A 112904-nucleotide genomic window follows, 5' to 3' on the forward strand; every position below is an offset into this window, starting at 1 on the left:
GATTAAGCAACCTTTTTTCTGTAAATTTCTTTAAAAGCAGGGCGATCATTAGACTCGGGTAAGTACCGTTTTTCATTCTGCCATTGATCGTTCTGTTCGATCAGCATGGCCGCCGCAAGGCGAAGCAAACTATCGGCATTAGGGAATACGCCTACGACCTTTGTTCGCCTTTTTATTTCTTTCATTTGACGTTCAGCCAAATTTGAGGTTCGTAACTTCCTCCTGTGGTTTTCCGGGATATGAAATACGCTTAATCCCTCCCGGAGATTTTCATCAGCCCACTGGGCAAGACGGGGCTGGGTCTTCTCATACTTTTCTACCAGGCTCTGCAAGTACCTTTCGGCGTTCTGTTCATCTGGGGCATTGAAAACCTTGCGGATTTCCGCCGCTACCGCCGGGACATCGTCTTTCCTTGTCACGTAACCACGAGCATTTTGCTGCAAGTGAAATTGACACCGTTGCCACAAGATTCCAGGAAACACAGCATCGATAGCTGCTCGAAGACCCGCATGGTCATCACTGGTAATCATGGTCAGACCATGGAGCCCTCTACGAACCAGGCCTTCTAGAAACGATCGCCAATTTACCTCCGCTTCGCTATTGGCTACTTCTGTGCCCAAAATCTGACGTTTGCCTTCATAATCGACGCCTATGGCCATCAGTAGGGACTGTTTGACCACTTTCGAGCCTACACGCACTGATTCATATGTAGCGTCGAGCACGAGATACTGTATTTGTCCTACCGGCGAGGATCGCCAGGATGTTGCCTCTTCATCCAGCTCCTTCGCCAATCGACTTACCTGTGAGGAGCTCACCTCGGTGCCGCATAGGATTTCTACGATATCTGAAACCCGTCTAGTACTGACCCCTTTTACGTACATCTCGGCTATCGCAAGTTTTAAGGCTCGTTCACTCCGAATACCCTTTTCGATACAGCTGGGATAGAATTCCAGTCCGCGGACTTGAGGTATCTTGAGTAATACCTTCCCGGTAGCCAAAGCCAAGGTTTTGTTCTTAAACCCGTTGGCGTAGCCCATTCGATCTTCGGTCCGCTCATAGGGTTCGGCCTGAAGGGTTTTGGCTCGCTCAAGTTTCATTGCTTCGTTCACTACCTTTTCTATCACCTTAGAAAATTTACTGTCTTCCTTGGTGGCTAACATTTGGATCACTTGCTCTAAAAGTGTATACTCTGATTGGTAGGCCATCGGGCTCTCCTTATGGTTTGTTTCGTCACTTACCATTTGAGCCTGATCGGCCTGCTTTCTTCAACCTAATTTACAGAAAGAATTGTACACCAACACAGGAATGATGTCCGAGTATTCCAGGATTGAACAGACCTTCTCACCCTTGGCATTAACAGAAATAACCCGGTGGATAAAAGAAAATATCTGAGAGATTGCCTTTTAAAATGGGGGATTGTGAACGAGGGAGATTACGGCTCCATGATGATATCATCATCAAATTAGCCAGGATCCACAAGGTATCCACAGATATGATTCTCGGTTTTCAACCCACCTGACACCACCAGCGCAACCAGTGATGATTCAGTCGGACTACGAATTATTCGACGAGTCAAACGCATTGAACAGTTATCAGAATTCAAACAGAAAACTGTCCTGAGAATGATTGACGGATATGGTAAAGGCGAAACTGGAGAATAACTTCATTTATCCTGCTCCTAAAAAACACCAACAGGGTATCGAAATTAGCTTTTCTCATTCCGCTCGAATGCACGCTGTTATAGCTTTTGATTCTTGAATTCTCGGGTGTATACGTATTAATTTATTACAATGTAAAGACTTATGCTATAATAATGTATACGTTTTTTGCAGATGTATACGTATTAATTCTTTATGATGCGCGGTTTACTGCGTTTTACATACATTTACTTTATCTTGCCTTTCCAATTTAGGCACCCTTGTTTATTTCTTCAAGCATTTCCTTCCGTAAAAGGTCGTTCATCAAGGTTTGATACCCCTTCCCGTGACTCTTGAGCCACATCAACACGTCTACATCTATCCGCACAGTAATCTGCTGCTTCTTCGGTCGGTATACTTCCTGGAACTGTTTTGCTTCTGCGAAGTCCTCATCGCTCCATTCCTTGATTTCTGAGGTATCAATATCGCTATCAGGAAGCTTCGACAGCTTCTCAAGACGCTGTTTTTGTTCCTCTGTTAGTGGGCTAAACCCATGTATCGTTTTCATACCGTCGTTTCTCCTACGATGTTGCTTTCCGTGCCGATATTATACGTATTACCTCTTCGCCATTGCGGTTTCTCATGGCATACACTGCCAACACCAAAAGCTCCGTTCCTATGTGTCCCATAATCTGCCAGCGCGGTTCTTCTTCGTTGTAATCCACCCTGGTCACGGCAAAGGGATCGGCAAATACATATCTCGCATCCTCGAATGAGATGTGGTGTCTCGATTTATTTATCTCGTTCTTCTTCTCATCCCACTCAAAGATCATTCTATAATTATACTTTTGTATTTACATTTATGCAATTATACTTCCAAACTACAGGAACCTTACTATTCCTCGGCAGAGAGTACTGCTTCCGCCTGAATTTGAGAAAAGGTAGGAAAGGTAATAGCCAGCCCCAGTCCGGCCTTCGGACATCCCTGTCCGCTGGCCTATACCGAAAACGCGTTACGCGCGAGTCCGGCCTCCTGCCGGCTGTTCGTTCGGGCCCTTTGGGCCCTCACCGCGTAACGGGTTTTCGGCCTACTGGGGGAGGCCAATTGATACACTACAGGAGCTGTGCATCCTTCTCCACCGGTTGTGGCAGATAGGGAAGGATTAGGGGAATTGTGGTTCGAGCTCAAAGGAATTATTACAGCCGCTGGGATTCGCAAGAATCCCAAGGCCCCGCCGTAGGCGGATTGGTGGTCTAAAACAGCACCGGGAGCCCTGTTATAGGCTCCCGGTTTTTAGTTGCTTTTGGCAAGCCTAATGATCTCGCTTGAACTGCGCTCAGCTGTGAGCTGAGCGTCTGGTCAAAGCGCTTATTAGGCTTTGTAAATACTCACCTATGGGAGTATGCTAGATTCCTATGGGATGCTCGTGTCATACCTAAAAAAGGTTGATCTACCTGGTAGAACTTTCCATTCAAAGGTGAGACGCGCGCCTTTATTCTGCGTACCATCAAAAAAAGGAAGAATCTTCAACTCTTCTGGATATCCTGTCGTGTTATTGATGATCAACTCAAGTTGACATCCATAGAACTGCTTATATCCAAGTAGGTGTTCATTTCCATATTGGCTATTAAGGTCAAGAATTGTTAAAGGCCCAGAGATAGGTCTAGGATCTACTAATTTGCCGTCTTCCAAAACTAAGACAATCTCTGATGAGTCAGCTGCATCCAATTGCTCTATCTCTATTGAAAAACTATTTAATATCTCCAACCGTGGTTCTGCATATTCAATCTGGCTTATTTTTGTGTGTACTTGTTTCGTAGACTCAGTCGAAAAATTTTGAACTTCAACATTTTTGCTATCTGCCTCGCACCCTGATAAGAGGCTAACAAATAAAGCACATGACAAGACTGCTCTCCGATTAGCTCTTTTGATTTTCAATTTCTTTACTCTCCTAAAATGTACCGCCAGTTAAAGACAATATTCTTAACACTACCGGCCAATTTATCTAGTGCACCTTGATTTCTTTGCGTTATCGTACCACTGACAGAAGAAGGATGTATCTCAATCGCTTCAGGAGCATTCATGGTAAGGTGATCTATTTTTCCATTCCCTATAAATTTTGGACCATCAATGCTATCAGACCAATCAATACCTGCCTTCCAATCAAATGCGTTCATTGAGCCTATTTCTTCCTTACCCGGTAATACCAAATCTGGATCGTTCGCGATTTCATCTGCAGTACGATCCCTCAGACCAACACCGGATATTCTTTCAGCAGCGATTAATGGAGCCGAAGAACAATCTATCCCTTCACCCCCATCCATATCGGTACTTGGCTTTTCACCCCCGAGTGTATACACACCTCCAACAAAACTATCCATTACCTCAGCTAATCTCTCGTTTAGGTATGTTGGACTTCTTAGATCCCCATCCGTATCACGAAATTCATCCCCATTTATTCGATCGGCTTCTATATCAGCCAACCCAGTCGGATCCACAAACGTCAAAGGATTATTCCCCACAAAAGCAAACCAGTTCACTCCGTCTCTTGCCGGATCTTTTGACATAAACCTTCCGAGTTCCGGGCTGTACCACCTCGCATTCATGTACACAAGCGAAGTCAGCGGGTCATAATCCTTGCCCTGGTACTTAAGCTCCTCAGAATCAGCAAGCGCCCCGTCTTCAGAAACCTGGTCCCCGAAAGGTGTTGCTTCCCCGCTCCATACCACGGCGCCTGCTTCATCGGTCATCAACACCGTTGATCCCACATGGTCGGTGGAGTAGAAATACGTGATGCCGTCACTGGTGCGCCGAGCCAGATGCCGCCCGTTCCGCCAGACGTAGTAATCCGATCCGGTGCTTGCGTGTTCTTCTATCCGGTTGCCGTCAAGATCAAAGACAAAGTGTGTAATCTCGCCAGCGGAGGTCTTGCGGTACACCCGCAGGTTGTTTACGTCATAACCGTATTCAACCACGAGCTCAACAGCCGCGCTGTCGGCGTTATACTGGTACACCTTCGTAAGCCGGTTCAACAGATCATATTCGTACTTCCAGTACTCACCGGTTGCAGTAATACTTACCGTGTCCCCCGATTCAGTCCAGACATTCCCCTTCTCTAGTAGATTTCCGTTCTCATCATAATGGTAGGCCGTATTCCCTGCAACTTTTATTAAGTCGCTATCCGAATAGTACCGGTAGAACGTGCTTTCCATGGTGACCGCTAAGATACTTACCTGAGTACGATTACCATCGGGGGTATAGTTGTAGAACTCATTCCGTCCGCCAGAAAGGGCTATGACAGTAATCGAGTCGGCAGTAACGGACAACAAGGTACTTCCCGCAACCGCGTTTCCGTCTGCATCAAGCTTGTGCACCGTAGAATGGAGCTTCACGAATCGCGCGAATATCTACCTCAGATCATATGAGGGAATACGGGATATGAAGCGGGGTATCGCCACATATTTCAGGTTCTATAACAGCAAACGATTCCACCAATCGCTGGACTATGAAATACCAGATCTACGGTATGAATTGTTTCACATTCAAACGGCAGCAACGGCTGCATAGGAGCTGGATTCCACTTTATACTGAGCAGGAAACTGTTTGACAATTGGGCTCACTATATTGTGCCCATCCATCTGGTGTAGTTTTCCAGCGGTTACACGCCACGTGAAAGAAACTATTCTGTCCTTACCGGGTTACCCCCACCCTACCAGGCCCCGGGAGATTTCAGGTCGGAGTGTTGCCGGTTGTAGTACTCTATTGCTTTGCCCAGCTGCTCCAGGCAGATATCGCCGTACCGGGGTTCGAGCATGTGGATGGTATCCCGGCGGAGGCTGTTGTCACGCTGGAGCAGCAGGGGGAAGATGCTGTGGGTAGAAATGACCAGCTGGTATTTTTTGCATAGCTGACTGATTATATCGTCCCAGAACACCGATTGGGCGGCCATACCGATATGGTTGTCCACCTCGTCCAAGAGCAGGGTCGGCCGGGCATCCCGGGGAAGCTTGTAGGTAAGAAACCGCTCATCCATAAAATTGATGAGCTCGTTCACCAGGCCGATGCGCTGCTCCCCGGATGACCGCAGGTAGGCATGGCGCTCCAGGTAATCCTCGCTGATTAGGGACTTTCCGGTATCGGCGTAACAATCCTGGTAAAACACCGGTCTGCCGTCCCAAAGTATCCGGGCTGAATAGGGAGGTTCTTCCAGGGTGATTTGACGGCTGGGGGCCTTCTGCCCCGCTAGGGCGTCCAAATGAACCTGGTCGTCGGTTCCCGACCAGCCCCCCTGGCTGCAGCCCGCAGCCCTGGCCAGGGCATGCAGTATGGTCGTTTTGCCCGCGCCGTTGGGACCGTAGAGGACATTCAGCCGGGGATTTAGGGTAATGGTTTTCTTGCCGATTCCCCGGAGTTTAGTAGGATAGCCTCGGGTAAATGTAATAGACTCGATCATACCCCAGCCTCCGGGGGCTGCCCGGGGCGCCGGCTCCTGCCCTCCCCGGGGGACGAGGCTCCGTGGGACGGGGGAGCCTGGGGAGAATCATCTTCCTGTAAGTTTTCCCCTCCCGGGGGTTCCAGGCGCTTTTCTCCGGATAGGGCCTGGATGGGCCCGATGTTCTGGCTGCATTCCATGGTGCCCAGGTATCGCCCCTCCTCGTCCCGGAGGGCGTAGTATTCGATGAGGACCTTGGTACCCCCGGCATTCAGCCAGAACTGAACCTTGTCCTTCCTGCGGGATTTCAGGTCATCCACAATGCTCCGCACCCGGTGCATACTCCGGGGCGGGTGGCAATCCTCTACCTTCCGGCCGATGATGCCTGGACTACGGGGAAAGACGCGGTCCGGGGTGTCGGAGAAATACTGCACCCGGTCCTCGGAGTCGATGACCGTGATATCCACGGGCAAGGTCTTGAAAATTGCCTGGAGCTGTTGGGCTGTGAGGCTGCCCGTGGGAGTCCGGAACGGTCCGGGTGATTGCCCTCCGGTAGTTTCCCAACCGGCGGCGGTATGAGGCTCGGGGGTGGCGGGCCGGGTGGTTCCCGGAGACTGCCAGGTGAAGCCCGCCATCTGGTGGACCACGGGGAAGAGGATCCGCTCTTCCCGGTATATGAGAGACCGGGCATCCAGGATGAACCGGCCCAGGGTGGTATTTATGGCATGAAAATCACCCTGGTTTTTTAGTAAGCCCAGAACCTCGTTTCCCCAGCCAAGCACATCATCTTGGATGGTCCACATGAGCTGGACGCAGCGGTGGTGGTCCGGGGCGGTTTTCTCCAGGCGGGGAAAGACTTCGTTTTGCAGGGTTTGGTAGTGGTTTTTTAAGGGAGTCAGAGCGCTTTCCAGGGCCTGGATGAGCTCAGGGATTCCTGCACGGGTTCCACGGTTGGTTGCCCAGTCTTTTATAGCGGCGGAAACCCGAGCAAGATGGCTTTGGAGAGTACGATGGTCCCGGGATAGGGTGGCCAAGGGGCTCTCCGGGGGGTAGGCGGGAATGCCGGATTGTTCCAGGCCGGTGCCGCAGGCCCGAATGAATCGGGCAACCAGGGTTTTTAGGCCGAGAAGATCGGGCTCGGGTTTTGAAAGCTCCTGATCCACAATGCGGTGGATGACGGTATTGACTTCATAGGGGCCTGCCTGGGATAGATCATCCTGGAAGTCGTCAAAGTGGCTTCGGGTGTTCTTGCCCTGGCCCAGGCCCTGGGCGTAGGCTTCTAAGCGGCTGGTGAGGGTTTGGTTTTCCAGGTATTCGGCCATGTCGCTGCTCCTTTTCAATCACTAATGATAACACAGGAGCCGCACCCACGGCTCTCTCATTTGGGATCACCCCTGGCGGCGGTATACCAAAAAGGCCGGGGCAATGGCAGCTACCATTATTACCCCAGATGCCAGCAGCAGGGGCCCGAAGCCAAGGCCCGCGTCCAGGAACCAGCCGAAGATCATGGGTCCCAGGGCGGTTCCGAAGACCATGATAGCTGTAAAGACGGACCTGATGCCGCCAAGGTTTGCGGTGCCGTAGACCTCGGCGATGACCGCAGCCTTTATGGGGCCGCTGCTGCCCATGGAGACTCCGGCCAGAAAGAGGAAGCTCACGGCTGCCCAGGGTGCCTCACTGAGGGATAGGATGAGAAGTCCCAGGGTTATGGGGAGCAGGTGCAGGGGAAAGAGCCGCCGGGCGGTGAACCGGTCCACCAGGGGACCGCCCGCCAGACCGAAGACGAACCGGGAGACTGCGTAGCCGGTAAAGACCATGCTGTACCACTCCGGTGCCCAGCCACGGGCCTCGGCCAAGACCAATTGATAGAAAAAGACAGCGGTGATAATGAGGCTCTGCATCATGATGGAGGGGGCCATGGTCCAGAACCGGGCTTGGCCCAGGATGTGCCACTGGGCTCTGGAAGCGGATGAAGGAGCCGGGGCGGCGCTTGGGGTTTTCTGGGGTAATTCTACTGATGCAGGGACATTGGAATCACCCTGAACACTGAGACGGCTTGCATCCAGTTCCGCCATGGGTAAGAGGCGCAGGAGGGGAACCATGACGGCCAACATGACCAGGGCGTTGACGACGAGGCTGATGCGCCAACCCACCAGGGGAATGAGCAGGGTTATGACCAGGGGAAAGATCATTTCACCCACGGAGTAACCCAGGGAGGAGAGACTCAGGGCCTTGCCGCGGTGGTCCGAGAAGTGCCGGCCCATAACGGTTTGGCTGATGTGGCTCATGAGGCCCTGGCCGCCAAAGCGTAGTCCGAGCAGGGCCAGGGGCAACAGCACAGGGTGGTACACTAAGCCAAGCAGCACCGCCGCCCCGGAGAGAAGACCCAGGGTTTTATAGACGTAGGGTGTCAGGGCTGCGTGATCGATCCGGCCGCCGAAGTTCATCAGCAGCAGAGACGAGCCGATGGTGGCCAGGGCGTAGAGGGTGCCGAATAATCCGTTGGAGATTCCCAGGGCCGCCAGGATATGGGGCACGTAGAGGGACAGGAGGAAGGTCTGACCCAGGCTGGAAAAGAAGGTTAATAAGAAGCCGAATCCCACATGGAGGGGGTAGGCGCGTAAAAAGAGTATATATGCTGACATGGTATGGGGTCATGGTATCAGATTCCCCCGGGGGGTACAAGCCGGGGGGATAGCGGTGCTTTTTTGCGCAGCAGGGCACGCAGATGCGGGTTCGGGTAGTCGGTGAGGCCTAGCTAGGGTATGTCCTGGCTCCAGGGGAGACAGACGCCCTTGGTTATCCTTTTCGTGTGCAACCCTTGTACAAGCCCCCGGATCCGGGGCATTCAAAGAGAACCGATCCCAGAAACAGTACCGTCGCCGGGGATGTTACAACCCTTTGCCCACTAGATTCACCTTTGGTTTCGCTTCAGGGCGTTGGTGAGTCGTTCCTGGATGAGGTACGCCCGGGAGGGCATACACTCGTTTCTACACCTTCGATTCAAGATTATGGGGTAATACTTAGGCAAATATACCTTCTACTATTGACAAGTTTCTTTATTGAGATTATCAAGTATAGGAATGATTCTTAACTAAGTAACGTTACATTAGGAGGTTTACATGAAACGGTTACTATTTCTGCTCGTTCTGCTGGCAGCCGAGAGCGGCGCCGGATTGTTTGCATCGGAATTTCTGGTGAGCACCGATTGGCTTGCCCAGAATCTCAATAATCCCCGGGTCAAGATCGTGGAAGTCAGCGTGAATCCGGGGGTGTATGAGCAGGGTCATATTCCCGGGGCGGTGAATTTCCGTTGGCACAGCGATCTGGTGGATCCGGTGGTGCGGGATATCGCCCAGCCCGAGGACTTTGCCGACCTGCTTTCCCGGAGCGGGATTTCTCCGGATGATACGGTGGTCATCTATGGTGATACTAACAACTGGTTTGCCGCCTGGGGAGCCTGGATCTTCGACATTTACGGCCACCGGGATTTCCGCCTTCTCGACGGCGGTCGGAATAAGTGGGAAGCCGAACGCAGGCCCCTGACCACCGCACCGGCACGACCGCGGCGCACAACCTACCGTATTTCCGGAACCAATAGTGAGCTGCGCGCCCGCCTTCAGGATGTTGTTGCTGCCGCCGAGGGACGGAGCCAGGCGAAGATCATCGACATCCGGAGCGCCGATGAGTACCAGGGCAAGGTGTTTGCTCCGGCAGGCGTACAGGAATTATCCATCCGGGCCGGTCATGTTCCCGGGGCCGTGAACGTACCCTGGGGCCGGGCGGTAAATTCAGATGGTACCTTCAAGAGTCCCGGGGAGCTCGAACGGCTCTACCGTGGTGTGGGAGTTACCGGGGAAGATCCTGTGATTGTGTATTGCCGGATCGGAGAGCGCAGCAGTCATACCTGGTTTGCCCTCTCGAAAATTCTGGGATACGAGGTGAAGAACTACGATGGTTCCTGGACTGAATACGGCAACTCCGTGGGGGTTCCCATTACCAATGTTGCCGGAACGGTTTGGGGAGGGAAATAAGCGAGTATGTCTTCTCTATCCCGTCCCATGGTAGGTGCCGTATTGCCCCGGCGGTCAAGGCGTTTGACCGTCCAGGGGGCAGCCGGTCTTGTGCTGTTGATTGTTCTGGGGGTGATTCTCACCTCCCTCTCCTACTCCGGCGATCTGGTGTATGAAGACCTGGCCCTGACCGGTCTCTTCGGTCTTGTGTTAGGGGCAGTCTTCTACCGGACCAGGTTCTGTATGTTCTGTATGGTGCGGGACGGGGTGGAGGGGCGTAATACCCGGCCCCTCCAGGGGCTGCTGCTTGCTGTTGCAGTCGGCTCGGCGGGGTATTTGCTGATCTTCGGGTCCTGGGTGCCGGATCCCCGGGCCGGGTGGCTGCCCCCCAACGCCTTCATCGGGCCGGTGGGCTGGAACCTGGTGGCGGGGGGGCTGCTCTTCGGTCTGGGTATGGCTGTATCCGGATCCTGTATTTCCAGTCATCTCTACCGGGGCGGGGCCGGGAACAGCGGCTCCTGGTTGGCCCTTCTTGGCAGTCTTGGAGGATTCGCCCTGGGCTATGCAACCTGGGATTTTTAGTATTTGCGGACCATTCAGGAAGCACCGGTAATCTGGCTGCCCCAGCACCTGGGCTATCCCGGGGCTATGGCGGTCCAGCTGGTGATCCTGGGTGTTCTTTCCCTGGTATTGTACCGGGCGGGAAGGAGGGTAAAATCATCCCGGGTGATTCCCCCAGACACCGGAATCCTAGACCCCTTCCGCCGGGTTATCCGAGGCAGATGGAACCCCTGGTGGGGAGCCGGAATTATCGGGGTTATCGGGGCTGCAGCCTACCTGCGCCTTCGTCCCTTGGGGGTGACCAGTGAAATTTCCCGGGTTGGCCGGGGATTGGCCCAGGAGCTGGGATTCATCGGCCAAGGCATTGTCCGGGGGCTTGATGCGGTGGCGGGGTGTGTTCCCCAGGAGGCTGGAGAGTTCCTCAGCCAGAACGGGGTTCTTTTGCTAACCATTGCAGCCGGGAGCCTTATTGCCTGCCTTGGAGCCGGACAGTTCCGGCTGACAGGGGTTTCTGCGCGCCAGGGGCTCCGGCAGATATTCGGCGGGTTGTTATTGGGCTACGGCGCGATGATCAGCCTGGGGTGTTCTATTGGAACCTTTTTATCGGGAACCATGGCCCTGAGTCTGAGCGGCTGGGTCTTCGCCCTCTTTATGACCCTGGGGATTATCGGGGGATTGGCATTCTTCCGGAATCGTAAGGATGCCGGGGGGTGCGATGTGCCTTCTCAGCCGGTGTTCCGGAGCCCCGGATCAAGCCGCCCTGCTGCCGGGGCCGGGCAGTCCGAGGTTCGGGGGTTTATCAGCCCCCGGGGTCTTCGGGCAGTGATGCCGGACCGAGGGGGTGTAGAAGCCCCGGCCCTGGTCTTGCACGTGGCTGGAAACAGGATCGGCTATGAGGCGGGACATATTCCCGGGGCCTACTGGTTCGATCGTTCCTGGGTCTATGGAGACTGGAAGGGCAAGTCTGCCGGGGGAATGTATCCCGAGGGATTGTCCGAGCTGTTTTCCCCCCGGCGCTTCGGGGGAGACAGACCGGCGGTGGTCTACGATTGGGGTGATGCCCAAGAGGCATGCCGGGCTGCCATCGCCCTGAGGTTGTCGGGGTGGACCCGAGTTTCGGTGTTACAGGGGGGACTTTCGGCATGGATTCAGGAGGGGTACAGCATCAGCGAGGGGCTTGGCTCGGATTTCGAGAGCTTGGAAACCCCGGCGGGCGAACAACCCCTGGACCGGCCCGCGGGGCTGAATATCCCGGCGGGGGTTGATCCACAATCCCGGCAAGACCCGCCGCCGGTCAGGATTAGCACCATGGAGGAGGTGCAGCAGGCCTTGATCCGTCAGGATACCCGGATTATCGATGTCCGAAGCGCCGAGGAATTCGAAGCCGGCAGTATTCCCGGGGCGGTACACCGGGAGTGGTCGGAGGCCCTGGATACCCAGGGTATTCTGCTGGCGCCGGAGCCGGTCCTTACGCGGGTCTGGGATCCCCTGGTGAAGGACTTCCCGAGGGTTATCCTCTACTGCCGGAGCGCCATGCGGGCCGCTCATAGTGCCTGGCTTCTCGCCCACCGGTACCCGGAACAGGAGATCCACCTCTACGATGGGTCCTGGCGGGAATGGTCGCGGCGGCAGGTCTAACCGGGGCCGGGGGTGTGCCGGGGCTAAGGGGTCGGGTTTTGGGGTGATTTCAACGGGCCAGGGGCATGTGAATCACCCTAAAAAACCACAGACTATCGCTTAGGTCCGCTTGAGCCGGAGCAACCGGGCATTGATGGCGACGATGACCGTGGAGAGGGACATGAGGATGGCTCCGACCTCGGGGGAGAGCATGATGCCCAGGGGAAAGAGGACCCCGGCGGCCAGGGGAATGGCCAGGAGGTTGTACCCCGTGGCCCAGATGAGGTTTTGGATCATCTTTCGGTGGGTGGCCTTGCCGAAACGGATGAGGGTGGCTACGTCCCGGGGATCGGACTGGACGAGTACGATATCAGCGCTGGCAGCCGCAACGTCGGTGCCTGAACCGATGGCAATGCCGACCTGGGCCTGGGCAAGGGCCGGGCTGTCGTTTACCCCGTCGCCCACCATGGCGACGTATTCTCCGGATTCCTGGAGGCTGCGGATTTTATCCTGTTTCTGATCCGGGAGCACCTGGGCAAAGTACCCGTCCATACCGAGCTGGTCCGATACCGCCCGGGCGGTGGCTTCGTTATCCCCGGTGAGCATCCAGCAGGCGATTCCCTGTTCTTGGAGGGACGTGATGGCGGATTTTGATTCGGGACGGATACGGTCTGAGAGGTCGATGGCCCCCAGGAGGGTATGCTCCTGGACAAGGTAGACCCGGGTCGTGCCGCCGTCGGGGGCCGGGAGGGTCTCCGGCAGGGGTATCCCCAGGGTTTCCAGGTGCCCGGGGCTGAAAACACCGGTGGTGTTACCGTCAATGGCGCCGGTAATCCCCTTTCCTTTGAGGATCTGGGTATCCTGGGCATCTTGAAGTCGGAGGTTACGTTTCCGGGCCTCCTGAAGGATACTGGCGCCGATGGGATGCTCGGAGTAGGTTTCGAGGCTGGCGGCAAGGGTTAGAATGTCTTCCTCGGTCTTGCCGGGGTCGGCGAGGCTGTGGATAGCCGAGACCTGGAAGACCCCCTGGGTGAGGGTTCCGGTTTTGTCGAAGACCAGGGTGGTGATTCTCCGGGCGTTTTCAAAGGCTGTCCGATTTTTAATGAGCAGGCCGTTTTTAGCGCTGGCGCTGGTGGAAACCGATACCACCAGGGGAATGGCGAGCCCCAGGGCATGGGGGCAGGTGATGATCATGACGGTAGCCATCCGGGCGATGGAAAACTGCAGGTCCATGCCTGCTACCAGCCAGCTGACCATGGTAATGGTCCCCACGCTGAGGGCGAGGATGGTCAGCCAAAAGGCAGCCTTATCCGAGAGGGCCTGGGTTCGACTCTTGACCGCTTGGGCATCCCGCACCAGCCGGATAACCTGGGAGAGGTAGGAATCCTCCCCGGATCCCTGGACGGTCATCTCCAGGGACGAGTCGCCGTTCACCGATCCTCCGACAACCTTGTCTCCGGGCTCTTTCCCCACGGGACGGCTTTCACCGGTGAGCATGGATTCATCGAGGTAGGAGGATCCGGATTCCACTACCCCGTCGGCAGGGATCTTCTCCCCGGCCTTGATGAGAAGCCGGTCGCCGGGTTCGATTGATTCTATACTGACATCCGTCCATTCACCCTTCACGGATTTATGGGCGGTGGCGGGCATCAGTTGGGCGAGTTCTTCCAGGGCGCTGGATGCCCCTAGGACCGAGGCCATTTCAATCCAGTGTCCAGCCAGCATGATGGCAATGAGGGTGGCAAGCTCCCAGTAAAAGGGTGTTCCCTGTAGACCGAAACTTACAGCTGCGCTGTAAAAGTAGGCCACAGAAATAGCAACCCCGATGAGGGTCATCATGCCCGGGGTTTTGGCGCGAACCTCGGTTACCAAGCCCTTGAGAAAGGGCCAGCCGCCATACACATATATAATAGAGGAGAGAGCGAAGACCAGCCACTGGGACCCGGGGAAACCGAGCTGGTAGCCCAGGGCGTTCTGGATTAGGGGTGCCAGGGCGAGTACCGGGACACTCAAAACCAGGGTGATGTAAAACCGCCGTTTAAAGTCCTGGATCATCATCCGGTGGTGGGCGTTATGATCGTGATGGCCATGTTGGTGTTGGTGTTGTTCATGGGGTGATCCATGGTGTTGGTGATTCATCTTCGTTCCTCCTTCTATAGAAATACGTCCCGGGCGCTTCCTCTTTTCTACATGGTTATTTTTCTAATGAGCAATAATAAGATTATTCATAGTATACTCTTGCATCTTATACCCCTATGGGGTATTATACTATCCCCATGGCGAAAGGGCAAGGAATATATGGTGATAAAAAGACTATGTTAAAACCTGTTCTAACCAAAACCGACACAACCGTTTTGTGTGTATGTATCCTTACGATAATCCTGATAAGCGGGGCTGTCTACGGATCCTCGGATCCAGGCTCATTGGTACGGATCGAAACGCCGGAGGAGGTGCTGCTATTTCCTCTGGATGAACCCCGGACGATTCTGGCCCTGGAGGATCCACAATCATGCCTCATAGAGATTACCCAAAACCAGGTTCGGGTTATAGAATCCGGATGCCCAAATCAAATATGCATCTCCATGGGAAGTCTGCCGGCCCCGGGGAATTGGATCGCCTGCCTGCCCCACGGCGTGTTTATTTCTCTGGAGGGAGACACGGACGATCTCCTGCTGGTGTACTAGATTCTCCAACACCTACTTAGTGCGCAAAAGGTTGTAAACAGCACCAGATATAGCAGCTCCAACCCAGGGCCACACCTCAGATAGCGGCATCAGCATCGGAAGTTACAACCTTTTGCGCACTATCAACATCTTGGGTTGTAATATACCCCTTGGGGGTATATTATGATCTATAGGAGGTTCTCAATGAAAAAACTCTTCACAACCCTTTCAACACGAATCAAGCTCAGGTTCCAACGGTATCTGGAAAAAATGGCCAAAGAAAATCAGAAACAGTTCGGATCCGGGCGCCTAGACTGCTGTGATGTCCAGCAAAAAACCAACGGTCCGGCAGAGGGCCGCTAATTCTGTCCCGCCAGATCGATGAATCCCCGAATATCTCGGCGGTCCGCATCCTCTTTGCGAATTCCCGCGGAGAGGACCTTATGCAGGCCCCGGGGACCCACCGGACGGCTCACTATGCCGGGGTGATCGGGAATGAGCCAATCGGGCATGACGGTGATCCCCCTGCCCGCTTCCACCAACAGCAGCATCATTTCATGACTGTCTAGCTCCCGGCGCTGGGGAAGGTCTCCGCCGCCGGGGATGAGGAATCGGGTGTAGATGTCCAGCCGGGTAATCTCCACGGGATAGGTGAAGAGCACCTGCCCCGCCAGGTCTTCGGGCTTCAGGGGTTGCTTATGGGCCAGGGGATGGTCCGCAGGTAAAACAAGGCGCAGCTCGTAGGGTTTGAGGTCATAAAAGCTGAGGCTGGCAAGCTCGTAGGGGTCGGGGGTGATGAGCAGATCGATCTTGTGGTGAATCAGCGCCTCCATGGCGGCGAACTGGAAGTCCCGGACTATCCGGGTATCGGTTTTGGGAAACCGGTCGAGGAACCGCCGCAGGCTCCCGAGAAGCCATTGATGGCAGGGGTGGCACTCCACTCCGATGGTCAGGGTGGATGACAGCCCGGACCGCTGATTTTCCAGTTCCTCCTCCAGCTTGGAAAACCGCGGCAGGATCTGCTCTGCGGCCCGGAGGATGGTCCGGCCCGCCCTGGTCAGAACGATACCCCGGCCCTGTTTCTGCCAGACCTGCAGCCCCAGCTGCTCCTCCAGGCGGCGGATGCTGTGGGTCAGGGCGGGCTGGCTCAGGGCGAGGGCTTGGGCGGCCCGGGACAGGGTTCCCTCCCGGGAGAGGGTGTGGAGAATCTCCAGGTGCTGTCGTTCCAGGTAGTTCATATAAGTATTTGTAATGGGTTAATAAAAATAAATCAATATTCATTATCGTTTTACCTGGGTATTATGGGCACCAGGAGGAAAGACATGAGTATTACCCTGCATACCCTGGGGCTGCCGCGGATCGGCAAGGCCCGGGAATTAAAGACCGCCCTGGAAGGCTACTGGAAGGGCGGATTGAGTGAGACAGACCTGGCTGCCACAGCCCGGGAGGTTCGCGGCGAAAACTGGAGGCTGCAGAACCGCCAGGGTATGTCTATGGTCAATGTAGGCGACTTCAGCCTCTACGACCATGTCCTGGACACATCCTTCCTGGTGGGGCATATTGCTCCCCGCTTTGCCGCTGCCCGGGTCGACAGAGAGCTCGACCGCTACTTCGGGGCTGCCCGGGGTTTGGCGGATCAGCATATCGAGCCCGGAGCCATGACCAAATGGTTTGATACCAACTACCACTACATTGTGCCCGAGATCGGTCCGTCGACCCGTTTCGAAGCCCGGCCCGCGGCCCTGGTCGATCAGATCCGGGAGGCCCGAGAGGGGGGCTATACGCCGAAGGTGCAGCTTCTGGGTCCGGTAACCTACCTCTACCTGTCTCGCGGGATAGACGGCTTTCCAGTGCTCTCCGTACTGGAGGATTTGCTTTCAGCCTTTAGGGGGATTCTAACGTCCCTGGCCGAAGAAGGCATCCGGTGGGTCCAGATCGACGAGCCGATCCTGGTGCTGGATACCCTGAACCAAGACTGGCGCCAGGCCCTCGCCCGGAGCTACGCCGTCCTGGGCCGGTCCAGGGCTATCCCCGGGACGGACGAGGCCGCCGGGTCTGACTCCCAAGATACGCCGAAGTTGCTGCTCACAACCTATTTCGAGGATGTGGAGGAAGAGCTGGAAACCCTTCTGGCCCTGCCGGTGGACGGCATTCACCTGGATTACCAGCGGAACAAGGGACTGCTGGACACCGTCCTCGAGGGCCTGGGCCCGGACCGGGTATTGAGTCTGGGGATGGTGGACGGCCGCAGTCCCTGGCGGGAGCATATCCCGGCCCTGGCGGAAGAACTGGCTCCCCTTTACCAAGACCTGGGAGACCGGCTCTGGCTGGCACCCAGCTGCAACCTGCTGCATCTGCCCTGGAGTATTGCCGGGGAGGATCTACCCAGGGAGCTTGAGGGGGTATTGGGCTTTGGGGTTGAAAAGCTTCAGGACCTGTCCGCCCTGGGAGCAGTCTTGGAGGGGCATTCGAATCACCTTGATACCATCCAAAACCGGACTGCCCCCTGGGGTTCGGAAGAGCTGGAGGACTCGGCGGACGACCTGGTTGATCGCCAGGATTCTAGTACCCGGGAGGCGCTCCAGGCTGAGGCCCTCGGTTTGCCCCGGCTGCCCACCACCACCATCGGCTCCTTTCCCCAGACCCGGGAAATCCGGGCCCTGCGCCGGGCATGGACCCGGGGAGAGCTGGGAGCAGCGGACTACCAGGCGGCGATCCGGGATGTAATCCGGGAGAACATACGGATCCAGGAGGAGATCGGCCTGGATGTCTTGGTCCACGGCGAGCCTGAGCGCAGCGATATGGTGAGTTTTTTCGCAGAGCGGTTGGATGGAGTGTGGGCGAGCCGGGGGGGCTGGGTTCAGTCCTACGGAAGCCGCTGTGTGAAGCCTCCGGTCATCTTCAAGCCGGTGTCCCGGAAACCGGATCTGGGTTGGGAGTGGGTGACCTTCGCCCAGAGCCTGACCAAAAAACCGGTGAAGGGCATGCTGACAGGACCGGTTACCATTTTGAAGTGGTCCTTCGCCCCCCCGAATGTGGCGCCCCAGGTTATCGCCAACAACATTGCCCGGGCCCTCCGGGAAGAGGTTTTGGAACTGGAAACCCAGGGTATCGCCATTATTCAGATTGACGAGCCCGCCTTCCGGGAGGTGCTGCCCCTGAAGCGCAGCAGGTGGTCCCAGGCCCTTGACTGGGCGGCCAGGGCCTTCCGTCTGAGCCACAGCGGGGTAAAGAGCGAAACCCAGATCCACAGCCACATGTGTTATTCGGATTTTAACAGCATCTTCCAGGGGATTAAGGCCATGGATGCCGATGTGATCAGCATCGAAACCAGCCGCTCCAAGGGCGAGCTGTTTGCCGAGCTTGCCGAGAAGGGCTATACCCAGGGGCTCGGCCCGGGGGTGTACGACATCCACAGCCCCCTGATTCCCCGAACCGAAGAGATCCGGGAGCGCCTGGAGCGGGCCTTGGCTCACCTTGATCCGGCCAGGCTCTGGGTGAACCCCGACTGCGGTCTGAAAACCCGGACCTGGCAGGAGACCCGGCCGGCCCTGGAGGCCCTGGTTGCCGCCGCCCGGCAGCTCCGGGAGGCCAGGAAACCCCGGCAGGCCTGATTGTAATACCTGGGATCGGGGCTCCTTTGGGGTGCTTGGCTCGGCCCCGGGGTCCCGGGACTAACTATCCGGGAGTGATAGCTCGGGCCCATGGTCCCGGGCCGAGAGGGGCCACCCTGGAAGATTGGGGCCGTGGGGGGCGGCGGGCGGATTTGCCTAACTGGGCCGAGAGGGGCCACCCTGGAAGATCGGGGCCTTGGGGTGCGGCGGGCGGATTCGCAAGACCGGGCCCGTGGGGCACCCGGGAGCCTGGAGCGGCACCCCTCATTTCGAATATCTAGTGGGCAAAGGGTTGTACCATTGCACACCGGCGACACCACCCTTGGGTGGAGTTACCGGCTGCTCCACTATAGGTGGTGTGGTTTACAACCCTTTGCGCACTAGGGTTCTAATACCGCACCACCCTGCTGACGGCCGGGGTGGTGTTTTGGGCTAGAGGTCGGCGATGTAGGGTTCACTGCGCATCCAGGGGGTTTCTACGTCCTGGAGGAAGTAGTTCGGCCAATCATGAGGGCCCTGGGTTGCGGTATTCATGGCCTCTATTCCCCGGCAGAGGGCTTCCAGATCCTCGGGGCGGCGGTGTTCCACCAGGGTATGGATGAGGTCCAGGAGGTTCTCGGGTTTTTCCGGGGCGGACTGGACCTCGGCGAGCATCCACTTATGGTAGGGGTAGAGCAACCTGTTGTGGTTCAGAACGATACGACAGGCGTAGAGCACGACATTCTGTACCGCCGTTGCAATGAGGTAGGGGTTTTGGTGTTTGTTCCCCTCATAGAAGTACCAGCGCCAGGCCTGGAGCTGGGCGTAGAAGCGTTCTGCCAGGGCTGACTGTTGTTCATCGGGAAAGCAGGCGGCCCGGAAAACCAGGGATTCTAGGGCAGAGTCCCGGATTATCAGGGGGAAGCAGTCCTTGAAGGCGTAGCGGCTTGGCTGGTTTCCCTGGCGGGCTACCGTGTCCAAATACACCGGGGTGATGAACTTTCCGTCCACATAGCCGCCCTGGTAGGTGCTCAGGTCGGCGCTGAAAAAAAGCAGGTTGCCGGCCTGCTTTCTGATCTGGTAGTCCTGTTCTGAAATGATGAGGATGATGTCTACGTCTGAGTCGGCTTTGGCGTAGCCGTGGGCCAGAGAACCGCCGACGTAGAGGGCGAGGATTTCCGGATCGTCCTGGAAGCGAGTACGGACATTCGCCAGGGTGGTGCGGTGATGGTCGTATTCTAGGTGGTCGAGGGTCATGGGAGCTCCTGAAAGTGGTATGAATAGAGTGTAGCATGGGTGTTGGCCGGGCATGGGAATCACCATAAAAAAAACCGGTCCGGAGTGAACTTCCGGACCGGCGGAGAGATAAGAACAGCTCAAGGGTCACAGGCACCCTGGGTGATCATTTTTCCCAACGGATGTTGTCCAGGCTGATGCTGTTGGTTGCGCCGGCGCTGTTGCCCGTGGTGGCGTAGCGGTCGGCGATGACGAAGGTAGCGAATACCTGCTCCATGTTGATGGTTGCCGAGGCGTCCTGTCCGTAGGCCGGGGCGGCGCTGGGTACGATGTCGCTGATGGGGATGGATACGGCGTGCCAGACGTTGTCGTTGGCGTAGCCGTAGCTGTTGGATGCGGGATCGATGGTCAGGTACACATCAACGCCCATCTGGTCGGAGGTGTTGCCCGTGAAGAATCCTACCTCGATCTTCCCGGGATAGTCGGTTTTCACGCTGAAGTTCAGGGTTCCCGCCGCTTCAAAATCGCTCAGGTCCACGGGGTCGGTAACACTCAGGGTCATGCCCCAGCCCCAGACCTTGGGTGTAGGGGTGATGATGGCGAAGGTGGCGCCTTCCGGGGGATTCGTTTCGCCGGTGGCCACCGATGCGGTGGTGCCGTTCTCCCAGGCGTTCCAGGTGTTGCTTGAGGCTACCTCGCCATCGGCGGCTTCGGCGTCCCGGTGGAGGATGAAGGTGTCGGCGGTGATTTTAGCTGCATCGGCGGGAGGGTTGTAGTAGACCGCGTCGGCATCGGTGTAGCCGCTGCCGGAGAGGACGTACTTTTCTTCCCGGCTGACATTCCAAAGACCCCAGTTATCGTCGGCCTGCTTCCAGGGTTCGTCAAAGGCTTCGAAGTAGAACATTCCCTTGGGCCGGGTGAATCCGTCTCCCGGGGATGATCCTGCAGCGCCGTAGGCCCAGGCCATCATGTCGGTGAAGTACCGGGCATGGTTAACCGGGTGGGCGGTGTACTGGGCCGAACCTACGGTGGCGCTGGGGACGCTCTGCCATCCGGTTTCGCCGATGACTATGGGGATGTCAATGCCTGCGTCATCCAGGGCGCTGCGGACGGCGGTAAAGTTTGCCTTGGCGTAGGCCAGGGCGGCGTCCATCATGGCGTCTGCCCGCTCGGCTTCGGCGACGGTTTCCTGGCGCCATTGCCAGAGGTTGTAGCCTGCGTCCCAGTAGGCGTAGGTATGGATGGCGGCAAAGTCGACTTCCCGCCAAACCTGGGCGGTATCGTAGCCGCTGCCCATGGCGTAGGGCGCATAGTTGTCGTTCACCGTTACCGGCTGGGTAATTCTTCCCCGGACGTCCCGGATGTAGGCAACCATATCCTTGGGCGGTACGGCCACAAAGGACCAGTCTACCAGGACCTCGTTCCCTACGCTCACCGCCACAACAATATCCTTATTCTCATTGGCCAGGCGTACCGCCTCGTCTATCTGCGCCTGGTTTTGGGACCCGTAGGTGGCATCGGCTCCATAGAGGTAGGCGCCTAACATGACCTTGAGGTCCAGGCTGTTGTCCTTGATGACCTTGATGGTCCTCTGGCCGTGGGTGGAGGTGTCGTAGAGGCGGATGAGTCCGAAGCCCTCGGAAACGAGGAGATTGAGGTCTTCCAGGATCTGGGCCTCGGAGGGGTAGATTTTTTCTCCCGGGCTCTGGCCGGTGCGGTATCCCGAGTAGGCGATGGCCTTCCGGGCCCAGATGGCGTCATCCAGGGGCCTGAGGGTGAAATCCGGATCTGGATTGGGTTGGGGATCGGGATCTTCGTCGACAAAGTTACAGCTTCCGAGGATGAGTAGTAGGCTAATCATCAGCACCCCCGCAATCAGGCCCGAGGCCCGTTTTTTTGTTGTTTTTTTTAATGGGTTCATGGTTTTCTCCTGCAAGAACAGGCTGGGTACCGGGTACCCAGCCTGAACGCCAGTGTTCGTATTGACAGGGTGATCCTGTCAAACACTCTTACTGTGCGACATCAAAATATACATCGGTGATGTATATGGCCGTTTCCGTGAGACCTGCCTGGAAGCGAAGGATTCCCACCTCTGTATTGCTGCCCAGATCGCCGTATCCGGATAGGGGTACGGTTATTTCCGTCCAGCCGTTGCCGAGATCTACCCCGTAGTCCGCAATGGCGTAGGAGATTTCTTCGGTGGTGGCTCCGGGGAATTTAACCGCTACATCGGTCAGCTCGGTACTCTTGAGTTTGAACTTCAGGTTGTCATAGCCGACGGCCGCACCGGTGGAGTACTGGGTAAAGGCGAGGGCGAATCCCGGGGTTCCTGATCCCCAGAGGTTAGAACTGGTGGTTACCTCAATGACGGGGTTGTAGGTGGGATCGTCTGCATAACTTGCATTGAAGGCAGATCCGGAGTCCCAGTGCGCCAGGGTATTGGTAACGTCTACCGTTTCAGTGGTTCCGTAGAGATAGGCATCCTCGGTCGGAGCGGCCACGGTCAGGGTTGCCGGTACATCGGTATCCGCGCTCACCTGAGTAACCGAGCTGAAGCCCACATAGCCGGACATGGACACGCTTACCGGGTATTGCCGGGGCTCAACCGTGAAGGTTGCTACACCTGAGGCGTCAGTGGTGGCCTCCATGTTGGTGTTCAGCTTAACCGTTGCGCCCTCAATGGGGTCGGTGCCGTCATCTACGGTAACAGACAGGCTGTAGGTAGTCAGGGCGGATTCCTGGGGTTTTAGGCTGATGTTGTCCAGATATACCGTAGCAGCCTGACTATTTGAGGATACATTTCCTAACCCGATATTCAGTTTCAGGGTCGGGGTTGCGCCTAAACCAGAGAGATTTACCGTGGCTTCATAGGTGGTCATTTCCGTGCCGAGCAGGAAGTCGAGGTTTGTGGGACTGGCTGCAACCTCGGTCGGCGCAATTTCAATCCTCATATCCCGGGCTACCGATGCACGGGCATCGAAGGACAGGGTGTAGTCACCAGCCTCAGGTACTGAGATACCTTCCTGCCAGAACTGAACACCCCACCAGGCATTCCCTGTAGCAGGTATGATAATTTCCGCCTCGCCGTCAACCACCGACGCGGTGGTATTCCCGGCCTCTGACCAGAGTTCCCAGGAATCGGTTAAGCCTTGGGTGAAGCTTCCGTTGGGGATGATCCCCGTATCAACGGCGGCCACAACCGTTACCGCTGTCGTAGCGGTCTTACCATCGTAGGTGGCGGTGATGGTGGCGGTTCCTTCGGCAACACCGGTAACAACCCCGGCTGCAACGGTAGCGGTGCCCTCGGCGCTGCTGGACCAGGTGACATCGGCAGCGGCTAGGGCTTCCGTCGTTTCGTCATCATAGCTGGCCGTTACGGCAATGGCTGCGCTGTCCTGGCCTACCTCGATGGTGATGGTAGCGGGATCGGCTGCGATGGACTCCAGGGTGGCTTGGGTGTCTGCCGCAGTCACGGTTACCGCCACGGTGGCAGTTTTTTCCTGGTAGGTGGCGGTGATGGTTGCGGAGCCCGGGGCTACTGCGGTTACCACACCCTTGCTAACCGTGGCTATGGCGGAAGCGCTGGTGGACCAGGTTACGTCAGTGGCGGCAACATCCGCAGTGGATGTGTCAGCAAAGGTGGCTTCCACGGCCAGGGCAGGGCTGGTATCGCCTGCTGTCAGTGACAGGGTGGCCGGGGTGACGGCGATGGACTCCAGGGCGGCTGGTAGAATATTGTCGGAACAGCCGCTGAGTATGAGTACCAGCACCAAGATCATTCCATACAGAGCATTTCTGTAAGCCTTCATAAAAACCTCCTCGTACCGGTCTGTTGTTCCTCAGGTCCGGTACACTCTTCTGTTCTCCGCCTGTCGGCGGGCTGCTAATCCGAGGCTGTCCCCGGGGATTGCTTTGCTAATAGCGGGCCGGATCCGGGGCGTCAGGATTGACGCCGGGAGCCGGGCGCTTGTATTCCCATTCGTTAGTAGGTCAAATCCACGTAGAGGGTGAACTTGTTCAGACTGCCCTCTCCGGGTTCATCATCCGCCGAGTAGGTGCCGAAGCTCCGTCCTGAAGCTGCAAGGCCTATCCGGGTCTCGGTGGTCATCATGCTGGGGGTATCGAAGCCGTAGGCGATTTCACCGTGCCACTGGAGGGGATAGGTAATGTTGAACTGACGATGCCATACCTCGGGGCCCCAGGCGCTGAAATCCGCCCCGCCGCCGATGAAGAGGTTGCGGTACCGCATATCCAGGCCGAGGCCGATGAAGTTGACCAGACGTTCGCTTTCCCCGGTACTCTGCTGGGTGCCGATGCGACCGTCGAAGTTGATCTTCAGGCCGGGTAAGGGGTTGCTGTATACCTTTCCAGCCAGGGTCCAGAGACCCGAGGCCTCAGGTAATCCCGAGGGGAAGGCAAACCAGGCGCCGTCGGCGGCCTTGAATACCCCGGCATCGGTGGGACCGGCGTAAAAGGTGTAGAGGAAGGAAAGGGAGGCGGCGATTTTCGCGTTTTCCCGGTCCTGGACGTTCCAGTCGTGGAAGTAGGTGGCGCCTTCGGGGTCGAAGGTGGCGACTACCTCGGCTTCGATGGTTTCGCGGTTCCAGTACACCGCGAAGGGATCGGTGAGATTCGACCGGAGGGTGTAGCTGCCCACGGCGGTCATGGGGTCCACCAGGGGTTTACGCCACCTGAAAATGCCCTCGGCGGTAAAATCACCGTAGATGAATCGGGCGCCGGCGTTGATTTCCCGGCGGTTTCCCGCCCCGGAATCAGCGACCTGGAATCCGGACCGGGGGATCATCGGATTGCCTGCGGCGACCAGCCCGGCTTGAAGGTACTGGGCCCAGATCCTGGTATATCGGATGATGTCCGTACCCAGGCGGACCTTGAAGGCCAGGGTGTCCAGATAATCGATGGTATCTTCGGTTACGGCTATATCCGAACCGTTCACACCACCCCCGGGCTCGTCGGCCGGTCCGGATTGGTAGAAGGTTTCTCCCACGGATTCGGAACCGGAAAACAGCACCCCGGCTTCAGCAAAAAGGTAGGGACCGATGCCTAGACTTCCCGAGAGGCTTGCCCGGCGACCGGGGATCTCCCCGGGGTATGCGTTTTCCCGGGCGGCGAACTCTTCAAGATACATCAGCCCGAAGGAACCGGTGACCCCGTCCCCGGTAAACTCCCGGTAGTAATTTGCTGCTACCAGGGGCAGGGCTCCCCAGTACACCTCGGGTCCGATAGCCAGGCGCAGTCCCTGGAGGGCTTGCTTGCCGTCGAGCTGCAGGCCCAGGGGTGCATCCGAACCGTCCTTATCCATACCCAGGCGATCCCAGGCCTCGGGCATGAGATTGAAGGCATCACCGTGGAGCATCCAGTCCGGTCGTCCCGACCGGTAGTACCCCGTCAGATCGAAGAGATCGTTAGAATAGGTGAATTCTCCTGCATAGAGGTTTATGTGGCCGTCGGTTTCGCCGGTCGTATCGTCGTATCCGAGGTACTTCGGCGCCTCACCCCAGGCAGGGAGGATGGGATTCGCCCAGACCTTGAGGGTGGTGAATCCAGTGAGGTTATCCAGGGGTTGCAGCCCCAGGGTCAGGGTTAACTCCTGGCCGTTGGTGAAGGCCGCATCGGTCATCCAATCTGCGGCGATGGTCTGATCATCCGCAGCGATCCGTCCTTCAACCCGGGCGGTGAAGCCCTGAAGACTGATGGGATTCCATGCCTCTTCTTCCTTAATGCCATTTGCCTCGCCCCGGGCGAGCACCGAACTGCTGGCTGCCGCGGCAAAGTGGTCGGCTACATCGGTGCTGCTGGAATCGTAGAGGGGCAGTTTCCAGAGTTCCTGGAGCAGGTAGTAGGCGGCCCGGGGGATCCGCCGGTGGATGCCGTCGTCCTTGCGCGGGCTCTGAGCGACTATGCCGAACCATTCCTCCTGCATATTGTTAACCCCGGGAACGGCATCATGGGCATAGGCGCCGTTGCTCCAGGTACCCTCGGTGTCATGAACATCCAGGTTCTCGGTCTGGAGGTGTTTCCACCACTCGTCCATCCACTCGAAGACGAATCCTCCGATTACATTCTGGCTCTTACCCTTGCCGTAAGACTGCTGATAGATTTCCCGCCACTGTTCGAAGATGTACCGGGCCTGATTGAACTGGTCTTCTTGCTGGGTAGCAGCGTTCCATGCCTCGGCACCGAGCTCGGTGTAGACGATGGGAACCCCCAGGGATTCGACGCTCTGGTAGAACAGGTCCTGGGCGGCCCCTCCCCGGTAGGTATTGACCCCGAGTACATCCAGGCTGGGTACCAGCTCCTCTATTAAATTCAGGTACTGGATATCCCCGTTGACGATGCCGTAGGGATGGGCGGTGCTGATCTGTTTTGCTTCGGCAATGGCTTCCTCAAACAGGCTGTACAGGTAACCGGCCCGGACCTCGGAGCGCTGGCCTACGGGAAGATCCTGTATTACACCGGAATCCCATTCCAGGCCGTAGTTGTTTTCATTCCCGAAGAGGAACATGAGAACCCCCGGAACGTCCTTGTAAGTTTCTACTACCTCCAGGGTGTCCCGCTTTATAACCTCCCGGCTGTATTTATCCGAGTAGTCTGTCAGGGGGTACCAGATGCCCCGGGCGCTCACCCCGTAACGGCCGAAAAGGGGGTTTACGATGGTGTAGATTCCGTATTGCCGGTAGAAATAGGTTATCCACTTGGGAGGGACATCGGAAAACACCCGGATGGCGTTTACTCCCATGTCCTTCATGAGCCGGGCGTCCCGGTCAATCATTTTTTTGATGATGTCCTCGGGCTGATCCCAGAGGTTGTAGGTGTAGTTTTCCCCGATGGGAATGTAGGACCATACGACCCCCTTGACCTCGAAGGGTTCGCCTTTCACGAACAGCCGTAGACCGCCCTCATCCCGGCGGATCTCGCTTACTACTCCGGCGGAAGAGCCGGCAGCGGGGCTGTCAGCCTGGGCCCAGAGACCGGAACCGAGCAGGAATATACTGATTAGAATTACTATGAGCCGTTTCATTGGGCAGCCTCCTGGGGAAGTACAATCTCGGCATCGCCCCACACCGATGCATCAAAATAGGGGTCGTCCTTTTCGCTCATCCAGTGGATGAGCCGATCGCGTTCACTGGAATCTCCGTCGTTAATCTGGAACTCAACCCGGAGCTTTTGGCCCAGCCTGAGGTCCGAGATGCCTAGCAACGCCAGAGGAATGGCAGCCTCAATGCGGTATCCGTTCTCCCGGAACCGGACCCTGGCATCGGTTTCTTTGGTGAAGTCCACATCGTTGATTGAGAGGGAGTAGACCGCGGGATCGGTCTTGCTGGCCGGTACAACCCGGATATGGTTGTCTGTGGGGGTAAAATCCCGGTGGGGTGTGGTATCGGTACCGATGAAGAATTCCACCGAGTCGTTTCGCCATGCTCCGGCGGGGGGCAGCTTATTTTCGTTGGGTACATCGTCGGTAATGTCCGCATAGAGAAATAGGTTTGCGCCGTCGGTAGCCATGGTAAAGTCTCCCGAGGCATCGGCGGGGATGAATCCGCTGCCGTACACCACCACGTAGGGCTGGGCCGAAACAAGTCCACGCCACTCGGTGAACACGCCGTCTATGGCCACGCCGTCCTCAAGCCAAAAAACCGGAGCGACCTGCCCTACCGGGGGCTCACGGTCTTCCATCTGGCCGCTGACATCGGGCATCCACGGCGGCTCAATGGCCACCTTCGCAGTGGTTGTCCAGCATCCCATGAGCACCAGGGGTAGGACGGCCAGGAGGATTAGGCCTTGGAGAAGTCTGATCCGGCCGTTCCGGGTCCCCGGGGGAATATTTTTGATTGGTATCATAGTGATCTCCCATGTATCTGAACCCGGCGGGAACTGTTTCGCCTCCCCCGGGCTTCTGATCCCGGAAATACGGTGTTCCGGGGGAGGACGAATGATTTTAGTTGGTTTCCGCCCTCAACTAACATCATAAATCCGTATTGTTTATGTCGTCAACAAACAATTTTCTTTTTTTCAGGGAAACCGGAAATGAAAGTTCTTTCATCTGTACATCAGCTCCCGGCAGCCCAGGGATTAGTCCTCCCAGGGGCTGATACTGGTTCGTAGGTAGAAGAACAGCCGAAGGATTAATAATGCCCCCGGGGGGGATGGGCCAAAAAGCCGGGACTGGGTGTGGTTCGGGACTGGGTGTGGTTCGGGACTGGGTGTGGTTCGGGACTGGGGCGGGGGCGTTACGGGGGCGGCGAGCCCCCGTAGAGGGGGCAGCGCAGGCCGGGTACCGGCCGGAGCGAGGGGGAGACTTCCCCCCTTGGAAACAGGGTATGGAGGAATCCCGGGGTGGTCCGGGTCAGCAGGGGGGCGCTGAGGTTGGGGGAGCCGGGGTTATTCCAGGACGGTTTTTAACAGGTCGAATCCACAGGCGTAGGCTTGCTGGGTGTTGCTGATGGTGGGGACGCTGAAGAGTCGTTCGATGAACATGCAAGCGGCGCCGAAGGCTACGGTTTCCCGGCCGAGGTCGGTGAAGCGGACTTCGCAGGCTGCGGGGGTATCGTAGGACCAGTTTTCTTGGATTTTGTCCTGAAGGATTTTGGAGAGGTTTTCCCGGTGGGGGGAGAGGTCGCCCAGGATGATGACCTGGCTGAGGTTAAAGGTGTTCACCAGGAGGGACAGGTTGATGGCCAGCTCCTCGAAGGTTTTGACCAGTACCGCCTCGTCGGAGACCATCTTTGCGGCTTCTTCGTCGGAGATGGAGAACTGGGTGGAATGGAAGGTCTTGCAGAAGACACTCTGAAATTCCCCGGCGGAGAAGTTTTTTCCATAGTGGACGTGTTTATTGAGTACGATTCCCAAGCCTACCCCGATGCCCTGGAGGGGCGCGCCGCTTATCCGGGTGCGCCGCAACTCCACCAGAACAGACAGGAAATTCTCCGCAGCCTCCAGCTTATCCTTGAACAGCTCGCCCCAGCAGCAGGAGTTGGCGTCGTTCTCCACCAGAACCGGGACGTCAAAATACCGGGTAATGATGGGTTTAAGGTCCAAGGTTTCGTCTATATTAAGGGGATTCGAACGCAGGATGATTCCCTGGAAGGGATCGATAATTCCCGGCAGGGTGACTACAACTCCCATGGGTTTCATGGGCAGCTCCGCGCACCGAGCGGTCAGGCGCTGCATGGCCTGCTCGATAACCTGCTGAAGGCTGGTATTCTCCTCGGTAAGGGTTTCCGAGAGGGTAAAGAGGATGGATCCGTCGATGGTAACCCCCACGGCGAACCAGCGGTCGGTTTGTACCTCCATGCCGATGACAAAGCCAATCTTGTTGTTCAGCTGAAGAAAATCCGGCCGGCGCCCGCCCCGGGGGGTGGAGACTCCCTTATCGGCGGGTTCAACGATATTATAATCGTCCAGGGTGTACATGATTTTAGAGACCGTGGAGCGGTCCAGGCCGATCTGCCGGGATATCTCGATCCGGCTGATGGGCTGCTGGTGGTAGAGGCAGTTGAGAACCCGGGAAATGTTGAAGCTGGAAACTTTATCGATGGTCATAGTTCTTGCATGCATTATTGGTGGCATCGCCAGTGTTGTCAATGAAGAAAGCCCCTTCCCGCCCAGTTATGTCCCCGGCGGATCAATAAAGCATCGGGCGCACGGGGTTGTCCGCTATGCCTGGTAGTAGGAGCCCCGTCTAGAACCCAGCCCAGGGATGGCGTCGCCGGCATGAACGGTTCCACCCGTTAGGGCACGAAAAAGTGTGAAAAAAAGTGATCCGTTTAAGGTTGGTTTAAGGTTCTCCAGCGGATAATCACCCTAAGAAACCAACCCAAAGGAGATTAGGATGAAAAAAACACTAGGGGTTATTGCAGTATTACTGCTGCTTGTGGGCCTGCTTGCAGGCTGTGACGGTATGGTTATCATCGGAAACGATCTGGCTGGTCATACCTGGGAAGGAAGAGTGGATGTGTTAGGGCTTGCCGGTGCTGACTACGAACTTCGGTTCTTGACCGCATCTACCGGTGAGTACTGGGAGCAGGTTGACGTACTGGGCGGACTCGGTGTTGCGCAGGCAGAAACCACCGATTTTACCTACGAGTTTGATCCCATTGAAATGACCGGTTCCATCGATTTTTCTGATGGTGATTACTGGACCTTCAAAATCGAAACCAACAACGACTTGACATGGACCGACAGCGGTTACAACTACACCGCAACCTATAAGTAATAGGTACCGGGGTTCTGTAACCACAGGTTTACAGGCCGAACCGAGCCAATTGTAAATGAATGTGGCGATTGGTTTTGAATTTCGAAGGGGGTGTGCTCCAGAAGCGCACCCCTTTTTTATAGGGAAGGGCCACGGAGCATTCTATAAGTCCACCCATGGGTGGTGTCGCCGGGGTGCAATGGTACAACCTTTTGCGCACTATATACTGTTCAGACGTAGACTCCTCGCATAGATGGCGTTTTACATGACCTACAAGATACCGATAGGGTGCCTGGAGCTACTGACCTGGTGTAAATACCCGTACAGAACTGATGAGAATTGCCGGTCTTGGTGTGTATCGGTGGAAGGCTCTTTTCTACTCACAAAAAAACCCACCCGGCACCGTGGTACCGGATGGGCAGGGAATGTAGACCCCGGCTGTAGAGAAGCCGGGGCAGTAGAATTACCCTGTAATCCGCCGCTTAGTCATTCACGTATTCGATGGAGATGGCGGTAATGGTGATGGAGGTTTTGCTGTCCGCCCGGAGCTGGATGAAGGCGTTGGCCAGGGACTCGCTGTTCTGCTCGAAGTAGACAGGATCGATGAGGTATTCGACGGTTCCCCCGGCCTCGCTCAGGGCTGCGTCGGGACTTAGGATGGGGGAGATTTTGTCGACCGGGGGATCGGCTAACTCGTCTGCCGCCCGGTAGAGCACCGATTTAGATTCGCTGGTGGTATTGTTGTTCAGGTAGAACCGGAATCCGTCGGTTTTTCCGTCCGTGTTGGAGTAGGCCGAGTAGGTAAGGACGATTTTCGCCGTACTGGTGAAATTAAACTCCCCGTCATCTACATTGACATCCGCGGCGGTAGCCAGGGTGGTGTCCAGGGTGGCGCTTCCGATGTTAAACCGGCCGTCGCTGAGGATGAAGCTGCCGTCGACTTCCGGGGTTTTTGAGCCGCCCCGGCTGACCATGGTCTTTCCGTCGAAGGTTACCGCACCGCTGGTCATATCGAAGTGGGGGCCTGCGGAATTCCAGTTCCAGATGAGGGTCTCTGATTCGGTAACGGTTACGGTTACGCTCTGGGAGGCGCCGCCGGCGTCGGTGGCTGTAGCGGTGATGGAGGCGGTTCCCAGGGATATACCGGTGACAACCCCGGTTTCGGCATCCACACTGGCGATGGTGGGTGCGTCGGATGACCAGGTGACGCTTTGGTCGGTGGCGTTATCCGGGCTTGCAGTGGCGGTCAGGGTTGTGGTCAGCCCCTTCATGACCGAGGTTTCACCCGAGATCGTCAGGGAGTCCACCAGGATTGTCTCTGCAGAGATGTTCAGATCGTAGGTGTCGATAAATCCCTTGTCCACGGTGGTTACGGTAATGACCGCGGTTCCCGCACCCTGGACGGTCACCAGGCCGGTCCCGGAAACCGTGGCAACAGCTTCATCGCTGGAGGACCAGGTTACCCCGGTGTTGTCGGCGTGCTCCGGAGAGACCGCGGCGGTCAGCTGGATGGTATCTGCCTGAGCGGCCTCCAGGGAGTTTTGGTAGTCATAGGTGTCGTTGGCGTTGACCGCGGGGCCGTCTATGGCAACCCCGGATACAGCCACAGGGCTGGAGGCAATTTCCTGGGTTTCGAACTCCAGGGTCTGGTTTTCTCCGCTGCCGGTGTAGATTTTAATGTTCGAAAACGTAACATCGGCGCCGTTGGCGGTGAGTCCCAGGTAGACGGGGGCCGTGCCGGTGAGTTTATCCGAGAGCTCAGCGGCGCTGAGGCTGCCCGCGGCGACCTCCGAGGCGTCCTTACTGGCCAAAATGCGGAAGCTGTAGCCGTCGGCGGTCCGGGAGACCTCCAGGATCCGTTCCACCTGCCAGGCATCGTCGGTCTGGGCAAGGTTGGGGCTTCCGGCGCTGTTGGTACCCAGGGATCCGGTGTAATAGGGCCGCACATCCCCCCGGGTCCGGTAGAACATGGCAGCCAGGGCGGTGGCATCTCCGAATTCGCCTGAGGCGGTTTCAGCGTAGGCGCCAAGGGTGACGCCCCGGTTGGAGGAAATGGGTCCGAAGGGCTCGTTGATGTGCACCCGGGCCTGAATGGTGAACTCACCGGTTACCGGGGTTTTAAAGAGGATGAAGCTGTTCTTGGTGAGGGTATCCTTGACCATGCCGTCCTCGGAGGTGTTCACCAGGGTCAGGGCATAGTTCAGCAGACCCGGCAGTTCTGGGGTGGTTCCCTCCCCTACCGAGGCCTGGTTGTATAGGAAAAAGTCATCGGCGATGCTTTGGACTCCCCCGGCGGCAACAACCTGGACGGTTGCCTGGGCCTTAATACTGGGATCCTTGGTGGAAGCCAGGGTAATGGTTGCCGTTCCCTCTTTTTTAGGGGTTACTAATCCCGTTTCGTTCACCGTGGCAACGGTCTGGTCGGAGCTCGTCCAGGTTATGCCCGAGGTAGCGTCTTCGGGGGTAACCGTGTAGGTTAATTGCAGGGTTTTTCCCATCTCCAGGGTAAGGGTTCCGCTGGCGGTGATGGATACCGCCGTCACGTCCTTTACAAGGTCGCCGGGATCGTCCCCCCCGGGATCCGGGCCGACCCCCGGGCAGGCGGTGAGCAGAGCAGCGACTGCCAATACGAGCACTGCAAAACGTCCGTTCTTCTTCATTGTATTCTCCTTTCTTCCGCCAGGCCGGGCCCGGCGGCTATTCGTATAGTTCGTACGCACCCACCGGGGTGGCGACCGCACCGGTTCTCAGCCGGAGGAACTCCCCCAGATCGAAGGTGCCGTCGCTGTTCCGGCGGATGAAGCCCTGCTGACCGGCGGCCGCCCGTTGGGAGCGGTCTTCGGTCCAGAGAGGGACCTGGGTATCCAGGACGTCGGAGACCGTCAGGGTGGTGCCGTTGATGTTCTGGGTGGCGGTGCCCCGGGTGGAGCCCGTCCCCTCGCCGTACCAGGCGAAGCCGTCGACGGGGTACCGCAGATACACCTTGTCCTCCCTGCGGTTGGTGCCGTCCTCCTCGGTAGGATCGCTGTAGAGGGAGAGCAGCCCCTCTATGGTGGCGGCCAATCCCCGGACGTTGTTTGAACCGTCGTAGATGGTAAAATTCCGGCTGTCAGCTCCTACCTTGATGCTGAACTCCCCGCCGTTGTCGAAGGAGGTGACATGGTCCAGTTGGATGGCGGGATTCGAATTGCTGGTGAATCCGTGGGCCCCGTTCTGGAAGGCCAGGGAATGGGATACCTGGTGGGGGACTGCCAGGCCCTCGCCTCCGAGCTTGAAACCGTTGCGCCCTGCCTGGGTTTTGGTTCCGTCCATGAGGATGCCGTTGCGGTAGGCAATGCAGTACTGGATGACAACAGGCTGAATGGCTCCAGTTTCTTTCTTGGTAAACAGGTCCCAGCCGTCATCACCGTTGTTGTGGGCGATGCACCATTCAAAGCGGTTTCCCTCCCCCACGGTGAGCTTGGCGGCGAACCCGTCGGCATCGGTCTGGGCCGCATCTTTGTTGTTATAGGATTCGCTGTAGCGGATGGTATTGTTCCGGGGCCACATGCTCTTGGGTTCCGCACTGCGGCCGCTGATTTGAAGGCCGGTATCGCCGTGGTTGTAGGTTTGGACCCACTCCACCAGGTTGTTGCTGCCCATGACAACGAATCCTTTAACCTTGTCCGGGGTGTTGCGGATATGAATACCCGAGATTTCCCAGTAGTTGCCCCCAAGAACAGCCCCGGTAGCCTGAATATTCTTCTGAAAGTCGACGAACACCCTGTCCCGGGTCTCAGCCTCAATTCGTTTGGGGCTGCCGTACCGGCCGTTGTTGTACCGGGGTATTTCCAGGGACCGCAGGTTGTAGGTTCCCTCGGTCATGATGATGGTCTGGCCGGGCAGCACAAAACTAATGGCGGTTTGGATATCCAGAGGGCTTGCCTGGGTACCGTGGTTGTACCGGCTCCCCCCGGGAGAAACGTAGATGGGGGTTGAGACGGAGCCATAACTTCGGCGTTCCACCGTTAGGGTTTTGCTGATGGGCTGGACATCCGACAGGGCGTAATCCTGCTCAACCTCGGGGTAGAACATGACCTGAAAGGTGGTGTCTCCGGGTTCAAGCTGGTATACCGGCACCTCAAAGAGCATGAAGGGCTCCACGGCCGCGCTGGTGGGTTCGGTCATCCAGGTTCCCGGGGCGTACTCGGCGCCCTCGACCATGATTCCGTTCTGGCGCAGGCTGATGTAGCCCCGTACATTGGACCGGGCATAGAGGGTGTACTGACCGTCCGAATTGGTCCGGGGGGAGAGGACGGAGAATTCCGGGGTAAAGATTTCCGGTTCGGGCTGCTCCCGGGGTGCATCCTGGGATGCCAGGGATTCCGAATAGGAGATGTTGGAAACCAGGATGTCCGCCGATCGGGCCGCAAAGAGGCCGACATAGAAGTAATCCTCCTGAATGACCGAGAGCACATCCGGTTCGGGGATGAAGTATTCCTGGAAGCTCCCCTTACCCGGGGGCGGATGGATGGTCGAGATGAAACCGTTGTTGTTCTTCTCCAGAGTGAGGCGGTACACCAGGCCCTTGCTGGGGAAGTCGGGCCGGTCTTCCAGGGTCGGATAGGGGGAATAATCGGTGAGCTCCTCGGGCCACCACTGAATCCGGGACTGGGAGGCGTCGCTGAGGGTCTGGGGATCGGTAATAACATCCCTACCCCCGGTGACGCCGCTTCGAACCGCCGCCCGGACTCCCCGCTTTATCCCCCCGAGCATGACCATGTTCCCCGAGCCCCCGGTGGATCCGGCCCGGTACTCCGCCGCGCCCTGCAGGTCCGCCATGGTCGCCCCGGGGTACTGGGGCACGTAATCCCGGGCCATGAGGCCGAAGCCCTCCTGGCCGTTGGAGGTGGTTTCCCCGGAGGTCCCTACCCCGCCGAAATGGAGGATTTCCACATCCGCGGAAAGCTTGAAGTTCTTGTCCGTGCCGACCTCCCGGAAGAGAAAGGTGATTCCATCCTCGCTGCCGGCAATTTTTCCGGCATTGTTGTTGTCGTTCCGGGCGTAGAGCCGGACGGTCTCATCGTCGTTTACGGTGACGAAGTTCTCGGTTATGTCCCCGGTGCTTGTACCGAAGACCAGCCGGTGGGCATCCTCGAGGAAATCAATCTCCTGGCTGGAGGAGGGATTGTACTCACTGTATATTTCGCAGCCCGGGGCTAGCAGGATGCTTCCCAACAGGAGTAGAACCGCGAGAACCCGCCGGCTTTCAGCCCGCCGGGATTTGAGCACCCCGGCATGAGAATCCCCTGGACTAGTCGTTAAAACCTGCCTGCGCTTCATAGCTACCTCCATGGCGGATTAGAGCCGGACCGAGGTCAGAGCGTAGACCCCAAAGGTCTGCAGCAGCCCCTCGGATTCTTCGGTGCCGGGTTGACGGTATTTCACCAGCCCCTCCTGAAGCCCCTCCAGGCCGTAGTTCATGGAAAGGCCCCTGTTCTGGCTGATTCCCAGGGTAAAGCGGGCGCTGCCGGAGACCTGGAACCCCGCATAGGCCTCCCAACCCAGGTTCTGCAGGGTGGTAAAGCCATGGCTATAGCTGTCCAGGGCGGTGGACACATCCTCCCGGGTGCTCCACACGGCCTCACCCAGAACCGGGAGAATGAGCCCCGCCCCGAGGAAAAATTTCCGGGCCAGCATGAAGCGCCCATCCACCGACAGGCCCCACATACTCAGATCATCCCGGTAGATGTGGCCGATATGGGAATAGGCCCCCGCCACGGTCAGTTCGGCATCGATTCGGGGGGGAGGATTCAGATCGGTGAAGGCGGGTATGGGCGAGGCATACTGAACCCCGAGGGCCACACCCAGGCGCAGGGCCTGACGCAGATCCGTGGTGGCATTCAGGGCGCCGGTCCCCGTGGTCCGGGCAAGAACATCGATGTTCTTCTCCGAAAATCCCGCATGTACCGCCAGGGGCAGAAACCAGACATTCTTTTTGAGGAATGCATCAAACCGGACCGAGCCGCCCAGGGAATGGCCGGAGTAGATCCCCGCCCCGTTATAGGCGTAGCTGATATCCCCGGAAAGCAGCCCTACAGGAAGCACATAGCGGTTCAGGGACAGGGAGGCAAAGAACTGGGGAGCATATTCTCCCAGAACGGGTTTGCCGTGGTTGGACAGGCCGCCGTCGGTATCGTAGAGCCGGGGTACAGCCTCATCTAGGAGACCGGCGGTCCCCGCCTCGAAGAGCAGGCTGGAACTGGTACCCAAATAGAACTGATCTATTCCCAAGAATACCTTCTCGATCTGCAGGGCTATGGCCGGACTGGATGAGGTTTTTACCATCCCCGATGCCCCCTCCAGGCCGTAGCGGGAAACCGTGAGGTTATCTGCACCCTGGGAAAACTTCCCGGCCTGGATGTAGATCTCCAGGGGAGGGCTGATAACCCCCAACCCGTTGAGAACATGAAGCCTGGCATAGGCTGTATCCAGGCCAAGGGACAGCTCAGAGGCCGAGGTCTCAGGAAGCTGGAGGGCCAGATAGGGCGATCCGGTACGGGTGTTCGCGCTGACCCGCAGAAATAGATCCAGGGTGTACTCGATACTGGCCTTTACATCGAAGCTGCCCTTGACCAGGTAGCCGTTTTTCCTTTCGGCGAAGGTGCCCGGCAGCTCGCTGGTGAGCATCTGCTCCTCCCCGGCGATGCCGAGGCTGTACATCCCCGTAACCTCCTGGCTCACCGAGGCCTGGGCCGTCAGCCGCCCCGCCCCCGTCAGCATCAGTAGCGCTGTCATGACACCTGTTAAAATCCTCTGTTTCCCCTTCATAACCGTCCTCTCGTAGTGCTCCCGGGGCCGTGGCCTGCCGGGCTGGTATGGTGGGGCGTATGGTATTTTCCAGGGTGATTCGAATGCCCCGGATAGTCCCATGCCCGATGGAAAATTATGGAACGGTATTTCAAAAATTTTCTGATCTGAATTTAGACAGTTCTGTTCTGGGGGTGGACCCAGGCTGTTTTTGCTCCTCCCCCTCCCGGCGGGTCCGATTCGCTCCTCGGAGGCTTACGGCGGGACACGGTACGGGTTGCGCCGTGATATCCAGGCTGGGTACGGCGGCGGTGATCTCCGGGGCGATGGGTGATAGCCGGTGGCAGGTGGTGTTCAAGGGGCTGGGGTACCCTGGGGGGTAAAAAATGCACCGCCTCCGGGGATGGGGGTCGGCGGAGGCGGTGCGGGAGGCCGTGATTTTTTTACATGGTGGAGCCAATTGGAAAAGACGGTTGTGGTTGGCTCCGTGCTTTTACGGGGTTCCCCGGCCCGGCCCGTCTCATGGACTGGGCCGGGCGCCGGGGACTCCCCCTGCCCTCTTCGAGGTCTTTAGGAGTTTAACTCTGCCAGAATAGTGGAGATCTGAAGGGCATTTGCCCGGCGCTGGTACTCAGCCAGGCCCTGATCGATGGTGATTTCACCGGTTACGATCTGAGCGAAGAGTTCCTGTTTAGCGGTGTTCAGGTCGCCGATGTTCTTGGTGTACACGTCGCCGCCCTGAACCAGCCGGAGGGATACCGAATCTTCGTTATGAATCTCGATGGAGAGGCGTTCCTTGGGCTGTTGGGGAATCATAGGCTCAAAGTCATTCAGGGGCAGGTAGGGGTCGATGTAGGTCTTGTTGAAGGGCCGCTCGGGGTTGGAGGGCTGGGGAAGCATGTAGGGATTACCGGCATCGTCCAAGTCCCAGTGAAGCCCCTGAATTCCGTAGGTCCAGAGAACCTGTCCATCCCCCTTGTCCCACATGTGACCAATGATGTTATCAAACACAGCCTTGGGGTTCTGGGCAGCGGTGGAGATCGCCAAGAGCGGTCCGACCCGGTTGATGTAGTGGGCCTCGTCGATGGCATTGACAGCAGAGATGTCGGCTGCGGGGTTGATGTTCTTGGCACTCTGATCCAAGCGGGTTGCCCAGGTTCCGGTCCAATAGTCGAAGGCGCCGGCCTGACCTTCCATGAGTTTGCTCCGGGCACGGGAGGTGTTGTTTGTGAAGAATTCCCGGTCGATAACCCCCGCTGCATAGAGGTCTATCCAGCGTCTGAGGGCTTGCCGCATGGCAGGCTGAGAGAATCCGTCTACCCACTGACCGTTCACGTACTGGAAGCCGAAATAGGCATCCTGCATGATGGGTCGGTTATAGTAGTCGAACTCCGAGGCCGGTACCTGGAAGGGCAGGGTTAAACCGATGGTATTATCCTGGCCGTCGCCGTCGGGATCATCAAAGGTAAAGGCCCGCAGCATGGCCACATACTCGTTCCAGGTCTCAGGTACATCCATTCCCAGGTTGTCCAGCCAATCCTGGCGTACGTAGGTTACACAACCGCCGCCCTTGTAGGTGGGGAAGCCGTAGATCTTCCCGTCCTTGGCCCGGTAAACCTCGTAGTAGTCCTTGGTAACACTGGCCATGTTGGGATTCGCTGCGATGAACTCATCCAGGGGCACCAGCAGGTTAGAATCCACATAGGCGGTGTACTGGGTATCCCAGAGCTCCATGATGTCCGGAAGATCCCCTGCCATGACGGCAGCGCCCAGGACCTCGGCGTACTGGTTGTGAGGGGGCTTGATGACCTCCAGGGTAATGCCGGTCTGGTCCTTATAGGCTGCCAGGAACTGGGCGAGGCCGTCGTCTTCAATGAGAATCCGGTCCAGGTAACTGGTGATCTTGGAAATGGCAGGACCTGCCTCTCCGGTTGAACCGCTTTCGCCCTCCCCGCCTGCAAATACGCCTGCGGAAACCATCAGAAGCGCTGCTGCGAGCAGCACCGTTGAAATCTTGCGTACCATATCTACCTCCTTACGGTACTCGGTATTATTAAGCCCGTGGGCTTTACCACATGGTTAATGCGCCTATCCTTTTACGGCGCCGAGATTTATACCCTTCACAAAATGCCGCTGCACCAGGGGGTATACGATCATTACAGGAATTATGGAAACAATGACCGAAGCGTTTTTCAGGCTCTGGGTTGCTATGGCGAAGCCCTCGAATCCCTGGCCCTCGGCCTCAATGACAAGACTCCGCAGGAACACCTGGAAGTTATGCAGTTTGGGAAAGCGCTGGATGTACAGCACGTATTCAAACCACTGGTTCCAGTAATAGACCATGTAGAAGAGTCCGATAGCCGCCAGCCCCGGTTTGGAAAGGGGAAGCACGATCTGCCAGAACACCCGGAAGGGTGAACAGCCGTCAATCTTCGCGGCGTCTAGGACGCTGCTGGGAATGGTCTTAAAGAAGTTCATGAGTAGAAACAGGTAGTAGGCATCTACCAGGTGCACCAGGAGCACCGCCGCCTGGGTATTCATGAGCCCCAGGTTGCGTACCACCAGGAAGACGGGAATCATTCCCGCCCGGAATACCATGGTCAGAAGGGCCATCCCCAGAAAGAGGGGCTTACCCGGCAGGTTCGGCTGGGCCAGGGCGTAGGCAAACAGGGCGGTAACCACCATGGACAGAACGGTTCCCATGGCTGTCATGTAGAGACTAACCATGAAGGGGTCCCTGAGGGTCGGACGGCTGATGATGTTCCGGTAGGCATCCACGGTAAACTGGCCGGGAACCAGCTTAAAGGTGGTTTCCGAGGCGGTACCGTCGAAGGAGTCCACCACCACCTTGGCAATGGGGATGGCGATGATCAGCACCAAAATCAACATGAGGGCGGTGTTAAAAACAGTAAAGGGAGACACGCCCCTAAGTCCCTTTTTCACATCCAGTCGTACCATGGCTTATACCTCTTTCAGTTTTTTCGTTAACCGGTTGGCGGATACCACCAGTACAAAGGCGATTACCGATCGGAACAGCCCGATGGCTGTGGCGTAGGCGAAGCGGAACTCCCGGATACCCGTACGGTATACGTAGGTTTGCAGGACATCGCTGACGTCGTAGACCAGGGAGTTGTAGAGAACCATGACGGACTCGAAGAGATTGAAGATCTTCGCCAGGTTCATAATCAGGACGATGGCGATGGTGGGGAACAGGTGGGGCAGGGTCACGTAGACCATCTGCTGGAGGCGGCTGGCTCCGTCTATCTTGGCGGCCTCATAGAGCTGAGGGTCGATACCGGCCAGAGAGGCTAAAAATATGACCGTTCCCCAACCGACCTCCCGCCAGGCCAGGATGGCCAGATACACCGGACGCCACCAGGATTTATCACCCAGGAAGTACACCGGGTCGCCCCCCAAGGACTTGATGATGGCATTCACCAATCCGCCCTGGGATAAGAGCAGGGTAAACAGGGATGCCACGACCACCCAGGATAGGAAGTGGGGCAGGTAGATGGCGGTCTGCACGAACTTCTTAAAACCCTGATGCATGATCTCATTCAATAACAGGGATATGACAATGGTCAGGGTCATCTGAATGACGATGTTCATGGAACTCAGGATCAGGGTGTTCCAGAAGGCCCGGGAGAAGCCCGGACTGTCCAGGGCTACCCGGAAATGTTCCAGGCCGACGAATTCACCCACGCCCCCGAGCCCGTATTCAAAGAATGACAGGCGGAGTTCCCACATGGGAACGTAGTGAAACAAAATAAAATAGATGGTACCGGGAAGCAGAAACAGGTAAAACATGCGGTGACCCGCTATGTCCTGTCGGAGCTTCTGCCATCGTGCAGTCTTTACCCGAACCGCGACCTCGGGTCTTACCTGCATGGTAATCTCTTGGTTTCTGGCCATTCGGCGTCCTCCTCGCTAACGACAATTGAATGATTTATTGTCCGGCCGGGCGGAAGCAGCCGTAAAGGTTCAGTTTTTGGGGTGGGGTGCGGAATTTTTGGATTTTCGGGGTACAGTTTTTTAGCTGCCGCCCAGATTTTTAGATTTGTACAATTCCAAGCTTCCCGAAGCCCCGGTATGAAAATCATCCTGAAAAAAAGTACGGCATTGTACAAATTGCCCGCGGAACTTTCCCCGGAAAGGGGGGTATGATGCCCAAGAGGACTGGCATCCCGGTTCGATTACCAAGAACATGGAGTAAACATGGAACAGACGATTCAATCCCTGAGATCAGCCCAGGCACTGGCCGCTTCGGTCATGAAGCGCTACAGCCCCGAGAAGGCGCTATGGCATTACGAACACGGGGTCCTTATGCAGAGCCTTTTGGCTCTGGGACTGGAGGTGGAGGATCAGTCCTATGAGGATTTTGTGGTCCTTCGGATGCAGACCCTGGTAACCGAGGGGGGGGAGATTCCGACCTACCGCTTGGAGGATTATAATCTGGACCAGATAAATCCCGGAAAGGTTCTCCTGGAGCTCTATGCCCGGCGGGGGGAGGAGCGGTACAAGAAGGCCGCCCAGACCCTGCGGTACCAGCTGCAATACCATCCCCGGACCAGCGAGGGGGGATTCTGGCATAAAAAAATCTACCCCCACCAGATATGGCTGGACGGCCAGTACATGCAGGGGCCCTTTTATGCCCGGTATGCCAGGGATTTTAACGAGCCCGCGGTGTTTGACGATGTTACCAGCCAGCTCCTGTTGACCGAGGCGAGGACCCGGAATCCCTCCAACGGGCTGCTGTACCATGCCTGGGATGAGAGCCGGAAACAACTCTGGGCTAACCTGCGCACGGGCTGCAGTCCCCATTTCTGGGGCAGGGCCATGGGCTGGTTTGCCATGGCCCTGGTGGATGTCCTGGATATGCTCCCCGCCGGCCATTCCAAGTGGGAGGAGATTATCCAGGCGGTCCGCCGGTTGGCCGGGGCTGTGCTGGATGTCCAGGACCGGGAGGTGGGACTCTGGTACCAGGTTCTTGATCAGGGGGAGCGGGAGAAGAACTATATTGAGACCTCGGCCTCTTCGATGTTCACCTATTTCCTGGCCAAGGCTGCCCGTCTTGGATATCTCGAGGAAGATGTATCTGTCAGAGCCAGGAGGGGTGCCCAAAGGGCCCTCCAGGCTCTGATTGACGACTACCTGATTGCCGACCGGGAGGGAGACCTGCATCTTCACGGAATTTGTTCCGTGGCCGGCTTGGGCGGCACCCCGTACCGTGACGGCAGCTATGATTATTACGTGAAGGAGCCTGTAGCGGCGGATGATTTTAAGGGTGTGGGTCCCTTTATTATGGCGTGTATTGAAGTAAACAGGCTCTAAGCCCATGCGGCCCTCCCTGACCCGGGAAAGTTTGGCGTTTTCCCTGCCCATTGTGGGGGAGCTCTTGCTCATGTCATTGCTTTCCATGGTCACCCTCTCCCTGGTGGGTCACCTGGGGGCACGGGAGCTTAGCAGCGTAGGCCTGAGCGCTCAGCCCGTGGCTATTAGTCTTGCGTTCTTTCAGAGCATTTCCATCGGCGCAACGGCGTTGATTGCCCGGTCTGTAGGGGCCGGGCGCCTGGACCAGGCCCGGCAGGTGGTGGTTCAGGCCCTGTACCTGGCAGTGGCCATGGGGCTGATCCTGGGGGTTCCGGCATGGATCTTCGCACGGCCCCTGGTGGGTGCCCTGGGGGCCCAGGCGGATACCCTGGATTCGGCGGCTATGTATATGCGGTACATGGCCTTGGGGATGGTATTCCAGGCCTTGCCCACCGCCGTAACCTCTATTCTCCGGGGGGCCGGGGACTCCCGCACACCCATGGTCTATAACATTATCACCAACGGGGTGAATCTGGTGTTGAGTCTAGTGCTGATCCACGGGTTTTTCGGCCTTCCCCGGCTGGGTCTGATGGGGGCCGCCCTGGGTACCACCCTGGCAAAGATGGTAAACACCCTCCTGGCAATCCGGGCCCTGTTCAGCGGAAAGAATCCCATCGCCATCAAACTTTCTGAGATCCGGGGGCTGAACCGTGGTATCATTCACCGGATACTCCGGGTGGGCGTCTCCTCCGCTGCCGAGGCCCTGGCTATGCGGGTGGGTTTCTTGTTTTACAGCCGGATTATTGCGGATCTTGGGACCCTTTCCTTTGCTGCCCACCAGATTATTCTGAGCACCACGAGTTTCGGTTCCAATCTGGTTCAGGGGCTTTCCGCCGGGGCGGCAAGTCTGACCGGACGGTCCCTGGGTGCGGAGAATCCCGGTTTAGCCCGGGGGTACACTCGGAGCCTTGCCCGGGTGGGGCTCGGGGCCAGCCTCGCCATGGGCCTGGTCTTTTTTTTCTGGGGCGGAGAGGTGGCCCGGTTGTTCACCGAGGATCCCGGGGTTATTTCCCTGACCGGGCGGGTGTTGCGGATTGCAGCCCTGATCACCCTTCCCCAGAATTTCCTGGCGGTATTGTCGGGGGCACTCCGGGGAGCCGGGGATACCCGCTGGCCCCTGGTCGCGGCCTTAACCGGCATGATCAGCGCCAGAATCGGCTTGTCCTTTGTGTTTGTATTGGTTTTTCGGTGGGGATTAGAAGGCGCCTGGCTCGCGGCCCTGGCGGATCAGTCCATCCGCGCGTTAGTTATCCTGGGCCGGTACCGAGGGGGTCGCTGGCAGAGTATGGAGGTGTGAAGATGCACAGAGGCGGTGGGCGTACCCGGAGGACGGGCGGATTGAGTATCGGGATGGTGGTGCTTGTAACCGGCCTGCTTCTGGGCTGCGGTTCCGATGATCACCGGGGCGGCAGCCGGGACGGGATTGTATCCGGAGCACGAGAAGCAGCCGGCGGGGGTACGGCCATGGGCTCGGCCGCTCCCGGGCGAGGTACTAACAACGGCCAGTCTGCCCGGGTCATCCACGCCTTCCTGAACAACATCCTCCAGGATTGGGAGGGTCAGGGGGTGTTCGCCCAGCGCTTTGAGGAGCTCACCGGCGTTGAACTCACCATAACTCAACCACCCCACCAGAGCTATTCCGAGCGGGTTTTCCTGCAGTTAGCCTCGGAGAATGTGCCCGATGTCATCGAAATTCTTCCCGAACACCTGCCCCGGCTGCTAGGATCGGGGTTGATCATTCCGTTGAACGATCTCCAGGCGGGCGGCCGATACTCAGGCAGCATAGAAGAGCGGTTTTTGGAGAGTGTGCGCCACCCCTCGGGAGCCCTCTACGGGATTCCCAGCCGAAACGGCGGCGGCTGTGTGACCTACATCCGCCGGGATTGGCTGGACAACCTTGGCTTGCCGGTTCCCCGCACCTGGGACGAACTCCAGGAGGTGCTTCTTGCCTTTACCTTCGGTGATCCTAACGGCTCCGGCCGGGATGATACCTATGGGTACACCGATGTGGCAGCGGGGAGTGCCGACTGGTATAACCGGCTGATCATGGGGGCGGGCCGCATTGAGATTTACTACGATTATCAGCGCCAGGAGTGGGTGGACGGCTTCACCAGCCCGGAAACCCGGGAGGCTCTGATCCGGTACAAGGCTCTTTACGACCTCGGAGTGATTGATCCCGGGGTTCCTACCAATACCACCTACACCGCCCGGACCAAGTTTATCAACGGCCAGGTGGGGATGTTCACCTACTGGGCCAACCACTGGGCCCGGAATCTTCAGGACCGGACCCGGGCCGCCTCCTCGCCCCAGGCGCAGATTGCTCCCATGCCCGCCCTGGAAGATGGACGGTACATTATCCGCATAGCTCCGCTACTGGTCATTACTACCGAGGCTGAGGATTCCCGGTGGGTCTACGATACCTTCATCGACAGCCAATTTGATAAGGGTCCCATGCAGGAGCTGTTCACCTACGGGGTGGAGGGTTACCATTGGCAGATGAACGACCAAGACGAGCTGGTCTTCCTGGAAAACCCCCAGGATCCCTACGGGGCCCGGTTCACCAAATCCTACGTGCCCCCCAGCGGGGTTATTAACGGGTGGCAGCTTCCGGCCCCCCTGGATCCCCTGGTGGCTGAGGCGGGAAGGGTTTTGGAGGAAAACCCCTATTACGAGCGTCAGAAATGGGGGGGCGAATACTACAGCCAGTACTTCGTCGAGATCGAACAGCATCTCAAGGCTGAGCTCTTAACAGCCTATTTAACCGGAAGCCTGAGTCTCGAACAGACCATGGAGCAGTACCGCCGGCAAAGCAGGGCCTACTACATCGACCGTATACTCGCTGAGCTCAACGGACCGGGACTGGACCGGAACTAGTAAAGAAACCCTTCACCGAATACTCCTCCCCCGGAACTCAAGAAGGGATAGCAGAATCATGAGCCCTGCCAGGGGTGGGATGATGTAGTTTCCCAGAGAGCCCGGGGCGGTTCCTGCCAGAAGGCTCGGATCTAGGGGCTTAAGAACCTGGGCAATGAACAACCGCATGAGATATTCAAAGAGAACGAATACCCACATCAGGGGGATGAGGTTTCGATAGCGAAACAACACCAGGGTGTAAACCAGCCCCATGGCAAGCTGGGCGAGGCCCCAGAGGGCAAAGAGGTGGTAAATAATTTCATCCGGATCCGGCTGGCCAGAGAAGGTAATAAAGGTTGCTATGGAGTTGGCACCACCATCGGGCAACAGGATATGTGCCAAACTCCGCCCAAGGGTCATGAGGGAGATCATCCCAAAGATAAAGACCATTGGCTTGGCTGGGCTGGGGCTGTTACCAGCCTGCCTGGGGAAGAAAAGTTGAAACATCGTACTGCTCCTTGCATCATTTGCTGGAGAGAAACCCGGCGCCGGGCACCTCCAGAGCCGTGTTATACCATCCGGCGCTGACTGTACTCCTGGCGGAATTCGCTGGGACTGAGTCCCTTAAGTTTCTTAAACACCCTGCGGAAGGTCTTATCGTTGTTGTAGCCCACCATCTGGGCGATGCCGTGGATGCCCGCATCGGTGGTTTTGAGCAGCTGAACTGCCTGGTCGATTCTCAGGGACTCAATGTAGTTGCTGAAGTTTTCCCCGGTTTGTTCCTTGAAAAAGAAGGACAGGTACGATTCGGTAATGGAGAACCGGGAGGCAACCATGGACAGCCCCAGCCCCGGGTCGGTGTACCGGTCCCGGAGGTAGCCGGTGATGCCCTGGATGAGCTCCTTGTTATGGCTGCGTTTTGCCCCGGAGAGCTGCCGGGTAATGGTCCGGAACTGCTGGAAGAGGGTCTCCAGGGATTCGGGTTCGCCGGAGATCTCGGCCTCCGGGGGAATGGCGGCAGATGCCCCAGCCAGATCCCCGGAGAGGGAATCCCGGAGTTTACGGTAGGTACCGTAGACCTCGTGGTAGAGGTAGCGGCACCGGGTGTGGGATATTTTTCGGCGCTCGAAGTTCTCATGACAGAGGGTCGCAAGGCCCTGCTCCAGGGCCTGTTCGTCCCCGGCACGGACGGCATTACTCAGGCGGATTTCCAGCTCGATGGGGTAGTAGTATTCCTCGGGGTTCACCAGATCCTGGGTAAAATAGATCTGGTCCCGGGACGTGCCGGGTTTCCAGCTCTGCAGGGCCTGTTTGGCTTCTTCGAAGGACGCGGCGATCTCCAGAATCTCGGCCTTGGGGGTGCCGATGCCGATAACCAGGCGTCCGTGGTAGATTTCTTCAAAATCACGCTGAATCCCCTCCAACTGATCGTCCAAGCCGCTCCAGTAACAGCCGCCCCGCTCCTGTTCGGCCATGAGAATCAGGGCGATCTGTTCCTCCTGGTTCTCGCTCAGAAATACCCTGCCGGGGAAGGTATTGTGGATCAGGGCCTTGAGAACTACCTTGGTGCGGTTCATTTCGTCAATCATGCTCACCGTATCCAGGGTCCGAAAGCCCTGCAGGCTCATGACCATGGCGACGAAACAGTTTTCGGTTATGGTGATTTTCAGGTATTCCAGGAAGGATTGCATCTCGTTTTTGCTCCGGAAACTGCCGTGGAGCAGACGGTTGACCAGGAGCCCCTGGTTTACCGCTTCCTGGCGTTCCAGCTGTAGCTGGAGATGCCGGCTCTGGCTGATGAGCTGCTGGACTCCCGTTCCCAGGGCCTGGATGCCCGAGGATTTTCCCGGTGAGGAGGAATCCAGGACGTCTCCGATTTCCCGGAGGAGCTGCTGGAGGGGCCGGGCGCGGCGGTAGGATATGATAGAGGCTACAGCCATGCTGATGAGCATGGATCCCATGAGGGTGAGCAGGGAAATTTGCTGGAGACGGTACACGGGCTGTAAAACAGGCTCGGCCGGCAGATAGGCGGCATACTTCCATCCGTACTCAGAGGTGGTATAGATGAGGAAATAGTCAGTTCCCTCCAGGCTGAGGGACAGCAGGCCCTCTCTGCCCTGAAATACCGGCAGAGACCGTCCCCCCTGCTCCGAGAGAGGGCTCTCCCCCTCCTGGGTGAGGATCTGGTTCTGGGCATCGGCGATGAAGGCCCAGCCTCCCGGGGGCAGGTTCAGGTTACCCAGGAGGCTCCTAAACTCATCCTCCCCCAAGAGATACACGATGGCACCGGTTATCTCCGTTCCTTGGGAAATGGGCGCCACGGGCAGGCTCTGCACGTAGGGAATCATGGGTTTGCTGGTAAAATCCTCGATGGTTACCCGGCGGACGGGATAGAATTCCCGCCGGTGGTACCGGGAAAATATCCTGTCATGCCAGTCCTCGATACTGATTCCGTCCATAAGGAAATAGGTCTTATCCTCGGTAAAGTCCTCGTGGCGGTACACCGAATAGGGGGTCAAAATGAGGGGCGGCTCCTGAAGGTAGAGGTAGAAGGTGCTCTTCAGATTGCTGGAGTAGAGGGTGTAGGTATTGAGACTAGCCACCAATTCCCGGGTGAGCAGGGAGTCCTGAACACCCGTGGTGCGGTATTCGGTGATGAGCCGGCTAAGCCGGGGGCTGCCGGCGATCTGAAACATCCGCCACTCAAGATCATCGATGGTGCCTTCGATAACATCCCGGGTCTGACGAAGAACCGCCAGCTTGTTCTCCTCCAGACTCGCCTGAAACTGCTGCACCAGGGCGCTGTTTACCCCGATGCCCAAGACCAGGGGAATGAGTAACAGTCCGACGTAGGTCAGGAAGAATTGAATAAAGAGATTGTGTTGAAAGATCTGGGTGATGGCGAATCTCCGTTTCATATACCCTTTCTCACCTCATTCCGGTATTTGGTGGGGGACAGACCGGTTCGTTTTCGGAAGACCCTGCAAAAATAAGCCTGATCGGTGAAGCCGATTTCCTGGGAGATTTCCAGCACCGAGGCGCCGGTGGCGGCCAGAAGCCGGGCTCCCTTGGCGATGCGCAGCCGGGTAAGGTAGTCCCAGGGGGAGAGCCCGGTTTCCTTATGGAAGATCCGGGTAAGGTAGTCCTCGCTAACATGGACCTGCTCCGCCAGCATCCACCGAGAAATAGACTGAGAGAAATGGCGATCGAAGTAGGCGATGGCCTTTTTCACCAACACCGCCGTCTGGGCCGGGAGCAGTTCCTCCTCCCCGGCCAGGCGTTCCACCCATCCGGCGAGCTCATCGGGGGCGTACACCCCTTGGTGCAGCAGACAGACCCGGGGGAGGATGCTCAGGCGAGGATCCTGGGAAATCCGTGGGAATCCTGGGGCAAGAATCCCCAGGGGAACCGACTCATACCGGGGATCCTGGCGGATTTCCCACACAAAATCCGGATTATCTTCGGCCAAGATAATGGCCCGGGGGTTGCGGGGAAGATCGGGAAGGTAGAGATCCCGGCTGCCCCGGAGGATAACACCGTCCTTCAGCGAACCGATCCCTGCATGGGGGTCCGGGGGCTGTTCCCCCAGGAAAATTAGAACGGGTCCCGGGCTGCCCCCGGTCCTATGATGCACCATGGCCATGCCCAGCCTCCAGGGAGCCTGACCGGTATGACCGCGGCCCTCGGATGCCGGGGACTGGGGGGGCCCTCCCTGGCCCTGGAGCAGAAGCTGCCGGGCAGATTGGCTCCTGCACACCACCCCCAAGGGAATGTCCGCCAGGCCCTGTAATCCCCCGAGCTGGGCAGCCAGCACCTCCAGACCCGAGGACTGCCCCCCCAGATCGATGACGAGAAACTCCACCCGGTCCTGGTACCTGGTCAGCTCCTCGGGGGTAATCTCCCGGATTACCTCCATGGCTCCCGGGGCCCACAGATCCTGCCACCCGGATTGCGGGGCATCCGGACCGGCGCCGCAGCGGACCAGGGTTACCCCCATGGCCCGGCTATCCGATACAGGGGTTTTTGCACTGAATCCTCCCCTGGGCAGAGGCGGACGGCCGCTCATGGTCGGATAGGGGAACACCACCTCCCCCTGGCCGGTCTGCCGGTTCCAGCTCACGCTTCCCCCGTGGAGGATCATGATCTGCTGGTAGAGCTGCCAGGAAATACCCGGCAGGGCGGCAGCGGCCGGCGGGGTCTCCAGGCTGCTTCGGAGGCTCAGTACGATCCCCCGGGCCTCAAGGCGCCAGTCAGCCCGTATATTCCGGCGGATCTTGGCGCTGCCTGGGACCCCGGAGATCTCGGGCCCTGGGATTGAGGGACGGGACTCTCCCCGGGGTGAAACCAGGTCGGCCAGGCCAAGGAGCACCTTGCTCACCCGAGGCAGGTCCAAATCGGTCAGGGGAACCAGACCGCGGATTTCCTCGGGAGTCTCCCAGGTCACCGGAATTTGGGAATCCACATAGTCGGGGAGATACACAGCCTCCAGGGTTAGAACAAGGTCGTTGCCCTGGGCCCGGGAAACATCCTCCAGGTCCCGGGCGAGGGTTAGGAGATCCTGGATCTCCGGGGTGATTCCAGGCAGGCGGGATAGACGCAGCAGGGGAGCCACCAGTTCATTACTGGCGTTTCGAAGGAACCGGTTTTTAGTTTCCTCGGCTTGCCGGGCGGCGTCCCGGGCGGCCCGGAGGTCCTCCAGCAGACGGATGGTCTTCATGGCCTTGGTGAGGCTCAGCCGCAGCTGTTCGTAGGCCAGACTCCGGGAGATATCCATGGATACCAGGGCGTATCCGTAGAATCCTGATTCGTCGCTCAGGGGAAATACCCCGTACGCCCCGGCTTGCAGCCAGGCTAGGCAGCTCTCAGGTACAATGCGCCCCGGGCCGGCAGCCTGGCCAGGAGGTACTTCTTCAATCCGGCCCTCCCGGTCGATCCGGTAGCCTCCCGCCGTCACAAACGCCTCCCGGGAGTCCGGGCCGCCGGCCCCGGGATAGGAACCATGAGGGCCGGACGGTAGGACCCCGTGGCCGGTGCTGGGTACCGGATCTTCCGACCCGGGGAGGGTGCCGCCCCTGCGGAGCATGACGATCCCCAGGGAGATTCCCAGGTCTCCCAGCCCCCGAGCTAATACCCCGGACAGGCCCTCCACACTGTGCAGCCCCAGAAGCTGCTGCTCAAAACCCTGCATCCGCCGGAAAAACTCCCCGGATTCCCATGCACTGGTTACCGCCTGACGCTCCATGGCATCGCTGATCAACAACCGGCCGCGCTCAATCATCAGGTCCAGGGCCGGACGCCGGGACTCTTCGACCCCAAGGCGGCACCGCACATGGGCCGCGCTCAGGGCATCCTGCCAGACGTAGAGGGACAACCCGAGGTTCAGCACCCGGGACAGGATATTCTCCAGGGTGGTAAAAAAGGCCGACTCATCCCGGCCCGACAGGGTCTGGATCATGGCCTGGACCAGGGGCACGATCCACGCCTGCAGCTCCTCCTCCCCGCCCTGGATCTGGGTCGCCATATCCCGGCTGGTCAGTTGGATGAACCGCGGATCTTCCAGAGCCAGGGCCTCAACCACCGGCTGGGGCCGCAGATCCTTGGGATGGGAAAAACAGCCGCAGGAGCGCCGGATGACCAACCGGGGTGTCAGGGAGATGTTCCCGGTTTTCTGACCTGCGGCACGGAGGAAGGCCTCTTCTCCGGCCTGGGCAAAGGGCATGCGAACCGTGGTAAATCCGGGGCTGATGAGCCGGCTCTCGGGGCTGTCGTTGAATCCACCGGCAATGAAGTCCCGGGGAGCCTGATACCCTCTATCGGCCAGGGTATTCAGGGTGTCCAGAAGCTGGAGATCGCTGGATGCCAGGAGAGCATCAAAATCCCTGCCCGGAACCAGGTGCTGGATATCGGTGATGATTGCCGCCGCCTCCCCTCCCTGGGCCCATCCCAGACAAGGAGAGATCCACTGGGCTTCTTCAGCCAGGCGGCGGCTCCGGAGGAAATCGGTGAACGCCCGGAACCGGTCCTGGGCGGATTGGTGCTCTTCCGGCCCGCGGATGAAGGCGAATCGCCGGGCTCCATGACGGGTGTAGAAATGCTCCAGCAGGGTCGCCATTCCCCGGTAGGCATCCAGGGTGATGGCGGCCGCTCCAGCCAGGGGATCGCCCAGGGCAACCAGGGGCAGTCCGGTGAACCGGGCATGAAACATCCCCACGGCTTCGGGACTGATGATTCCCCCCAGGGCGCTCGTCCAGGTAATCAGACTGGTAAGCCCCGAGTCCTGCACCACCTCGTATATCCGGTTCCGGTGCTGCTCCGCCGCTTCACTCCGGCCGAGACGGCCCCCGGGATAGAGAAAGAGGCGGTGTCCCTGCTTTTTCGCCAGGTCTGCCATAACCGGCCAGATGAGCCGGGCGGAACCGCTATGAATGTTGGGTGTAATAAATCCTATATCCATTTTGAAACGTTGTTTTATTCTTTCGGGTTATTGTACACCTGGATGGTGTATCTGGCGAGGTTTTTCTTATTCCGAACTTACTGCATTAAAATCACCATAATACCTGACAAGGCAGTTCGGGAAAGTGCAAATACCCCGCGCCAGGGTTCATGGACTGGGAACGCCCGGGGCCCTACTATCGAGGTAAGAATAGCTTAGTGCGCAAAAGCTTGTAAGGTTCCCCATTCGCAGCGCTATCCCTGGGGCCTGAACCCGGGCAACCCCGCTATATCCAGTGTAGTTTACAAGCTTTTGCGCACTATCTAAGAATATGGAGGACCTATGAAATCCGATTTACCCGCAATACAAGAAACCCTCAAGGACCGGCCGCAGGTAAAAGAAACCATCCTGCAGTTCGGGGAAGGCAATTTTCTACGCGCCTTTGTAGACTGGATGATCGATATACTGAACCAGGAGGGCCATTACCGCGGCTCAGTCGTGATGGTGCAGCCCATTGCCCAGGGCATGGGCGAGGCCATAAACCGCCAAAAAGGCCTGTACACTACCTATCTTCGGGGTCTGCGGAAGGGCAAAGCGCTGGAGGAATCCCGGCTCATTACCGCAGTCAGCCGTTGCATAAATCCCTACGCGGATCACCAGGCCTACATCGATGCGGGCAATAATCCCGATCTCCGGTTCATAATCTCCAACACTACCGAGGCGGGAATCAGCTTCCATCCCGGTGACCGACTGGAGGACCAACCCCAGCAATCCTACCCGGGCAAGCTGACGGCCCTCCTGTACCGACGCTTCACCCGCTTCAGCGGCGACCCGGATAAGGGGCTTGTTATCATCCCCTGTGAACTCATCGACCGCAACGGAGACCGTCTCCGGGACTACGTCAGGCAGTATGCCGAACAGTGGAATCTCGGGGCAGACTTCCTAACCTGGCTGGATTCCCACTGTGATTTTCTCAACAGCCTGGTGGACCGCATCGTGACCGGCTACCCCGGAGAGGAGGCCCCGGCGCTCTGGGAAACACTGGGCTACCGGGACGATCTATTGGTTACCGGGGAACTCTTCCACCTCTGGGTGATTGAGGGAAGCCGGCGCTACGCCATGGAGCTGCCCTTCCAGCGGGCCGGCTTGGATGTCATTTGGACCGAGGATATGACCCCCTACCGCACCCGGAAGGTGCGGATCCTCAACGGGGTTCACACCATGACCGCCCTTACCTCCTTCCTCTACGGTCTGGATACCGTCGGGCAGTGGGGTTCTACCCCGGATATCAGCCGTTTCGTGGACCATGCGATCTTCAAGGAAATCATTCCCGCCTGTCCCGGGGTACCCGGAGAGCTGGAAGACTTCGCCCGGGAGGTAATTCAGCGCTTCGCCAATCCCTACATCGTCCACCAGGTCCTGAGCATCAGCCTCAATTCGGTATCCAAGTTTACAACCCGGGTGCTTCCCAGCCTTCTGGACTACCATCGGAGCACCGGCAGCCTCCCCCAGGCCATACCCTTCTCCTTGGCAGGACTCCTGGCCTTTTATCAGGTTGATTCTGATGCCCCGGGCAGCTGGCAGGGCATGAGGGGGGACCAACCCTACCCGGTAAAGGATGATCCGGCGATTCTGGAAGCCTTCGCCGACCTCTACGCCCCGTGGACACCCCAGCCTGATGCCACCGAGACCCTGGTCCGCCTGGCCCTGAGCCGCAGCCAGTGGTGGGGTACCGACCTTTCCGCCGTCCCGGGCCTGGTAACCGCCGTCTCCGGGCATCTTCATCGGATTCTAACCCAGGGCATGAAGACGGCCCTCGGCCGGCTGCTTTCTAAAATCGATTCCCAGAGCCGTGAAATCGCTCCCCGCATCCGCCGCATCCATCCCGGCGATACCGTGGTGGTCGCCGTGGATCCCGTACCCCGGGGCACGGTAATCGAGGTTCCCGAAGGAAGCATTGAGGCCGGGGCGGACATTCCCCAGGGCCATAAAATCGCCATCCGCGCCATGGCACCGGGGGATCCGGTGGTCAAATACGGCTTTCCCATGGGCAGGGCCTCAACAGCCATCAGCCCCGGGGATCATGTCCACACCCACAATGTGAAGACGGGGCTGGAGGGGACCCTGGAGTACCGCTACCGCCCCGGCGCCGCCGACCCTGCCCCGGGAAGCACTCCGGCGCCCCATACCCAACGAAGCTTCCAGGGCTACGTCCGGGAGGACGGCTCGGTGGGAATCCGCAATGAGATATGGATCATTCCCACGGTAGGCTGCGTGAACCGCCCGGCGGAACTCATGGCCCAACGAGCCATCCGCGCCCTGGGCAGCAAGATCGGACCCAATATCGACGCCATTGTTACCCATCCCCATCCCTACGGCTGCTCCCAACTGGGAGACGACCACCTGATGACCCAAAAAATTCTGGCCGACCTGGTTCACCATCCCAACGCCGGAGGGGTTCTGGTCTTCGGTCTGGGCTGCGAGAACAACTACATCGAGGAATTTAAGAAGGTTCTAGGCCCCCATAACGAGAAGCGGGTCAAGTTCCTCTCCGCCCAGGATACCTCCGACGAAATCGATGCGGGTATGCAGCTCCTGGAAGAGCTGGTAGACCAGGCAAACCAGGACGTCCGTCAGTCGGTACCCTTGGAAAAACTGATCGTCGGCCTGAAATGCGGGGGCTCCGACGGGTTTTCAGGATTGAGCGCCAATCCCCTCCTGGGCCAGCTCTCGGACGCCCTCATCGACCAGGGCGGCACGACCATCCTTACCGAGGTGCCCGAGATGTTCGGGGCCGAGACCATTCTCATGGACCGGGCGGAGAGCCGGGAGGTCTTCGAGGATGTGGTGGGACTGATCAATGGGTTCAAAGAATACTATCTCCGGTACAACCAGGTGGTGTACGAAAACCCCTCCCCGGGCAACAAGGAGGGGGGCATTACCACCCTGGAGGAAAAGAGCCTGGGCTGCGTCCAGAAGGGGGGCCGAAGCCCCGTCCGGGGGGTTCTGAAGTACGGTCAGCGCATCACCACCCACGGTTTGAACCTCCTGGAAGGGCCGGGAAACGACATCGTCAGCGTCACCGCCCTGGCGGCGGCTGGGGCCCACCTGGTTCTCTTCACCACCGGCCGGGGCACCCCCCTGGGCGGCCCTGTTCCCACCGTAAAGGTCTCCAGCAACACAGCTCTGGCGGAAAAAAAGCCCGGCTGGATCGATTTTAACGCCGGCCCCATCCTGGACGGGAGGGAGCTGACCGAGGAATTCCTGGATTTCGTTGTGGACATTGCCTCGGGAACACAAACCCGGAACGAGCTGAACGGCTACCGGGAGATCGCCATCTTCAAGGACGGAGTTACCCTATGAGTTTCATGGACCGGGATTTTCTACTGACTACCAAGACCGCCCGCAGGCTGTACCACCAATACGCCGCGGACATGCCCATCTTTGATTACCACTGCCACCTCATCCCCCGGCAGATAGCCGAGGACACGAACTTCTCGGACATTGCCCAGGTCTGGCTGGGGGGGGATCACTACAAGTGGCGGGCTATGCGCTCCAACGGGGTGGATGAACACCTTATAACCGGGGATGCAGAGCCCAGGGAGAAATTCCAGGCCTGGGCTCAGACCCTGCCCTACCTTCTGGGAAATCCCCTGTACCACTGGACCCACCTGGAGCTTCAGCGATTCTTCGGCATCACCGAGGTGCTGGACGGCGATTCTGCCGAGGAAATCTGGCAGGAATGCAACCGCATATTGACCCAGGAGGGGCTTTCAGCCCGGCGGATGATCACCCAGTCCAAGGTGTACACCATCGGCACCACCGACGACCCCGCAGACTCCCTGGAATGGCACCGGCAGATCCGGCAGATTCCCACCCGGGAATTCTCCACCCGGGTCATTCCCTCCTTCCGCCCCGACCCCTACCTGGCCATAGAGAGCGCCGCCTTTCCCCAGAGGGTAGCGGACCTGGCCCGGAGGGCGGACCGGCCCATCCACACCCTGGATGACCTGGTTCAGGTGCTCTCGGACCGGATCGATTTCTTTGATTCCCTGGGGTGCCGGGCATCGGACCATGCCCTGGAGACGGTGGGGTTCACTCCTCCCCGGCAGGAAGCAGCCCGAGAGGTATTTCTTCGGGCCATGGAAGCCCGGGATTCCGGGACAGCCGAAAGCCCGAACCTTCCCCCGGAAGACCGGAAACTCTACCAGAGCTACCTCCTGGTAGAACTGGCCCGGCGCTACAGTCAAAAGGGCTGGGCCATGCAGCTGCATATCGCCGCCCGGCGCAATAACAATAGCCGGTTCATGGATCGCCTCGGGCCGGATACGGGCTTCGACTCCGTCCAGGATCTCTCCCTGGCCGACGGGTTGGCCGGGCTTCTGAATCACCTTGAATCCCAGAACTGCCTGCCCAAAACGGTCCTCTATTCCCTGAATCCCAAGGATTATTACACCATCGGAACCCTGATGGGCTGCTACCAAGGGGGAGGCATTCCCGGGAAGATCCAATTCGGATCGGCCTGGTGGTTCAACGATCACCGGGACGGGATGGAGGAACAGATGAGGATTCTCGGAAACCTGGGACTGCTGCCCCGGTTCATCGGCATGCTCACCGATAGCCGGAGCTTCCTGTCCTACACCCGCCATGAGTACTTCCGGCGGATTCTCTGCAATCTTCTGGGAGGCTGGGCCGAGGCGGGAGAGATTCCCCGGGATGAGGGGCTGTTGGGCAAGACGGTACAGAATATCAGCTTTACCAACGCCCTTGAATATTTCGGGTAAATCTTCCTTAATTACAGGCATGGCTAAACGAAACACCAAAACCGGCGACGGCAGCTCCGGGAACCCCAACCCCGGAGCCGGATCCCAGAATCAGGAGGGTTCCTCCGGAACCGGCGGGGGATTGATCAGCGCGGTGGTCCGGGTATTTTCCATCCTGGAAACCCTTTCCACTAAGAAAAGCATTAACCTGGAGCATCTTTCCCAAGAAACCGGTCTGGCCAAACCCACGGTCTACCGGTTTCTTAATACCCTCCGGGAACTCGGCTACGTGCACCGAGATGAGAACGATCAGTACTTTCCCACCCTAAAGATGTTCAGCATCGGCTCCCGGATACTAGACCACATGGACCTGCCCAGTATAACCCGGCCCATCGCCCAGGGGCTCTCGGACCGCTTGGGTGAAACCGTGCATCTGGGGGTCCGGGAGGGTGACGAGGCCATCTATCTAGTGAAGATCGAATCAAAATACACCCTGCGGATGTACTCCCAGGTGGGCAAGAAGATTCCCCTCTACTGTACCGCCATCGGAAAGTCCCTCTTGGCCGGCCAGGCGTCCGGTGAGGTGGACGCCTACCTGGAGAGAACCAGGCTCATTCCCTTTACCCCCCATACCATCACCGATGCCCGGGCCTTCCACCAAGAACTTGACCGGGTGCGGGATCAACACTCATCCCAGGACCGGGAGGAGCACGAGGAGGGCATCCGGTGTATTGCCAGCCCGATTCTCGATCACCGGGGCAGTACCGTGGCGGCCATGAGTGTTTCCTGGCCGGTATTCCGCTTTGACAATGCCCGGGAAGCCGAATATGTTGGCCTGGTACGGGACGCGGCCAAGGAGATTTCCAGGATCCTGGGCGCCCAGATTTAGGGGGTGCCCCGGCCTGCCGGGGATGCTCAGATCTGTGAGCGATGGGGGAACGGTCACCCCAGGGTTCACCCGGCCTGCCAGGGATGCCTGAGGCATTCGAATCACCCTGAAACCCAGGAAGACATAAAAAACCCCCAAGAATCCGGCAGAAGAACCACCACCCGAATCCTTGGGGGAAACCCAATCGTAAGATTGCCGGTCTAGCGGGCTAACCAGCCCCCGTCCACCGCAATCGTATACCCGTTGATGTAATCCGAGGCCGCCGAGGCAAGAAACACCACCGCACCCGCCAGATCCGAGGGTTTGCCCCATCTGCCTGCAGGAATCCGGTCCAGAATCTCGGTGCTGCGCTTTTCATCCGCCCGGAGCTGGGCGGTGTTGTCCGTGGCCATGTACCCCGGGGCAATGGCGTTCACATTGATATTCTGGGAGGCCCATTCGTTGGCCATGAGCATGGTAATTCCCTTAACACCGCTCTTGCTGGCGGTGTAGGAGGGAACCCGGATTCCACCCTGGAAGCTCAGCATGGAAGCCACATTGATGATTTTTCCTCCCGTGCCCTGGGCGATGAACTGCCGGGCCGCGGCTTGGCAGAGGAAGAACACCGTCTTTATATTAATGTTCATCACATCGTCCCACTCGGCCTCGGTAAAGTTCACGGAATCGTTGCGCTTGATGATGCCGGCGTTGTTCACCAGAATATCAATCCGTCCGTAGGCCTTCTTGGCGGCTTCGATGATCCCGGGAATCGGCTCGATGCTCAAGAGGTCGGCCTGGACGTGAACATACCGCCGTCCCAGGGCCTCCACCTTTGCTGCCGTGTCGGCTGCCTCTGGGGTGTAGCTCACCCCCAGGATATCCGCTCCTGCCTCGGCAAGCCCCAGGGCCATACCCTGCCCCAGGCCACGCTCCGATCCGGTAACCAGGGCCACCTTGCCCTCCAATGAAAACTGATCCAATATTGTTGCCATTCCCGTTTCTCCTTTCCTGTTTTTTCCTGGTTATGCTGCCCCCGGGCCGGTGCCGTCTGTTCTGGTTTTCCCGGCCGATCATTGTGGGGCGCAGGGATACCCCGGCACCCCGGGCCGGTGCATCCTCTTTTCTCGGCACCCCGGGCTGTCTGTAGTCTCGACACCCCGGCCGGTGCATTCACTTTTCTCGGCACGGAACTACCCCCAGCCGTTTTACAGTGCAACCTACTAAGACACCGGCAGGCTCGTGCACCCTCGGGCTTGGGTTCCCAACCACGGCCGCATCAGCTCACAAACCGAACCTGGGACCAAAACACCCCATTGCCCCAAGGAACCGTGCTTACCGCAGGTCCGCCATATCCACATGATCCATGTCGTCAAAGGTCTGGTTTTCCCCAGCCATTCCCCATATAAAGGTGTATTTTCCGGTTCCGACCCCGGAGTGAATGGACCAGGACGGCGAGATCACCGCCTGCTGGTTAGCCATAACGATGTGCCGGGTCTCCCGGGGCTGGCCGTGGAGATGGAACACCCGGGTCTGGGCATCCATGTCAAAGTAGAAGTAAACCTCCATGCGGCGCTCGTGGGTGTGGCAGGGCATGGTATTCCACACACTGCCCTCTTCCAGAACCGTCATGCCCATGGAAAGCTGACAGCTCTTACACACCGCGGGATGGACATACTGGTAGATTGTGCGGACATTCAAACTCTCCCGGGATCCCAGGGTGCGGGGATTCGCCTGGTCCTTGGTAATGCGGACCGTGGGGTAGCTCTGGTGGGCGGGGCTGCTCATCAGGTAGAAGAGGGGCGCCTGGCTGCCTGAAACCGCCTTAAAGCTCACCGACTGGGTCCCCATGCCGATGTACATCCCGTCCCCCTTGGACAGCTCGTACTCCTTCCCCTGGGCCGTCACCACACCCCGGCCGGCGATACAAATTACCCCCAACTCCCGGCGTTCCAGAAACACATCCGTACCAAAATCCTTCCCGCCCCTCAGGGCAAGCTCCGCTTCCACCGGCGCCGCCCCCCCGAAGACAACCCGGTCTACGTGGCTATAGGTCAGGGAAATCTCATCAGGCACAAACACGTGGTCCACCAGAAAATGATCCCGAAGCTGCTGGGTATCGTACCCCCTGGCATCCTCGGGATGATTGGCATATCGAATATCAAGGCTCATACACTTCTCCTTTTTATTGTTATCAGGGTCTAGGGTGATTCACATGCCCGGCCCTCATCCGGCGGATTTTAAAACCCCGGCCGGACCGTTTTTCCATCTCCCGCCTGCTACCGCTGAACCCGGCCGGATCCGTCGCCACCGGCTAAGGTCTCTACCTCCTGGCGCTGTGCCAGATTAAAATCCCCGGGTATGGAGTGCTTCAGGGCAGAAGCCGCCACGGCGAAATTAATTACCCGCTCCTGATCCCCGGGGAACTCCAGCAAGCCGAAGATCAAACCGGCGCTGAAGCTGTCTCCCCCCCCTACCCGGTCGATAATGTCATCAATGGCGTACTTACGGCTCACGGTAAAACCCTCCGGCCCGGCCAGGGCAGCGGACCATCCGTTTTTATCCGCTGAAATACTCTGGCGCATGGTAATAGCCACGGTCTTGACTCCCGGGTAGGCTTGCTTCACCCGGCCGGCCAGATCCTCATACACCGCCGCATCCAAATGTCCCTGGGTCACATCAAGGCCCTGGGCGGATATTCCCAGACAGAGCTGGATATCCTCCTCATTAGCAATGACCACATCGGCATACTGGGTAATACCCGCCATAACCTCCGGGGCAGACTTTCCGTAGTTCCAGAGCTTTTTCCGGAAGTTAAGGTCTATGGAAACCGGAACACCCCGCTGACTAGCCTGCTGCACCGCCTCCAGGGCGGTATCTGCAGCACTCTGGCTCAGGGCCGGGGTAATCCCGGTAATGTGGAACCACCGGGCATCCCTGAATATATCCTCCCACTCAAAGTCCCCGGGGCGGACCCGGGAGATCCCGGTTTCTTCGCGGTCGTAAATAACCTTGCTGGGCCGTTGATTCGCCCCGGTCTCTAAAAAATAGATCCCCAATCGGCCCGGGCCCCGGCGGACGAAGGAGACATCCACCCCAAAACGCTGTAGTTCTCCCAGGGCTGCAGTCCCGATATCATGATCAGGCACCACCGATACAAACCGAGAGGGGATCCCCAAAATACTCAAGGACACCGCCACATTCGATTCCCCGCCGCCGAAGCTTGCCTCCAGGGCCGGGGACTGAAAAAACCGCTCATGGCCCGGCGATTTGAGCCGAAGCATTATTTCTCCAAGGGTTACAACCCGTTTTTCTTTGGTATTCATACCCTCATTATACCCCTCTTTCCCGGTTCGTCAAGTTTTTTGAAACATTGTTTCATTTTTTACCAATCTGCGCTACAATGGTTCCATAAACGAATCCATGGAGGAACACACATGAACACCATCACCGATTTGACAGATATGGAACAGCAGCTTTTCACCACCGGTCTTGTGCCGGTGGTTACCATCCAGGACGCCGGAGATGCCAAGGGCCTGGGAACCGCCCTGGTCCGGGGCGGCATTCCCGTGGCCGAGATCACCTTTCGGACCCCTGCAGCCGCGGATGGCATCCGGACCATGGCCCAGGAGGTCCCGGAGGTCCTGGTAGGTGCAGGCACAGTAATCAACCGCGACCTCGCCAAGCAGGCAATCCAAGCCGGAGCCCGGTTCATCGTGAGCCCGGGATTCAACCCCCGGGTGGTGGATTATTGCCGGGAACAGAACGTCCCGGTAATTCCGGGCATCAACAACCCCGGAGGCATTGAGGCTGCCCTGGAAGCCGGCCTGACCACCCTCAAGTTCTTTCCCGCCGAGGCATCAGGGGGCGCGGCCATGATTAAGGCCCTGGCAGCCCCCTTCCCCCAGGTCCGGTTCATGCCCACCGGGGGGATCTCCCCCAAAAATCTGGGTGATTATGCAAAAATCCCCAGCATCCTCGCAATAGGAGGCAGCTGGATGGTCCCCGGGAAGGCCGTTGAATCCCGGTCCTGGGATGAGATCGCCGGGCTCTGCCGGGAGGCCCGCACCAGCCTTCAGGGCTTCTCCTTCGCTCATCTGGGCATAAACAGCGACGGCGAGCAGCATAGCAGCTCCATTGCCCGGTTCTTCTCAAGCCTCGGCTTTCCGGTAAGCCAAGGCGCCACCTCCTACTTCGCCTCTGAGTTCCTGGAAATCATGAAGGCACCCTACCGGGGCAGTCATGGCCACCTAGCCATCCGTACCCACAACATCCCCCGGGCGGCGGCCTTTCTCCATGCCCTGGGCTTCACCACCCAGGACGAAACCGCCAAGTACAAGGACGGACGGCTCATTGCCCTCTACCTCGAGCCCGAGGTCGCCGGCTTCGCCATCCACCTGCTCCAGGCCTAACACGCCGAATCTCCCGGTGCCCCGGGCTCGTGGCCGGATGATCCCCTGGGCACCCGGGGTCAGGCGGTCTCAGGCAGGAGAACGGCCGGCCAGATCCCGTCCCAAAACCCCAAGCCCCCAAGACCCCGGACCATGGCCTCCAGCCCCAGCAACCCGGCCCGGACTAGTCACCCAGTCCGGGCTCTTCCACAAAAAACTTGGCAAGCTCCCGGTTCGTCAGGACCGGTAGCCCGGCGGTCATTGCAGCCAGCCCCGGCTCAACCTGTCCATCCCCGGCACTCAGGGATACCCGGTAATCCCGAATATCCAGGCCGGTAACCGGTGATTCGGGCAGCCCGGCGATGAACCCCAGGGTTGCCCGGCAGTTCCGTGCCGATAGCCCCTCCACCCGGATATCACGGATCACCGGGGTCGCAGGGGTCCGATCCTGGGGATCAAGGGAAAACAACCGCGGATCCGACTCGTCCGCACCGCAGCGGTAGTAGGCATTTATCACGAAGGGGCATAAACAACCATCTATTGAAATGTTCCGAAACCGAAGCCCCTGAATTTTCCCGCCCCTGCCCCGCCGGGTTTTGATCCGGATCCCCCGGTCGGTATCCACCATGGTGCAATCCCGGACCTCAACCCGCTCAATCCCTCCGGCGGTTTCACTGCCGATGACGATACCTCCATGGCCTGCGTACATGGTGCAGTCCCGGATCCTGATGTCCCGGCAGGGCCGGTTGACCCTGAGACCGTCCTCCCCCGCTCCGGACTTCAGGGCCAGACAGTCATCCCCCACCCGGAAGGTACAGGCCTCCACCAGGACATCCTCGCAAGAATCGAGGTCCAGCCCGTCGGTGTTGGGTGCATCGGCGGGATTGCTGAAGGTAACACCGCGAAAGGTGAGGCCACGGCAGTACACCGGATGGGTATTCCAAAAAGGGGAGTTCTCCAGGGTAATACCCTCCACCAGGACATTCCGGCACTCATAAAACTGGAGCAGGGCGGGCCGCAAGAACTGGGTTTCCCTGCCTCCACCCCCCGAGGGGTGGTTCAGATATCCTGGATTTTTCGCCGCCAGTTCAATCTCTATGGGATGCTGGGGCTGTCTCCGTCCCGAAGCCCGGATGGACCGCAGATGCTGCCACCAGAGCGCACCGGACCCGTCGATCCGCCCCTCGCCTCGAAGGGTAATATCCGCCTTGTTCCGGGCAAATATCAGGGGATTCATGGCGAAACACTCCACCCCCTCCCACCGGGTCCAGACCGGGGTGTACCGGGAAAACTCGGGAATAAACTGTATGACTGCTTCCTTTTCCAGGGTGATTGTACAGCCCCCCGGTAGCTCCCATGGCCCGGTAAGGTACAACCCCCGGGGAATAACCAGCTCGCCGCCCTGCCTGCCCTTGAGTTCGGAAAAGGCCTTGGCAAAGACCGCCGAGTTATCCGTCTTCCCGTCTCCTTTTCCCCCGATCTCCCATAGATTCAACATTGAAACATCCTTCCATTTTTTATAGTCTTAAGCCATGATTACCATCGGTATGCGGGCCCACGACCTGGGCACCATGAACCTTGCCCAGCTGAGTTCCGCCCTTCACGCCTCCGGGGTGGGTTGTATCCAATTAGCCCTCAGTAAGGCGCTTGCGGACTTTCCCTACAGACCCGGAACCCTCAGTCCGGGGTTCGCCCAGACGGTCCGGTCCGCCCTCGCCGCCCGGGGGGTCTCCATCGCCGTCCTGGGGTCCTACGTGAACCTCATTCACCCCGATCCAGAAACCAGGAACCAGCATCTCCAACGGTTTGCCGAGCATCTCCAATTTTCCCGGGACTTCGGGTGTTCCATCGTCGGCACAGAAACGGGGCATAAAAGCAGCGACGGAAGCCCTCACCCGGCCACCCAAAGCGCCGAATCCTTTGCAGAATTGCTTTCATCGGCAGAATTTCTTGCCGCCCGGGCTGCCCAGGCCGGCGTTTTTGCAGCCCTGGAGCCCGTGGCAGATAAACACCCCCTCTCCACCATTGAGAGAACGGCCAAACTCCTAACAACCCTGGATCACCCGAACCTGAAAATAATATTCGACCCGGTAAACCTCATTCCCTCCCAGGGAATCGGCGACCAGACGGATTTTCTCACCTCCGCCTTTCAGGCCTTCGGAGAGCAGATGGTCTGTATCCACGCCAAGGACTTCCGGATCCACCGGGGTCAAAAAATCGGGACCCTCCCGGCCGGTACAGGAGAACTGGATTATCCCCTGCTCATGAAGCTCATCAAGACCCATAAACCGGGCATCCATGTGCTCCTGGAGAACACCAGCCCCGAGTCTCTGCCCCAAGCAAAGGCATTCCTAGAGTCATTCTCATAGCCTTTACCGCCCCGTACCATGGGCGGGAATGCCGGATTTTTGGATTATTCCGTTGCCCCAATACGGAAGAACTCCACACTCCGGTAAAGCCGGGTTCCCAGCTCACCCATGGTCTTGGAAACCTGTTCGGATTCCCGGAAGACCTGGACCATCCCGGCCAGGCCGGTACTAATCTCATCCACACTGGAATGAACCTCGCTGCTTACCCGGGTAATCCGGGAAATCTGCTGGGAAAGCACCCCCATTCCTTCCTGAACCGTTTCTGTTTGCCTTGCGGTCCGAAGGGAATGCCGTTCCAATTCCTCCACCGATTCCAAAACCGCCTTCCCGCTTTCATCCACCTCCCGTAGCTGGTTCCTGCTGGATTCCGCTGCCTGGGAAACCCGTGAGATCCCCTGAAAAATCTGGGTAAATACCAAGCCCGTCTGGCCACCCGCCGCGTCTGCTTCCTGGATCCGCTGAACAATCCGGTTCACCGTGGCATCTATCCCCTGGGTGCTCTGTTCCGAGGCCTGAGCGAGCCGTCGAATTTCTCCGGCGACCACCCCGAATCCCCGACCCGATTCCCCCGCCCTGGCCGCTTCAATGGCGGCGTTCATGGCCAGAAGATTGGTCCTCTCGGCAATATCACCGACTATCCCTACCATCTCGCGAACGCTGACAGCCGAAACGGTAATGTCCGAGAGTTTTTCTTGAAGGTCGGCAAACACAGCCTGACCCTGACGGGAGGCGGCCACGAGTTCCAAGGAGGCATCCCAGGTGGCCTGGACGTGGTCTGAGATCTGTCCAACCAGATCAAGGATATCCCGGAGGGTTTGAACAGCAGTGGTATGCAGGTCCCGCTGGCGGGTTACGGACTGGGCGGCAGCCTGGACAGCCTGATCAACCTCCCGGGAGCTCTCATCGGTTACCCGGGATACATCATCCAAACGGGCCATTTGGGAGGCAATGGACTGGATATTCGCCTCAATCTCCACCGAGCTGGAGGACGCCTGGACCAGAGAATGGTTCAGCTGCTCCTCCAGGGCCTTGCTCCGCCGGGAGATTTCCCGGATCGACCCCAAGGATCCCCTGAGAGAGGTAAGCAGCCTGGACATATTATCCCCCAGGCGTCCGATTTCATCCCGGGATGACACCTCAACCTGGACCGTCAAATCCCCCTGAGCGATCCGGTTCACCCCTCCTTCAATGACCCGGAGCGGCCGGGTTAGACGCCGAGCCGTTCCCAGGGCGGCCAGGGCAATACCCAAGAACGCCGCCCCCAGCCCGCCTATGGCCAGAGTTTGCGCTCGGCGGTTCACCTCAAGGATGGCCTGATCAATGACAGCAAACTGCCGGGTGCTTACCTGGCGTCCCAGGCTGAGGGCTGAGGAGAGTTCGCTGTAACGGCGCCGTAGACCGAAGAGGGAGAGCCTCACCCTCGCCACATTCCTGGTGGATGGTTCCAGATCCGCTCCTACGTTCTCAAACCAGGTCAGTACCGGAATACTGGCCTGAGACACAAAACTATCCCTGACAACCTGTTCCAAATCCCGGGCTGCTTCCAAAAGGGAGGTTCCGGCATCCCGGAAGAACTGATCGTAGAGGTTTACAATCCCCTGATGTGCATTCCTGGTATCCTCGCTGATCTCGGGTATGGCAGACACGGTCTTGATCTCCTGGAACACCGAGTCCAGATCCGCCAGGGCTTGTTCCAGGGGGGGAATGCTGTCTATGTAGATATCCAAAAATAGACGGCTCCCGGCCAGATCCAGGGCAGTCATGGCGACAACCAGAGTATCCAAGATGCGGCGCTCTTCCCGGATCTGCTCCACCGGCCGGTTGGCAGCACCGTACCCCAAGATTATTAGAATGACCGCTGCCAGGGTTCCGCCCACCAGGGCGCTGATTTTTTGCGTAATTGACATAGAAAATCATGATACACCGGTTTCATTTGGGAGCTTTTGCATTGTTCAAACCCGATTTTGCAGAATTCCGTAGATAGTACATACGATCATACAGTCTTCCCGGTTGGGCAGGCTCCTGGGGCTGTGAACCCCTAAAAAAAGGCCGGCCCGAGGCAAATCGGGCCGGCCAAGATGTACTACGCCGGGTAAGGAGGTATTCTGTTGGGGGACAGAACCTGGGTTCCGGCGCATTGTTAGTATACATAATACCGGTATCATTGAAAACGTTTACAATGAACCGGCTCTCCCGGGGGCTATCCCCTCGGGGAACGGCCCTCAGAAGCATCTTCTGGGCTTATCGGCGGGCGAAAATCCTCACCCACTCCACCTCCATCTGGTCGGGGTAGTCGTTCCGGTTAACCCCCTGAGCACCACCCCACTCACCGCCCACGGCAACATTGAGGATCAAATAGAAGGGTACATCGAAGGGCCAGGCCTCCCAGCCGCTTCCCTCGTTCTCATACCGGGTAATCAGTTGATCATCTACAAAGAAATCCAGGTAGTCCTCGGTCCATTCCATGGCATAGGTATGAAAGGCCTGGGCAACCTCGGGAACATCGATGGTGGCGGTATGGTGGTTGCCGTTGGGCCAGTTATATTTTGAGGTATGCACAGAAGAGTGGACAACTCCCGTTTCATATCCCACGTGCTCCATAATGTCAATCTCCCCGCTGTGGGGCCAGCCCGTCCGGCCTACAGTACTGACCGGAAGCATCCAGATTGCAGGCCAGCTTCCCAGGGCATCGGGCAGCTTCGCCCTGACCTCGATCCGGCCCAGATACATGTGGTGGCTGATCCGGGTGGTTATTCTGGCGCTGGTATAGCCCCGCTGGGTTCCGGGAATGGGATGGGCCTGAATGATCAGCTTGCCGTCCTCCACCCTGGAATTAGCCTCTTTATTCGTGTAGGCCTGGAGCTCACGGTTATAGGCCCCGGGGGGCAGCACCTCATGGAACCACTTCTCCGGATCCGGCGAACCGGTGTATTCAAACTCGTCGCTCCACACCAACTGCCAGGAGTCGGGGTCCTCCACCTGGGCTTGGGGTGTGCTGGCGCAGGAGGTAAGACCCCCGGCCAGAACAACGATCCCCATCAGTCCTAGGATCAGCCAACCCGCTGTAGTAACCCGGTTGGCCCGCTTGGGAACACTCTGTGTTTTCATAGTCATACCTCTTTCTCTTGAAATGCTTCAAATTGCTCTTCAGGACTCCTACCCTCTCCAGGGGACGCTGCTGGTACCTCGCCGGGCAGGGTAAAGCCGGCGAGCTGGCTGGAGAGGGTATCAGCCGATCCTTGGACATCCTTCTGCCGCCGGTCCAGGTCCCGGAGCACCCCGAAGAGCTCGGTGGTCCGGTTTTCGATTCCGCCCAGGAATCCGAGAAACTCGGTGCTCACCGACCGGATTTCCGTAAGGGATTGAAGATTTGCCTGCCCCTCCTGGAGAATACCGGTTACCTTGTCCCGGATATCCTGGGCGGAACGGTTGATGTTCTGAAGGGCGGACTGGATCTCCCCGGTGCCCTGGGTAAACTCTGCAACCCCCTGGTCTATCTGGGTATTGGTGGTATTCAGGGTGCCGATCTGCTCAACGATCTGCAGGAACTGGTGGTGATTGTCCCCGGCCTTGGCGGCTGCATCCCGGGACCGCTGGCGGATGGTACGGGTAACCGTATCGATGAGTTCGGCCTGCTCCTGGGAGTTGTCCGCCAGTTTACGGATTTCCTCGGCTACTACGGCAAACCCGCGTCCTGCCTCTCCGGCATGGGCTGCCTCGATGGCGGCGTTCATGGCCAGGAGATTGGTCTGCTCGGCAATATTCCGGATAACCCCAAGGAATTCTTCAATTCTCTGGGCGTCCAGCTCGACCTCCTGGATGGCCTGGAGGGTATCATCGTTGAGCCGGCTTCCGGTATCCGCCGTGGAGGTGAGGGTATCCATGAGCTCGGTACTGGTTTGAACCCGGCGCTGCACCTTTTGCACCTGACTGCCCATCTGCTCGAAGGAGGCCGAAACCTCTTCAATAGCGGCGGTTTGGTTCAGAATGGTGTCCTGAAAGCTTTTTTGGATGTCTAAAAAGGCTGAAAACTGATCTTCGGCGGTGCAGCTGAGCTCGGCAATCCGTTTCGACTGGGTCTCGAGATTCTGGATACTACCCTGAATCTCCTCGAATCCCGTTACCCCCAGGGCCATGGCCCGGCTGGTTTCATTGGCTGCCAGGGCTGCCTGGGAGGTGACCTCCTTCATGGCGGCCATGGTCCCTACGAGTCCGGAGAGGAACAGGCTCATGTGCCTGGCGAGATTTCCCAGTTCATCCCTGCGGTTCAGGGAGAAATCCGCAGTCAAATCACCCTGGCTAACCTGGGAAACCCGGGACTCCAGATAGGTAATACCCTTTGCCAGGGGATTGGCCAGGAGGAATCCGGCCAGGGTAAGGAATACAAAGAAAATCCCCGCGAAGAGGTAGGTGATCACCTGATTTTGAACGATAATTCTCCCCCGCTGAACCTGGACCTCCTGCTCCAGGCTGGAAAGCCCGGAGACAAAGGAGGAGAGCATGGTGGCCAGGGCCGAAAGGTCTTCGATGGCCTGGGCGGCGGCGGAGCGGATGCCCGGAGGAATAACCGCCGCGCCCTCGATGGTGGTATCAATGAGGCGCAGGTAGCTGACAAAGCTGGTTCCCTGGATGTACCCCTCGGTATTAGCGATGCTCCGGTCGGTATCCCGCAGCCGGCGCAGCATGGTATCCCGCTGGCGGATCAGGGTTTGAAGCCTTTCCTGGTTCTCGCCGGTCAGCCGGGGAACAACCTCCAGGGTCTCAAGGTTTTCCACCGACTCAACCAGACGGTCCCGGCTGCGGCGGTATTCGGAAAGCCGATAGATGAACTTTTCGGTGGGCAGTCGAATCACCTCAAGACTGAATCCCAAGGCCTGGGATCCCATCCCCTGAATCACCGGCAGCTCGGCCTCAATGGCCCGGGTCCTCTGGCCGGTAAAAATACTGACGCCCAGGAGGGCGCCGGTAAGCAGAGCGGATAGCATAGCGATGGTCAGGGTCAGACGGAGGCGAATGGACATGGTTTACCCCCAAAGCTCAGCGGTAAGCCCGGCGATCTCGGCGCGCTGGTCGGCCGTCATGGTAATTAGCGGACTGTTGTGGTCCCCGGTGTCCTGATTCTCCACGATCAGCACCCTGCTGCCTGGACTCAGGGTGTGGGTGTGGTAGGTCCCGCGCTTCACATTGTAGGCCACTAAGGGCTCCATATTCAGGGCCTGGACGGCCTGTCCGGGTCCTTCGGATTCAAAGAGGATGCAGCGACCCTCCAAGAGCACAAAAACCTCGTCGGTCTGGTCGTGACGCTGCATGGTCTTGAGGTTCTGCACCTCCAGGTCCTGGCAGTCTGTAAGAACAGCCACCCGCCAGGTCTGGAAATCGATGAGGGGCAGGTAGCCCTGGGCCTGTATGGGATGCTGTTGGATCATTGGACGGTCACCTCCATGAGCAGGGTTTCGGCGCCGGGGTCGGCGGCGGTTACCAGGGACGCCGGGATAGTCACCCCCCGGCCCGGTTTTTGATCAGGGGCGATTTCCATGTCTCTTCCCTGGAGGGTTATCCGGGTTATCCGGTAATCTCCAGCCGAGGGATCCTTCTCGGGAACCAGGTACCGCAGGGTGATGTCCCTGCCGGCAAGGTAGATGTCGGCTTCAAGCACGCCCCGATCATCTACCAGGGCCCGGGTAAACCGGGGGCGGATTAACACATCCCCCCGCAGCCCGCGGATCCCCAGGGTCTGGGTTAGCAGGGTCAGCATGTACCAACTGGCCGACCCGGTCAGGTAGGGGTACATGCCCCGGCCCTGCTGATTGATGTATTCGGGAATCCCCGGGTACAGACGGTTCAGGTCCGCCTTACGGGTATGGTCCCAGATCGAGAGCAGGACCCTCTCCGCCTCCCGGTTCAGATCCCGGACGGCTTGGAATAGCTGATTACCCTGCCCATCTCCGTTAGACGCCCCGGAAAGCAGCCTGTCCGGCCAGGCGTAAAGACCGTAGGCGTACATCACCGCCATGTGGCTGAACATTGCCCCGTTCTCCTTATGGCCGTAGGCGAACCCGAAGAGACGCCCCATATCCAGCTTGACCACCTTGAAGTCGCTGTTTAAGCGCACCCCGCCGAGATCATCGTCCCAAAGCCGCCGGCGGACCGTGTCGACCACGGCCTGCACCTGCTCCGGTCCGGGTACTCCGGCCATGATCGGAAAGGTCTGGCCCGTGAGGGTTATATTCGGCTCCTCCTGGGGATTCCCCGAGGGCTGCTCCAGGCGGCGGTGGTGATCATCGTAGTATCCGTTGAACCAGGAATAATCCCCCTGCTCAAAGAACTCCTGGCCTCCAACCTGGGCCAAGAGGTTCTCGCCCATCTCCGCAAGAATCCGGGCAATCCCCGATGCGGACATTACGATGGTATCCCCGGAAAGTCCCCGGGCCACCAAATCGCAATACTCCTCTAAGCGCTGGCGCCGCAGCCGGGGAGACATGGGGGGAACATCAACCCCGTCCTGGCCGCGGAGTAACACCTGGAGTTCCTTGGGCAGTACGAAGGATTCCGCCAGGGACCGGCGCTCCAGTTCCCGGACAAGCCGGGATAGAGAAATAAGGTTTTTCCCGTACAGGGCCGTAAAGGCCACGCTCTCGCCCCGGTTCCGGGCCATGTCCATTCCGTCGTTCCAGTCGGCTCCTTCCAGGGACAGGCTGCCGGACTCCCCGGCGGCGTGGTAGGCGGTGAGGTGCTGAACCAATACATGCTCAAGAACGGATCCCTGGTGCTCCTTTCCACCCAACCGGGTTTTCAGGACGAGGCCGTTTTGAGGGCTCCAGGCATCGGAAACCTTGGTGCAGCGGTGGGTGTGCTGATCCTGAAAATAGCTCTGCCGGCGCAGGAGAAAGGGGAAATCCCCGGTCTGATCCAGGTAGAGTTCCAGGGTCAAGAGAGGCCAAGCCCCGTGGTCCATCCAGAGTCGGGGAATATTGTTCCGGTCCGCCAAGAACTCTCCGGGTTTGTCCCCGATAATGGTAGCATTGCTTCCGTCTATCCGCACTCCCGCAAAGTTGTGGTACAAAAGATCTGACACCTGTTCGGGTTCGGTCAGGAGCAGGGCAAGACAGTCCTGCCAGAGGTCCCGCCATCCCCTGCCTCCCCGGCCGTAATCATGATGGGGCATGAACGAACAGCCGAAGATTCGGCGCATGGTGGGCTGGAGGGCGACCCAGGCGAGCCAGGAGTCCAGCTCCTGGGTCCCCGTCCGGATGCGCATCCGCCGGATTTGGGCAAGCCAGTACTGCTCGGTATCTTGGAGAGCCCGGCGCTGGGCTTGAACATCCAGGAGGTTCCGGGGCTCCTGTAATAGTTCTGCCGGCCCGGGGTTTTCCATCCGACCCGGGTACTCGCCCAGGCCTGCAACCATGGTTATGGTCAGAGCCTGTCCCGAAGCAAGGCTCTGGGGGGCGAATCGGAAGCCCGCCAGGGTTTCCACTCCGTCCACCCGGTCCCCCGGACCAGCCGGGGCAGGGGTATTATCCAGGACCGCCTGGGGGAACTGCATACAGCCCGCCTCCCCGGTAAAATCGGCCTGATCGGCAAAAAATCCGTCCACGGCCATCCTGGACCCCTGGTACCATCCCGCCGCCAATCCGTAGTAGCACATGGCATTCGGATTGTGACCCCGCTCGTCAAAGGAGAGGGTTGGCCGGAGAATCACCCCATCCTCCAAAACCCATGCCCGGTTCAAGAGACTGGTTACATGACGGTGGTCCCGGACCGAATCGGCGCTGCGGCCGTAGAGCATGTAGGCCCCGGTTACCACGATCTCCCGGTCCTCACCGCTGATATTGCTGATTTCCACCCCGGCACATTCCAACAACCCGCCCTCGGCGGGAGAGAAGAAATCCGCCACGGCCTTCAGCCCCAGGAGCCGATTGGTACGGATCAATCGGTACCAAAGCATCCCGGCCTCGAGCCTGGACTCCGACCCGGGATCGTGGACCCCATCCCCCTCATGGGCGAAGACCGACCACGACCCTACCCCGGGTACATGCACCCAGAGGTTTCGGGCGGCGGGACCGTTTATGACATCCTGCTCGCTCACCGGGGGAAAGAGGAAGCTATTCTGATCCAGCTTTGCATCTCCCTTACCCCGGGGGGTAATAACAGCCTTGTACCCCCGGGCATTCATCAGGGGGAAGTAGATGCCCCGAATGGCCTCGGGATTATCCTGGGAGAACCGTCCATTCTCCGTGTATTGGTTGGTCATACCGCCGCTCCTTCAAAAAGGATCTCCATGGCCGTCAGATTCGCGCCCCGGATATCCTGTGCCTTGGCCCCCAGCAGTTTGGGGCCGGGCATGGTTTCAATGCTGCCGTCCCGGTAATGCAGCCGGTAGGAAACCGGCTCATCCCCCAGATACACATCCCCCCCGGGGCGTACCCTTAACAGCACCCGTATCCGGCCCAGAAGGTAGGCCTCAATCACCCCGTCCTCGGAAAAAAGCCAGCCGGGCAGCTGAGGCCGAACCTGGAAACAGAGCTGCCCGTCTTCCAGGGAGAAGGGTTTCCTCCCCCACAGGGCAACCTGCCACATCTCTAAAAACTCTGCCGTCGACCCCGACAACCGGGCGACGAAGCCCCTGCCGTGCAGGCGCACATCGGGATGCACGCTGGACACAATAAAGGAGGAATTCTCCGTGGTGCTGCGTCCGTACATCACCGGGTTTAGAAACGGCACCAGGGCCTTCCGGGCCTCCTGCCAGAATTCCCGGCCAAGCCCGGCCTTCAACAACTCCAGGAGGAACTTATACTCCATGTGCAGCCAAACCGATTCGTTCTCCAGCCACCCTGGTGTAAAGGCCCGGGCCCGTCCGATTTGGTTCGGCTGCTCCGCCAAGGACTCATTGACCTTGTACATACCCAGCACCTCATCGTAGAGCCCTGTGGACTTAATCCGTTCCAGGATTCCTGCCACCGAAGCCCCGTCCCCGGCAATCTTTGCCTGCTTTACGATTCCCTCTAAAAATAGGGGCATGGGGGTGTATTCAATATCTTTCAGGGTGATTCGACTGCCTCCCTGACCGTCGGACTCTGTATCCCAGTCCACCGCCCGGCCGATAAAGTAGGTAGGCACCAGGCCGTCCCTTCGAACAGCCCTTGCCCTGTCCATGGCGCGGCCGAGTTCCGTTCTGGCCGCAGCCACCCATTCCCGGAGAACCGGCCCCTCCAGGCATTCCATCTCACCAGGGAACCGGCGGTACACCCCTTCCCGGTACTCTTCCCGGAGGGTACTCACCCGGTCCCAGTAGGCGAACCGGGTCAACCCGCCCTTGGCCAGCTCGTCCAGAGCCCCCAGGGTTCCGCGCCACAGATTTCCCGCAAGAACCGGTATCTCCACCCTCACACCGTCACCCCCGGCTTCCAGACTCTCTTCCAGCATCACCGCAAGGCGGTAGAGCTCAGCAGTCTCGGAGGTAGATGAACCGAAGAGGGCCGGCAACCCGTTTAATGCGTCATACCAGCCGGGCTTCCCGGCCTCCATCTCTATACCGATCCCCTGGGCGTCCAGGGTGGTGAGCTTTACTCCCAGAAGCACCAGAAGTTTCTCCGCCAGGGTGCTGGTGAACACCCCGCCATCCTCCCGGGTTATCAGGGTCGTCTCATCCGGCTCGTCACCGTGCTCCACCCCGTGGAGCTGAAGCACCTGGCCGTCCACCAGGGTGTAACGCTTGCTGCGGGGCAACACCTTGGCACCGGGGCTCGTATACCCGTACACAGGAGTCCCGAAGAACAATTCTTGCATCCCGTCGGGATACACGCTTAGAAAGCTATCGATCAGATCCAGGGTGTAGGTCCAGTGGTCGACCCAAAACCCCTCGCCGTGGTTACTGGTAAACACCGACTCAGCCTGGGAGAGCAGCTGACCAAGCTGTTCCTCAATACGGCTCCTGGCCGCTACCTCCCCGGTGACTCCTTCTTTACCGTCCCGGAGGTGCTTTATCTCCAGGAGGCGCGCCGCCTCCCCGGGCGTGAAATCCCGGGCGAGCATGCCCGCTAACTCGGTATCCTTCCGGGGATGTATCCCCAGGGCATCCATGACCGGGGACCGTTTTTCCGGGGAGAGCCGAAAGACCCGGCCCCGCACCACCAGGGGGTTGTAGCCGTCGGGTTGGATGAGGCTCATAAACTCCCGGATGATGGAATCACCGACCTCGGGATGGAACTGTACATCCAGACGCCGGTTCTGATTTACATCCCGATAGTTCCCATAACCCCGGGAGTAATACTCAGGCAGGAGATTGAAGGCATTATAATCCCGCTCCAGATCCCCGTGTTTCCGGCTGAAGAGGTAGTACCACTGAGCCGGACCGGCGGTTTCATCCCGGGACTCACCGGTATCTCCGGCGGTCCCAATCATCCAGGGATAGCCTCCCCGGAGGATATTATCCAGGTGGGTCTGCTTCAGGTACTGGTTAAACACCGGATCGGCGGTCTTACCGGTCATGGGACGTACCAGCCGGTTAATCAATGCACGGTTCTGCCTTCTGTTTTCCTCAATGAACCCCGAGGCCATGATGGTGGGGAGCAGCCGGGCAACCCGATCGGGGGTATCAGCCGATCCCACCAGGGTATGGATGGTTACCGACTGCCCTTCGGTCAGATCAAAGCTGCCCGCTGAAAATCCGCAGGGAAATCTGCCGACCCGCACCTGGGGACAGGCTAATAAATCTCGGAGGGTTCTGGAGTAAAATCCCTCGGGAGTCCGAAAGCCGGTATCCTGGGAAAACACCGGTTCGGGATCTACAATACAGGGCAATACCCGTTCCAGGGCTTCCTCCACCCCTGCCCCGGACGCCCTATTCCCGTCCCCGGGAATATCGACGAAACTGAAGAAGTAATTTCCTTGGTGCTGCTCTGTCACATGGGTCTTATCCTCGGTGGAACTGGATAACCGGGCATACAACCCCTTGCCCCGGATATCCTCGGCCAGCATCCAGCCCGTCAGGGTATTCGCCATATCCTTAAGAGCCTCGTCGCTGGATCCGAAGGGAACCAGCCGGGGCAGCCCGTCCAGGACCTCGAAGGATACCGGCGCATCCGAGGTATTAGTAATCGTTACCGACCGGATAAGACCGGCCACAGGCTGTTCAAAGAGGGTCGAATACTCCACCCTCGTACTGAGCGGCTCCGATGCATCCCGGATACTCAGCCCGTCCAGACCGATATGCATCTCCGAGGGTGCCCCCCCGGCAAAGGCCTCAAACATCCGCGGGGCTCCGGCGACCCCCTTATGGATCCGGTAGAAGGTCCGGAACCCCAGGGTATGCACATCGTGGTAGGCCTTCACAGCGGGCTGGAATTCCAGGATCGCCCCGTCCTTATTATCCAAACCGATACTGCAGATCCCTTGGCCCCGGTTTACATAAAAAACCCACAGGGGAATTCCGAAGGGCCCGCTGATCCCTGGCAGAAAACTGGCAAAGGCAGGGGTCTGCTGGTAATCCTTTATCTGTACTGTTCCATCGTTGTCTAGGGTATACATACATCATTCCTTGGAACCATACCGCAACACCGGAATGGTTGGTTTATTCTATCAACTATCATACTACGGCAAAACCAGTCATCTGTAAAGCAAAACCTGGTATGCAAGCCTATGGACGGATGACGGTTTTTCACCGGGAACATAAGTGCGAATAGTCCCGGAGCATACTCCTCCACCTGCCCTAGGCCACCAGGCATCCCCGCCCCGGGAAGGCCCCGGGGACAGCCTAGCGCCTCACGCCCTATTTTTAGGAAGCCGGCCAGGTAAGGCTCACCACCGAGTGCTCGGGAACTGTGAGCCCCACCCCCTTCCCGGTTCGTCCCTGCTGGAATACCCCCAGCTCCCGGGCTGTCTCCCCAGGATTGAGGACCGCCAGGCCAAACCGGCCATCCCGGTCCCTGGAAGCTGCCATGTAGAGCCCCTGGGCCTGGTAGCTCCGGGTTCCCAGAATCACACTCCCCGGGGTAAACACCCTGGACAGATGCCCCAGATAGGTATGGGAGGTTTGAAAAGTAAGCCGTCCCTTATCGGGTTCGCAGAGGACCGGGGCATCGCAGAAGTTTCCTACGTGATTCGGGCCGCCCCGGTAGTCCAAAAGCAGGTTCCAATCGATCCAGCCCCCGCAGCCCTGGGCAATATCCGATAGAATATGTTTCCCATAGATCTCCCCCCGGTCCCAGCGGCCGGGCTTAGCGCCCCCCTCGATGGTAGATTCGGTCAAGATCAGGGGTTTTCGGGGATAGCGCTCCCGAATTGGACCCAAGAGTTCGGAATCGAACCCGGAATACCAGTGGTAGCCGATGCCCCAGATATAGGCCGATGCAGAAGAATCCTCCAGAGAGACCCTGCACCGGGCATCCAGCCGGTCCCGGTTATGATCCCACAACAGAATGCGTACATCCTCCAAGCCCGCGCGCTTCAGAGCCGGCCCCAGATGATCCCGAATAAAGGCCGTCTCCTCCTCGGGGGTGTACAGACAGGAATCCCAGATCTGCTTGGCCTCGGGCTCGTTCTGTACCGATACGTACCGGATAGGGATTCCCTCCTGCCGGTAGGCCTGAATGAACCGCACAAAATGCTCCGCCCATACCCCGTAGTATTGGGGCAGGAGGGAACCTCCGTAGTTCATCTGGCCGTTGTCCTTCATCCACCAGGGAGGGCTCCAGGGACTTACCATAATTTCCAGATCCGGCTGAACCGCCAGGGCATCCTTAATCATAGGAATGACCCATTGCCGGTCCCGCTCGATGGTGAAGGTTCCCAGGCTGCGGTCTGCCTGCCCGGGGGTGCAGTTGTAGTTGCCCAGGGCAAAGTCACAACTATTCATATGAACCCGGCCCAACACATAGCCGGTGCCTGTAACCCCCTCGCCGGGGTGGGTACCCGCGGGTGCACCGGCTCCCGGCACATCGCCGGCCCCGGTCCCGGCGAAGTAGCTCCGGATAAACCTGGTCTTCTCTTCCCGGGGCAGCTGGCTGTACAGCCACGCCGAAGCCTCGGTAAATGCCCCGCCGAAGCCGTAGAACATCTGCCGCTCGTCTCCGGGAACCACCCAAACCCTGGCGCAATCCCTTCCCGAACCGGGGCTGCTGCCCTCCCCGGCCTCGGTTCCGGCCGGATCCAGCCCCCGGCCGTCCTCGGGGGTATCTTCCCACTCAAGCTCCAGGGGTAATACCCTATTCCCGGTTTTCCGGGCCGTTATCCGTGCGTCTATCATCCCAGTCCTCCCTTGCCTTCACTCCGCATCAATAGGTCAGACCGTATCCCAGGGGATATAGAACCTCATCCTGCCCCACCCCGTCACCCAGGGGTAGATCTGCAGGATCCGCGGGCCAGGTATAAGAAAGCCGGCCTGAAGGGCGTTCAAGTCCAAAGAGAACATCAGCTATCCCCTGCGCTTGGGTCCCGGGCAGCCATGCGGCCACCAGGGCGGAACTGAGTTCCCGGACCTGTCGGATATCAACAGGCCGGCCGGAATACAAAATCGTAACCAGGGGGATGTCCAGTGCGGCGGCGGATGAAATCACCCCAAGATCAGCCCTGGAAAGTCCCAGGGTCATGGAATCGCCTTCCATCTCCGCATAGGGGCTCTCGCCGATTACCGCCAGAACCGCTGCCGGTCTGGGATCCCCCTCCTGGAGCTTGCCGTCGGGCCGGTAGATCACCTCCACCCCCTGGCTGGCGGCATAGTCGGTGACTGCACCCAAGAAGGTTGTGCCCGGGATCTTGTTCCCGGTAAAGCCCTGCCAGCTCAGGGTCCAGCCCCCGGACTGGCTGCCGATGTCGTCGGCCTTGTAGCCAGCCACCAACAACACAGGGGTTTGATTTTCCTGGAGGGATTCCAATGTCAGAGGCAGTACCTGCCCCCGGTTCTCCAGGACCACCACGGACTTCGCGACGGCCTCCCGGGCGAGTTCCCGGTGGGCATCGCTGCCGATGTGATCAAAGAACTCCCGCTTCGCAAAGGGGTTCTCAAAGAGCCCCAGGGCAAATTTTACCTCCAGAATCCTATACACCGCCTCATCAATACGCGCCATGGTCACCCCGTCGCTCAGGACCGATGCCTTGAGATTACGGATGGTGCCTACATAGTCATCCGGTACCATGATCATATCAATGCCGGCCATGACCGCCTTGGTAATCTGCTGCATGGCGGTTCCCGGAAGCTGTTTTACCGCCGCCCAGTCGCTCACCAATAGACCCTGAAATCCCAGGTTCCGGCGCAGCATACCGTCCAGTATCTCTGCATCCCCATGAACCTTCTTCCCGTAGATGCTATTGAAGCTGGCCATCACCGATCCCGCACCCTCGGCAAGACCCGCAACGTAGGGAGGTAAAAACAATTGTCGGATTTCTTCCATGGGCATCTCAACATTGCCCTGGTCCCGGCCGTTCACCGTGCCGCCGTCCCCGATAAAATGCTTCAGGGTCGCCAGAATGGTATCCGGTCTTGCCAGTCCGTCCCGGGGATCTTCCACCCCCCCAGGCCCCTGGTATCCCCGGACCGCCGCGGCCCCCAGGCTGCTCACCAGTTGGGTATCCTCTCCGAAGCCCTCGTAGGTTCTACCCCAGCGAATGTCCTGGGGTACGGCCACCGTTGGAGCAAAGTTCCAGTTTACCCCGATGGCTGCGGTCTCCAGGCTTGTTGCCCGGGCAATGCGTTCCACCAGGTCCGGGTCGCCCGCAGCCCCGAGGCCGATATTATGGGGAAAGATCGTTGCACCCAGGAGGTTGTTATTGCCGTGCACCGCATCAATGCCGTAGAGCAGGGGTATGCCCAGCCTGGTGGACAGGGCCTGCTCCTGGAACGAATCAATCATATCCGCCCATCCCTGGGGGGTGTTTTCCCGGGGAGCCGAACCGCCGCCGCTCAGGATAGATCCCAGGGCGAAGGTAGCGATATGCTTAGGGTTCTGTAAAAAGCTCCGGTCGACCTGTATCATCTGGCCGATTTTTTCATCCAGAGTCATATACGACAACAGATCCCGGGCCCGGTCAGCCGGCGCCGCTTTTGCATCCCTGTATAATGCATCCTCCGGGGGCGCGGCCAAGGGCTGTTCACCAGACCCGCCCGCATTGCTGCTCCCCCTGGGGGTTCCGGCACAGCCGAGTACCGCCAGAAGAAGCACCGGTATCAATACAATCAACCAACCTAATTTCCTGTTCATAATCTATCCTTTCGTCTATGTGTAAAAGCCTGGAAACCAGAGTCCCCTACGGAGAGGCCGGAATACAATTGTCCAGCCCGCCGGGACGGGATGGCGAGGCTGATTTCCCACGCTCTTGCACACAAGTACTGGTATAAAAAAGCCTGCCCGGGACGGAATCCGAGGCAGGCTTGGTGGCTACAAGGACCGCTTGTCCAGCCTCTTGGTTATCATTCGGTTTATTATGGTCATAACCATAATAATGAAGAACAATAACCAGGCTATGGCGCTGGCCTTACCGAACCGGGTAGCTCCCCATCCGGTAAACATCAGGTAATACGCCGAGGTTAGTCCGGTATTCGCCGGTCCTCCCATGGTTTGGTACCCGCCCATCAGAACGTAGGGTTCGTCAAAGAGCTGCATACCGCCGATGATACTCATGGTAACCCCGAAGAAAATAATAGGAATAAGCAGCGGAATAGTCACCTTCATATGGGCCTGCCATTTGCTTGCTCCGTCTATCTCCGCGGCTTCGTAAAGCTCCCGGGGTATGGCCTGAAGTCCTGCCAGATAGATAATCGTATTCCATCCGATGAACCGCCAGTTAACCAGGGTGGCTATCATGATCTTCGCCGGCCACTCCTCGGTGAACCATTTCACGTTTTCACCGCCCAAGGCCTTGATCAGATAGTTCATCCATCCGAAGTTGTTGTCAAAAATCTGGGAAAAAATCAGGGTTGCTGCAACAGTACTGGTGATGTAGGGCAGAAAGAAGGCGGTCTTAAATACCTCTTTCCCCTTGAGTTTTACATCGTTCAGCGTAATAGCCAAGGGAATCGCCACCAGGTGCTGGGTCATGGATCCGAATATCAGAAGCCAGAAGGTATTGAGCAGGGCCCGCATGAAGAAGGGGTCGGAGGTGAGCAGATTCACATAGTTCCGCAGGCCGACAAACTCCACCGGACCGCGCATGGTCCAACGCCAAAATGAAATATAGATGGAGTATCCGATGGGATACAATCCAAAAACCAAAAACAAGATAAAGAAGGGGCTAATGAAGAAGTAGGGTGCGATCTTCTTATTGCCAAGTATATTCACTTTCATGGGATACCTCCTAACCCTTCACCGCGCCGGCGGCAAGGTTGGCAATAATTCTTCTTGAGAAGAACAGGAAGATAATCACCAAGGGCAGAATGGAGAGAGCTGTACCGAGCATCAATCCCCCGTAGTTGCCGTCGCTGCGTACAAAGAGGGATGACAGGGACACCTGCAAGGTAGAATTCCGGGGATCAGGGAGCATTACCAGGGCCCCCAGGAAGTTATTCCAGCTGCCGACAAAGGTCACCGTCCCGAGGATCGCAATTCCCGGCTTAGCCAGGGGAAATACAATATTGGGAAGCATTTGCAGCTCATTCAGACCGTCGATACGGGCCGCATCCATCAAGTCCAGCGGAACAGCTTCCTCGAGAAACTGCTTCATCAAAAAGATACCAAAGGAATTCGCCATTCCGGGAACAATCAAGGGAAGCCAGGTCTGATACCAACCGAAGGCCACCATCATCCTGAAAAAGGGAATAATATTCAGGAAGGGCGGAATCGCCAGGGTCAACACAACAAACATTAGTATCGCATTCTTACCCTTGAAGTCATACTTCGCAAAGGCAAAGCCCCCCAGGGTACAAAAGAAGATCGTTGTAACCGTGGCCAACACAGCAATCCCGAGGCTATTACCGAAGGACCGCATAAAGGGTATCTGCCGGAACAGTACCTCCAGGTTCTCCGCCACGGAGGTTCCAAACCAAACATGGGGCGGGTTTGCAAAGGGCACCGGATGGGTCGCCAGAACAAACACGTAATAAAACGGAAAGGTAAAAAGTAAACCAAAGAAAATCAGAATGACATACTTACCCAGGACCGGCAGAGAAAACTTGCCTCGGCTCTTGTTCTTCAAGGTCTTTTCAGTGTCCCGGTAAAATGTCATAGGATCCGCAGGGGATATATTTGAATTTTTCATATAACCATCCTTAAAAGAAGATCCGGCCAACCCGAGGGCCGCCGGATCTTCCTGGCATTACCGTACTTACTGAATAGCAGCCAGAATCTGAGCCTTGGCTTCGTTGTAAGCCTGCTCAACACCGGCCTGGCCAGTAATTACCGATGTAACCGCATTACCCCAGATTGCCAGGGCAGTGGCATCGTATTCGGATACCTTTGCATTAGGCATACTCTGAGCAACATCAGCGAAGATCTGCCGAACCTTGTCGCCGCCGAAGTAGGCAACGTCTTCGTTCATAACAGGATCATCGTAGGTGGTGGTCAGGGCAGGATAGGCATCGATGGTTTCGAAGGTAATCAGCTGGGCATTTTCGCTGGTGGTCAGGTACTTAATAATTTCCCAGGCAACAGCCTTCTTGTCAGCAGGAACCTGCTCGGGAATACCGAGGTATGTACCACCAAGGGCAGCAGGGAACTTTCCAGGCAGGTAGGTGATTCTCCAGTCGGTTACCTCGGGGGCCATCCAGGTCCGCAGGGCGCCGCCGAACCACGCACCGTTAACCATCATGGCAACATCGCCGTTCTTGAAGCTTTCTACCCAGGGTCCTGACCATGCGCCGTAGTCGGCATCAATACCGGCATCACGCACAGCTTTAACCAGTTCCAGTACATTCATGAACTTCTGCTTGGGCTCCAGGGGCTTGCCGTCTTGGAACCAGCCGCCCTTTCCGCCGTTGATGGGAACAAGGGCAACATCGTTAGCATGGGGGAAGGCAATCTGGCCGGCAGCCTTCAGCTGCTCGCCGATCTCGATAATATCGTCCCAGGTCTGAGCATTGATAATATCCTGAGGATCTACCCCGGCAGCCTTCACGAGCTCTTCCCGGTAGAACATAACGGCAGGAGCAATATCAACAGGCATAGCAACCAGGGCTCCGTCGGTGGTGGTGGCGTTGGCCATGGCAAAGTCAACCAGGTCTTTACCAACCTGTGCGCCGTTAAACGGAGCCTGAGCAAGGTTGGTAAGTCCGCCGCCTTCTACAAACTGGGCAATATACCCAACTTCCAGGGCCTCAATATCGTTGGTCGCCTCATTGGCAGCCAATACAGTGGTCAACCGGCTATGGTGACCGCCGAAGTCGCTGGTCTGGTAGGTGATGGTGACGTTGGGGAACTTCTTTTTAAAGTCCTCAGATGCAAATACTGCGGTATAAGCAGCCTCAAGGTCTCCGTACAGACCCAAGCTCACCTCGTACTGTTTGTTAGGATCGTAAGCAGGAATCGCTGAACCGCTGGCTCCAGCCTCCCCTTGTCCGGCAGCAAAAACTGCTGTCATCACCATTGTAGTCATGATGATCAATGAAATTAGACGCCTCATGGCATACCTCCCTCATTCATGCGTCGTGATTAATCTGCTTCTGCAGATTGGTTGATTTCTTCAACCAACTCAATCATCCCATGACTTTCGGGTCTTGTCAAATAAAAATCATATTTTTTTTGGATAAGGGGATTTTAATGCCCGGCTCTCCGTCTTCTTCCGGGTTTTTGCAGTAAACTGCGAGTGGGTTGGTTTGTTTCTTCTTTCAATTTCCCAGGATTCAGGGATCTATCCCGGGATTGGTAGGGATATGGCCCCCCGGGTATTTGACCAATCCAGCTTTTCGGGAGTACTGTAGAACAATAAGGAACCGCCATGCTTTCCACTAACATTATCGGCAACATCAATACCAATCGCATCCTCCGGTCCCTCTGGGAACGTGAACCCATCAGCCGCATTGATATTGCCAAGGCCCTGGATCTGGATAAGTCGACCATCTCAAAGATCATGAGCCAGCTCATTGAGCGGGGCATCGTTGTCGAAAAAGACGTGGGAGACGCCAGCCCCATCGGCGGACGGAAACCGGTTTTCCTTGGGGTAAATCCGGAATACGGGGCGGTAATCGGAATGGAATTCCAGACCACCTTCGCCCGAATCATTGCCCTGGATATGGCAGGACAGGTCATCATCCGGGAAGAGATAGCCATAAACTTTCACGACTACACCCTCCCCCAGCTCTTCGAGGAATTAGCCCTGCGCTACGCCCAGCGGCTCCGGAAGAAGGGCTGGCGGGTCATTGGGGCATCTCTTGCCGTGGCGGGTATCGTAAACCCCATAAAACGCGCCGTCATCCGTTCGAATCCCCTAAGCATAACCTCACCGGTACACATAGGCACAGACATCCAGGAACGCCTGGGGTTTCCGGTCTTCTTGGAAAACGATGCAAAATGCTGCTGCTGGGCAGATCTGGTGAATCAGCGGGGGCAGAAGGTTAAAAACTTCATGTATATTCTCGGAGAAATCCGAACCCTGAACATCCTCGATCAGGTCCATCACGGTCTTGCCGTGGGTTTTGCCTTCGTCATCGACGGAAAGGTGCATTACGGCCACAACTTCGCCAGCGGAGAGTTCAGCTCGGTGTTTAAACGGGATTCCTTTCTCAGTCAGTTCAGCCTATCCAGCGACCAGGACATCCTCCAGATCGAATCCAGCCCCATCCTGCGAAAACGTATTTTTGAAGAACTGGCTGCCAACGCCGCCCTTCCCTTCAACCTGCTCAATCTCCATGCCATCGCCATCGCCGGAGATATGGTAGCCTACGAGAAGGAACTGACTCCAATCTTCGAGAAAGCGATCCGGGATAACTGGTCCTACCCGGACCAAACAGACATTCAGGTGAGCTTCACGCCCTTCGGTCCCTGGGCTGTAGCCCACGGCGCCGCGGCCCTCATTATTGAGCAGCTCTTCGCATTACCGAAAATCGAGGATGTGGACGGCGAGATCCGTCCGGTGGGCATCCACCTGTTCCAGATGATCGAAGAAATGGAGGCAGTTCACGGCCGGGCTAGTATCCCCGGCGTAGAAGCCGGTACAGTCCATACAGGCCTAGGACAAAATCCTGGCCGGTAGCAACACCGCCCTGGTCAGCGAAGGTAGAGAGCCGGTCCCAATACCAGCGCACTAGAGGTGCGGACGGCAGATGGGGCTCTAGAATCCGCCAAACCGCTTCAAGCTCTCTGACTCCCCTGCCGAACTCCCGGCGGTCGAAACAGCTGGCAGCCCCCCTCAGCCGGGCTCCAACCTGGCGGGCGGTGGTTTGAGCATCCTTCCGATGGAAAACGGTTTTTCTAATCAACCCCGAGGCAAGCCGCTCTACGCCACCGGTCAAACGGTAGATCATCTGAACGTTCCGGGAGAACTCTCCAGTCATATAATGGTAGATCTCACCCGGAACACCGAAGAGGTCCCCCATGGCAATGGCAAGCTGCCGTCGGAGAATCCAGTTGGAAGTACCGTGCATCAGTTGGAAAATCTCCTCCGCCGCGGGTTCAAGTCCCATTCTGGCAGCCGCCTCGGCGCTGCTAATCCGCACCCGAAGACTATGCCCCTCCCGCAGGCTGCGGAGAATGGGCTCGGATCCCTCTTCTACCCGGATCTTCCCCAGGGCCCAGGCTGCCTCCACCTGCAGATCTTCTGATCTATCCTGGAGGCTGTCTATGAGATAGGGCACCGCCGCAGCTGAGCCCATGGTGCCCAGAGCCCGGGCAATCATCGGCCGGGAGAGGGCATCGGGATCCTTGAGCCGGTTGATCAGCTCCTGCTCCGCCTCGGGGGTACCCAACCTCGCCAGCGCCATGGCTGCAGCCTCCCGGACCACCGCATCCGGATCATCCAGCCTGATTACAATCTCCGAAAAACTCAAGGTATGGGCTGCGCCTCGGACCTCCCGGAGAGCCCGCTCCACCGCCTCCGCCCGGGCCGGCCTGCTGAGCAACCCGATATTGGTAACCGCCCGGAAGATACCCGGATTCAGGATGGTAGACATAACAGTCCGCACGCTCTTGTCCTTGGGGGTAGCGATCCTCCCCATGTGGGTGAGGCTGAACAGAACCAGCACGATCGACAGGGAAACCACTACCTGAAACGCCGTGGGCTCAAGCTGTCCGATGCGCAGGGGCTGTTCAGCGAGAAAATCGTACAACTGTCCACCAAGGAAGGGGCTGAGGGCGGCACTGACCCCGAAGGCAGTCCAGTACCAAGCCGAGTAGGCTGTGCGGTATTTTTCCGGCGACAGGGCCAGCATAAACTGGCTGATCCCCTCCCAGAACGCCGGTGCCAACAGCCCTCCGGCGAAGGCGATGCCCGGCAGCACCCAAACATAGTTATGGGAGTTAAGCACCAGATAGCCTACCCAGGAAAGAATGAACAATCCCCCGAGGATCACCACCGGCTTTTTACCCATCCGGTCCATGAGCATCCCCCAAAAGGGGGCCATGGCCACCCAGGTGGTCTGGCTAATTACGAAGGTAATTCCGAGCCATACCGTAGGGGCCCCGCCTCCCAGGGGGTCTGTCGTGAAGGGGGCAAGGAAGGGGGCGGCAAGGTTCATGGAAAAAAGGTACAGCCCCATAATCATGCAGAAATTGCGGAATTTCTTATCCCTGAGAGGCCGGAGGAACTCCCCGAGGGAGAATTTCTGGCTATCCACCACCTTCGGTTCGGGAATGAACCCGTGCAGCAGGATATCGATAACCCCGGCCACCCCGGCGATGGCGTACAGGATCCCGTATACCCAAAAAACCTGCTCCAGGTACAGGTCGATTACCAGTGTCGCAATGAAGAAGAAAACCAGGTTAACAACCTGGGTGATCGACGAGCGTTTCCCAAAAAAACTGGCCCGCTTTCCCTCGGGAATCAGGTCGGCCATCCAGCTCCACCACCCAGATCCGCTGGTATTCCCGAACACGGCAGCCAGAACCGAGGACAGAATCACCAGAACAATTCCGCCCTGGCGGCTGCCTCCCTGGGCTACCCAGAAGGCCCCCCCGGCTATGCCGAAGGCCATGAGGCGCTGAAGGAGGGTGGTAACCATGTAGAAGGGCTTACGGCGTCCGGAAAACCCCTTGATAATCCTGATAGAAACCAGGTTCAACACCGCTGCAAGGTTGATCAGTCCCACCATGAGCCCCAGCTGGGCAGAATTCGCTCCGAGATGGTTCTTCACAAACACCGTCAGGATCTGCTGGGGTGTACAGGTCACCAACCAGAGGATGCTCAAGGAACCTGCCAGAATGCTCATGGACATGGACCGGCTCACGTGCTGTTGGGTTATGGGGTTATCCTGCCAATCCTGCATAGGCGAAGATTAGAGGGACGCATCCCCTGTGTCAACTAATATTGGGGAGCAACCTATAGGCCCACCCTTGGGGGTGTTGCCGGGGTGCGGTGGTACAGCCTTTTGCGTACTGTATTCACCTTACTCCGCCAGCTCTCCTACACAGATCCGGTTCCGTCCACCCTCCTTGGCCCGGTACAGGGCACTGTCCACGGCCTCGACCAGTACCCGGTAATCATTATCCTTGGGTACCATGGTTCCTACCCCGGCGCTCAGGGTCACATAGGACCCCACATTGCTCTTGGGATGGGGAATCGCCCTTTCCCGCAGCAGGGCCTGAAGCCGCCGAGCCACGGTAAGGGCGCCATCCAAGTGGGTATTGGGCAGCACCAGCATGAACTCTTCACCCCCGATGCGGCACACCGAATCCCCTGGCCTGGCCGTTACTTCTTGGAGCAGCTTTGCAACCGTAATGAGTATTTCATCCCCCTTGGGATGCCCAAGGGTATCGTTGTACAGTTTGAAATAGTCCAGATCCACCTCAATGAGAGAAAGGTTGGAACCGGTACGGCGGCAGCGCTTCCACTCCGACTCAATGACATCCTGGTACATCCGCCGGTTTCCGACCCCCGTAAGGGAATCGTGGTAGGAGATGTAGTTCAGCTGCTCGTTGGCCTGTTCGAGCTTCGCCCGGGTTTCGGTAAGCTCCTCGATTTGGCTGTTTAGGGCCTTGGTTACCCGGATCTGAGTCACCCCGTAGCCCATGAGCAGCAGTCCGGCGCCATAGAGTAAAAAGGCCCACCAGGACAGGGCAGGATTCACCTCCACCTCCAGGATCAACTGAGGCTCGAGTTTATCAAGCGAGGAGGTCGTATCCCGGACATCCACCACGTAAAAGGCGTAGGTACCCCCGGGCAGGTTTGTGTAGGTAACCTCCCGGCGCGACCCGGCCTCGATCCAATCCCGGTCAAAGCCTTGAAGCATGTACCGGTAGCGCAGTTGGCTTGGCGCGGTGAAATCCAGGGCGGAGTACTCGATCCGGAGATAGTTGCGGTCAAAGGGTACCTCCAGACGCTTCTCCTCCCGGTCATCCTCCCGGGGCCAGACCTTCTGGCTGTAGAGGTAGAGGTTTGTCAGTTTCACCCGGGGCACTTCCTCAGGTTTGCTAATCTGCCGGGGGTCCACCTTCGCCAAGCCGGATTGGGTACCGAAATACAGCATACCGTCCCGGGTTTCATCGCTAAAGGCCCCGGAAGCAAACTCATCGTTGGATAAACCCTGCTGGCGGCTGAATAAGCTCACCGCCCCGTCTCGGATACTCACCTGGGCAATACCACGGTTCGTACCGGCCCAGATATTACTTAAAACATCCTGGGTAATACTCGTTACCGTATTACTCGGCAGCCCGTGCTCCTTGGTTATATGACGAACCACCTCTCCCTGGGGACTTATTATGGTGATTCCGCCCTCAGTGGTTCCGGCCCAAGTATTCCCCTGACGGTCTACCAGAAGGCTTCTCACCGAACCGCCGGCCAGGCCTTCCCGGGTTCCGTCGTAGGTGAACCGGGTAAACCGCTGCCTCTCGGGTTCAAAGAGATTCAGTCCCGAGTTTGTCGCAACCCAGATACTGTTCTGGGGATGCTCCTCCAGGGCGTATATTAGGTTATGGGAAAGACTATTCTCCCTGCTGGGATTATGGCGGTATTGAGCCACCGTCCCCGTTTCGGGACTCCATAAGGCCAGGCCCGAGGAATAGGTTCCAAGCCACAGCAGATCATCGGGCCCCTGGAGAATCGATAAAATAGTCTGATCCGGAAGATTTCCTCCCTGCTCCAGGGGGCTAAAAAAATCGAACTGTTCTGATTCCTCGTTGAACCGGTGCAACCCCAGGTTCGTCCCGACCCAAACGGTCTGGGAATCATCCTCATAGATAACCCTGATAATATCGTTCTGAATACGGTCGGCCCGTTGGGCAGCGCTGGTGGCAAATCGCCGAAAATCCCCCCCCTCTCGGGTCTGGAGATTGAGACCGCCGTTATAGGTTCCGATCCAGAGTCGACCCCGGCTGTCCCGGAGAATACTGGTGACCGTCCCGGTACTCAGACTTCCCGGATCACCCGGGCTATGCACCATTTCCTGGAATGCCTTGGTCCGGGGATTGTATTTATTGATACCGTTGCCGTGGGTGCCGATCCAGATTATTCCGCCGGCATCCTGGAAAAGGGAATACACGATATCGTGGGCCAGGGCACCGGGGGTCCCGGGGTTGGGAACATAATGCTCCAAAGACCTGTCCTGAGAATCAAAAACGAATAGCCCGCCGCCCCAGGTACCGGCGAAGATCCTTCCGTCCCGGGTCTGCATAATCTTATAGACGAAATTGTTTTTTTGTTCATCCCCAGGTCCGGCCAAAAAGGACTGCTCCCGGGTAACCCTGACTGTTCCGGGATCAAAAAAAGCCAGACCTGCCCCCCAGATGCCCAGCACAAGGCTACCGTCCCCAAGCTCTTCAATATCCATGACGTGGGGGCTTGATAGGGTACGTTCCGGCGCTAACCCCATAGCCGCCCCCCCGGCTGCCAATACAAATTGCCCGGCCTCCCGGTCCAGGCGGTAAAGCCCCGCATTTACGACCCCCACCCATAGATTGCCCTGGGTATCTTCAAATATATCCCGGATGGTCTCGGTGGCCAGAGGATCCTCCGGGGGGGATCCCTGGTCAGCAGCTGCGGTCCTGGACGGTGGAGCCGGAACAAAATCGGTCTCTCCCCGGGGCAGACGGTGCAGCCCCCCCAGGGTACCTACCCAGATATCATCCTGGGAGTCCCGGAGAATGCTTACGATGACATTGTTAGGTAAACTGGGATACCGGGTTACCTTCAGGGTGGTCAAGTCGATACTGTTCAGACCCTGGTAGGTGCCTACCCAGATTCTATTGTGGGCATCGTCCATGTAGAGGGTCTGTACCACATTTCCCGAGAGCGATTCGACATTGAAGGGTTCGTATTCAAAAAGTTCAAAGCGGTATCCGTCGTAGCGGTGCAAGCCGCTCTGGGTTCCAATCCACAAAAATCCATACGTATCCTGGAGGATTCCGGATACCGAGGAGCTCGCCAGACCGTCCCGGCGGTCAATCTGATCAAAATACATGGTTTGAGAAAATCCCAGGGCTGCCAATAACAGAAACCCCAGAATGCCGAACCTCCGGATGGATCCCCGGAGGCCGGCGGGGTTGCAAGGGTAATATTTTGTATTCACCCTAGAAAGTATTATGCATCCCCAGAGGCAAGGCAACAGGGAATAGATAAGAATTGTTCTTCTTGCCAGTTCGGGCCCGAGCCCGTATAGTTGAGGGGTGAGCATTACAAACCGTTACCGCCTAGGATTGGACACCCGCCTCACCCTCTTTTTTTTGCGCCACAGCTTCCGCAGTATATTCCGATTACCGGTTACGGGAATCGAGAAGCTCCACGGTCTGAAAGGCTCATCCACCGGCCCGGTGGTGGTTTGCAATCATCTTGCCAACCTGGATCCCCTCTTTCTGGCCGCAGGATTCAACGAAGGAATCCGCTTTTTAGCCTCGGATTTGCTCTTCCGCAGGCCGGTGTTGGGCCGGATTCTGCGCTGGGCAGGGATGATCTCCAAACGCAAGTTTCATGCAGATCCCGGGGCCGTCCGCCTGCTCAAACAGGCTGTATCCCGGGGTGATTGGGTGGGATTTTTCCCCGAAGGCGAAGCCACCTGGGACGGACTTACCAAACCTCCCATCGCGGGAACGGGGAAGCTGCTGCAGTTCCTGAAAACCCCGGTCATCGTACTGCGGCTGCACGGGGCCTATTTCAGCCAGGGCCGCTGGGCCTACCCCAAAAAACTACGACCGGTCTCCATTGAGGTCTCGGATATCATCTCGCCCGCTGAACTTCGAAGCAGCTCCGGCCAGGAGATTGAGGATCGGGTGTTCCGCGGTATGGCCATCAATCCCTGGACCGATCCTGAAGACCGGGGATTGAGCCCGCCCCGGCTTTCCGGTATGGAATCCACCCTGGTGTTCTGTCCTGTGTGTGCCGGAGGCAAGACCCTGGTGTCCGGCCCAAGGGTCTTGCAGTGCACCAGCTGCGGGTCAAAGGCAGTCCTGACGGATCAGCAAACCCTCAGATGGCTGCCCGGGCGGGAGGCATGGAAATCACCCTACACCCCTTTGGAAGACCTTCCGGAACACATACCCCAATGGAACGCCCTCCAGGACCGATGGTTCCGGGATCAGGGACCGGGGGTGTTTGCCCGGATGAGTTGGAACTGTTATTTTGAGGAGCATGATCCCCGGAAGGGCAAACGGTTTTCTTTGGCAGCTGAGCTTCGGGGAAACGACCAGGGGGCCATGGTCATCCGTATTCGGGCCGGCGGGGATCGCCCGGAAGAGGTAAAAACATTTCCCCTCTCGGAACTCCAGGGCATCAATGTACAGATGGAAGAACGGCTGGAATTCCGGCACAACCGGCGGTTGTATGTTCTGCGCTTTGAACGGCCCTGGGGCGGCTACCCATGGTACCGTGCCCACGGCATCTGGTTCGGTCCCACAAAGCGGGAGTCCCCCCGGACATAGAAACAACAAGGAGCACCTATGAGTGAAACCATGTCTGCCATGTGGCCCCCGGCCATCATGGATGCCATCATTTTAAGCGTTCTACTGTTAATCGGACATTTCTTAAAACGGAAGATTCCCTTGTTCAAGCGGTTTCTGCTTCCCAGCGCCATGATCGCCGGATTTCTGGGGCTCGCGGCCGGACCGGAGCTCCTGGGGATTGCCCCTTTGGATATCGAGCGCCTGGGAGTCTACGTATACCATCTGCTCTCGGTAGGGTTTATCGCCCTTACCCTGAAGGATCGGCCCATGACGGCATCCAGGCCGGTGGTCAAAACCGCCTTTTTCATCGTCAGCGTATACCTGATCCAGGGGATTATCGGCCTGGGACTCTCCCTCATCCTCGCCGCAACCATCTTCCCCGACCTGTTCCCGGCCATCGGACTCATCCTTCCCCTGGGATTCGGTCAGGGACCGGGCCAGGCCTACAGCATCGGCCGGACCTGGGAAAACGCCGGGGTGCTCTTCGGCGGGGGAATCGGCCTGACCATGGCGACCATCGGGTTCCTCTGGGCTACCTTCGGCGGGGTGTTTTTAGCAAACCGCCTGCGCCACCGTTTTCCTCCCGCAGAGGTTACCCGGGGCCAGGAATCCGCCGCTGCGGAGATTACCGATAACGAGGCCGGCGAGCTGCCGCTGAGTAATATGATCGACGGGGGAACCCTGCAGCTCTTCCTCATCGGCTTGATCTACCTGGCGGTTTACGGCACCCTCCAGGGGTTATCAGCCCTTCTGGCGCCCCTGGGATCCCTGGGGCAGAATCTGGCTAATGTCCTATGGGGATTCCACTTTGTCTTCGGTACGATCTACGCCGTGGTGGTGAAGATTATTATGAACCGCCTGAAGCGGATCGGCCTGATGACCCATACCTACAATAACAACTATTTACTCTCACGGATCTCCGGTACGGCCTTCGATTTTATGGTAACCGCCGCGATAGCTGCGATCTCCATTGAGGTTCTCCAGGCGAACTGGGCTCCCATTCTCATTATTACAACCCTGGGCGGTCTTGCTACGGCCTGGTTCGCGCTTTGGGCGGCCCGAAGGGTGTTCAAAACCGATGTTCTGGAGTACACCCTGGGATTCTTCGGCACCTATACCGGCACCCTTTCTACGGGGATGGCGCTGCTGCGGACGGTGGACCCGGGGTTCCGGACCAGGGTAGCCGATAGTTTGGTGTTGGGCGGGGGCTTGGCGCTGTTTCTGGCCTTTCCCCTGCTTATTATCTTGAATATTCCCCTGGTGGGGTTTACCGAGGGGCGGCCGGAGCTGTACCTGTTAACCCTGGGGCTGCTGGTGGCATACCTTGCCCTGACGATATTCGGCTTAGTATTCACCCGAAAATCCCGGAGAGCCGGGGCATCGGGGGAGTAGGGGGTTATTCCATGCCGGGTAGAATCTCCAGGGTGACAGCCCCCAGGGCAGCTACCCGGTCTCTACCCGGGCTATCCTGACCCGGCTGGAGCTTGGGATCCTCTACCTCCGCCTTCGGCCCAGGGCTCCCTTCGGGTGCTCCGGTGCTCGGAGGCTGCACTCCGGCCCTAGGGGGAAGCACAACTCGGCGGTAAAAACAGCTCAACCGGGCCTGACCGGCGGCATTTTTTGTGTGACAGGCCCCGGCCCCGGCGGGCCGAACCCGGTATACCACTGCATCCTGGTCGCAATCCACCAGGATCTCTTCGATTTCAAGGAAATCCCCGGAGGTTTCGCCCTTAACCCAGAGGGTATTGCGGCTGGTGCTCCAAAACGCCGCCCTCCGGGTTTCCAGGGCCGTTGTCAACGCCTGGGCGTTCACCGAACCGATCATGAGGATCCGCCCGTCCCGGACATCCTGGGCTATCGCCGGAATCATGCCCCCGCGCTTTTCGAACTGGGGCATAAATTCCAAGGTGTCTTCCAATGATTTCATTATGTCTCTCCTCCGAAGCTGGACTCATCCCCTTCATGGGGGTACCGGTACACCTGTCCGTCGGGGCCTTGGAGATGGTACCAGCCCTCGAATACCCCCAGGACCGTTCCCTCGTGGAGGGGAATTTTGCCCCCGCCCCCGGGCAGATCCACAGCGTAGGTGGGAATGGCCATGCCGGACAACCGGCTCCGCAGATGCTTCATGAGCTCCAGGCCCCTGAAAATGGAGGTCCGGAAGTGCCTGGTACCCCCGGCCAGATCTCCCTGAAACAGATAGTAGGGCTTCACCTTTGCCCTGAGCAGCCCCCGCATCAGATCCTCCAGCACCCCTTCATCGTCGTTCACCCCCCTGAGCAGAACGGCTTGGTTGAGCACCGGCATCCCCCGGCTAACAAGGCGGTCAATGGCCCTAGTGAATTCCGGGGTGATCTCTCTAGGGTGATTCACATGGGTGACAATCCACATGGCCCCGTAGCGGCCGAGCATATCAGCCAATTCCTCAGTGATTCTTCCAGGCATCACCACCGGAATCCGGGTAGCCATCCGAAAGATGTAATCAGGATTCACCTCCGTCAGGGCCTCGAGAATCACCTGCAACTCCCCGTCAGGAAGCATCAAGGGATCTCCCCCGGAGAGTAGCAGTTCCTGTATCTGGGGCCGCTGGGAGAGCACCCGGCAGATTTCCTCCAGCTGGGAGCCCGTAAGGCGTCCGGTACTACTGCCGGTAAAATGCCGGCGGAAACAGTGCCGGCAGTAGGTGGCGCAGCGGTCATTTACCAAAATTAGGGCACGGTCGTGGTAGTGGTGGATCAGCCGGGGCGCTGCCTCGTATTGTTTATCCGAAATGGGATCCCCGGACTCATAGGGTAGTAAGACCTGCTCCCCCGGGCGGGGAATAAATTGGGCTGCTATAGGATCGTTATCGGGGTCCTGGCTTCGGGCCAGAGACTTATAGTATTGGGAAACCCCGTAGGGCAGCCTGGTTTGGGGATCCACCCCTTCCAGAATCTGCCGGGGTGAATAATCTGAATCTTTCATGACAGTATGTGTTGTACCCCACGGGGGACTATCTGTCCACCGCCTAAAACCCCGTTAATACCCGGTCCATTACCCGGGCAAGCACCAGGGTGTCATCCAGTCCGTGGATGGGTGACTCCAAACTCCCGGACTCAACGAGATCCTGAAAATGCTGGACCTCGTAACAAAGCCCCGTGCTCCGGGCGCGGTGGTTCCATACCTCATGCCGGCCGTCATTCATGAACAGCTCCGCCTTCCGGGGAGCAAACCACGGCTCGTACACCGAGATGTATCCCCGGGAACCGGATATGGTTGCCCGGTTGTCCAACTGGTATACAATACTGCTTTCGCAGCTGGCGATTCCTCCGTCGTGGAATCCCAGAACGGCAATACTGGCAGCATCCACCCCGGTAGAGGCCATCCTGCCCATCACCTTTATATCCACCGGGTTGCCCCAAAAGGCAACGGGGAGCCAAAGGGGGTAAATCCCCACATCCAGGGTGGCGCCTCCCCCGAGCTTCGGATTAAAAAGCCGGTGTTTCGGATCGAATTCAGCAGGAAAGCCAAAACGGAGACTCATACTCCGGACGCTGCCCAGGTAGCCATGGTCGATATAATCCCAGATCTGACGAATCAGGGGATGAAACTTCGACCAGAGAGCTTCCATGAGAAGCACCTTCTTTTCCCGGGCAAGGGCGATAAGTTCCTCGGTATACAAGGCGCTGGTGGTCAGAGGTTTTTCGACCAATACGGGAATCCCATGTTCAATGGCTATTTGTGCCGACTCCCGGTGTTCTGAGTGAGGATTGGCGATGTAGACTCCGTCAATGCCGCCCTCGGTCAGGAGGTGGTCAAGATCGGTACTCCACCGGGGTGCCCCGAGCTCCCGGGCGCGAACCGCTGCTCGATCGGATGTCCTGCTAACTACAGCCTCCAGGCGCGCTCCCGGAACCCATTTTAGATCCTGTACCCAGGACTCGGCTATGTTTCCCGGACCAACAACAGCCCATCTAAAGTGCTTTCCCATGGCCATAGTGTAGCATGCATTGGGGCAACCACGCCATCACCACAATTGTCTAATCCCGGTAATCCGGGCATAATCACCCCAACAACCGGGCCTCGGTCCCTGATTCGACCGTAACCAGTTGACTATTATATATATTATTTTTACTATATAGATACAAACCACAGACCACGGATTCTACCGGGGTTAAAGGAGCTACACCATGAGTAATTCAAACCCAATGTTCGGATCGTTACATTTAGGATCAGGAGCCTCGGTTTCATCACAAAAAAGCGAAGATGCACAGACCGAGGAGGTAATCATTATCGGAAGCGGGCCTGCAGCCCATACTGCCGCCATCTATGCTGCCAGGGCCCAGCTGAAACCCCTGATGTTCGAGGGCTTCATGGCCGCCGGGGTTGCCGCCGGAGGCCAATTAACCACTACGACTGAGATTGAGAACTTCCCCGGTTTTCCCGAGGCCATCGGCGGTCCGGAGCTCATGGACCGGATGCGGCAGCAATCCATCCACACCGGAACCCGGATTAAAACGGAAACCGTGGATTCGGTGGACCTTTCTAGCAACCCGAAAAAGGTAATCGTCGGCCAAACCACCTATCTTACCAAGGCGATCATCATCGCCACCGGAGCCACGGCAAAACGGTTGGGCATCCCCGGAGAAGAAGCATACTGGCAGCGGGGAATTTCCGCCTGCGCGGTCTGTGACGGCGCCCTTCCCATCTTCAGGGAAAAGCCCCTGGTGGTTATCGGGGGCGGAGACACGGCATGCGAGGAGGCCAGCTACCTGGCAAAATTCGGCAGCCAGGTTCATATGCTGGTCCGCCGGGATGAGCTCCGGGCCAGTAAGGCCATGCAGAAACGGGTTTTCGATAACCCGAAGATTACCATTCACTGGAACACCGAGGCCCTGGAAGCCCTGGGCGATGACAAGCTGCTCAACGGGGTGCGGGTCGTTCAAAACAAGACCCGTGAAGAATCGGTTATTCTCGCCAGCGGACTCTTTTTCGCCATCGGCCACAAGCCCAATACCGATTTTCTGGGAGACCAGCTTCAAACCGATGAAGCCGGATACCTGGTTACTGCCCCGGATTCAACCAAAACCCAGATTCAGGGGGTCTTCGCCTGCGGAGACGTGAAGGATAAGGTCTACCGTCAGGCGGTAACCGCCGCCGGGTCTGGATGTATGGCTGCCCTGGAAGCAGAACGCTGGCTGGGCGAGCAGGAGTAACCCCCCACTCCGACCCGTAAGTCCTCCAAACCCTAAGCCCTCCGGTCCCTGAACCCCCGGAGGGTTTTTTATTTCCCCAGGGCATCCCCCCTACCCGCCCCAGGAACCGGAAGGTCCTCTTTACCGGCGCTGTTGCCAGGCGGGGCGTTTCACCAGTCTTGAGCCGGAATTCCTCCATGAAAGGGGGAGTAGAATTTTCTCTTCATTTCGTCTTTTTTTTATTGATTATTTTTTATCTATACATTACTATCCAAATTGTACCAGAAACCATAACCAAGGAGAGCCACCATGCAGACCCTGAACCTAACCGTATACTGTACCCCCCAGAGCCGGCACCAGTTGGTGGTTGACCTGGAGGGTGTTACCCGGGCCCTGCCTGGCTCGGTACGCAACCGTCTCCGTATCGAATTCCGTCTCTGCAAAAAAGCTGAGGCCGGATGCCCGAAAATCACCCTAAACAACCGTCCCCTGGAAAACCCAACCATCGACGGAATCATTGACGCATTGCACCAGGGCGTCTTCAGCGCTGCGTAACCCGGCCCTGACCTAAAACCGTGTACCGTGGTGTTCGGTGGATTCCTTTAGGGCCGGGTAACCCGGCCCTGACCTGAACCGGATGGGGTAATCACCCTGGGTATACGTCAATGCCGCCCACCATCCCCGCCGGAAGGCCCGTACCCCTCCGGGCCGGCAGCAGTACTCGCCAGCGGATCATCCCCCAGCGAAACCATATCATCCTCCGGCCGGAACAACCCCGGCGGAAAAAATCCCCTTGCAGACCCGCCACGGCTGCCCTATCCTTACGGTAGCGCCCCGGAACCTGGATACCACAGGAGAAATCCGAACGACGTGGAAGACCCCGGCAATCGGCGCATAGAAAACTGCAAAGGAAGGCAAACCCGTGGGGCTTACCATTCTTGTGGGCCACAGCAATATGGATCTGGACTGCCTCGGATCCCTGATTTTGGCCAGATACATCTACCCGGAGAGCATCGCCCTTCGAAGCGGCAGGCTCCATCCCCTGGCAAAGAACCTCTTCACCCTCTTTAAGCACCACCTGAACCTCGCCCATCCCCGGGATATCAAGGGGCTTCCGGTGGACGAACTGGTGGTCTTTGATACCCGGAATCCGGACCTTATAAAGGAGTACATGCCCTTTCTTGGCTCAGCTCCCCGGATTACCACCGTTTGGGATCACCACACCACCCAGAGTCTGGAAATTCCCCAGGCGCAACTAATCAGTAAAACCATCGGTGCCAATACCAGCATGGTGGCCCTGGAGGTCCAGCGCCTGGGTCATACCCCCGGCCCGGATGAGGCAACCATCGCTCTTGCAGGAATCTATGCCGATACGGGGGAATTCTCCCATCCCAGCGTTACCCCCGAAGATTTCCAGGCTGCAGCCTGGCTCACCCAGTGCGGCGCGGACATTCCCCTCATTCATAAGCTGCTGGTAAAACTCAGCGAGACCCATCAAATGGATCTCTTTCACCAGGTGCTTGACCGGTTAGAACGCCGAAGCATCCAGGGGCATCAGGTATTGTCCGCCTATCTTGAATTACCGGGCCAGATGCCCGGCTTGGCCGCAGTGGCCGAACAGGTTCTGGCGGTGGAGCAGGCAGATGCCCTGGTGTTAGTATTCTGGCTTCGGAAACCCGGGGCGCACCTCATCATCGCCCGGGGTGAGTCCAGGCACATCGACTTGGGACGGCTTCTGGGTCATTTCGGAGGAGGGGGACATCCCCAGGCGGCAAGCGCTTTGGTAAAGTACTCCCAGGACATCCCGGTTTACCGCCATCTGCTCTCCTACCTGGAGAGCCACCTGGACACCGCCCTTCAAGCCAAGGATATCCTACGGAGAATCGACTACCTTACCCCGGACCAGACCCTGCTCAGCGCATCCATTGCCCTGGAGGATCAAAACCAGTCCGGAGCCCCGGTCGTAACCCCCCAGGGTGATCTTCTGGGCATTCTAACCCTGAGGGACATCCAAAAGGCTCGTAAGCAGGAGCAGATGCATGCCCCGGTTTCGGCCTACATGACCCGGAAGGTGGTAACAACCCCGGGGGAGGCCACCATCCGGGAGGTTGAGGGACTGTTCTACCAGCATAGCATCGGTCACCTGCCCGTCCTGGCGGATTCCCGGGTCATCGGCATGGTAACCCGGAACGATTACCTGGCATTTCTCCGGGGAGAGGCCACCCCGGGACGGAATACCCCGGCGGGACGACGGCGCTAAGCTAATCCAGATCCCGGGCCTTGGAAAGCAGCCACTCCAGGCTGGCTCCCTCGAGCCCCGGAGACAGCAGCTCCCGGGTGCGGCGGTGGTAGGCATTGATCCAGTCGCGCTGGGAATCGGATAACAGGGTTCGATCCACCAAATCAAGCTCCAAGGGACAGAAGCTCAGGGTTCTAAACCTCAGGTATCCTGGGAAATCAGGGTGGTCCTCCACGACAATCAGGTTTTCAATCCGGATCCCGAACTCCCCTTCCCGGTAGTACCCCGGCTCGTTGGAAAAAACCATACCGGGCTCCAAGGCTACCGAGTTCGCCAGGGGGCTGATCCGGCCCGGCCCCTCGTGAACATTCAGGCAGAACCCGACCCCGTGACCCGTTCCATGGCCGTAATTCAACCCCTGGTTCCACAGCGGCTGTCGAGCCAGGATGTCCAGCTGGGTGCCCGTGGTGCCCCGGGGAAAGACTGCCCGGGCCAGGGCAATGTGACCCTGGAGAACCAGGGTGTACATCCGGCGCTGTTCCCGGTCTACAGAACCGCCCACCGGAATAGTTCGGGTAATGTCCGTGGTACCCCGGGAATACTGTCCCCCGCTGTCCACCAGGAGCAGCCCCTGCCCCCGAATCACCCTGGCCCCCTCCTTCTCAGGGCCGTAGTGGATCACCGCCCCGTTGGGTCCGTAGCCGACTATGGTCTGAAAGCTGTCCCCCTGGTAATCCGGAACCTGTCCCCGGAATTCCGAGAGCCGCCGGGCTGCATCGTACTCCGTCAGCTCCTGCCCGGAATCCAGGGTCTGCTCCAGCCACGAGAAGAAGCGTACCAGGGCCCTGCCGTCGGAAACCATACAGTCATCCAGACTGGCCAGTTCAGCGGGGGTCTTGCGGGCCTTATCCAGGGTTGTGGGCAGCTGCTCCCAGTATACCCGGTCCGCCCCCAGGACTTGGGACAGGGCCATGGAAACCTGCCGGGGGTTGACCCAGAACCTGGCGTCCTCAGGCTGCCGGGCGATCCAGTCAGCCAGGTCGTCATAGGGTTTCAGGGTGATTCCCTGACCCGCCAGCTCGGCCTCCAGGCCGGAATCAAGCTTTCCCGGGCCGATCCAGAGAATAGTCCCTTCCTGGAGCCCCACGGTAAGGTAGGAGTAAAACACCGGATTGTAGGCTACATCCCTACCCCGGAGATTCAGCACCCAGGCCACCTCGTCCAGGGCGGAAATCACCATGATGGAACAACCCCGTTCCCCCAAGGCCTGGCGCAGCCGGGCAAGCTTCTGTTCCCGGCTTAACCCCGCCCGCTCCCGGGGAAAATTCCGCACCGCTTCCTCCGGGAGGCTGGGACGATCCTGCCAAATACCCTCCAGGAGATCCTTCCCGGGCACCAGGCTGATCCCCGGGGCAGCAAGCTCCTGTTCCAGGCTCAGGTGGTAGTGGGGAGCCACCATCCGGGCATCGTAGGAAACCACCCCACCCCGGGGCACAAGACCGGACAGCCAGGCCGCGATACCCGGGGTGTCAGCCACGCCCTCCTTCATCAGCTGGATGCCCGTACCCTCCAGGACCTCCCCTGCTTCCAGGAAGTACCGGCCGTCGGTCCAGAGGGCTGCCTGATCCCGGGTAACCACCAGGGTTCCCGCCGATCCAGTAAACCCGCTGACCCAGCCCCGGGCCTTCCAGTAATCAGCGTAGTACTCCGACTGGTGGGGATCGCTGCTGGGAATAATCCAGCCGTGGATGCCCGTTTCCGCCATACGCTTCTGAAGGGCTTCCACCCTGGCCCGATGTACTGTTTTCTGTGATTCCATAATCATCTTCCTTCCCGGTATACTGAAACCCATGAGTATTCTATGCATCTTCGATCTAGACGGAACCCTGTTAGACACCCTGGGGGGTATTCACTACCACCTCGGGGTTGCCTTGAACTCCCACCAGTTCCCCTGTCCCACCCGGGAACAGACCCGGACCCTGGTGGGGCACGGCCTGAAGAACCTGGTTCGGGACAGTCTCTCTTCCTTCGACCAGGATAGCGAAAATTCCGAACTTGTACAAAGTATCCTCCAGAAGCTCCTGGAAAGCTATCGCCAGGATCCCCCCCGGCAGACCTGCCCCTACCCGGGCATTCCCGAGGTGCTGCACAGCCTGGCGGCCAGGGGCTGCTCCCTGGCTGTATTGACCAACAAAGACCAGGACCTTGCCCAGAGGCTGGTCCACCACTTTTTCCCCGATCTCTTTTTCTCGGTAATCGGCTCGGGTCCGGCGTGGCCCCGGAAGCCCGCCCCGGATTCCAGCACCCATCTGAGAACATCCAGCGGGGCCCGGGGCAGCCTGTTCATCGGTGACAGCGAGGTGGATATCCGCACCGCCAAGGCGGCAGGTATACCGGCAGCGGGGGTCACCTGGGGCTTCCGGGACCGCCCGGTTCTGGAGCGGGAAGCGCCGGATTGGCTGGTTGACCGCCCCGGGGACCTGATCGGCATTGTTTTGGGCCTTGCTGAGGCATTAGAATCACCATAAAAAATAATTTTTACCTGAATCCGGGCAGAATTTTAGATTTCTCTCTGCAATGTCGCTATGATGTGGGCATGGTACCTGAACGCTTGAAGGAACATCTGGGACGCACCTACGGCATCTCCGAACCGGTTATCCAGCAGATATGGGACGATTTATTGGCCTATCATCAGCAGAGTCCCGAGGAGTACATCCGCCACCGCCACCTGGAACTTCAGGATCAGGGCTTAAAGAACGATCAGATCTACCACATCCTGCGGAAGGAGATGCGCCAGCGCCTCTTCCCGGGCCCCGAACTGACGGTTCGCCAGGTCAGACGGATCATATACGGTTAGGTTTTCTACAAGGAGATTCGAATGTGCGGAATTATTGGATATACCGGGGAGCACCATGTTACTGAGATCCTGCTCCATGGCCTGAAGCGTCTGGAATACCGGGGCTACGACAGCTCCGGGGTGGGCGTGCTGAACCGGAAAAAGATCCGGGTTAACAAAAAGGCCGGTGCCCTGGGCCGCTTAACCGAAACCATGGAGGCCGATCTGGACGGCACCATCGGTATTGCCCACACCCGTTGGGCCACCCACGGCGGGGTGACCGACGGCAATGCCCACCCCCACCTGAGCAGCGACGGCAGCATCGCCGTGGTTCATAACGGGATTATCGACAACTACCAGGAGCTCCGGGAGCGCCTGGCCGGCCGGGGCATCTCCTTCTCCAGCGATACGGACTCCGAGGTTCTGGCCCACCTGATCCAGCTGGAACTCCAGGGCACGGGGTTCTCGGGCTTTGATCCCCGGGGCGGCGCAGCGGCGCATTCCTCGGATTCGGAAAAGCCTTCCGGCTCCGGGGCTGCTCCGGGAAAACCCGCCGCCAAACGGTCCCCCGGGGAGGATCAAGCCCTCCATCCCGCAGGTCCTGCGGCCGCGGTGGCCCGGGCCCTGGAATTCGTCCGGGGTACCTACGGCCTGGTGGTGCTCTTCAAGGAATTTCCCGAAACCCTGGTAGCCGCTAAAAACGGCAGCCCCCTGGCGGTGGGCATCAGCCAAGACGGCCGTTACATTGCCAGCGATCCCATTGCCTTTGCCGCCTATACGCGCCAGGTCATCTTTCTGGAAGACCGGGAATTAGCGGTTATTACCCCGGATACCCTGTCGATATTTGACGCAGCCCAGGCCGAGGTTCGGCGGCCGGCGGAAACCATCGATGTCCGCAGTGCCGATGTGTCCAAGGGAGAGTACCAGGACTACCTGGAAAAGGAGATCTTCGAACAGCCCGAATCCATCCGCCGGGCCTTCGGGAACGGCGGCCGCCTGGACCGGGACTTCGGTACCGCCCGGTTGGGGGGCATCGAGCTCAACGGTTCCCAGATCCGCAATATCCGCCAGGCCCATTTCATCGGTATGGGAACCGCCATGTACGCCGGCCAGGTCGGTGCGAGGATGATGGAGGGATTGGCTCGGATTTCCAGCCACACCCTGGACGCCTCGGAACTGCGCTGGTCCAACCCCATTGTGGAGGACGATTCGGTGTACTTCGCCCTGAGCCAGAGCGGAGAAACCCTGGATACCCTGCTGGCCGTAAAGGAGCTGCAGAACCGGGGAGGCCGGGTCTACGGGATCATCAACGCGGTGGGCAGCACCATCGCCCGGGCCTGCGGCGCCGGGGTCTACATCCACGCAGGTCCCGAGGTCTCGGTGGCCAGCACCAAGGCCTTTACCGGACAGATTACCAGCATGTTTCTCCTTGCCCTGAGCTTCGGGCGAATCCGGCACCTGTCCCCCAGCGAGGGTAAACGCCTCATCGACGCCCTAGAGCTGATCCCCGATCAGATCAACCAGATCCTGGCCCAGAGCGCCCAGGTACAGGACATCGCCCGGCGCTTCAAACACGCCACCAGCTTCATGTACCTTGGCCGGGGGGTGAGCTACCCCATCGCCATGGAGGGTGCCCTGAAGCTCAAGGAGCTGTCCTACCTACACGCCGAGGGATTCAGTTCAGGAAACCTGAAACACGGGCCCTTGGCGCTCATCGATGAAACCGTTCCCTCCCTGTTCATTGCCCCCGAAGGGGATACCCTGGATAAGGTGATTTCAAACATCCAGGAGGTGAAGGCCCGGAAAGGTCCGGTCATTACCGTGACCAATGCGGACAGCCGGGAGCTGGAGGAGCTGTCCGATGCCCTGATTCGGGTGCCCAAATGTCCCGAGATCCTTTCTCCCCTGCTGACCATCGTACCCCTGCAGCTTTTTGCCCTCTACCTGACCCGGGAACTGGGCCGGAACGTTGATCAGCCCAGGAACCTGGCAAAAAGCGTCACCACCGATTAGGTTCCGGTCCGGGGTTGATCGCAACCCCATAGAGGGCTGCCGACCTGAACCCGGCGCGACTCGGGGCACCTCCGCGACTCGGGGCACATCGGCGACTCGGAGCACACCCGCGACTCGGAGCACATCGGCGACTCGGGGCACATCCGCGACTCGGGGCACCTCCGCGACTCGGAGTGCGCCGACCAAGGGGAATAGGCGGCCGCATTCCCCGGACCAAGGGACACCCGCTCCTGCCCAGGGGGATTAGCCCTGGGCCGAGCCGGTATCGCTGTCGACGGTATCCTCCGACAGCTCCATGGGAAGATCGAGCATGAAACAGACCCCGCCCAGCTCGGATCTACGCAACCCGATACTGCCCCGGAGCCGCTCGGTTACCAGGCTGTGCACAATACTCAGGCCCAATCCGGTTCCGCCCCTGCCCCGGCCGGTGGTAAAAAAGGGTTCGAATACCTTCTCCCAATCTTCAATAGGAATCCCGACCCCGTTATCCTCGTAGCGTACAAAGACCCGGGAGTCTTCACGGACGGCAGTGATACGAATAAACCCGATACTCTCCGGGTCCGGAAAGGCGTAGGTCAGGCTGTTGGTAACCAGGTTGGTCAGAATCTGCGCCAGGGCCCCGGGATAGGTAATCATCTGGATGGAGGGGCTCTCAATCTTCCAGGTATGGCGGGTATGACGAAACCGGGGTTGCAGGCTGAGCATTATCTGTTGCAGGTAGTCCTTTAGATCAATCGAGCGGATACTGAGGTGCATCTGGTCGGCAGACACCTGTTTGAAGCCGTTAATAAGCCCCGCAGCCCGTTCCAGGTTCTGTAGGATTATCTTGGATGATTCTAACGCCCGATCCAAATAGGTCTGAAACTGCTTCCGGCTCACCTGGCCGGCCCCGGCCTGATCCGAGAACCCTTGAGTTTCCTCCATCAGAAACGAGGCTGCCGTCAGGCTTACGCCGATGGGGGTGTTCACCTCGTGGGAGAACCCCGCCACCATCCGTCCCAAACCGGCATTCTTTTCCGCCAAAAACAGGGCCTGCCGGCTCTGTTCCAGCTCCCGGGTGCGTTCCTCTACCAGATACTCCAGCTGGGCGTTGAAATCCTCCAGGTACTGCTGATTCGCCCGAAGCTCCGTCAGATCCTGGAACATTACCACATTCAGATCCTGGGTAAAGGTCATGAGAAACTGAAAGGTGTAGGCTCTGCCGTCCCTGGCCACCAGCTGGCCCTCGGTGGGCTCGATGCTTGTCTGGCCGCTGTTTAAAGCCTGCTCGACCCGGTGTTCATAGATCTGCCGGATCCTGCGGCGCTGGTCCTCCCGGGGATACATAATCTGCCACCAGGTTTCCGCATCGGGAATCTCCTCGATGGAATACCCCAGAACCTGGGAAAAGCGCTGGTTAACATACCGGAACTCCCCACCCCTGGTCATCATGATAATCGGCATGGGGGCGTGATTGAAAATGGCCATAAGCAGCTCGTTGGTCTGCTGAAGCTCCCGGGTTTTCCGCTGAATGAGCCGGCGCAATAGGATATTCAGCCCCAATACCACCAGGAACCCCAGGCCGAGAAGGATTACCAGGGTACGCAGCCATCCGGGAAAGGTTCCGGGTCTCCGGCCCTGGTTGGTAAGATAACGCTCCTGGAGCTGGTAGTAGGGACTGTCGGTGTGTTCAATCCACCGGGTAAACAGTGCATCCAGTTCGGAGAGTAGACGCTGATTGCTCCCCCTGGGCACCGCGTAGAAGGTCTGAACCGGATTGTAGATGATGGGTGACCGGCGCAGGGCATCACCATCGAAGCGAAAGGCGCTGAAAAAAGCGCCGGCGTCAACCTGTCCCTGGATGATGGCCGCTTGGAGGGCAGAGTGGCTGGAGTACTCCCGGTATACGGGACTCACCCCGAAGGACTCGGTAAGCGCCATGAGGTTTTTTCCGTTTTGATCCCCCCGTACAATGCCCACAGGCCGGGCATCCAGAGCCAGCACATCGGTTACCGATGACTCCAGGGGAATAAGAACCACACCCCAGCTGGTTGCCAGGGGTACGGCGCTATAATCCAGGAAGGCTTGGCGCTCCTGGGTTTTTGTCAGGGACACCATGATATCAATGCTGCCCTCCATGGCCCGTTCAAGCCCCTCCGACCAGGTCATGGACGGAAATTCCGGGGTAAATCCGAGAACAGCCCCGGCGGACCGCAACAACTCCGGAAAAAACCCGGTTATCCGGCCTTCCTCCTGGTAGCTGTAGGGAAAAAGGTCCCAGACCCCGGCAACCCGCACCTCCTGGGAGAAGGGGATTACCGGCTGGCCACCTGCCAAGACGGGCAGCAGCAGAGCCCAGAGGCAGAGAAATCCCCTCAGAAAAAAACACCTCGGTCCCTTACCGGGCCGGAAGATGCCAAACAGATGTATAAAAAATCCCCCGGGCGGTCTAGCTGCACGGGGGATGGAATGGTGTACGCTATTCTTGGCGGTCATACCACCATTATAGGCTAAAGCGGTGCACCGTGGTACGTTCGTAGGCCTCACCGGGCCGAAGAATTATGCTGGGAAACTCCGGCCGGGTTAGGGCATCATTGTAGCCCTGGGTCTCAAGGCAGAAGGCGGTGCGGGGGGTGTATACGGCCCCGGCCCTACCAGGAATCCCCTGGGCAGGGAGCATGTTCCCGCTGTAAAACTGGGTTCCCACCTGGTTGGTATACACCTCCATGGTGATACCCGATGTTTCCCCCTGGGCGGCCGCCGCACGCTGTACCTTCCGGCCTGTGGAGGAATTCCCATGAGCGGCGCCCCTGATAACCTCTGCCAGATAGTCGGGGCAGGAACTCAGGCTCTGTTCCGACAACCCGGGATCCCATACCGGGGCATCGTCCTTAAGGATGTAGCAGTGATCGTAGCCCCCGGGCACCTGATCGATCCGGGAACCGATGGTTGCTGGACTGCGGAAGTCCATGGGACCGTCCACCTTTGCCAGGTCACCCGTGGGCAGGAACTCCCCGTCCACGGGCAGATAGCGGTCGGCGTGGATGGTCATGGAATGGTCCAGGATGGAGCCCTCCGCCTCGCCGTTGAGGTTAAAATAGGCATGGTTGGTGATGTTTACCGGGGTTGGGGCGTCGGTAGTGGCCCGGTAGGTCATGATGAGATCATTTTGCCGGGTTACCCAGTAGGAGGCCTCCAGGGTAAGGGTGCCGGGGAAGCCTCCCTCACCGTCGGGCCGTCGGTAGGTAAACACCACCCCCGCCGCATCATCACTCTCATAACACCGGGCGTCGAAAACCTTGAAGGCGAAACTGCAATCAGGTCCGGAGTGAAGGGTGTTGGCGCCGTCGTTCGCCTGGAGCCGGTACTCCTTGCCGTCCAGGGTAAACCGTGCCTTGGAGATCCGGTTTGCCACCGGCCCCACGGTTACCCCGAAAAACGGCGGGTTGGCAACATACTCCTCCAAAGTATTGAAGCCGCACACGGTCTCTACGGCCGTGCCGTCACCGCCGGGCACCGAAACCCCTACCAGGGCGGCACCGAGACTCGATACCTGTACAGTAATGCCCCCGGGAACGGTCATAGTGAACCGGTTCACCTCTACACCCTGATGATTCCCAAAGGATGAAATTCCTACCTCCATGCGTAACTCCTCAATGTAAGTGTCTGTTTGTAACGATTTCTTAGATAGTGCGCAAAAGGTTGTACCTTTGCACCCCGGCGACACCACCCATGGGTAGACATATAGGTTGCCCCGCTATATCTGGTGTCGTTTACAGCCTTTTGCGCACTACAGATTTCTTCTACTGGTGTGAAACACCATGAAAGAGGGTACACCAGTTTCCCGTAAAAAAGAAGGGCCCTGTTCGGGCCCTTCCATCGGTTTGTCCCTGCACGAGGGCGCTTTAAATCAAATTCGGGCGCTTTATGTAGTCCTGGCTCCGGAGCAGCATCCGCACGTACTGGGCGCGGCGGTAGGCGGAGGTATCGCCGTTTTTGGCCTCGGAGAGTTTACCCCGGAAGTCATCAATTTTTTCGTAGCCCTTCTTCCGCATCCATCCCTGGATGTCCCCCAGTATGGTGGTAATCTGATCCAGGGAATTCAGGTACAGGGTCGAAACGGTCTGGAACACATCCGCTCCGGCCAAGAGCACTTCCAAGGCCTCCTGGCTGGTGTGAATCCCGTTGGATGCGCAGAGGCTCGCCTTGGTCTGTCCGTGGAGCAGCCCCATGAAGCGCAGGGCAAGCTTATGATCCGCAGGCCCCGAAAGGTTAAAGGGGTAGCTGCTTGTTTCGGTTTCAACATTGATGGAGGGATGGAAGAACCGGTTGAAGAGTACGAACCCGTCCACTCCGGCCTTCTCAAGCTGCTGGATGATGCGAACCGGGCTGGTGTAAAAACTGGAAAGCTTTACTGAAACGGGGATTTTAACGGCCTTTTTAACCGCCTGCACCGCCTCTACCTGGGCCTTTTCGATCTCCTGAGCCGGTGCGATCAGATCGTCGGGCAATCCGAAGAAGTTCAGCTCCAATCCGTCCACCCCGGTTTCTTCGAGTTTTTTGGCCCACTCGGCCCAGGTTTCAATGTTCAGGGCGTTAAGGCTGGCAATAACCGGAATCGACACGGATTCCTTGGCCCGCTGGGTCCACATGAGGTGCTCCTCCGGCCCGGCATGCTCGACCTCGGGAAAGATACTCTGCATTTCCGCATGCCAGTTGTCATACAGATGAATATCCTCGTCGTGGGCATAGCGCTGATAGGCGATCTGCTCCTCGAACAGGCTCTTTATAACCAAGGCACCTGCGCCTTTGGTCTCGATTTTTCGGATAGCGTCCATATTGCTGGTCAGGCTGCAGGCACCGACCACTAGGGGATTTTTTAGGGTGATTCCCATGTACGTTGAAGTGAGGTTTGCCATATTTAAAAGCTCCTTTCCTATAGATACAGAGTATGGCCAGACCAGGCGGAAGTCAAATACCTCTTGTAAAATCGGCCCCGGCACCGTACTATTCTGCCATGGACCCAGCAATTCGATTTCAAGACATCAGTTTTTTTTATGTGAACCAAGACGCCCCGGAAAACATCAAGGATGTAACCCCCCAGGATCTCACCTTTCTCTTCGACCAGTTCTCTCTGGACCTGCCCAAGGGGGTACTCTCCATTGTCGGAGAAAACGGCACGGGCAAAAGCACCCTCCTGCTCCTGGCCGGGGGCCGGCTATTTCCAATTCAAGGCAGCATTTCCATCCTCGGCAGGAGCAGTCAGGACTTCCGCAATGCCCTCCACGACCCGGAGCTGGAGCGTGAACGGGCCAAGTTGGTGAGCTACGTGTACCAGAACATGGAGTTTGAGAGCGACCACTCCGTGGGAGACCTCATGAACCAGGTCTTTTCCCAGGGCTTCCATCCCGAGGCCCGGGCCGATCTTATTCCGGAGCTGGTAACCGCGCTTTCCCTGGACAACGCCCTCACAAAGCGCACCCAGGAACTCTCCAAGGGGGCCCTCCAGCGGGCGGTAATTGCCTTCGCAGTACTCTACGGCAGTCAAATCACCATGATGGACGAACCGGTTTTCGCCATGGAAGAACCCCGAAAGGAAGCCACCATGGAGTATCTCCAGGACTATGCCCGGCGGTCGGAAACCAGTCTATATTTTACCGCCCATAATCTCCATCTCTGCGAGCAGTACTCAGACCAGATGCTCATCCTCAAAAAGGGCAATACGGCCCTAGACAGCCAGGGGTACATCCTCGGGCCCACTGCCGAGGTCTGCACCCGGGAGAACCTGGAACAGGCATACAAGGTCCCCTACGAAACCCTACACCGCAAGGAGGGGCTGTACCGGGACATGCTGATGAAGCGCTTCGCCGACGGCGGCACCCCCCAGGATTGACGGGGACCTACTACCTCCGGGCTGTGTTGTTGTCTAGTGTGCAAAAGGTTGTAAAACTCCCCCTCACAACACCACATCTGTGGATGTGTATATGAGGATGACACTACAGATAGTGTAGTTTACAAGCTTTTGCGCACTATATATTGTTTTCTCCGGCTTATTGACAACCCGGGCCGCGCTGTGGTACGTTCACACCCGCATTCAGTAATGAAGGCAATCGGGCTGTAGCGCAGTGGTTTAGCGTACAAGTCTGGGGGACTTGGGGTCGCCGGTTCAAATCCGGCCAGCCCGATATTTGGGACACATTAGTGTCCCTTTTTTATTTGGGGACTAGTTATCCAGTTCTTAGAGCCGCAGTATTCGGCAAGCCCGATATTAGAAAGGAAATACTGGATGAGCAATGAGATCTCATCCCGAAAATAGCCGCTTAACTCGCCAGGAGGAAACTGGCTCCAAAGTCAAATTGCGAACTAAATTGGACACTATCCCCCAGTGAAGGGTTTCGGTTTTCCTTAATGTGTGCCTATTGGTGTGTTGCCAGGGTGAAAAGTTACAACCTTTTGCGCACTACATAATAATTCATCAAATCATAAAAGAATTAGTGTCCACTCGATTGCGTTATTCGGATTTGAATCATACAGATGATGGAGCGGGTCAATGCTCACCTTAATACGTGGCGTAAGTCCGATTGCCGTGAAGCGGATCCCAAATCCGATATCGAGGCTCAGTTTGTTGATGCAATTATACGTATAGCTCGCTCTCAGATTGGGAATTATCAGGAGCCCTCCAATGGGTGAGTCCAGGGGGAGCAACATAATTTGAGCATCAATTCCTGCCCTCACGGTGTTTGCAGCATAACTTGTCTTCATTACTCCATCCTCGAAAGGATCGCTTATTGAAAGACCCAGTGGATAGCCGGTGAACTGATTGGATACGGTGATTTTCGATGTATTGTTTAAATGATAGGATAGGGAAAGGGAGAAGCCTGCATTTGGAGAAACAAACTCAAGAGCGAGAATATCAAAGCCTAGGCTTCCTTGAACGGTCGGGGTGAACACCAGGGCTCGCTCCTGCTCCTTGTACAAAGTGAAAGGAAGCAGCCATCCAGCACGAAGCCCCGGAACCAAACCAGGCTTATATTCCACTGCTGAGATTGGGGGATTTTGTATAGTCCACTTGTTTGTGAAATCCAAAGAATACAAAAAGGAGAAATCCCAAAAGGTATGCAGTAATGAATTTGAAAGCAGCAAACGACTTTCTATTCCATTCTTAGGTAGTTCTACATCCTGGACACGTATATCACGCTCAGTATGATAGAGTTGTAGATTAATACTCCAGTAGAACTCATCCGACAATCGAAGTCCTGTGTTCACCCGTCCTATGAACTGGTTCTCCCAGGCTGCGTAGGAGACAGATCCATCACCGGCGAGATCTGCGAATCGCTGTGATGAATAACCCAGATTAAGGAATAGATCAGCTAGCTTTTCGGACATCAAGGGAAGATTTATAGAAGCATCGATTCCATAAAGCCAATCGTACTGAAAATCGGCACTTATACCGAAGGACCATAATTGCCCAAACAGGTTTGACTCATTTACACCGAGGTTGAGTTTTAATCCCCTCTCATCCTCCACTATGACAGAAGGCATTGTAGGAAGAAGGCTCCAACCATCCACAGCCAGTACCATAACGTCATACAAAGGAGGATCTGTCTCGGATCTTTGTGGACTGGGCTGCAATGAAGGCTGGGTGGTGATTTCTACAAAGGTTAGAGCACTCAGCTGTGAGAGCTCTTCTTGGTTTTGCCTCAGAAGCTCGTAGTTGATAACATCGCCAACCAGGAAGTCTAGTCGGGCGAGTACGGCAGCCTCATCGGTCCGCTGCAGACCTTCAATTTGGATAGAGGCTACTTCAAAGGATTCTGCGAATAAGAATGCAGGAATAAAAAAAAGAAAAAGCTGGAGATATTCTGTTATTCTCGTTTCATTACCCTTATTTACTCATTTTCGAAGCATTATCATAATAACCTATATCTATGAAAGCTCAAGGGGTACTAGCGGACTAACACAGGTCACGTCCAATAACGATGGCAATTTAGAAGCGTAAAAGGAGTCACGATTTTATCCGGGTGGGGTATTACTGCTGTCCACAGCCGGGGGAAGGTAGGTTACCATTTCCAATATAGGAAGTGACCTTTATTACAAGGCCAACCCGGCAGTCACTCTTTCATAAATTTTCGTAGCTGCGCTAATTGCCTCTCGGACTTCGATTTCTTCGGGAAGCAAATCACCTTCCGGATACCGGTAAAGGGTTGAAAAAGGATCCAGAAAAACACAATCATCATAAATACTCTGATACTGCTCATCGATCCCAATACAAACCTCGAGCAGATTCATCAGGCTATGTGTTTTACCAATCCGACGTTTATGAAAGGAAAGAACTGCCTTGAGCGATTTTTCAGCACATTGCTGAGTATGATAAATAGCAGCATCAAGTAATTTGTATTCCGAAGCGAGTAATAGTCCAGCTGACTTTAAGTCATGATCCGCTTTAAATAACCACTCCTCATGCGGCTGCATAAAGCTTAACTCCTTCATTGATAACCCGATAAATCAGTGTCGAAGGATGATTCTTTCTCTCAGCAATCTCATCTACCGTCAAGACCAATAAATCAACCGGGCACTTCTCACCTTTCAAAGCATACAGTCCACGTCTGATTCGATCTGCCTGACTCTCCTTTGAATCCGGCAAGATAATGCAAAAATCAATATCACTATCTTCATTGGGTTCACCCCAGGCGAACGATCCGTAAAGATAAATCTCCTGGGGATGATACTCATTGATGAGCTTGGATACTATGCTCTGAATCTGATCTTGCCCGGTACTCATGTGAGTATTCTAACTATAAACTAATCCTGAAACAATGCCTTAGTTCATTTATAGGAAGGCCTTGAAATCACGATTGCCAATTCGCATATGCAGCGCTGTATGAGCTGGAGAATTTTTTCCGCTGAAACCCAGAACTATATCACCGTTATTGACAGGTAGGTGCTGTCGGTGGAGATCGACGCCTGGGAGGAGCGCTGGATTGAACTGGGGCGAATAGACTCTGGAATTGTGTGTGTCGTTGTTCATACTTTTAGAGATGTCGACGGTGAGGAGTCTATCCGCATCATTTCGGCACGACCGGCGACAAAATGGGAAGAATTGCAGTATTATGAGGGTAAGTAATATGAAAAAAGAATACGATTTTTCACAGGCAGTACGCGGCAAGTTTTACCGGCATGATAAGCAAGCAAAAATTGTCGTTCATCTCAAGAAAAACACTAAGCATACCCGCTTCGAAATCTATGAGGATCCCAGCGGCCTGTTCCACTTCCGCCTTCAGGATGACAGGCACACCGTGTTCGCTAGCCAGTCTTTTGAATCAAAAGAAGCCTGTCTCGAAGCTCTCTCTGAGCTCAAGCAGAGTTCCATCATTGCGCCAACGGTGTTTGCGTAATAGAGCTACTGCCATCCCTGGGATAACTCTCTGCACCCTCTCAAGAGTAGGCATCACATACGTTGGATCGGGCAATAAAAGAAGCAGTTCAAGCTGACAACCTCCCTTACGGTCGCTTGCAGCTTAACTGAAGCCTTTTATTGGCTTTTTCAAAGCCGCCGGAATGCAGCGCAGCGTATTCCCAGGCCCCGCCGAAGGCGGATGGGTGATCCAAAACAACACCGGGAGCCCTTTTATAGGCTCCCGGCTTTCAGTTTCTTTTGACAAGCCTAATAAAATTGTTAAGCTGTGACGGTGTAAGCCGGAAACTGCTTCAATGAATTATTAGGCTTTGTGATAATTACAGATCAGTATCTTTTTAGCTGTGATCCCTAGTGATATGCCAAAGTAGAGGTTTAGTTAAAAAAAATCTCCATCCCATCTGATTCGGAAATTTCTTGTCCTGTTTTATCCGACCCAATTATCCTTGTTGTCAAATAGCGCCTAAATTTACGAAAGAATCGGCGTTTAGTTTTACGAAT

General features: G+C 57.8%; 78 protein-coding genes, 1 tRNA gene and 1 pseudogene. 28 read left to right on the forward strand and 52 right to left on the reverse strand.

What is annotated here, in order from left to right; translation table 11 throughout:
- Window positions 1–2 precede the first annotated feature (2 nt).
- From DC28_RS05540 to DC28_RS05575, 8 genes are all read right to left on the reverse strand, one after another.
- A complete protein-coding gene (locus DC28_RS05540; RefSeq protein ID WP_037545877.1) occupies window positions 3–1205 on the reverse strand; it encodes an IS256 family transposase in 1203 nt (400 codons plus the stop codon).
- Between the two features lie 703 nt (window positions 1206–1908).
- On the reverse strand, window positions 1909–2205 hold the full coding sequence (locus DC28_RS05545) for a BrnA antitoxin family protein (protein WP_037546732.1): 297 nt from the start codon (window positions 2203–2205) through the stop codon (window positions 1909–1911).
- Between the two features lie 13 nt (window positions 2206–2218).
- A complete protein-coding gene (locus tag DC28_RS05550) occupies window positions 2219–2470 on the reverse strand; it encodes a BrnT family toxin (RefSeq protein WP_037546734.1) in 252 nt (83 codons plus the stop codon).
- A gap of 581 nt (window positions 2471–3051) precedes the next feature.
- On the reverse strand, window positions 3052–3576 hold the full coding sequence (locus DC28_RS05555) for a hypothetical protein (RefSeq protein ID WP_037546736.1): 525 nt from the start codon (window positions 3574–3576) through the stop codon (window positions 3052–3054).
- 5 nt (window positions 3577–3581) lie between these two features.
- The gene (locus tag DC28_RS15320) at window positions 3582–5030 is read right to left on the reverse strand and encodes an RHS repeat domain-containing protein (protein WP_052078506.1); all 1449 of its coding nucleotides are present in this window, start codon (window positions 5028–5030) and stop codon (window positions 3582–3584) included.
- Between the two features lie 317 nt (window positions 5031–5347).
- Window positions 5348–6091, reverse strand: coding sequence for an ATP-binding cassette domain-containing protein (locus DC28_RS05565; RefSeq protein ID WP_037546741.1), 744 nt, complete (start codon window positions 6089–6091; stop codon window positions 5348–5350).
- Window positions 6088–7410 (reverse strand): PAS domain-containing protein, encoded by a 1323-nt coding sequence (locus DC28_RS15325; RefSeq protein WP_156104592.1) that lies wholly within the window; start codon window positions 7408–7410, stop codon window positions 6088–6090. Before DC28_RS15325 ends, DC28_RS05565 begins: the two co-directional genes overlap by 4 nt.
- A 48-nt stretch (window positions 7411–7458) precedes the next feature.
- Window positions 7459–8715, reverse strand: coding sequence for an MFS transporter (locus DC28_RS05575; protein ID WP_052078508.1), 1257 nt, complete (start codon window positions 8713–8715; stop codon window positions 7459–7461).
- A gap of 477 nt (window positions 8716–9192) precedes the next feature.
- Here DC28_RS05575 and DC28_RS05580 point away from each other — a divergent pair, with 477 nt between their 5' ends.
- The 3 genes and pseudogenes from DC28_RS05580 (at window position 9193) to DC28_RS16885 (ending at window position 12282) form a co-directional block, all read left to right on the forward strand.
- A complete protein-coding gene (locus DC28_RS05580) occupies window positions 9193–10104 on the forward strand; it encodes a sulfurtransferase (protein WP_037546744.1) in 912 nt (303 codons plus the stop codon).
- 27 nt (window positions 10105–10131) lie between these two features.
- Window positions 10132–11301 (forward strand): annotated as a pseudogene (locus DC28_RS16695) (YeeE/YedE family protein); the annotation flags it as partial.
- A gap of 168 nt (window positions 11302–11469) precedes the next feature.
- On the forward strand, window positions 11470–12282 hold the full coding sequence (locus DC28_RS16885; RefSeq protein WP_342585330.1) for a sulfurtransferase: 813 nt from the start codon (window positions 11470–11472) through the stop codon (window positions 12280–12282).
- A 99-nt stretch (window positions 12283–12381) separates the two neighbouring features.
- Here DC28_RS16885 and DC28_RS05590 read toward each other — a convergent pair whose 3' ends face one another.
- Complete coding sequence (locus tag DC28_RS05590) at window positions 12382–14400, reverse strand: copper-translocating P-type ATPase (RefSeq protein ID WP_037546745.1); 2019 nt, start codon at window positions 14398–14400, stop codon at window positions 12382–12384.
- Between the two features lie 137 nt (window positions 14401–14537).
- Here DC28_RS05590 and DC28_RS05595 point away from each other — a divergent pair, with 137 nt between their 5' ends.
- Both DC28_RS05595 and DC28_RS16610 read left to right on the forward strand, forming a co-directional pair.
- On the forward strand, window positions 14538–14945 hold the full coding sequence (locus DC28_RS05595) for a NusG domain II-containing protein (protein ID WP_162180195.1): 408 nt from the start codon (window positions 14538–14540) through the stop codon (window positions 14943–14945).
- 183 nt (window positions 14946–15128) lie between these two features.
- A complete protein-coding gene (locus DC28_RS16610; RefSeq protein WP_193382277.1) occupies window positions 15129–15287 on the forward strand; it encodes an LDCC motif putative metal-binding protein in 159 nt (52 codons plus the stop codon).
- Here DC28_RS16610 and DC28_RS05600 read toward each other — a convergent pair.
- Window positions 15284–16162 (reverse strand): LysR family transcriptional regulator, encoded by an 879-nt coding sequence (locus DC28_RS05600; protein ID WP_037546746.1) that lies wholly within the window; start codon window positions 16160–16162, stop codon window positions 15284–15286. The two genes, DC28_RS16610 and DC28_RS05600, sit on opposite strands and share 4 nt — an antisense overlap.
- Before the next feature lie 84 nt (window positions 16163–16246).
- On the opposite strand from DC28_RS05600, the gene metE reads away from it, so the two are divergent.
- Window positions 16247–18538, forward strand: a complete 2292-nt coding sequence (metE, locus tag DC28_RS05605) for a 5-methyltetrahydropteroyltriglutamate--homocysteine S-methyltransferase (protein ID WP_037546748.1) — start codon at window positions 16247–16249, stop codon at window positions 18536–18538.
- Window positions 18539–18970: 432 nt separating this feature from the next.
- On the opposite strand, the gene DC28_RS05610 is transcribed toward metE, so the two are convergent.
- The 6 genes from DC28_RS05610 to DC28_RS05640 all read right to left on the reverse strand — a co-directional run bounded on the left by DC28_RS05610 (window position 18971) and on the right by DC28_RS05640 (window position 29314).
- Window positions 18971–19774: a nucleotidyltransferase domain-containing protein gene (locus tag DC28_RS05610; RefSeq protein WP_037546751.1), complete on the reverse strand. Its 804-nt coding sequence runs from the start codon at window positions 19772–19774 to the stop codon at window positions 18971–18973.
- A gap of 145 nt (window positions 19775–19919) precedes the next feature.
- A complete protein-coding gene (locus DC28_RS05615; protein WP_037546754.1) occupies window positions 19920–21674 on the reverse strand; it encodes a glycoside hydrolase family 17 protein in 1755 nt (584 codons plus the stop codon).
- A gap of 88 nt (window positions 21675–21762) precedes the next feature.
- Window positions 21763–23562 (reverse strand): Ig-like domain-containing protein, encoded by a 1800-nt coding sequence (locus DC28_RS15340; RefSeq protein ID WP_052078512.1) that lies wholly within the window; start codon window positions 23560–23562, stop codon window positions 21763–21765.
- Between the two features lie 173 nt (window positions 23563–23735).
- A complete protein-coding gene (locus DC28_RS05630) occupies window positions 23736–26792 on the reverse strand; it encodes a hypothetical protein (protein ID WP_037546757.1) in 3057 nt (1018 codons plus the stop codon).
- Entirely contained in the window at window positions 26789–27613 is an 825-nt protein-coding gene (locus tag DC28_RS05635; protein WP_037546759.1) for a sugar-binding protein, read from the reverse strand. The genes DC28_RS05630 and DC28_RS05635 overlap by 4 nt, the downstream gene beginning before the upstream one ends.
- A gap of 540 nt (window positions 27614–28153) precedes the next feature.
- The gene (locus tag DC28_RS05640) at window positions 28154–29314 is read right to left on the reverse strand and encodes an ROK family transcriptional regulator (RefSeq protein WP_037546762.1); all 1161 of its coding nucleotides are present in this window, start codon (window positions 29312–29314) and stop codon (window positions 28154–28156) included.
- 289 nt (window positions 29315–29603) lie between these two features.
- Between DC28_RS05640 and DC28_RS05645 the strand changes: the two genes are divergently transcribed.
- Window positions 29604–29987, forward strand: a complete 384-nt coding sequence (locus DC28_RS05645; RefSeq protein WP_037546764.1) for a hypothetical protein — start codon at window positions 29604–29606, stop codon at window positions 29985–29987.
- A gap of 461 nt (window positions 29988–30448) precedes the next feature.
- Here the strand turns inward: DC28_RS05645 and DC28_RS15345 are convergent, their stop codons facing one another.
- The 6 genes from DC28_RS15345 to DC28_RS05680 all read right to left on the reverse strand — a co-directional run bounded on the left by DC28_RS15345 (window position 30449) and on the right by DC28_RS05680 (window position 40667).
- The gene (locus DC28_RS15345; RefSeq protein ID WP_052078513.1) at window positions 30449–32626 is read right to left on the reverse strand and encodes an Ig-like domain-containing protein; all 2178 of its coding nucleotides are present in this window, start codon (window positions 32624–32626) and stop codon (window positions 30449–30451) included.
- A 37-nt stretch (window positions 32627–32663) separates the two neighbouring features.
- The gene (locus DC28_RS05655) at window positions 32664–35288 is read right to left on the reverse strand and encodes a right-handed parallel beta-helix repeat-containing protein (protein WP_052078514.1); all 2625 of its coding nucleotides are present in this window, start codon (window positions 35286–35288) and stop codon (window positions 32664–32666) included.
- A gap of 18 nt (window positions 35289–35306) precedes the next feature.
- The gene (locus DC28_RS05660; protein WP_156104593.1) at window positions 35307–36743 is read right to left on the reverse strand and encodes a hypothetical protein; all 1437 of its coding nucleotides are present in this window, start codon (window positions 36741–36743) and stop codon (window positions 35307–35309) included.
- A 582-nt stretch (window positions 36744–37325) separates the two neighbouring features.
- Complete coding sequence (locus DC28_RS05670; RefSeq protein ID WP_037546768.1) at window positions 37326–38780, reverse strand: extracellular solute-binding protein; 1455 nt, start codon at window positions 38778–38780, stop codon at window positions 37326–37328.
- 63 nt (window positions 38781–38843) lie between these two features.
- Window positions 38844–39713, reverse strand: a complete 870-nt coding sequence (locus tag DC28_RS05675) for a carbohydrate ABC transporter permease (RefSeq protein ID WP_037546770.1) — start codon at window positions 39711–39713, stop codon at window positions 38844–38846.
- Between the two features lie 3 nt (window positions 39714–39716).
- Window positions 39717–40667: an ABC transporter permease gene (locus DC28_RS05680; RefSeq protein ID WP_238565776.1), complete on the reverse strand. Its 951-nt coding sequence runs from the start codon at window positions 40665–40667 to the stop codon at window positions 39717–39719.
- Window positions 40668–40970: 303 nt separating this feature from the next.
- On the opposite strand from DC28_RS05680, the gene DC28_RS05685 reads away from it, so the two are divergent.
- The 3 genes from DC28_RS05685 to DC28_RS05695 are packed head-to-tail and all read left to right on the forward strand — an operon-like array spanning window position 40971 to window position 44999.
- Complete coding sequence (locus DC28_RS05685) at window positions 40971–42086, forward strand: glycoside hydrolase family 88/105 protein (RefSeq protein ID WP_037546771.1); 1116 nt, start codon at window positions 40971–40973, stop codon at window positions 42084–42086.
- 4 nt (window positions 42087–42090) lie between these two features.
- Entirely contained in the window at window positions 42091–43422 is a 1332-nt protein-coding gene (locus DC28_RS05690; protein ID WP_037546772.1) for an MATE family efflux transporter, read from the forward strand.
- Window positions 43423–43424: 2 nt separating this feature from the next.
- Entirely contained in the window at window positions 43425–44999 is a 1575-nt protein-coding gene (locus DC28_RS05695) for an extracellular solute-binding protein (protein WP_037546773.1), read from the forward strand.
- Window positions 45000–45011: 12 nt separating this feature from the next.
- Here DC28_RS05695 and DC28_RS05700 read toward each other — a convergent pair whose 3' ends face one another.
- The 3 genes from DC28_RS05700 to DC28_RS05710 form a co-directional block, all read right to left on the reverse strand.
- Window positions 45012–45485 carry a hypothetical protein gene (locus tag DC28_RS05700; protein ID WP_052078515.1) on the reverse strand — a complete coding sequence of 158 codons (474 nt, stop codon included), beginning with the start codon at window positions 45483–45485 and terminating at the stop codon, window positions 45012–45014.
- A 62-nt stretch (window positions 45486–45547) separates the two neighbouring features.
- A complete protein-coding gene (locus DC28_RS05705) occupies window positions 45548–47896 on the reverse strand; it encodes a helix-turn-helix domain-containing protein (RefSeq protein ID WP_037546774.1) in 2349 nt (782 codons plus the stop codon).
- Window positions 47893–51432 (reverse strand): helix-turn-helix domain-containing protein, encoded by a 3540-nt coding sequence (locus DC28_RS05710; RefSeq protein ID WP_037546775.1) that lies wholly within the window; start codon window positions 51430–51432, stop codon window positions 47893–47895. Before DC28_RS05710 ends, DC28_RS05705 begins: the two co-directional genes overlap by 4 nt.
- 321 nt (window positions 51433–51753) lie before the next feature.
- Between DC28_RS05710 and DC28_RS16710 the strand changes: the two genes are divergently transcribed.
- Genes DC28_RS16710 through DC28_RS05725 form a run of 3 tightly spaced genes read left to right on the forward strand, consistent with a single transcriptional unit; the run spans window position 51754 to window position 57063 of the window.
- Window positions 51754–54774: a tagaturonate reductase gene (locus DC28_RS16710; protein WP_081941990.1), complete on the forward strand. Its 3021-nt coding sequence runs from the start codon at window positions 51754–51756 to the stop codon at window positions 54772–54774.
- Window positions 54771–56195 (forward strand): glucuronate isomerase, encoded by a 1425-nt coding sequence (uxaC, locus tag DC28_RS05720; RefSeq protein ID WP_037546776.1) that lies wholly within the window; start codon window positions 54771–54773, stop codon window positions 56193–56195. Before DC28_RS16710 ends, uxaC begins: the two co-directional genes overlap by 4 nt.
- Window positions 56196–56214: 19 nt before the next feature.
- Window positions 56215–57063 (forward strand): IclR family transcriptional regulator, encoded by an 849-nt coding sequence (locus tag DC28_RS05725; RefSeq protein ID WP_081941991.1) that lies wholly within the window; start codon window positions 56215–56217, stop codon window positions 57061–57063.
- A 200-nt stretch (window positions 57064–57263) separates the two neighbouring features.
- On the opposite strand, the gene kduD is transcribed toward DC28_RS05725, so the two are convergent.
- From kduD to DC28_RS05745, 3 genes are all read right to left on the reverse strand, one after another.
- The gene (gene kduD / locus DC28_RS05735) at window positions 57264–58034 is read right to left on the reverse strand and encodes a 2-dehydro-3-deoxy-D-gluconate 5-dehydrogenase KduD (RefSeq protein ID WP_037546780.1); all 771 of its coding nucleotides are present in this window, start codon (window positions 58032–58034) and stop codon (window positions 57264–57266) included.
- A 340-nt stretch (window positions 58035–58374) separates the two neighbouring features.
- Entirely contained in the window at window positions 58375–59211 is an 837-nt protein-coding gene (gene kduI / locus DC28_RS05740; protein ID WP_037546782.1) for a 5-dehydro-4-deoxy-D-glucuronate isomerase, read from the reverse strand.
- A 107-nt stretch (window positions 59212–59318) separates the two neighbouring features.
- Window positions 59319–60365: a sugar kinase gene (locus DC28_RS05745; protein WP_037546784.1), complete on the reverse strand. Its 1047-nt coding sequence runs from the start codon at window positions 60363–60365 to the stop codon at window positions 59319–59321.
- A gap of 111 nt (window positions 60366–60476) precedes the next feature.
- Here DC28_RS05745 and DC28_RS05750 point away from each other — a divergent pair, with 111 nt between their 5' ends.
- Window positions 60477–61451 (forward strand): bifunctional 4-hydroxy-2-oxoglutarate aldolase/2-dehydro-3-deoxy-phosphogluconate aldolase, encoded by a 975-nt coding sequence (locus DC28_RS05750; protein ID WP_238565777.1) that lies wholly within the window; start codon window positions 60477–60479, stop codon window positions 61449–61451.
- A gap of 163 nt (window positions 61452–61614) precedes the next feature.
- On the opposite strand, the gene DC28_RS05755 is transcribed toward DC28_RS05750, so the two are convergent.
- Window positions 61615–62928: a glycoside hydrolase family 28 protein gene (locus DC28_RS05755; RefSeq protein WP_052078516.1), complete on the reverse strand. Its 1314-nt coding sequence runs from the start codon at window positions 62926–62928 to the stop codon at window positions 61615–61617.
- Window positions 62929–62962: 34 nt separating this feature from the next.
- Here DC28_RS05755 and DC28_RS05760 point away from each other — a divergent pair, with 34 nt between their 5' ends.
- Complete coding sequence (locus DC28_RS05760; protein WP_037546786.1) at window positions 62963–63799, forward strand: sugar phosphate isomerase/epimerase family protein; 837 nt, start codon at window positions 62963–62965, stop codon at window positions 63797–63799.
- 44 nt (window positions 63800–63843) lie between these two features.
- Here the strand turns inward: DC28_RS05760 and DC28_RS05765 are convergent, their stop codons facing one another.
- The 11 genes from DC28_RS05765 to DC28_RS05820 form a co-directional block, all read right to left on the reverse strand.
- Window positions 63844–65706, reverse strand: coding sequence for a methyl-accepting chemotaxis protein (locus DC28_RS05765; protein WP_037546788.1), 1863 nt, complete (start codon window positions 65704–65706; stop codon window positions 63844–63846).
- 334 nt (window positions 65707–66040) lie between these two features.
- On the reverse strand, window positions 66041–66913 hold the full coding sequence (locus DC28_RS05775; protein ID WP_081941992.1) for a glycoside hydrolase family 16 protein: 873 nt from the start codon (window positions 66911–66913) through the stop codon (window positions 66041–66043).
- The gene (locus DC28_RS05780) at window positions 66910–68820 is read right to left on the reverse strand and encodes a methyl-accepting chemotaxis protein (RefSeq protein WP_037546791.1); all 1911 of its coding nucleotides are present in this window, start codon (window positions 68818–68820) and stop codon (window positions 66910–66912) included. The genes DC28_RS05775 and DC28_RS05780 overlap by 4 nt, the downstream gene beginning before the upstream one ends.
- Before the next feature lie 3 nt (window positions 68821–68823).
- Complete coding sequence (locus DC28_RS05785) at window positions 68824–69225, reverse strand: cupin domain-containing protein (protein WP_037546792.1); 402 nt, start codon at window positions 69223–69225, stop codon at window positions 68824–68826.
- Window positions 69222–72053, reverse strand: coding sequence for a GH36-type glycosyl hydrolase domain-containing protein (locus DC28_RS05790; RefSeq protein ID WP_037546793.1), 2832 nt, complete (start codon window positions 72051–72053; stop codon window positions 69222–69224). Before DC28_RS05790 ends, DC28_RS05785 begins: the two co-directional genes overlap by 4 nt.
- Complete coding sequence (locus tag DC28_RS05795; RefSeq protein ID WP_052078517.1) at window positions 72050–75328, reverse strand: hypothetical protein; 3279 nt, start codon at window positions 75326–75328, stop codon at window positions 72050–72052. Before DC28_RS05795 ends, DC28_RS05790 begins: the two co-directional genes overlap by 4 nt.
- 247 nt (window positions 75329–75575) lie before the next feature.
- On the reverse strand, window positions 75576–77045 hold the full coding sequence (locus DC28_RS05800; protein ID WP_052078518.1) for a glycoside hydrolase family 30 protein: 1470 nt from the start codon (window positions 77043–77045) through the stop codon (window positions 75576–75578).
- A gap of 28 nt (window positions 77046–77073) precedes the next feature.
- The gene (locus tag DC28_RS05805) at window positions 77074–78996 is read right to left on the reverse strand and encodes a glycoside hydrolase family 3 protein (protein WP_052078519.1); all 1923 of its coding nucleotides are present in this window, start codon (window positions 78994–78996) and stop codon (window positions 77074–77076) included.
- Window positions 78997–79173: 177 nt separating this feature from the next.
- Window positions 79174–80079 (reverse strand): carbohydrate ABC transporter permease, encoded by a 906-nt coding sequence (locus tag DC28_RS05810; protein ID WP_037546794.1) that lies wholly within the window; start codon window positions 80077–80079, stop codon window positions 79174–79176.
- A 10-nt stretch (window positions 80080–80089) separates the two neighbouring features.
- Complete coding sequence (locus DC28_RS05815; RefSeq protein WP_238565778.1) at window positions 80090–80989, reverse strand: carbohydrate ABC transporter permease; 900 nt, start codon at window positions 80987–80989, stop codon at window positions 80090–80092.
- Between the two features lie 66 nt (window positions 80990–81055).
- On the reverse strand, window positions 81056–82348 hold the full coding sequence (locus tag DC28_RS05820; protein ID WP_081941993.1) for an ABC transporter substrate-binding protein: 1293 nt from the start codon (window positions 82346–82348) through the stop codon (window positions 81056–81058).
- A gap of 315 nt (window positions 82349–82663) precedes the next feature.
- Between DC28_RS05820 and DC28_RS05825 the strand changes: the two genes are divergently transcribed.
- The gene (locus DC28_RS05825; protein WP_037546798.1) at window positions 82664–83917 is read left to right on the forward strand and encodes an ROK family transcriptional regulator; all 1254 of its coding nucleotides are present in this window, start codon (window positions 82664–82666) and stop codon (window positions 83915–83917) included.
- On the opposite strand, the gene DC28_RS05830 is transcribed toward DC28_RS05825, so the two are convergent.
- Together DC28_RS05830 and DC28_RS05835 are read right to left on the reverse strand one after the other, a co-directional pair.
- A complete protein-coding gene (locus tag DC28_RS05830) occupies window positions 83853–86144 on the reverse strand; it encodes an MFS transporter (protein ID WP_052078520.1) in 2292 nt (763 codons plus the stop codon). The two genes, DC28_RS05825 and DC28_RS05830, sit on opposite strands and share 65 nt — an antisense overlap.
- 120 nt (window positions 86145–86264) lie before the next feature.
- Window positions 86265–89381 (reverse strand): ligand-binding sensor domain-containing diguanylate cyclase, encoded by a 3117-nt coding sequence (locus tag DC28_RS05835; RefSeq protein WP_162180197.1) that lies wholly within the window; start codon window positions 89379–89381, stop codon window positions 86265–86267.
- A gap of 97 nt (window positions 89382–89478) precedes the next feature.
- Between DC28_RS05835 and DC28_RS05840 the strand changes: the two genes are divergently transcribed.
- Both DC28_RS05840 and DC28_RS05845 read left to right on the forward strand, forming a co-directional pair.
- Entirely contained in the window at window positions 89479–90726 is a 1248-nt protein-coding gene (locus DC28_RS05840; protein WP_037546802.1) for a lysophospholipid acyltransferase family protein, read from the forward strand.
- A gap of 18 nt (window positions 90727–90744) precedes the next feature.
- Window positions 90745–92139, forward strand: a complete 1395-nt coding sequence (locus tag DC28_RS05845; RefSeq protein ID WP_202962956.1) for a sodium/glutamate symporter family protein — start codon at window positions 90745–90747, stop codon at window positions 92137–92139.
- Between the two features lie 4 nt (window positions 92140–92143).
- On the opposite strand, the gene DC28_RS05850 is transcribed toward DC28_RS05845, so the two are convergent.
- Genes DC28_RS05850 through DC28_RS05860 form a run of 3 tightly spaced genes read right to left on the reverse strand, consistent with a single transcriptional unit; the run spans window position 92144 to window position 94717 of the window.
- Window positions 92144–92674 carry a phosphoribosyl-AMP cyclohydrolase gene (locus DC28_RS05850; protein ID WP_081941994.1) on the reverse strand — a complete coding sequence of 177 codons (531 nt, stop codon included), beginning with the start codon at window positions 92672–92674 and terminating at the stop codon, window positions 92144–92146.
- Window positions 92674–93711: a KamA family radical SAM protein gene (locus DC28_RS05855; RefSeq protein WP_052078521.1), complete on the reverse strand. Its 1038-nt coding sequence runs from the start codon at window positions 93709–93711 to the stop codon at window positions 92674–92676. Before DC28_RS05855 ends, DC28_RS05850 begins: the two co-directional genes overlap by 1 nt.
- Before the next feature lie 43 nt (window positions 93712–93754).
- On the reverse strand, window positions 93755–94717 hold the full coding sequence (locus DC28_RS05860) for a Gfo/Idh/MocA family protein (protein ID WP_162180198.1): 963 nt from the start codon (window positions 94715–94717) through the stop codon (window positions 93755–93757).
- 199 nt (window positions 94718–94916) lie between these two features.
- On the opposite strand from DC28_RS05860, the gene trxB reads away from it, so the two are divergent.
- The 3 genes from trxB (at window position 94917) to DC28_RS05875 (ending at window position 98181) form a co-directional block, all read left to right on the forward strand.
- Window positions 94917–95942 carry a thioredoxin-disulfide reductase gene (gene trxB / locus DC28_RS05865; protein ID WP_081941995.1) on the forward strand — a complete coding sequence of 342 codons (1026 nt, stop codon included), beginning with the start codon at window positions 94917–94919 and terminating at the stop codon, window positions 95940–95942.
- 288 nt (window positions 95943–96230) lie between these two features.
- Window positions 96231–96476: a hypothetical protein gene (locus tag DC28_RS05870; protein ID WP_037546804.1), complete on the forward strand. Its 246-nt coding sequence runs from the start codon at window positions 96231–96233 to the stop codon at window positions 96474–96476.
- A gap of 367 nt (window positions 96477–96843) precedes the next feature.
- Window positions 96844–98181, forward strand: a complete 1338-nt coding sequence (locus DC28_RS05875; RefSeq protein ID WP_052078523.1) for a CBS domain-containing protein — start codon at window positions 96844–96846, stop codon at window positions 98179–98181.
- A gap of 1 nt (window position 98182) precedes the next feature.
- Here DC28_RS05875 and DC28_RS05880 read toward each other — a convergent pair whose 3' ends face one another.
- Window positions 98183–99979 (reverse strand): aminopeptidase P family protein, encoded by a 1797-nt coding sequence (locus tag DC28_RS05880; RefSeq protein ID WP_037546876.1) that lies wholly within the window; start codon window positions 99977–99979, stop codon window positions 98183–98185.
- 31 nt (window positions 99980–100010) lie between these two features.
- Between DC28_RS05880 and DC28_RS05885 the strand changes: the two genes are divergently transcribed.
- The 3 genes from DC28_RS05885 to glmS all read left to right on the forward strand — a co-directional run bounded on the left by DC28_RS05885 (window position 100011) and on the right by glmS (window position 103009).
- The gene (locus DC28_RS05885; RefSeq protein ID WP_037546806.1) at window positions 100011–100688 is read left to right on the forward strand and encodes an HAD family hydrolase; all 678 of its coding nucleotides are present in this window, start codon (window positions 100011–100013) and stop codon (window positions 100686–100688) included.
- Between the two features lie 68 nt (window positions 100689–100756).
- Window positions 100757–101017, forward strand: coding sequence for a hypothetical protein (locus DC28_RS05890; RefSeq protein WP_037546808.1), 261 nt, complete (start codon window positions 100757–100759; stop codon window positions 101015–101017).
- 21 nt (window positions 101018–101038) lie between these two features.
- Window positions 101039–103009, forward strand: coding sequence for a glutamine--fructose-6-phosphate transaminase (isomerizing) (gene glmS, locus DC28_RS05895; RefSeq protein WP_037546811.1), 1971 nt, complete (start codon window positions 101039–101041; stop codon window positions 103007–103009).
- 243 nt (window positions 103010–103252) lie between these two features.
- Here the strand turns inward: glmS and DC28_RS15350 are convergent, their stop codons facing one another.
- From DC28_RS15350 to DC28_RS05910, 3 genes are all read right to left on the reverse strand, one after another.
- Window positions 103253–105484 (reverse strand): ATP-binding protein, encoded by a 2232-nt coding sequence (locus DC28_RS15350; protein WP_052078525.1) that lies wholly within the window; start codon window positions 105482–105484, stop codon window positions 103253–103255.
- A 7-nt stretch (window positions 105485–105491) separates the two neighbouring features.
- A complete protein-coding gene (locus DC28_RS05905; protein ID WP_037546814.1) occupies window positions 105492–106631 on the reverse strand; it encodes an aldose epimerase family protein in 1140 nt (379 codons plus the stop codon).
- 262 nt (window positions 106632–106893) lie between these two features.
- Window positions 106894–107907, reverse strand: a complete 1014-nt coding sequence (locus DC28_RS05910; protein ID WP_037546817.1) for a dihydroorotate dehydrogenase-like protein — start codon at window positions 107905–107907, stop codon at window positions 106894–106896.
- A 98-nt stretch (window positions 107908–108005) separates the two neighbouring features.
- Here DC28_RS05910 and DC28_RS05915 point away from each other — a divergent pair, with 98 nt between their 5' ends.
- On the forward strand, window positions 108006–108881 hold the full coding sequence (locus DC28_RS05915; RefSeq protein WP_162180199.1) for an ATP-binding cassette domain-containing protein: 876 nt from the start codon (window positions 108006–108008) through the stop codon (window positions 108879–108881).
- A gap of 218 nt (window positions 108882–109099) precedes the next feature.
- Window positions 109100–109173: transfer RNA gene (locus tag DC28_RS05920), tRNA-Pro, on the forward strand.
- 295 nt (window positions 109174–109468) lie between these two features.
- On the opposite strand, the gene DC28_RS05925 is transcribed toward DC28_RS05920, so the two are convergent.
- From DC28_RS05925 to DC28_RS05935, 3 genes are all read right to left on the reverse strand, one after another.
- On the reverse strand, window positions 109469–110569 hold the full coding sequence (locus DC28_RS05925) for a hypothetical protein (RefSeq protein ID WP_156104594.1): 1101 nt from the start codon (window positions 110567–110569) through the stop codon (window positions 109469–109471).
- Window positions 110570–111079: 510 nt separating this feature from the next.
- Window positions 111080–111478, reverse strand: coding sequence for a HEPN domain-containing protein (locus DC28_RS05930; RefSeq protein WP_081941997.1), 399 nt, complete (start codon window positions 111476–111478; stop codon window positions 111080–111082).
- Window positions 111447–111770: a nucleotidyltransferase domain-containing protein gene (locus tag DC28_RS05935; RefSeq protein ID WP_037546822.1), complete on the reverse strand. Its 324-nt coding sequence runs from the start codon at window positions 111768–111770 to the stop codon at window positions 111447–111449. Before DC28_RS05935 ends, DC28_RS05930 begins: the two co-directional genes overlap by 32 nt.
- A gap of 168 nt (window positions 111771–111938) precedes the next feature.
- Between DC28_RS05935 and DC28_RS16925 the strand changes: the two genes are divergently transcribed.
- Both DC28_RS16925 and DC28_RS05940 read left to right on the forward strand, forming a co-directional pair.
- A complete protein-coding gene (locus DC28_RS16925; protein ID WP_202962957.1) occupies window positions 111939–112112 on the forward strand; it encodes a BrnT family toxin in 174 nt (57 codons plus the stop codon).
- Window position 112113: 1 nt separating this feature from the next.
- Window positions 112114–112383: a YegP family protein gene (locus DC28_RS05940; protein ID WP_037546824.1), complete on the forward strand. Its 270-nt coding sequence runs from the start codon at window positions 112114–112116 to the stop codon at window positions 112381–112383.
- Window positions 112384–112904 lie beyond the last annotated feature (521 nt).

Origin of the sequence: Spirochaeta lutea (assembly GCF_000758165.1) — a bacterium.
Lineage (GTDB): Bacteria > Spirochaetota > Spirochaetia > DSM-27196 > Salinispiraceae > Spirochaeta_D > Spirochaeta_D lutea.

Excerpts from the sequence above, each read along its gene's own strand:
- DC28_RS15350 (WP_052078525.1), bottom strand. The coding sequence starts at position 105,484 with ATGACCGCCAAGAATAGCGTACACCATTCCATCCCCCGTGCAGCTAGA.
- DC28_RS16885 (WP_342585330.1), top strand. The coding sequence starts at position 11,470 with ATGCCGGACCGAGGGGGTGTAGAAGCCCCGGCCCTGGTCTTGCACGTG.
- uxaC (WP_037546776.1), top strand. The coding sequence starts at position 54,771 with ATGAGTTTCATGGACCGGGATTTTCTACTGACTACCAAGACCGCCCGC.
- DC28_RS05750 (WP_238565777.1), top strand. The coding sequence starts at position 60,477 with ATGAACACCATCACCGATTTGACAGATATGGAACAGCAGCTTTTCACC.
- DC28_RS05595 (WP_162180195.1), top strand. The coding sequence starts at position 14,538 with ATGGCGAAAGGGCAAGGAATATATGGTGATAAAAAGACTATGTTAAAA.
- DC28_RS05795 (WP_052078517.1), bottom strand. The coding sequence starts at position 75,328 with ATGTATACCCTAGACAACGATGGAACAGTACAGATAAAGGATTACCAG.
- DC28_RS05810 (WP_037546794.1), bottom strand. The coding sequence starts at position 80,079 with ATGAAAGTGAATATACTTGGCAATAAGAAGATCGCACCCTACTTCTTC.
- DC28_RS05540 (WP_037545877.1), bottom strand. The coding sequence starts at position 1,205 with ATGGCCTACCAATCAGAGTATACACTTTTAGAGCAAGTGATCCAAATG.
- DC28_RS05685 (WP_037546771.1), top strand. The coding sequence starts at position 40,971 with ATGGAACAGACGATTCAATCCCTGAGATCAGCCCAGGCACTGGCCGCT.
- metE (WP_037546748.1), top strand. The coding sequence starts at position 16,247 with ATGAGTATTACCCTGCATACCCTGGGGCTGCCGCGGATCGGCAAGGCC.
- DC28_RS05825 (WP_037546798.1), top strand. The coding sequence starts at position 82,664 with ATGCTTTCCACTAACATTATCGGCAACATCAATACCAATCGCATCCTC.
- DC28_RS15340 (WP_052078512.1), bottom strand. The coding sequence starts at position 23,562 with ATGAAGGCTTACAGAAATGCTCTGTATGGAATGATCTTGGTGCTGGTA.
- DC28_RS05930 (WP_081941997.1), bottom strand. The coding sequence starts at position 111,478 with ATGAAGGAGTTAAGCTTTATGCAGCCGCATGAGGAGTGGTTATTTAAA.
- kduD (WP_037546780.1), bottom strand. The coding sequence starts at position 58,034 with ATGGCAACAATATTGGATCAGTTTTCATTGGAGGGCAAGGTGGCCCTG.
- DC28_RS05815 (WP_238565778.1), bottom strand. The coding sequence starts at position 80,989 with ATGAAAAATTCAAATATATCCCCTGCGGATCCTATGACATTTTACCGG.
- DC28_RS05635 (WP_037546759.1), bottom strand. The coding sequence starts at position 27,613 with ATGATACCAATCAAAAATATTCCCCCGGGGACCCGGAACGGCCGGATC.
- DC28_RS05690 (WP_037546772.1), top strand. The coding sequence starts at position 42,091 with ATGCGGCCCTCCCTGACCCGGGAAAGTTTGGCGTTTTCCCTGCCCATT.
- kduI (WP_037546782.1), bottom strand. The coding sequence starts at position 59,211 with ATGAGCCTTGATATTCGATATGCCAATCATCCCGAGGATGCCAGGGGG.
- DC28_RS05680 (WP_238565776.1), bottom strand. The coding sequence starts at position 40,667 with ATGGCCAGAAACCAAGAGATTACCATGCAGGTAAGACCCGAGGTCGCG.
- DC28_RS05710 (WP_037546775.1), bottom strand. The coding sequence starts at position 51,432 with ATGGATATAGGATTTATTACACCCAACATTCATAGCGGTTCCGCCCGG.
- DC28_RS05940 (WP_037546824.1), top strand. The coding sequence starts at position 112,114 with ATGAAAAAAGAATACGATTTTTCACAGGCAGTACGCGGCAAGTTTTAC.
- DC28_RS05935 (WP_037546822.1), bottom strand. The coding sequence starts at position 111,770 with ATGAGTACCGGGCAAGATCAGATTCAGAGCATAGTATCCAAGCTCATC.
- DC28_RS16610 (WP_193382277.1), top strand. The coding sequence starts at position 15,129 with ATGAAAAAACTCTTCACAACCCTTTCAACACGAATCAAGCTCAGGTTC.
- DC28_RS05615 (WP_037546754.1), bottom strand. The coding sequence starts at position 21,674 with ATGAACCCATTAAAAAAAACAACAAAAAAACGGGCCTCGGGCCTGATT.
- DC28_RS05790 (WP_037546793.1), bottom strand. The coding sequence starts at position 72,053 with ATGACCAACCAATACACGGAGAATGGACGGTTCTCCCAGGATAATCCC.
- DC28_RS05890 (WP_037546808.1), top strand. The coding sequence starts at position 100,757 with ATGGTACCTGAACGCTTGAAGGAACATCTGGGACGCACCTACGGCATC.
- DC28_RS05925 (WP_156104594.1), bottom strand. The coding sequence starts at position 110,569 with ATGGTACTGGCTGTGGATGGTTGGAGCCTTCTTCCTACAATGCCTTCT.
- DC28_RS05885 (WP_037546806.1), top strand. The coding sequence starts at position 100,011 with ATGAGTATTCTATGCATCTTCGATCTAGACGGAACCCTGTTAGACACC.
- DC28_RS05610 (WP_037546751.1), bottom strand. The coding sequence starts at position 19,774 with ATGACCCTCGACCACCTAGAATACGACCATCACCGCACCACCCTGGCG.
- DC28_RS05785 (WP_037546792.1), bottom strand. The coding sequence starts at position 69,225 with ATGATCCAACAGCATCCCATACAGGCCCAGGGCTACCTGCCCCTCATC.
- DC28_RS05870 (WP_037546804.1), top strand. The coding sequence starts at position 96,231 with ATGCAGACCCTGAACCTAACCGTATACTGTACCCCCCAGAGCCGGCAC.
- DC28_RS05910 (WP_037546817.1), bottom strand. The coding sequence starts at position 107,907 with ATGGCAAACCTCACTTCAACGTACATGGGAATCACCCTAAAAAATCCC.
- DC28_RS05600 (WP_037546746.1), bottom strand. The coding sequence starts at position 16,162 with ATGAACTACCTGGAACGACAGCACCTGGAGATTCTCCACACCCTCTCC.
- DC28_RS05830 (WP_052078520.1), bottom strand. The coding sequence starts at position 86,144 with ATGCAGGATTGGCAGGATAACCCCATAACCCAACAGCACGTGAGCCGG.
- DC28_RS05905 (WP_037546814.1), bottom strand. The coding sequence starts at position 106,631 with ATGGAGGTAGGAATTTCATCCTTTGGGAATCATCAGGGTGTAGAGGTG.
- DC28_RS05820 (WP_081941993.1), bottom strand. The coding sequence starts at position 82,348 with ATGAGGCGTCTAATTTCATTGATCATCATGACTACAATGGTGATGACA.
- glmS (WP_037546811.1), top strand. The coding sequence starts at position 101,039 with ATGTGCGGAATTATTGGATATACCGGGGAGCACCATGTTACTGAGATC.
- DC28_RS05760 (WP_037546786.1), top strand. The coding sequence starts at position 62,963 with ATGATTACCATCGGTATGCGGGCCCACGACCTGGGCACCATGAACCTT.
- DC28_RS05860 (WP_162180198.1), bottom strand. The coding sequence starts at position 94,717 with ATGGGAAAGCACTTTAGATGGGCTGTTGTTGGTCCGGGAAACATAGCC.
- DC28_RS16710 (WP_081941990.1), top strand. The coding sequence starts at position 51,754 with ATGAAATCCGATTTACCCGCAATACAAGAAACCCTCAAGGACCGGCCG.
- DC28_RS05725 (WP_081941991.1), top strand. The coding sequence starts at position 56,215 with ATGGCTAAACGAAACACCAAAACCGGCGACGGCAGCTCCGGGAACCCC.
- DC28_RS05695 (WP_037546773.1), top strand. The coding sequence starts at position 43,425 with ATGCACAGAGGCGGTGGGCGTACCCGGAGGACGGGCGGATTGAGTATC.
- trxB (WP_081941995.1), top strand. The coding sequence starts at position 94,917 with ATGAGTAATTCAAACCCAATGTTCGGATCGTTACATTTAGGATCAGGA.
- DC28_RS05645 (WP_037546764.1), top strand. The coding sequence starts at position 29,604 with ATGAAAAAAACACTAGGGGTTATTGCAGTATTACTGCTGCTTGTGGGC.
- DC28_RS05580 (WP_037546744.1), top strand. The coding sequence starts at position 9,193 with ATGAAACGGTTACTATTTCTGCTCGTTCTGCTGGCAGCCGAGAGCGGC.
- DC28_RS05670 (WP_037546768.1), bottom strand. The coding sequence starts at position 38,780 with ATGGTACGCAAGATTTCAACGGTGCTGCTCGCAGCAGCGCTTCTGATG.
- DC28_RS15345 (WP_052078513.1), bottom strand. The coding sequence starts at position 32,626 with ATGAAGAAGAACGGACGTTTTGCAGTGCTCGTATTGGCAGTCGCTGCT.
- DC28_RS05775 (WP_081941992.1), bottom strand. The coding sequence starts at position 66,913 with ATGACTATGAAAACACAGAGTGTTCCCAAGCGGGCCAACCGGGTTACT.
- DC28_RS05850 (WP_081941994.1), bottom strand. The coding sequence starts at position 92,674 with ATGAAATCATTGGAAGACACCTTGGAATTTATGCCCCAGTTCGAAAAG.
- DC28_RS05880 (WP_037546876.1), bottom strand. The coding sequence starts at position 99,979 with ATGGAATCACAGAAAACAGTACATCGGGCCAGGGTGGAAGCCCTTCAG.
- DC28_RS05590 (WP_037546745.1), bottom strand. The coding sequence starts at position 14,400 with ATGAATCACCAACACCATGGATCACCCCATGAACAACACCAACACCAA.
- DC28_RS05765 (WP_037546788.1), bottom strand. The coding sequence starts at position 65,706 with ATGTCAATTACGCAAAAAATCAGCGCCCTGGTGGGCGGAACCCTGGCA.
- DC28_RS05660 (WP_156104593.1), bottom strand. The coding sequence starts at position 36,743 with ATGACAGCGCTACTGATGCTGACGGGGGCGGGGCGGCTGACGGCCCAG.
- DC28_RS05640 (WP_037546762.1), bottom strand. The coding sequence starts at position 29,314 with ATGACCATCGATAAAGTTTCCAGCTTCAACATTTCCCGGGTTCTCAAC.
- DC28_RS05705 (WP_037546774.1), bottom strand. The coding sequence starts at position 47,896 with ATGAAACGGAGATTCGCCATCACCCAGATCTTTCAACACAATCTCTTT.
- DC28_RS05855 (WP_052078521.1), bottom strand. The coding sequence starts at position 93,711 with ATGAAAGATTCAGATTATTCACCCCGGCAGATTCTGGAAGGGGTGGAT.
- DC28_RS05675 (WP_037546770.1), bottom strand. The coding sequence starts at position 39,713 with ATGGTACGACTGGATGTGAAAAAGGGACTTAGGGGCGTGTCTCCCTTT.
- DC28_RS05755 (WP_052078516.1), bottom strand. The coding sequence starts at position 62,928 with ATGTTGAATCTATGGGAGATCGGGGGAAAAGGAGACGGGAAGACGGAT.
- DC28_RS05780 (WP_037546791.1), bottom strand. The coding sequence starts at position 68,820 with ATGTCCATTCGCCTCCGTCTGACCCTGACCATCGCTATGCTATCCGCT.
- DC28_RS05655 (WP_052078514.1), bottom strand. The coding sequence starts at position 35,288 with ATGAAGCGCAGGCAGGTTTTAACGACTAGTCCAGGGGATTCTCATGCC.
- DC28_RS05800 (WP_052078518.1), bottom strand. The coding sequence starts at position 77,045 with ATGATAGACGCACGGATAACGGCCCGGAAAACCGGGAATAGGGTATTA.
- DC28_RS05805 (WP_052078519.1), bottom strand. The coding sequence starts at position 78,996 with ATGAACAGGAAATTAGGTTGGTTGATTGTATTGATACCGGTGCTTCTT.
- DC28_RS05915 (WP_162180199.1), top strand. The coding sequence starts at position 108,006 with ATGGACCCAGCAATTCGATTTCAAGACATCAGTTTTTTTTATGTGAAC.
- DC28_RS05550 (WP_037546734.1), bottom strand. The coding sequence starts at position 2,470 with ATGATCTTTGAGTGGGATGAGAAGAAGAACGAGATAAATAAATCGAGA.
- DC28_RS05845 (WP_202962956.1), top strand. The coding sequence starts at position 90,745 with ATGAGTGAAACCATGTCTGCCATGTGGCCCCCGGCCATCATGGATGCC.
- DC28_RS05745 (WP_037546784.1), bottom strand. The coding sequence starts at position 60,365 with ATGAATACCAAAGAAAAACGGGTTGTAACCCTTGGAGAAATAATGCTT.
- DC28_RS05575 (WP_052078508.1), bottom strand. The coding sequence starts at position 8,715 with ATGTCAGCATATATACTCTTTTTACGCGCCTACCCCCTCCATGTGGGA.
- DC28_RS05630 (WP_037546757.1), bottom strand. The coding sequence starts at position 26,792 with ATGAAACGGCTCATAGTAATTCTAATCAGTATATTCCTGCTCGGTTCC.
- DC28_RS05545 (WP_037546732.1), bottom strand. The coding sequence starts at position 2,205 with ATGAAAACGATACATGGGTTTAGCCCACTAACAGAGGAACAAAAACAG.
- DC28_RS05565 (WP_037546741.1), bottom strand. The coding sequence starts at position 6,091 with ATGATCGAGTCTATTACATTTACCCGAGGCTATCCTACTAAACTCCGG.
- DC28_RS05700 (WP_052078515.1), bottom strand. The coding sequence starts at position 45,485 with ATGTTTCAACTTTTCTTCCCCAGGCAGGCTGGTAACAGCCCCAGCCCA.